This window comes from Halovenus rubra (assembly GCF_026586665.1).
In the GTDB taxonomy this organism is placed as follows: Archaea; Halobacteriota; Halobacteria; order Halobacteriales; family Haloarculaceae; genus Halovenus; species Halovenus rubra.
The window spans coordinates 56,416-171,758 of record NZ_JAODIY010000001.1 but is presented as its reverse complement, the minus strand read 5'-3'; the positions used below and the strand labels follow the sequence as shown (position 1 = coordinate 171,758).

General features: G+C 55.4%; 99 protein-coding genes and 1 tRNA gene. 54 read left to right on the top strand and 46 right to left on the bottom strand.

Translation table 11 applies throughout. The features are described from left to right. The first annotated feature begins 90 nt into the window (after positions 1 to 90). Complete coding sequence (locus N5098_RS00795; RefSeq protein WP_267635774.1) at positions 91 to 894, top strand: TrmB family transcriptional regulator; 804 nt, start codon at positions 91 to 93, stop codon at positions 892 to 894. A 9-nt stretch (positions 895 to 903) separates the two neighbouring features. On the opposite strand, the gene N5098_RS00790 is transcribed toward N5098_RS00795, so the two are convergent. Beyond that, positions 904 to 1,782 carry a PhzF family phenazine biosynthesis protein gene (locus tag N5098_RS00790; RefSeq protein WP_267635773.1) on the bottom strand — a complete coding sequence of 293 codons (879 nt, stop codon included), beginning with the start codon at positions 1,780 to 1,782 and terminating at the stop codon, positions 904 to 906. Between the two features lie 161 nt (positions 1,783 to 1,943). Here N5098_RS00790 and N5098_RS00785 point away from each other — a divergent pair, with 161 nt between their 5' ends. The 3 genes from N5098_RS00785 (at position 1,944) to N5098_RS00775 (ending at position 3,396) form a co-directional block, all read left to right on the top strand. After that, positions 1,944 to 2,186, top strand: coding sequence for a DUF7385 family protein (locus tag N5098_RS00785; protein ID WP_267635772.1), 243 nt, complete (start codon positions 1,944 to 1,946; stop codon positions 2,184 to 2,186). An 88-nt stretch (positions 2,187 to 2,274) separates the two neighbouring features. After that, positions 2,275 to 3,258, top strand: coding sequence for a class I SAM-dependent methyltransferase (locus tag N5098_RS00780; protein WP_267635771.1), 984 nt, complete (start codon positions 2,275 to 2,277; stop codon positions 3,256 to 3,258). Positions 3,259 to 3,321: 63 nt separating this feature from the next. Beyond that, a tRNA-Thr gene (locus tag N5098_RS00775) sits at positions 3,322 to 3,396 on the top strand. A gap of 25 nt (positions 3,397 to 3,421) precedes the next feature. Here the strand turns inward: N5098_RS00775 and N5098_RS00770 are convergent. The 4 genes from N5098_RS00770 to N5098_RS00755 all read right to left on the bottom strand — a co-directional run bounded on the left by N5098_RS00770 (position 3,422) and on the right by N5098_RS00755 (position 7,965). After that, a complete protein-coding gene (locus N5098_RS00770) occupies positions 3,422 to 4,033 on the bottom strand; it encodes a tetratricopeptide repeat protein (protein WP_267635770.1) in 612 nt (203 codons plus the stop codon). A gap of 687 nt (positions 4,034 to 4,720) precedes the next feature. After that, positions 4,721 to 5,212 (bottom strand): hypothetical protein, encoded by a 492-nt coding sequence (locus N5098_RS00765; protein WP_267635769.1) that lies wholly within the window; start codon positions 5,210 to 5,212, stop codon positions 4,721 to 4,723. A 675-nt stretch (positions 5,213 to 5,887) separates the two neighbouring features. After that, positions 5,888 to 7,537, bottom strand: coding sequence for a hypothetical protein (locus tag N5098_RS00760; RefSeq protein WP_267635768.1), 1,650 nt, complete (start codon positions 7,535 to 7,537; stop codon positions 5,888 to 5,890). A gap of 284 nt (positions 7,538 to 7,821) precedes the next feature. Then, the gene (locus N5098_RS00755; protein WP_267635767.1) at positions 7,822 to 7,965 is read right to left on the bottom strand and encodes an AbrB/MazE/SpoVT family DNA-binding domain-containing protein; all 144 of its coding nucleotides are present in this window, start codon (positions 7,963 to 7,965) and stop codon (positions 7,822 to 7,824) included. Positions 7,966 to 8,021: 56 nt separating this feature from the next. Between N5098_RS00755 and N5098_RS00750 the strand changes: the two genes are divergently transcribed. Next, positions 8,022 to 8,720, top strand: coding sequence for a DUF8102 family protein (locus N5098_RS00750; protein WP_267635766.1), 699 nt, complete (start codon positions 8,022 to 8,024; stop codon positions 8,718 to 8,720). Positions 8,721 to 8,747: 27 nt separating this feature from the next. Here the strand turns inward: N5098_RS00750 and N5098_RS00745 are convergent, their stop codons facing one another. Beyond that, complete coding sequence (locus N5098_RS00745; RefSeq protein WP_267635765.1) at positions 8,748 to 9,953, bottom strand: site-specific integrase; 1,206 nt, start codon at positions 9,951 to 9,953, stop codon at positions 8,748 to 8,750. 124 nt (positions 9,954 to 10,077) lie between these two features. Continuing rightward, positions 10,078 to 10,686, bottom strand: a complete 609-nt coding sequence (locus tag N5098_RS00740; RefSeq protein ID WP_267635764.1) for a hypothetical protein — start codon at positions 10,684 to 10,686, stop codon at positions 10,078 to 10,080. A gap of 713 nt (positions 10,687 to 11,399) precedes the next feature. Here N5098_RS00740 and N5098_RS00735 point away from each other — a divergent pair. The 4 genes from N5098_RS00735 to N5098_RS00720 all read left to right on the top strand — a co-directional run bounded on the left by N5098_RS00735 (position 11,400) and on the right by N5098_RS00720 (position 20,019). Beyond that, positions 11,400 to 15,500, top strand: coding sequence for an FUSC family protein (locus tag N5098_RS00735; RefSeq protein ID WP_267635763.1), 4,101 nt, complete (start codon positions 11,400 to 11,402; stop codon positions 15,498 to 15,500). Continuing rightward, positions 15,500 to 17,002 (top strand): patatin-like phospholipase family protein, encoded by a 1,503-nt coding sequence (locus N5098_RS00730; RefSeq protein WP_267635762.1) that lies wholly within the window; start codon positions 15,500 to 15,502, stop codon positions 17,000 to 17,002. Before N5098_RS00735 ends, N5098_RS00730 begins: the two co-directional genes overlap by 1 nt. Then, positions 16,995 to 19,310 carry a patatin-like phospholipase family protein gene (locus N5098_RS00725; protein ID WP_267635761.1) on the top strand — a complete coding sequence of 772 codons (2,316 nt, stop codon included), beginning with the start codon at positions 16,995 to 16,997 and terminating at the stop codon, positions 19,308 to 19,310. Before N5098_RS00730 ends, N5098_RS00725 begins: the two co-directional genes overlap by 8 nt. Before the next feature lie 430 nt (positions 19,311 to 19,740). Further along, a complete protein-coding gene (locus tag N5098_RS00720; RefSeq protein ID WP_267635760.1) occupies positions 19,741 to 20,019 on the top strand; it encodes a DUF8101 family protein in 279 nt (92 codons plus the stop codon). Between the two features lie 9 nt (positions 20,020 to 20,028). On the opposite strand, the gene N5098_RS00715 is transcribed toward N5098_RS00720, so the two are convergent. Together N5098_RS00715 and N5098_RS00710 are read right to left on the bottom strand one after the other, a co-directional pair. Next, entirely contained in the window at positions 20,029 to 20,238 is a 210-nt protein-coding gene (locus tag N5098_RS00715) for a hypothetical protein (protein WP_267635759.1), read from the bottom strand. A gap of 62 nt (positions 20,239 to 20,300) precedes the next feature. Then, positions 20,301 to 20,774: a hypothetical protein gene (locus tag N5098_RS00710; RefSeq protein ID WP_267635758.1), complete on the bottom strand. Its 474-nt coding sequence runs from the start codon at positions 20,772 to 20,774 to the stop codon at positions 20,301 to 20,303. Positions 20,775 to 20,891: 117 nt separating this feature from the next. Between N5098_RS00710 and N5098_RS00705 the strand changes: the two genes are divergently transcribed. Beyond that, on the top strand, positions 20,892 to 21,230 hold the full coding sequence (locus N5098_RS00705; protein WP_267635757.1) for a Sec-independent protein translocase subunit TatA/TatB: 339 nt from the start codon (positions 20,892 to 20,894) through the stop codon (positions 21,228 to 21,230). 23 nt (positions 21,231 to 21,253) lie between these two features. Here N5098_RS00705 and N5098_RS00700 read toward each other — a convergent pair whose 3' ends face one another. Then, complete coding sequence (locus N5098_RS00700; RefSeq protein ID WP_267635756.1) at positions 21,254 to 23,275, bottom strand: hypothetical protein; 2,022 nt, start codon at positions 23,273 to 23,275, stop codon at positions 21,254 to 21,256. A gap of 154 nt (positions 23,276 to 23,429) precedes the next feature. Between N5098_RS00700 and N5098_RS00695 the strand changes: the two genes are divergently transcribed. The 3 genes from N5098_RS00695 to dph5 all read left to right on the top strand — a co-directional run bounded on the left by N5098_RS00695 (position 23,430) and on the right by dph5 (position 25,815). Further along, on the top strand, positions 23,430 to 23,978 hold the full coding sequence (locus N5098_RS00695) for a metal-dependent hydrolase (protein ID WP_267635755.1): 549 nt from the start codon (positions 23,430 to 23,432) through the stop codon (positions 23,976 to 23,978). 205 nt (positions 23,979 to 24,183) lie between these two features. Further along, positions 24,184 to 24,993, top strand: coding sequence for a phosphate ABC transporter ATP-binding protein PstB (gene pstB / locus N5098_RS00690; protein ID WP_267636070.1), 810 nt, complete (start codon positions 24,184 to 24,186; stop codon positions 24,991 to 24,993). Positions 24,994 to 25,053: 60 nt separating this feature from the next. Then, on the top strand, positions 25,054 to 25,815 hold the full coding sequence (gene dph5, locus N5098_RS00685) for a diphthine synthase (RefSeq protein WP_267635754.1): 762 nt from the start codon (positions 25,054 to 25,056) through the stop codon (positions 25,813 to 25,815). Positions 25,816 to 25,835: 20 nt separating this feature from the next. On the opposite strand, the gene artA is transcribed toward dph5, so the two are convergent. The 3 genes from artA to N5098_RS00670 all read right to left on the bottom strand — a co-directional run bounded on the left by artA (position 25,836) and on the right by N5098_RS00670 (position 31,458). Further along, entirely contained in the window at positions 25,836 to 26,852 is a 1,017-nt protein-coding gene (gene artA / locus N5098_RS00680; RefSeq protein ID WP_267635753.1) for an archaeosortase A, read from the bottom strand. Between the two features lie 148 nt (positions 26,853 to 27,000). Then, complete coding sequence (locus tag N5098_RS00675) at positions 27,001 to 30,231, bottom strand: DUF7282 domain-containing protein (RefSeq protein WP_267635752.1); 3,231 nt, start codon at positions 30,229 to 30,231, stop codon at positions 27,001 to 27,003. Between the two features lie 405 nt (positions 30,232 to 30,636). After that, positions 30,637 to 31,458 carry an undecaprenyl-diphosphate phosphatase gene (locus N5098_RS00670; protein ID WP_267635751.1) on the bottom strand — a complete coding sequence of 274 codons (822 nt, stop codon included), beginning with the start codon at positions 31,456 to 31,458 and terminating at the stop codon, positions 30,637 to 30,639. A gap of 391 nt (positions 31,459 to 31,849) precedes the next feature. Between N5098_RS00670 and N5098_RS00665 the strand changes: the two genes are divergently transcribed. Genes N5098_RS00665 through N5098_RS00650 form a run of 4 tightly spaced genes read left to right on the top strand, consistent with a single transcriptional unit; the run spans position 31,850 to position 36,099 of the window. Continuing rightward, positions 31,850 to 32,878, top strand: coding sequence for a polysaccharide biosynthesis protein (locus N5098_RS00665; RefSeq protein ID WP_267635750.1), 1,029 nt, complete (start codon positions 31,850 to 31,852; stop codon positions 32,876 to 32,878). Beyond that, positions 32,875 to 33,819, top strand: a complete 945-nt coding sequence (locus N5098_RS00660; protein ID WP_267635749.1) for an NAD-dependent epimerase/dehydratase family protein — start codon at positions 32,875 to 32,877, stop codon at positions 33,817 to 33,819. Before N5098_RS00665 ends, N5098_RS00660 begins: the two co-directional genes overlap by 4 nt. A gap of 1 nt (position 33,820) precedes the next feature. Continuing rightward, a complete protein-coding gene (locus N5098_RS00655; protein ID WP_267635748.1) occupies positions 33,821 to 35,008 on the top strand; it encodes a DegT/DnrJ/EryC1/StrS family aminotransferase in 1,188 nt (395 codons plus the stop codon). Between the two features lie 41 nt (positions 35,009 to 35,049). Further along, positions 35,050 to 36,099, top strand: coding sequence for an N-acetylneuraminate synthase family protein (locus N5098_RS00650; protein WP_267635747.1), 1,050 nt, complete (start codon positions 35,050 to 35,052; stop codon positions 36,097 to 36,099). Between the two features lie 317 nt (positions 36,100 to 36,416). On the opposite strand, the gene N5098_RS00645 is transcribed toward N5098_RS00650, so the two are convergent. The 8 genes from N5098_RS00645 to N5098_RS00610 all read right to left on the bottom strand — a co-directional run bounded on the left by N5098_RS00645 (position 36,417) and on the right by N5098_RS00610 (position 47,501). Beyond that, the gene (locus tag N5098_RS00645) at positions 36,417 to 37,436 is read right to left on the bottom strand and encodes a PseG/SpsG family protein (RefSeq protein WP_267635746.1); all 1,020 of its coding nucleotides are present in this window, start codon (positions 37,434 to 37,436) and stop codon (positions 36,417 to 36,419) included. Positions 37,437 to 37,499: 63 nt separating this feature from the next. Then, the gene (locus N5098_RS00640; RefSeq protein ID WP_267635745.1) at positions 37,500 to 38,837 is read right to left on the bottom strand and encodes an aminotransferase class III-fold pyridoxal phosphate-dependent enzyme; all 1,338 of its coding nucleotides are present in this window, start codon (positions 38,835 to 38,837) and stop codon (positions 37,500 to 37,502) included. A 40-nt stretch (positions 38,838 to 38,877) separates the two neighbouring features. After that, positions 38,878 to 39,624 carry a cytidylyltransferase domain-containing protein gene (locus tag N5098_RS00635; RefSeq protein ID WP_267635744.1) on the bottom strand — a complete coding sequence of 249 codons (747 nt, stop codon included), beginning with the start codon at positions 39,622 to 39,624 and terminating at the stop codon, positions 38,878 to 38,880. 113 nt (positions 39,625 to 39,737) lie between these two features. Continuing rightward, entirely contained in the window at positions 39,738 to 40,751 is a 1,014-nt protein-coding gene (locus N5098_RS00630; RefSeq protein WP_267635743.1) for a hypothetical protein, read from the bottom strand. 40 nt (positions 40,752 to 40,791) lie between these two features. After that, positions 40,792 to 41,799 (bottom strand): Gfo/Idh/MocA family protein, encoded by a 1,008-nt coding sequence (locus tag N5098_RS00625; RefSeq protein WP_267635742.1) that lies wholly within the window; start codon positions 41,797 to 41,799, stop codon positions 40,792 to 40,794. 336 nt (positions 41,800 to 42,135) lie between these two features. Then, on the bottom strand, positions 42,136 to 44,529 hold the full coding sequence (locus N5098_RS00620) for a hypothetical protein (RefSeq protein ID WP_267635741.1): 2,394 nt from the start codon (positions 44,527 to 44,529) through the stop codon (positions 42,136 to 42,138). Between the two features lie 370 nt (positions 44,530 to 44,899). After that, complete coding sequence (locus N5098_RS00615) at positions 44,900 to 46,363, bottom strand: oligosaccharide flippase family protein (RefSeq protein ID WP_267635740.1); 1,464 nt, start codon at positions 46,361 to 46,363, stop codon at positions 44,900 to 44,902. 1 nt (position 46,364) lies between these two features. Next, entirely contained in the window at positions 46,365 to 47,501 is a 1,137-nt protein-coding gene (locus N5098_RS00610) for a capsular polysaccharide export protein, LipB/KpsS family (RefSeq protein ID WP_267635739.1), read from the bottom strand. 446 nt (positions 47,502 to 47,947) lie between these two features. On the opposite strand from N5098_RS00610, the gene N5098_RS00605 reads away from it, so the two are divergent. Continuing rightward, positions 47,948 to 48,829 (top strand): alkaline phosphatase family protein, encoded by an 882-nt coding sequence (locus N5098_RS00605; RefSeq protein ID WP_267635738.1) that lies wholly within the window; start codon positions 47,948 to 47,950, stop codon positions 48,827 to 48,829. A gap of 104 nt (positions 48,830 to 48,933) precedes the next feature. Here the strand turns inward: N5098_RS00605 and N5098_RS00600 are convergent, their stop codons facing one another. Beyond that, positions 48,934 to 50,091, bottom strand: coding sequence for an O-antigen ligase family protein (locus N5098_RS00600; RefSeq protein ID WP_267635737.1), 1,158 nt, complete (start codon positions 50,089 to 50,091; stop codon positions 48,934 to 48,936). 170 nt (positions 50,092 to 50,261) lie between these two features. On the opposite strand from N5098_RS00600, the gene N5098_RS00595 reads away from it, so the two are divergent. From N5098_RS00595 to N5098_RS00585, 3 genes are read left to right on the top strand one after another with little or no spacing between them, the layout of a single operon-like run. After that, entirely contained in the window at positions 50,262 to 51,359 is a 1,098-nt protein-coding gene (locus N5098_RS00595) for a glycosyltransferase (protein WP_267635736.1), read from the top strand. A 2-nt stretch (positions 51,360 to 51,361) separates the two neighbouring features. Further along, complete coding sequence (locus N5098_RS00590; protein ID WP_267635735.1) at positions 51,362 to 52,963, top strand: alkaline phosphatase family protein; 1,602 nt, start codon at positions 51,362 to 51,364, stop codon at positions 52,961 to 52,963. Then, positions 52,960 to 54,432, top strand: a complete 1,473-nt coding sequence (locus tag N5098_RS00585) for a sulfatase family protein (RefSeq protein ID WP_267635734.1) — start codon at positions 52,960 to 52,962, stop codon at positions 54,430 to 54,432. The genes N5098_RS00590 and N5098_RS00585 overlap by 4 nt, the downstream gene beginning before the upstream one ends. Positions 54,433 to 54,460: 28 nt before the next feature. Here N5098_RS00585 and N5098_RS00580 read toward each other — a convergent pair whose 3' ends face one another. The 6 genes from N5098_RS00580 to N5098_RS00555 all read right to left on the bottom strand — a co-directional run bounded on the left by N5098_RS00580 (position 54,461) and on the right by N5098_RS00555 (position 59,938). Beyond that, positions 54,461 to 55,576, bottom strand: coding sequence for a glycosyltransferase family 4 protein (locus N5098_RS00580; RefSeq protein ID WP_267635733.1), 1,116 nt, complete (start codon positions 55,574 to 55,576; stop codon positions 54,461 to 54,463). A 45-nt stretch (positions 55,577 to 55,621) separates the two neighbouring features. Next, positions 55,622 to 56,434 carry an XrtA system polysaccharide deacetylase gene (locus N5098_RS00575; protein WP_267635732.1) on the bottom strand — a complete coding sequence of 271 codons (813 nt, stop codon included), beginning with the start codon at positions 56,432 to 56,434 and terminating at the stop codon, positions 55,622 to 55,624. Next, entirely contained in the window at positions 56,431 to 57,201 is a 771-nt protein-coding gene (locus N5098_RS00570; protein ID WP_267635731.1) for a formyltransferase family protein, read from the bottom strand. The genes N5098_RS00575 and N5098_RS00570 overlap by 4 nt, the downstream gene beginning before the upstream one ends. A 120-nt stretch (positions 57,202 to 57,321) precedes the next feature. Beyond that, the gene (locus N5098_RS00565; RefSeq protein ID WP_267635730.1) at positions 57,322 to 58,881 is read right to left on the bottom strand and encodes a sugar transferase; all 1,560 of its coding nucleotides are present in this window, start codon (positions 58,879 to 58,881) and stop codon (positions 57,322 to 57,324) included. A 75-nt stretch (positions 58,882 to 58,956) separates the two neighbouring features. Continuing rightward, positions 58,957 to 59,445, bottom strand: coding sequence for a metal-dependent hydrolase (locus tag N5098_RS00560; protein WP_267635729.1), 489 nt, complete (start codon positions 59,443 to 59,445; stop codon positions 58,957 to 58,959). Then, a complete protein-coding gene (locus N5098_RS00555) occupies positions 59,438 to 59,938 on the bottom strand; it encodes an OB-like fold-containing membrane protein (RefSeq protein WP_267635728.1) in 501 nt (166 codons plus the stop codon). The genes N5098_RS00560 and N5098_RS00555 overlap by 8 nt, the downstream gene beginning before the upstream one ends. 222 nt (positions 59,939 to 60,160) lie before the next feature. On the opposite strand from N5098_RS00555, the gene N5098_RS00550 reads away from it, so the two are divergent. The 3 genes from N5098_RS00550 to N5098_RS00540 are packed head-to-tail and all read left to right on the top strand — an operon-like array spanning position 60,161 to position 63,484. After that, entirely contained in the window at positions 60,161 to 61,612 is a 1,452-nt protein-coding gene (locus N5098_RS00550) for a DUF4330 family protein (protein ID WP_267635727.1), read from the top strand. Further along, positions 61,609 to 62,439, top strand: a complete 831-nt coding sequence (locus N5098_RS00545) for a hypothetical protein (RefSeq protein ID WP_267635726.1) — start codon at positions 61,609 to 61,611, stop codon at positions 62,437 to 62,439. Before N5098_RS00550 ends, N5098_RS00545 begins: the two co-directional genes overlap by 4 nt. Positions 62,440 to 62,497: 58 nt before the next feature. Next, complete coding sequence (locus tag N5098_RS00540; protein WP_267635725.1) at positions 62,498 to 63,484, top strand: GDP-mannose 4,6-dehydratase; 987 nt, start codon at positions 62,498 to 62,500, stop codon at positions 63,482 to 63,484. A gap of 108 nt (positions 63,485 to 63,592) precedes the next feature. Here N5098_RS00540 and N5098_RS00535 read toward each other — a convergent pair whose 3' ends face one another. Then, entirely contained in the window at positions 63,593 to 64,123 is a 531-nt protein-coding gene (locus N5098_RS00535) for a hypothetical protein (RefSeq protein WP_267635724.1), read from the bottom strand. 175 nt (positions 64,124 to 64,298) lie between these two features. Here N5098_RS00535 and hemC point away from each other — a divergent pair, with 175 nt between their 5' ends. Together hemC and N5098_RS00525 are read left to right on the top strand one after the other, a co-directional pair. Continuing rightward, complete coding sequence (gene hemC, locus N5098_RS00530; protein WP_267635723.1) at positions 64,299 to 65,399, top strand: hydroxymethylbilane synthase; 1,101 nt, start codon at positions 64,299 to 64,301, stop codon at positions 65,397 to 65,399. A gap of 3 nt (positions 65,400 to 65,402) precedes the next feature. After that, positions 65,403 to 66,131: a uroporphyrinogen-III synthase gene (locus tag N5098_RS00525; RefSeq protein WP_267635722.1), complete on the top strand. Its 729-nt coding sequence runs from the start codon at positions 65,403 to 65,405 to the stop codon at positions 66,129 to 66,131. 18 nt (positions 66,132 to 66,149) lie between these two features. On the opposite strand, the gene N5098_RS00520 is transcribed toward N5098_RS00525, so the two are convergent. The 6 genes from N5098_RS00520 to N5098_RS00495 all read right to left on the bottom strand — a co-directional run bounded on the left by N5098_RS00520 (position 66,150) and on the right by N5098_RS00495 (position 72,182). Continuing rightward, entirely contained in the window at positions 66,150 to 66,419 is a 270-nt protein-coding gene (locus N5098_RS00520; protein ID WP_267635721.1) for a cytochrome C oxidase subunit IV family protein, read from the bottom strand. Between the two features lie 14 nt (positions 66,420 to 66,433). Beyond that, positions 66,434 to 69,148 carry a cbb3-type cytochrome c oxidase subunit I gene (locus N5098_RS00515; protein WP_267635720.1) on the bottom strand — a complete coding sequence of 905 codons (2,715 nt, stop codon included), beginning with the start codon at positions 69,146 to 69,148 and terminating at the stop codon, positions 66,434 to 66,436. Further along, positions 69,148 to 69,966 (bottom strand): cytochrome c oxidase subunit II, encoded by an 819-nt coding sequence (coxB, locus tag N5098_RS00510; protein WP_267635719.1) that lies wholly within the window; start codon positions 69,964 to 69,966, stop codon positions 69,148 to 69,150. Before coxB ends, N5098_RS00515 begins: the two co-directional genes overlap by 1 nt. Positions 69,967 to 70,072: 106 nt before the next feature. Further along, a complete protein-coding gene (locus tag N5098_RS00505; protein ID WP_267635718.1) occupies positions 70,073 to 70,912 on the bottom strand; it encodes an enoyl-CoA hydratase/isomerase family protein in 840 nt (279 codons plus the stop codon). 94 nt (positions 70,913 to 71,006) lie between these two features. Next, positions 71,007 to 71,213 (bottom strand): hypothetical protein, encoded by a 207-nt coding sequence (locus tag N5098_RS00500; RefSeq protein ID WP_267635717.1) that lies wholly within the window; start codon positions 71,211 to 71,213, stop codon positions 71,007 to 71,009. 402 nt (positions 71,214 to 71,615) lie between these two features. Next, complete coding sequence (locus tag N5098_RS00495; protein WP_267635716.1) at positions 71,616 to 72,182, bottom strand: HalX domain-containing protein; 567 nt, start codon at positions 72,180 to 72,182, stop codon at positions 71,616 to 71,618. Positions 72,183 to 72,391: 209 nt separating this feature from the next. Between N5098_RS00495 and N5098_RS00490 the strand changes: the two genes are divergently transcribed. From N5098_RS00490 to N5098_RS00465, 6 genes are all read left to right on the top strand, one after another. Continuing rightward, a complete protein-coding gene (locus N5098_RS00490; RefSeq protein ID WP_267635715.1) occupies positions 72,392 to 72,874 on the top strand; it encodes a DUF8009 family protein in 483 nt (160 codons plus the stop codon). A 147-nt stretch (positions 72,875 to 73,021) separates the two neighbouring features. Next, positions 73,022 to 73,258: a DUF8028 family protein gene (locus tag N5098_RS00485; RefSeq protein ID WP_267635714.1), complete on the top strand. Its 237-nt coding sequence runs from the start codon at positions 73,022 to 73,024 to the stop codon at positions 73,256 to 73,258. 67 nt (positions 73,259 to 73,325) lie between these two features. Beyond that, positions 73,326 to 73,946 (top strand): ribonuclease H family protein, encoded by a 621-nt coding sequence (locus N5098_RS00480; RefSeq protein ID WP_267635713.1) that lies wholly within the window; start codon positions 73,326 to 73,328, stop codon positions 73,944 to 73,946. Positions 73,947 to 74,022: 76 nt separating this feature from the next. Beyond that, the gene (gene msrA, locus N5098_RS00475) at positions 74,023 to 74,550 is read left to right on the top strand and encodes a peptide-methionine (S)-S-oxide reductase MsrA (protein WP_267635712.1); all 528 of its coding nucleotides are present in this window, start codon (positions 74,023 to 74,025) and stop codon (positions 74,548 to 74,550) included. 290 nt (positions 74,551 to 74,840) lie between these two features. Then, positions 74,841 to 75,728: a sulfurtransferase gene (locus N5098_RS00470; protein ID WP_267635711.1), complete on the top strand. Its 888-nt coding sequence runs from the start codon at positions 74,841 to 74,843 to the stop codon at positions 75,726 to 75,728. Between the two features lie 81 nt (positions 75,729 to 75,809). Further along, positions 75,810 to 76,748: an oxidoreductase gene (locus N5098_RS00465; RefSeq protein ID WP_267635709.1), complete on the top strand. Its 939-nt coding sequence runs from the start codon at positions 75,810 to 75,812 to the stop codon at positions 76,746 to 76,748. A gap of 63 nt (positions 76,749 to 76,811) precedes the next feature. Here the strand turns inward: N5098_RS00465 and N5098_RS00460 are convergent, their stop codons facing one another. Then, positions 76,812 to 77,696, bottom strand: a complete 885-nt coding sequence (locus N5098_RS00460) for an MBL fold metallo-hydrolase (RefSeq protein WP_267635707.1) — start codon at positions 77,694 to 77,696, stop codon at positions 76,812 to 76,814. 106 nt (positions 77,697 to 77,802) lie between these two features. Here N5098_RS00460 and gatB point away from each other — a divergent pair, with 106 nt between their 5' ends. After that, positions 77,803 to 79,281, top strand: coding sequence for an Asp-tRNA(Asn)/Glu-tRNA(Gln) amidotransferase subunit GatB (gene gatB, locus N5098_RS00455; RefSeq protein WP_267635706.1), 1,479 nt, complete (start codon positions 77,803 to 77,805; stop codon positions 79,279 to 79,281). A 42-nt stretch (positions 79,282 to 79,323) separates the two neighbouring features. On the opposite strand, the gene N5098_RS00450 is transcribed toward gatB, so the two are convergent. Then, positions 79,324 to 80,013 carry a hypothetical protein gene (locus tag N5098_RS00450; RefSeq protein ID WP_267635705.1) on the bottom strand — a complete coding sequence of 230 codons (690 nt, stop codon included), beginning with the start codon at positions 80,011 to 80,013 and terminating at the stop codon, positions 79,324 to 79,326. Between the two features lie 179 nt (positions 80,014 to 80,192). On the opposite strand from N5098_RS00450, the gene N5098_RS00445 reads away from it, so the two are divergent. Continuing rightward, positions 80,193 to 81,578: a serine/threonine-protein kinase gene (locus N5098_RS00445; protein ID WP_267635704.1), complete on the top strand. Its 1,386-nt coding sequence runs from the start codon at positions 80,193 to 80,195 to the stop codon at positions 81,576 to 81,578. Positions 81,579 to 81,673: 95 nt separating this feature from the next. On the opposite strand, the gene N5098_RS00440 is transcribed toward N5098_RS00445, so the two are convergent. Continuing rightward, positions 81,674 to 82,288 (bottom strand): class I SAM-dependent methyltransferase, encoded by a 615-nt coding sequence (locus tag N5098_RS00440; RefSeq protein ID WP_267635703.1) that lies wholly within the window; start codon positions 82,286 to 82,288, stop codon positions 81,674 to 81,676. Positions 82,289 to 82,419: 131 nt separating this feature from the next. Between N5098_RS00440 and N5098_RS00435 the strand changes: the two genes are divergently transcribed. Further along, positions 82,420 to 83,952 carry a PQQ-binding-like beta-propeller repeat protein gene (locus tag N5098_RS00435; protein ID WP_267635701.1) on the top strand — a complete coding sequence of 511 codons (1,533 nt, stop codon included), beginning with the start codon at positions 82,420 to 82,422 and terminating at the stop codon, positions 83,950 to 83,952. Between the two features lie 104 nt (positions 83,953 to 84,056). Here the strand turns inward: N5098_RS00435 and N5098_RS00430 are convergent, their stop codons facing one another. Further along, entirely contained in the window at positions 84,057 to 84,491 is a 435-nt protein-coding gene (locus N5098_RS00430; RefSeq protein ID WP_267635700.1) for an NUDIX domain-containing protein, read from the bottom strand. A gap of 309 nt (positions 84,492 to 84,800) precedes the next feature. Between N5098_RS00430 and N5098_RS00425 the strand changes: the two genes are divergently transcribed. The 7 genes from N5098_RS00425 to N5098_RS00395 all read left to right on the top strand — a co-directional run bounded on the left by N5098_RS00425 (position 84,801) and on the right by N5098_RS00395 (position 92,482). Continuing rightward, positions 84,801 to 85,046: a DUF8593 domain-containing protein gene (locus N5098_RS00425; protein WP_267635699.1), complete on the top strand. Its 246-nt coding sequence runs from the start codon at positions 84,801 to 84,803 to the stop codon at positions 85,044 to 85,046. A 110-nt stretch (positions 85,047 to 85,156) separates the two neighbouring features. Further along, positions 85,157 to 85,624 (top strand): DUF7529 family protein, encoded by a 468-nt coding sequence (locus N5098_RS00420; protein ID WP_267635698.1) that lies wholly within the window; start codon positions 85,157 to 85,159, stop codon positions 85,622 to 85,624. A gap of 231 nt (positions 85,625 to 85,855) precedes the next feature. Next, complete coding sequence (locus N5098_RS00415) at positions 85,856 to 86,875, top strand: ABC transporter permease (protein WP_267635697.1); 1,020 nt, start codon at positions 85,856 to 85,858, stop codon at positions 86,873 to 86,875. 2 nt (positions 86,876 to 86,877) lie between these two features. Next, on the top strand, positions 86,878 to 88,566 hold the full coding sequence (locus N5098_RS00410) for an ABC transporter permease (protein WP_267635696.1): 1,689 nt from the start codon (positions 86,878 to 86,880) through the stop codon (positions 88,564 to 88,566). Then, on the top strand, positions 88,563 to 89,819 hold the full coding sequence (locus tag N5098_RS00405; RefSeq protein ID WP_267635695.1) for an ABC transporter ATP-binding protein: 1,257 nt from the start codon (positions 88,563 to 88,565) through the stop codon (positions 89,817 to 89,819). Before N5098_RS00410 ends, N5098_RS00405 begins: the two co-directional genes overlap by 4 nt. Next, positions 89,816 to 91,186, top strand: coding sequence for an ABC transporter ATP-binding protein (locus N5098_RS00400; RefSeq protein ID WP_267635694.1), 1,371 nt, complete (start codon positions 89,816 to 89,818; stop codon positions 91,184 to 91,186). The genes N5098_RS00405 and N5098_RS00400 overlap by 4 nt, the downstream gene beginning before the upstream one ends. Before the next feature lie 51 nt (positions 91,187 to 91,237). Further along, the gene (locus tag N5098_RS00395; protein ID WP_267635693.1) at positions 91,238 to 92,482 is read left to right on the top strand and encodes an adenosylhomocysteinase; all 1,245 of its coding nucleotides are present in this window, start codon (positions 91,238 to 91,240) and stop codon (positions 92,480 to 92,482) included. A 17-nt stretch (positions 92,483 to 92,499) separates the two neighbouring features. Here N5098_RS00395 and N5098_RS00390 read toward each other — a convergent pair whose 3' ends face one another. Beyond that, positions 92,500 to 94,350 (bottom strand): ABC transporter substrate-binding protein, encoded by a 1,851-nt coding sequence (locus N5098_RS00390; protein ID WP_267635692.1) that lies wholly within the window; start codon positions 94,348 to 94,350, stop codon positions 92,500 to 92,502. Positions 94,351 to 94,568: 218 nt separating this feature from the next. Here N5098_RS00390 and N5098_RS00385 point away from each other — a divergent pair, with 218 nt between their 5' ends. The 8 genes from N5098_RS00385 (at position 94,569) to N5098_RS00350 (ending at position 103,335) form a co-directional block, all read left to right on the top strand. Next, positions 94,569 to 95,843 (top strand): M24 family metallopeptidase, encoded by a 1,275-nt coding sequence (locus N5098_RS00385; RefSeq protein ID WP_267635691.1) that lies wholly within the window; start codon positions 94,569 to 94,571, stop codon positions 95,841 to 95,843. Positions 95,844 to 96,233: 390 nt separating this feature from the next. Further along, positions 96,234 to 97,568 (top strand): sensor histidine kinase, encoded by a 1,335-nt coding sequence (locus N5098_RS00380; RefSeq protein WP_267635690.1) that lies wholly within the window; start codon positions 96,234 to 96,236, stop codon positions 97,566 to 97,568. 106 nt (positions 97,569 to 97,674) lie between these two features. Next, on the top strand, positions 97,675 to 99,303 hold the full coding sequence (locus N5098_RS00375) for an ATP-binding protein (protein ID WP_267635689.1): 1,629 nt from the start codon (positions 97,675 to 97,677) through the stop codon (positions 99,301 to 99,303). A gap of 99 nt (positions 99,304 to 99,402) precedes the next feature. After that, positions 99,403 to 99,903: an acyl-CoA thioesterase gene (locus N5098_RS00370; RefSeq protein ID WP_267635688.1), complete on the top strand. Its 501-nt coding sequence runs from the start codon at positions 99,403 to 99,405 to the stop codon at positions 99,901 to 99,903. A gap of 66 nt (positions 99,904 to 99,969) precedes the next feature. Continuing rightward, entirely contained in the window at positions 99,970 to 100,974 is a 1,005-nt protein-coding gene (locus tag N5098_RS00365; RefSeq protein WP_267635687.1) for an LLM class flavin-dependent oxidoreductase, read from the top strand. A 90-nt stretch (positions 100,975 to 101,064) separates the two neighbouring features. Next, positions 101,065 to 101,994, top strand: coding sequence for a metal-dependent hydrolase (locus N5098_RS00360; protein ID WP_267635686.1), 930 nt, complete (start codon positions 101,065 to 101,067; stop codon positions 101,992 to 101,994). Between the two features lie 58 nt (positions 101,995 to 102,052). Next, on the top strand, positions 102,053 to 102,673 hold the full coding sequence (locus tag N5098_RS00355; RefSeq protein WP_267635685.1) for a hypothetical protein: 621 nt from the start codon (positions 102,053 to 102,055) through the stop codon (positions 102,671 to 102,673). Further along, on the top strand, positions 102,670 to 103,335 hold the full coding sequence (locus N5098_RS00350) for a DUF2238 domain-containing protein (RefSeq protein ID WP_267635684.1): 666 nt from the start codon (positions 102,670 to 102,672) through the stop codon (positions 103,333 to 103,335). The genes N5098_RS00355 and N5098_RS00350 overlap by 4 nt, the downstream gene beginning before the upstream one ends. Before the next feature lie 7 nt (positions 103,336 to 103,342). Here N5098_RS00350 and N5098_RS00345 read toward each other — a convergent pair whose 3' ends face one another. After that, positions 103,343 to 103,729 (bottom strand): PaaI family thioesterase, encoded by a 387-nt coding sequence (locus tag N5098_RS00345; protein ID WP_267635683.1) that lies wholly within the window; start codon positions 103,727 to 103,729, stop codon positions 103,343 to 103,345. A gap of 95 nt (positions 103,730 to 103,824) precedes the next feature. Between N5098_RS00345 and N5098_RS00340 the strand changes: the two genes are divergently transcribed. Both N5098_RS00340 and N5098_RS00335 read left to right on the top strand, forming a co-directional pair. Then, on the top strand, positions 103,825 to 104,016 hold the full coding sequence (locus N5098_RS00340) for a hypothetical protein (RefSeq protein WP_267635682.1): 192 nt from the start codon (positions 103,825 to 103,827) through the stop codon (positions 104,014 to 104,016). A gap of 92 nt (positions 104,017 to 104,108) precedes the next feature. Continuing rightward, positions 104,109 to 106,700 carry a histidine kinase N-terminal 7TM domain-containing protein gene (locus tag N5098_RS00335; RefSeq protein WP_267635681.1) on the top strand — a complete coding sequence of 864 codons (2,592 nt, stop codon included), beginning with the start codon at positions 104,109 to 104,111 and terminating at the stop codon, positions 106,698 to 106,700. A 1,127-nt stretch (positions 106,701 to 107,827) separates the two neighbouring features. Here N5098_RS00335 and N5098_RS00330 read toward each other — a convergent pair. The 3 genes from N5098_RS00330 to N5098_RS00320 all read right to left on the bottom strand — a co-directional run bounded on the left by N5098_RS00330 (position 107,828) and on the right by N5098_RS00320 (position 109,789). Next, positions 107,828 to 108,097, bottom strand: a complete 270-nt coding sequence (locus N5098_RS00330; RefSeq protein WP_267635680.1) for a hypothetical protein — start codon at positions 108,095 to 108,097, stop codon at positions 107,828 to 107,830. Positions 108,098 to 108,251: 154 nt separating this feature from the next. Beyond that, positions 108,252 to 108,968: a tyrosine-type recombinase/integrase gene (locus N5098_RS00325; RefSeq protein ID WP_267635679.1), complete on the bottom strand. Its 717-nt coding sequence runs from the start codon at positions 108,966 to 108,968 to the stop codon at positions 108,252 to 108,254. A 296-nt stretch (positions 108,969 to 109,264) separates the two neighbouring features. Further along, positions 109,265 to 109,789 carry a hypothetical protein gene (locus N5098_RS00320; protein WP_267635678.1) on the bottom strand — a complete coding sequence of 175 codons (525 nt, stop codon included), beginning with the start codon at positions 109,787 to 109,789 and terminating at the stop codon, positions 109,265 to 109,267. Between the two features lie 52 nt (positions 109,790 to 109,841). Here N5098_RS00320 and N5098_RS00315 point away from each other — a divergent pair, with 52 nt between their 5' ends. Beyond that, a complete protein-coding gene (locus N5098_RS00315) occupies positions 109,842 to 110,879 on the top strand; it encodes an NADH:flavin oxidoreductase/NADH oxidase (protein ID WP_267636069.1) in 1,038 nt (345 codons plus the stop codon). A gap of 271 nt (positions 110,880 to 111,150) precedes the next feature. Here N5098_RS00315 and N5098_RS00310 read toward each other — a convergent pair whose 3' ends face one another. Continuing rightward, entirely contained in the window at positions 111,151 to 113,136 is a 1,986-nt protein-coding gene (locus tag N5098_RS00310) for a beta-propeller domain-containing protein (protein WP_267635677.1), read from the bottom strand. Between the two features lie 98 nt (positions 113,137 to 113,234). After that, entirely contained in the window at positions 113,235 to 114,359 is a 1,125-nt protein-coding gene (locus N5098_RS00305; protein ID WP_267635676.1) for a pyridoxal phosphate-dependent aminotransferase, read from the bottom strand. 86 nt (positions 114,360 to 114,445) lie between these two features. Here N5098_RS00305 and N5098_RS00300 point away from each other — a divergent pair, with 86 nt between their 5' ends. Beyond that, positions 114,446 to 115,339 (top strand): hypothetical protein, encoded by an 894-nt coding sequence (locus N5098_RS00300; RefSeq protein ID WP_267635675.1) that lies wholly within the window; start codon positions 114,446 to 114,448, stop codon positions 115,337 to 115,339. Positions 115,340 to 115,343 lie beyond the last annotated feature (4 nt).

Below are 115,343 nucleotides of genomic sequence, written 5' to 3'. Positions count from 1 at the left end.
GATTGAGAAAAGTGGTTCCACTGTCGTAAATTAGGCAACAATTGAAAACATACAGGGAGTTTATCACACTCCGCATAAAAAAAAGAGATAATGGCAAGTCTGAGGGATCTCGGGTTGTCGGAGTATGAGTCCAGAGCGTATCGCTCGCTTCTGGAGACGGGTCCGACAACAGCAAAGGAGTTGTCTCGTACCAGCGACGTTCCAATGGGTCGGATATACGACGTGTTGAACAGTCTGGAGACACAAAATTTGGTCCGAAGCCAGACAGCAAGTCGGCCGAAAAAATATGTGGCTGTCGAGCCGGAGACGGCACTCGACCGGTTGCTGGAAAACAAGGAACAGGACCTCGAAGAGCAACTCTCACAGTTCGAGAGTATCGCAGGCAAACTCGAAGAACAGTTAGAGGCGTCCGAGCCCGTTGACGAGCAGTTCTGGACCGCAGCGCTTGGAGCTCAAGAGAGCATCGACCTGCTCGTCGAGCGTCTCGCCGCGGCAGACGACCAGATACTGTTTGTGGCCGCAACACCAACCTCTCGGTTCGACGTCGAAAGCGTCGGCGAGCGCATCGCTGATGAACTCGAACACGCTCTCGGACGGGGAATCCCCATTTCGCTTCTTGAACATCCCACTGTCGTCGAAAGTCTCCCTGAGGCAGTCGGTGAGCGGTATCGCGAACAGTTACAGGATCATGACCACTTCGGCGTGCGTGTCGTCGACGATATCGGGAGCACGTTTGCTATCATCGACCACGTCGAAATCTGTATCGAGGTCCCCCATCCGCTGAATCGTGAGGAAGCGTTCGCACTCATCAATCTCAAGGACGCGGAGTTCGCGGCAACTGTTGAGGAATCGTTTGAAAATCGGTGGCAGCAAGCCCAACGACTGTCGTTTTGAGGAACGGCGCTATAACAACTCACCGCGAGCAACCGGCATAACGCGACCACCGACTTCAACCGCGATAGCTTCGTTCTCAGACTCGGCAGCGAGGACAAGAAGCGACGGACGGCCCATCTCATACCCCTGTTCGACTCGCGCATCGACGGTTGGCGAGCCAAGGTACTCGTGTGCAGAGAGGTACGCAGCAAGACAACCGTTTGCCGAGCCCGTCGCCGGGTCCTCGGGCACGCCGTAATGTGGCGAGAACATCCGAACAGCGAGGTCATTCTCGCTAGACCGTGGCTCGGGACAGACAGCGTGGACAAGCTTGGCGTCTCTGCCGGCTACGAGGTCATGATATGCCGTGCGGTCGAGGTCGATATCTTCGAGCGCGTCACGGTCGACTAACGGGACGATGATAGTCGGGAGCCCCGTCGAGACGACTTGCACCGGCCACGTGTCGGCAAGTTGGTCGGTATCGAGTCCCAGCACCTCGGCGAGAGTGCTGTGGCTGAGGTGCTCCCGAAGTTCGGGTGGCTGTTGGCGCATCCAGAGAAACACGTCGCCACCGTCGCGGCGAGTCTCGACTGGTACCTCCCCGACGCGCAGGTCGAGTGTGACCGCCTCGGGCGTTCCATCGGCAAGTTCTTGCCGAACGACCGAGGCAGTTCCCAGCGTGGGATGGCCGGCAAACGGGACTTCCTCAGTGGGCGTGAAAATACGGACCGGCCAGCCCGCCTCGGTGGGAGCGCCGGTGACAAAGGTCGTCTCAGAGTAATCCATCTCGGCGGCAATCGCCTGCATTTCCTCGCCCGAAAGGTCGCCCGCATCGGTGACGACCGCAAGCTGGTTCCCGGCGTATTTCTCCTGTGCGAAGACATCTACAATGTGAAACGGGTGAGCCATTCATCAGCAACGTAGACAGGAAACGACAAAAAATGGTGAGGATAACGTAGCTATCGTCCCGTCGGCGCTAAGAGCGATACCACTCGCCGTCTTCGATACTGCTCTGAGAGAAAGCTTGGCCCCTGCAAACAGCTAAGAGTCTGACAGCCACAAAAAGAGGCATGGAACAACTGGACGTTACCGAGGGGTTCGACGTTCATGAGTACCGCCACGGACTGAAACTCATCAACGAAGACCGTCAAACGATGCATCTAGAGAACCGGGACGGATTTGCGTGTCCAGCCTGTGAGAAACCGTTTGAGGACCTGTTCGTTACCGAAAAGCGTACGAATACGTTTGGAGATCCTGCGTCGCCGTTTTGTATCGTTCGGACCGACCAAGAGGTGCTGTTATTAACTCACTAGCGCTGGAAAAATAGTCACACGATTTTGCGGAAGACAACACACGGCGAACTCCGTTAGACTTACCGCCGGCCAAATCTGACAGACTGACATGGACGTGCCGTGCGTACAAGTCGAACGCGAGGATGGCGAAGCGACGCGACAGGCACTCGCCGATGAGGACCTCGTAAACCAAGAGCACAAAATCGTCCACGATGACGGCTGGCTCTATATCCCCGTAACCGACCCAGCTGCCGTGCCTGTGAGCCACGAAGTGGTCGACCACGCAGTTCCCGAGCGCAAGACCCAGACGATGCCTGACGACCTCGTCGATTTTGTGGCTTCCTACGAGCGACTCGGCGAAGTTGTGCTTATCGACGAGGACGACGACGCCCGAGCACGTGCGCTTGCCGATGCCATCGTCGAGTCAGATATTCCAATGAAGTCCGTACTCAACCGCGCTTCAAAAATTCAGGGTGAGACACGTATACGAGACTGGGACGTGCTTGCTGGCGCGGACACCGAGGCCGTTCATCGGGAGTATGGCTGTGCGTTTGCACTCGATCTTGCGGCGGTGTACTTCTCTCCTCGGCTCGCCACAGAGCGCCATCGGGTCGTCGAGCAGGTCCAATCTGAGGAACGCATCTTCGATATGTTCGCCGGGGTTGGCCCGTTTGTTATTCCGTGCGCAAAACAGGGTGCGGAGGTCGTGGGGACAGATATCAACGCGACTGCAATCAACTACCTCCATGAAAACGCCGAGCGCAACAGCGTGGCCGAACGCGTGACAGCCACTCACGACGATGTTCGAGTGATTGCGACCGATTACGAAGGTTGGGCCGATCGGCTCGTGATGAACCTCCCACATTCGGCTGACGAATTCCTCGACACTGCCAAGCGGCTAGCGAGCGAGGAGTGCATGCTCCACTACTACGACATTCAACACGAAGACGCCCCCTTCGAACCAGGAATTCAGAGAATACGAGAAATAATGGAACCCGAGTACGCCGTCGATATCGAGACAAAGCACGTCGTCAGATCCTACGCACCACACGAGGACAACGTGGTGCTTGACGTACGATTACTGCGAGACTGAGTGGCAGTCGTCGGATGGATTCGCAACGCTTATTGGCCGTATCACTACTACAATTGTATGCGTGCCGGTGTAGCTCAGACTGGCTAGAGCGATTCCTTCGTAAGGAATAGGCCGAGGGTTCAAATCCCTCCACCGGCTTCAGGAAAAAGGGTTCAGAACCTTTCTAGCCCTCAATTCTCTCGTTTAATCGTTCTTTCCGTTTCTCAAATCCCTCTTGCTCGTATTGAAGTGCTATATCGCATATCTCAAGCGCGTCTCGATACTCTCCCCTTTTTTCGTAAATAATTGCTAACCGTTTGAAGGCCGGAATTCGAGGAGGCTCACCGCCATATTCTTCGAGAAAGTCATTCAAGAATTCGTCTATAGTATCAATGTCCCTCTTACAGTATTTAATGCACTTCTCGATTGCGTCATCTCGTTCGTCCCGTTGCTTGTAGAATAGATCGATTAGTTCGTTATACACAAAGTGGCGGTCGGTTGGATTACTATCTTCAGTCTCTATCGCTTTCAAAAGAACCTTTTCAGCGAACCGATAGTTTTTGTCGGATATTGCCTTTGAACCGACTGTTTGAAGATAGCCTTGTGCTGCCTGTGTGGTTGATTTCACAGGTCCCTCAAGCAAATTACCCATACCCATAGACTCACTATATTGGTACAACATTTCTGTCTCACTCTCAGATAAGCCTAAGTACCATTCAGACAGCCCTAACACCTCAAGATAGTCTGGCACTTCTTGACTGCCTGTGCCAAGAAACTCTCTGATATTGTCTAACATAGTATTCTCATTTGACTCCAAACTCTGTTAAAGATACTCTTGCCCTCTGATTCTAACCCTGTCCTATTCTACCTTAACCAACAGAACCGCGGTAACCCTACAGTGTTGGTTAAGAACTAACCAAGGGACGCTCGACAGACTACGACTCTGTTGGTTAGACACATGGGGCGTTTTCCGCTATGAGGTGTTTGCTGAATACGGTTACATGGGGTGAATCCGAACTACCAGAGTGTCCGATATCCCCCATAACGATACTTAACGGATTGTTTTCGAGATACGGCTTATCCGAGACCTGCTTCACTCATGGCTTTTGTTTTCAGGACAGCCATGCAGTTTGTTTCCGAGGTACCCATGGAGTTGTTTACTCAGACTGCCATGGGGTTGTTTTTGAGATATAATTTTCTGCCGTTAGCTACAGAAGGCTGTCGACCTCCATCAATTATGAATCCTAACTATAATGTCCCTATAGTGTCCTGGGAGAGATATGCAACGAACGCAATTAGCGACCATCGTGTTAGCTTTTCTCATTCTATTGGCTGGCTGTTCCTTCTCTATTAATTCGGACTCACCTACAACCGAAGTGAGCCCGTCTATGACTCCGACACAAGACCCTAGTTCTCCTACCGTTACAGAAACATCTTCTACACAGACGCCAGTGTCCTCCCCCAATGAAACCGTTTCTCCAACTCAGACTACTATGTTAACCCCAACACAGACACCTGCACAGACACCATCTCCAACAACCACTCCTACGCCGACACTCTCACCTACGCATACACCTACACCTTCTCCCACGCCGACACCGACGCCGACACCGACGCCAACTGCTACACCAACCCCAACACCGACGCCCACGCCAACACCGACGCCCACGCCAACACCGACGCCCACGCCAACACCGACGCCGACACCGACGCCGACACCGACGCCCACGCCAACACCGACGCCGACACCGACGCCGACACCGACGCCCACGCCAACACCGACGCCGACACCGACGCCGACACCGACGCCAACTGCTACACCAACCCCAACACCGACGCCCACGCCAACACCGACGCCCACGCCAACACCGACGCCGACACCGACGCCAACTGCTACACCAACCCCAACACCGACGCCCACGCCAACACCGACGCCCACGCCAACACCGACGCCCACGCCAACACCGACGCCCACGCCAACACCGACGCCGACACCGACACCTACTCCACGCCCAGATCCAACAGTCAGTGGCTCAGTTCAAGATAGAGGCTGGATAAATAATGACACCTACCAAGTAACTGCGAAGGTATGGACAAATTCATCCGGGGAGGTACATACAACAGTGTACGCCGCTTTAGACTTTCAAGATGGTGGTCACACGACAGAGGCCAAAGAAATTACTATAGGACCAAGTGAGGAAAGGGTCTTAGAGCTTCAAGAAAACCTCTCAGAGTGGAATGAGAATAGGCAAGAATGTTGTAATCGAAGTGGAGTAAACGTAAGGGGGGCTTCAATTGAGTTCTACGATACAGTATGGGCAAACGAGAGTAATGAAAGCTCAAATGTGCCTATACTTCTACTTGCTGGCATGACAATGGTTGCGTTCACGAGTAGGTACAAAAGAAAGGAGTAGGAACTACTACTCGGATTCTCAATTGGTTATAGAATCTTATCGTTCCTGAGTTTCACGGGAGTTCGTCCATTCATGGCCTTGTTTCGGGGATAAGCCATGTCCAATTGTTTCCTATATCACGGATATTTCTATCCTAAGAGTCTCTACGGAACAAAATCAAACGAATCACCTAACAGAGATTGGGGTTCTTTCATGGGGTTTGTTTTCGAGAGTCGCCACTACCCACCTTTCGAGTCCTACTCTGGCCCTGTCCTTGTCCCGTTGGCTATGATCGCGTCATCTCTAATGTGAGACGGTATCTGGCCGAACTTTGCCGCCCCAAGAGTGTCATACTGCTTGATGTCCGTGGACTTGTCGCTATCACTCGATTCTTTGAGACCGTTGCTACAGCTCACGTATTGCTTTTCAGAGGCCCAATACAGGACTTGTCGCCAGAGGCGCGTTTCACCCGACTCTAGCATGTCCCGCAATTCGCTTTCAGACGCCTCTACGAACTCATAGAGGCCGCGAGTTGCCTCACTCAGATAGTAGGAGAGTGTTCTCTTGCCGTCGCTATCATCATGCAGTAGCCACGATCCGTCCCGTCGAGTGACTGATTGCACGTACACCTGTTGGCCGATATCCTTCTTTTGGTTCCAATAATCCCGTACCTCTTGCTCACTGATTGTAGAGTTGCCCGTTTCACTCTCGCCGTCTTTGACGTAGTCCACCCCGAACAGAACGATATGGTAGTGTGGTAGTCCTTTGTGTTGAAACTCTAAGGACTTGATATACTCTGGCCGTCCACCTAACCGATATCCCAAGCAGTCAATGAAATTACCGACGCCGTCTTGGACCGCCTCAAGAATCTCTGTGTGACTCTCAAACCGCTTTGGATCTGGCGTGAGTGTCACCATTACCGCTTGGCTTTCTTTCTCTGCCGCCTTGTCTAACGCTGTCGTGAGTCGGTTGTGTGACTTTCTCGCCTCAGGCTTGTCCTTGAACCGCGACTCCTGCTCAATCAGTAGATACTCACTGTCCACGTTCGGACGGTCCCGGTACTGTTGCATGATTGTGTAAGTCCCGGTGATTGACGCTCGCCACGTTACGAACTCTCTGAACAAGTCGCGCTTTACACTATCCGCTTGAACCGTCTTGTACGATTCACAAAACCGTTGGACCCTCTCTTTTGGGGTGAGTGACTGTCCGTCGCCGGCGGCTGTCTCACTGTCGCCGGCGGTGGACTGTCCATCACCGCCACGTCTTGCTTTTAGAGAATATTCATACTGCTGTCTCAAGAGAGAGTCCGCCTTGAAGCAGATCCACCTTGGCTCGATTTGGACAAAACCGCCTCTACTGTCGCATTTGAACCAGTTACACCGTTTTGCCAACCGACGTAGCCTTTGATACTCTGTATTGGTGTAATCCTCACCGTAAACGGACTTTACCGCCTCAGAGAGTCGCGTCGGATATCCCTGTTTCTGGTTTTCAACCACTGTACGCATGAAATCCGTCTTATCCGACGCATATTGCTCACCGTCCCATGGACAGGTGAATCCAGTAGAGCCACCACTACCGTTTTGACATGGGATAGAATCCAGTCCATGATCCGACCGACGTAGTCCCGCGAGAGAGGTAGCCGATTGAGTGGATGTATCCCTTTCCCCGTTTGTAGAGTCCGCTTGAGAGTCCGCTGTCGCCTCTCTAAGCGTATCCCCTTGGGACGACAAAGGATCTCTTGAGTCGTCCGTGAGTCCGTCCTGAGTGGTATCTACGTCCGTCTCTGGGAGTCCATACTTGTCCCGAAACTCTTGGATACCCTCTTGGACCTGTTTTTCTGCCTTTTCGCCTGTCGGTACGTCCGAACCGAATTCGTTTGCCGATAGTTCGTCTTTACTTTGACTCATAGCCCACGAGAAACCGAACTATGGGCGTATCCTGCGACAGAATCAAGTCACTAGGTCGAGAAACAATCATCTGTATCCCGAATCCCAACGGATACGCCCGCCTTTCAGAGAGGTTTGCACCAATCCCGCCTCTCTGCCCTTTACCACTCATAGAATCTACTCAAGAGCTTCAAGCAGTGACTCGGCGTATTTTGAACACCGCAAGTCCGACTCTGCTATCACCTCTAAGTCCTCACGGCTGTCCTCAAGCCGCTCTATCGTATCGCTGGAGAGATTGGCAGGTCTCACTCAGAATCCCCCTCAAGCGGTTCAATTTGAAGTACGACAAAGTCGCCCTGCTCAAGCTCAAGATCACGCCGGATAGAGGCGTCTATCGTTACCCGCCCCTGATCGAGAACCTTTGCCGGACATCGTTTTGTGGTCGGCATATCTGTACGATTGTGAGGAAAAGTATTAAGTCAAATTGCGGTGATAGTTCGTAATAATGACGAACAGAGACGACTTGCCGTATAAGGTCAACTACCGCTCCAAAGACGATAGTCCGCGAAACGGTATGCTCACTGAATCACACCGTGAATTTCTGGAAGGGGACGGAAGCGGACTTGCCGAATCAACCCAATCAGAACGCAAGACAGCGATTAAAGAACGAGTATATAACACTCTGCTTGACTTTGCCCTACTCCACGAACACTGGGACAAGCACGATCAAGAAGGACGGGAGGAGATAATGGGTGACTCAATTAACGACAAAGCCATACTTGAGGGACTAGCTGGCCTTGTCGCTATGTTATACACCGATAGTCCTTATGGCCTCCAAAGTGGTCTCGAAAAGGTTCTGCTTGAGGGTGTGAATAAAGCAGAACGAGAGTTATCCGAATCGGACTGGTATTATGTTGCTGATGTTGATCTTGAGGTGGACTATCTTGAGGAGGTCGAATATAAAAAAGCGATTAGGAAATTCAAACGTGGGAAAATGTCCGACATGACGGACGGTGAAGCACAAGCGATTGTGAGATTACTCCATCGAACTCCAACGGTATCTCCCACCGAATTGAGAGAGATGCAACATGAGCTTATGGACCACTATGATGAAATCCTTGAAGAACAGGATGAGGCGGCTGAAACGAGAGCGAATAAGGCCCGCGAGAAGCAAATGAGGCTACAGGAGCGAGATGAAGAATAGCGGTTGATTATCTACTAACGTTGCTCACTATTGCTTTTGTTCAAGAAACGACTTAATGTCAGGATCGTCCATGAGACTATCCAATGTTTCGAGCTTGTCTGCTAAGTCAGCCCCCGGTTCAATATCCTGATAGTCTTGCTTGATATCTTCGTCCGTCTCTGCCTCGAATTCGTCCGCCCGCTCTTGATCTAAGCCGAATCCACAGCGCATACAAAACGTCGCCTCTGGTTGATTCAATTCTTCACACCGCGGACACTCTATCACGTCCGGCTGTTGTTCCTTTTCATCCGGTTCGTAGAGGCCATGCATTTGGTCATACGTATTGTCGATATCACGACCGGACAGGTGGACATAACGCTGGGGTACGTCCGACCCTTGGACCCACCCGAACCATTCACAGAGTTGCGCTTCGGTCATTTCAGTAGCTAGCTCAGAGGCCCGAGAGTGTCGGTAATGGTGAGGGTTTGACGGCTTATCGATATCCGCCCTGTCCATGTTCTTCTTGAGAACTTTCTCACGAATATACCGATAGCCCAGTTTGTCGTCTGGCCCGCCCTGCTGGATTTTGCACCATAAAGGGGCTTCTTTCTCGGGGTTTGGATGTTCGTTTAGCCACTGGTTGATGTATGGGACTGACTCAACCAAAGGTAGCCGTCGAGAACCAGTCTTACCGTCTATCACTACCTTCTTGCCATGCTTTCTATCTTCGATATCCCCAACCGTCAAATCAATTAACTCACCGATACGAGCGCCCGTCTCATAGAGAGTGTAAATGAAAGCCCTGTCCCGCGGATTCTTTGCCGCCTCTACTTGAGCCTCTATATCCTCTTTAGATAGTAGATCCTTCGGGAGAGTATCGTTACCGTTTGAGTTGGACAGTTTAATCCAGTCAATTTCCTCCGGCGTCTCCCCGTCATTCAACCACGTCCAAAACCCACGCATGACCGTCTTGTACGTATCAATCGTTTCGTCTGTATAGTCTTGAGAGTGTACCCACTCAAGCAGATCCTTAACGTCAGACTTGTCCATCTCATTGAACGGCTTGTCTGAGTTTTCGGATAGCACCTTCAGCCGCGAGAGATTCTTGAGTAGAGTCGCCTCACTCAGCCCATTCAGCATTTGATCCCGTTTGTAGTCCCGCAATAGCTCTTTGTTCGCCTCACTGATTACGTCCGATGTTTCGATGTTCTCAGTGGTTTGCTCAATCCGTTTCTGAAAGTCCTCTGTCGGCATGACTGGTTATTATAGCGCCACGTCCAAATAAGTTTTGAACCCTTGTTCGGTAAGCACTCCACCGGCTTACACTATTTCCTTTACAATCCTACCGTATAAGGGTTCCTGGGTGTTCGGTAACTGATCAGTCGCCCGTAAGGTTGTTCCGGGGGAGTTCGGCGTGACCGGACCGTACCTCGATTCCGGTCGCGAGGAGCCTCCCCGCTGCCTGGTCCACGGAGTCGCGAAAGAGCAGGTCTATCCCCACGACATCCCGGAATACTTCGAGCGCGTGCGCGGGTAGGACGCCGAGACTGTCGACGCGAAGCGGCTCGGCTGGGCCCCGGCCGACGAGACGGCGCTCCTCGACTACCTGATGGGGGAGGGCTACGACCGAGACGCGATACTCGGGACCGGCCTGTTCACCGAGGACCTCACGCCGCTCTGGCAGGGGCGCTATGTCTTCCCATACTTCGACATGGACGGTCGGCCGGTGTACGCTATCTCGCGGTTGACCGGGAACGAGGGCGGCGGCGCGGCCGGGTACGACGGCCACCCCGCCGACTTCATGAGCGGGAAGTACGCCAAGCTCGCCCACACGAAGGAATACGTCGCCATCGACGAGCCCATCTACGGCCTTGAGACCGTCGAGTCGGGCGAGCCCGTCCTCATCACCGAGGGCATCGCCGACGCAATCACGGCCCACGAATGCGGGTACGCGTGCATCTCGCTGGTCACGACGCAGTTCAGGCACCGGTTAGCTATGCGCGCTCGACTGAGCGAACTGCCGCGACCAGCGGGCCCTTCGGAGCTACTCGCTTAGGTCTGCGCCCCGGTGGGAACATCATCTCCGAGGGGCACATCGATTTTCAGGAAATCACCAGCTCTCAGACTCCGTGTACCTCAACGTGCCGTTACATTGCGGGGAGGGCATAGAGACGGTCAAGTACACCATCCGTGAGTAGGTCGATGCATTGGCGAAGCGAGCGAGGGTACGGACGACGCAGCCCGCGGAGCCGAACGCGGTGAGGCGAGCAGGAACTTCTTCCAGCGTGACGCGCCACACGCCCGGACTATCTCTCCATGGTTCGAATCTCTCCACTGTCACTTGTGCGACCGGCGCGCTCGAAATCCACTCAGACCGGTCCAACGCGCCAGTCACGACCGTTTTCAGGAAACTGACACCCCCGGTCGCGAAGGGCAGTGGTTGCCGACCCGAGACAGACAAACCGTTTCGGGTCGGTCGCATGGTCAAGTCTGCTGAATCGCGAATGGTAATGGCGAACGGCAACACCAATTGGGGACCGATGCCCGTCCACAGCGCCTCATATCGAAACAGATCAACGACCTGCCCGCCTGATAATATTATATACAATTATATTCCAATGACAAAATTTAATACCTCTTATTGTGATGTGTTATCATGGCCCTATAGGTCTTGACTATCCGTCAGACCACGTGATTCCCATGCCAGAACACCAGCTACTTCGAGTGCGGCAGTGGGGTACAGATAGCGAAGCACTGCGACAGTGGCTCGCGAACGAGCTCGATTCGGCGACTGCCGACCGTGCGAGCGCGACTGGGTTCGCCCGGACGGCCGACGCCGATCGATCGCTCGACTGGTCGGCAGTCGCCGCCCGGCAGTCCCCGGGCAGTTCGATCGCCCTCCACTCGGCGGAACCGGGCGGTCGCCACCTGATCGTCGGCCAGGTCCGCCAGGCAGACCAGTTGCGCGAGGGCGTGACCGTCCGCCTCTACGACGCTGCGGTCTACGATGGCGAAGCGGTGCCGGCCAGCCAGCCAATCGCGATGGACACGACCGGCGAGCACGGCGAGTTCGTCCTGTCGTACGAGCCGGAGAGCCTCGGCTCGGTCGAGGCGCCGGCGGTCCGGGTCAGCATCGTCGACGAGGCGACGCGGACGACCACCGACCGGATCGACGCGACGACGCCAATCGCCGTTCGTGACGTCGCGGTCCCGCCCGAGGCCCTCGGCATCGGCGACCGGTCGATCGAACCCGACCTCATGACCGACGGCGGGACGGACCAGCCAGAGGAGTCCGCGGAGGACGCCACACCATCGGACGCCTCCGAGGCCGAATCCAATCGATCGGACGACACCGACGCCGAATCGAACCGATCGAACCCGTCGAACGGCGAGTCGACCCCGCCCGACGGGGCGGCCGCCGAGTCGAGCGAACCCGCGGACGAGGAGGCCACGCCAACCGCCGATGCCGACGACCTCTTCCAGTTTATGACCGTCAGGCCGCCCGAGAAGTCGGATCCGGGCGCCTTTGCACGCGTCAATCCGGGGTATTCGACCGGGCTCGTCTCGTCGCTGACGGAGGCCGCCGGTGAGGAGGGGGCCCGCGGGGCCGTGGTCGAACAGCTGCAGGCGTTCAAGGACGGTGACGCGTTCCTCGAAACGCTGTCGGCGGCGCCGCTCGACCTGACGCCACTGCATGACGCCCTCGCGGAACTCGACGCCGACGAGACGGCGGACGAGGCCGCGGCCGACTTCGGCGCCATCGTCGAGGAAGCCCTCGGGTCCTCGCCCGAGGCCCTGGTCGACGACGACACGCTCGAGGAGACCGCTGGCCAGGTGCTCGACAGCCTGACGGCGGCGTCGCTCCACCCGATCGGGGTCGACGAGTCGGTCCGCGCCTCGCTTCGGGACGGAACGCGGCTCGTCGACGCCATCCGCAGGGCGGCCGACGGCGAGACAGTCGACGCGCCGGCGGTGCTGGACCGACAGGTCGCGCTCCCCGAGGCCGTTCCCGCGCTCTCGGCGCTCCCCGTCGAGTCACCGCCGAGTGCTGGCGGTTCGTCCGGCCGCCGTGCCGACGGGTCGACGCTCGCAGACCGATTACACGATTTGGAGGCTGCCGCCGACGAACTGCGGACGGCGGCCACGGCACCGCCGTCCGGAGCACTGGAGGCCCCGCTCACCGACGGCGAGGGCAGACAGTTTGCGGACGAGGCGCCGGCGCGCGAGCGGTCGGCGGCCGACGAAACCGACGTCCCGGCGGCGATCCGTCGCGCCGAGCGGGCCGCTGGCGGGGCGGTCGACGACGCGACGAACGCCCAGCTTGCGGACGCTTTCGACTCGATCGAGCAACTTGTCGACCGCCTCGCGGAGCGACGGGCCGGCGGCGGTCGGCCGCTCGACGAGGATCGGATGGCCGACCTGTCCGATCGCGCTCGCTCGACGCTGTCGAGCCTCGGGATCGAACCCGGCGACGGGTCGATCGACGACGCGACCGAGCGCGTCAGCGAGGAAGCCCGCCGCATCAACGAGCGACTCCTGGACGAGACGGTCGGCGCGTACGAACGGCTGGTCGCGACCGAGGACGGACCGATGCTGATCGGCGAGGGTCGGTCCTCCGGATCGTCACAGCCCCTGTCCGGTAGCGTTGGCGGCGCCTGGTGGGGGAGCGACGAGTCGGCCGAGGAGGACGATGCAGAGTCCTACCGTGCCGAGGGCGTCACGGTCCTCGGCTTCGGCGATCTGCGCGTGGTCAAGCAGGTCGGCCCGCGCTACGAGGCCGGCGAGATCGCCCACGTCGAGAACGTCATGGAGAGCGAGACCCGCGAGCGGGTCCACCGGGAGTCGGAGGTGACCGAGGAGACCACTCGCCGGAAGGAGAAGACGATCAAAAGCGAGAAGCAGGACCTCCAGACGACCCAGCGCAACGAGATCAAACGCGAGTCGGAGACGGTGATCAACGATCAGTGGGGCGTCGAGGCCGGCGTCAACGTGTCGGCGAAGTACGGCCCCGTCTCCGTCGATACGAACTTCGGGTACTCCCGGCAGCATTCCAAGCAGAAGTCCAAACGGACGGCCGTCTCCACGGCCCAGGAGATCACCCGGCAGGCCACCCGTCGCGTCGAGGAGCGGGTGACGACCGAGACGACGAAACGCATCCGCGAGGAGATCATCGAGCGCAACCGTCACGCGTTCGAGAACGACGGCGACGACCACATCACCGGCATCTACCGGTGGCTGGAGAAGACCTACCGGATGGACGTCCACGAGTTCGACCGACCGCGGCTGATGGTCGAGTTCCTCGTGCCCGATCCCGCCGCTGGGTACCGGTACGCCCAGGGCGCCAAGCCAAAGGAGAAGACCGCCGAGAAGCCCATCGAACCGAAGGCGGTCGACTTCGGCGGTGACGTCACTACCGGTGCCGAGCGCGAGCAGGGGGCGCCGGTGTACGAAAAGCGCCTCTCGTACGACGACATCACTCCGTCGAACTACCAGTGGTACGCCACCCACTACGAGGCCGAGGACGTGCCGGCTCCACCGGCCCACCGTCGCAAGAAGACGATCAAGATGAAAGGTGGGGAGGGCGTCAGCAGCGGCAACGACGAGGCGCCATCCTACGACACCAAGTTCATCGACGTCCCAGACGGCTACAGCGTGGGGACCGTCGCCGTCTTCTCCGGCTACATGCACCGGAAGAACCACAGCTTGGGTGCTGGCATCCGCGTCAACGTCGGTACGGACGACCCCGGCTCGGGCCCGAGCCACCGGATCCAGAACGTCCATTCCTCCGCCGACGCCGGCGACGACAAGGCAGACCCCGCCGAAACGGAGTATTTCTACCTGAACAGCGACGAGTACGACCGCGTCCCTGTCACGCTGTCGGCCCGCAACACGACCGACTACAACGTCGTCGCGACGGCGACGCTCGAACGCACCGACGACGCACTGCGCGAGTGGAAAGCCGAGGTCCACCGGAAGATCATGGCGGCCTACCGTCGCCGTCGCGACGAGTACGAGAGCGAAGTCGAGGCGGCGAAGGTTGGCGCCGGCGTGAACATCGAAGGCGAGAACCCCAAGCAGAACCGCGAGACCGAACGGAAGGAGCTCAAGCGAGCGTCGATCGAGCTGATGCGGCGCTTCGAACTCGACTTCGACGCCGTGACCATGCCCGGCGAGAACGGCAACGACTCACTATCCTTCCCCGGGATCGAGGAGTCCGCGATCCCCGGAATGAAAGACGACCTGCAGTTCTTCGAGCAGTCCTTCGAGTGGCAACAGGGGACCTACGTCTTCTACCCCTACTACTGGGCGGACCGGGAGTCCTGGACGACGCGGCTCACGCGTGACGACTCGGATCCGAAGTTCGAGTCGTTCCTGACCGCCGGCGCTGCGCGGTTCGTCGTCCCGGTGCGGCCCGGGTTCGAGCCCAACGTCATGCGGTTCATGCAGACGGGCATCCCGTTCCTCAAGGAGGGAACCATCGAGGAAATCGACGATCCCCGATACGTCGACATCGTCTCGGAACTCCGCCAGCAACAGGGCGCGGCCGAGGGCTCGGAGTACTCCGGCGAGCACTGGTTCAACACCGTCCCGACGTCGCTGATCAAACTCCAGGCCTCGGACGCACTGCCCGACATGATCACGCCCGTCAACGAACTGTACGACACGACGACCGCCGCGGCGACGATGCTCACCGAGGGCGCCCTGGGTTCGGGTGCCGCCGAGCCAGCCGTCGACGGTGGCTGGGACTCGTCGGCCCCACCCCGGTCGGCGGACGAGTCCGCCCCGCCGGAGGACGAGTAATGCCCGCCGGGCGACCGAGTACCGACGCGGTTCCCATCGAGTCGCCGGAGGACGTCGAGTACCTTGTCCTCGGTGGCGGTGGGGCCCGCGCCGTTGCCCACTTCGGCGCGCTCGCGGCCCTCGGCGACCTGGGATACCTGAAGCGCGTCGAGGCACCACCCGCCTCGCCCTACCAGCCTGCGGTCGACCACTACCTCGATCCGGCAAAGACCAAGGCGATCGCCGGCTCCTCGACCGGTGGCTTCGTGGCGACCTTGCTCGCGATGGGCGTCGGCGTGAAGACGGCGTACAATATCGCGGTCCCTGGTGGCGAGGACCAGCAGGATCTGCTCCCGGTCGTCCTCGCCAAGGAGCCGTGGGAACGCCGCCACCGTCCCACCTTCGAGGGCATTCAGACGGAGGATCTCACCGCCCCCCACGAGGCGCTGTGGGATCCGATCGTCTCGTCGATGACGGGCCGACTCGCGGGGGAGGTCGCTGATGTCGGGTATCCGGTGATGACGGAGGACCTCAACATTCGCGGGACGGTCGCCGCGGGCTTCCTCGGGGTGGTCGACGACACCGTCGGCCACGGCGTGCCCCAGGTGTTGATCGACCGAGTGCTCGGGAGCGGTGACATGGCGACATACGTCCGTAACCTCGTGACCGACTACGGATTGTTCTCCGGCCACGAACTTCGCCATAGCTTCGGCTCACCCGAGTCGCCGCTGCACGAGGTCGGCCGCCGCGGTGAGGCGAATGAGCGGGCGGCCCGTCGGGCGGCCGAACGCGAGCACCAGGTCGCCTCCGAACGCGGGCCGGGCGACGGCACCACGGCCACCTACACCGCCATCGCAGACCTCGGGAACCTCACCTTCTCGCAGTTCGCCGGCTACGTGCACGGCACCCACTCCAACGGCAAGGGCTTTCGCACGCCGCTCGCCCTGACCGGGACCAACGTCGCGACGCGGAGCGGGGAAATCTTCTCCGCCGATCTGACGCCCGACGTCCCCGTCGCCGACGCGCTCCGAATGACGATGGCGTTCCCGTTGTTGCTAAAGCCGACGTTCGTCGAGGACGGCAGTCACGAGGGGATCTGGGTCGACGGCAGCATCGCCAACGCCTACCCACTCCACGCCTTCGACGGCGGTGATGGATTGCCCGGCTCGGTACTCGGCTTCGACGTCGGGCCGCCGCGGGGGCGCTCGGTCGACTCCTTCGTCGACCTCGCTCGCGCCGTCGCCGGGCGGTTCGTCGAGGTCAGCACCACCGGGCGGATCCGGGGGCCGCGCGACCATCTCCAGACGATCGGGCTGCCGGTCGGTGACCTGCCATATCTCTCGGTGCCGAAGAACACGAGTCGCATCCGGCCGGCGCTGGTCGCCAGTGCCCAGGCGGTCTACGAGTACTTCGGAAAGCGGCGTGCCGAGCAACGGGCCAGCACGACCGTGAACGAGTTCCTCCAACGCGGCAGTGGCGGCAAGGCTACGAGCGGCGAGCGCGGGGTGACCGCGGATGGCTAACGGCGACGGGTCCGGGGAGGACGACGAGCCCGAACAGCTCGAGCTATTCCTCGAGGATCCGCCCCAGGCCGAGACCACCGACGGCAACGAGGGCCCCTTCGGCGCCGGCGTCAATCCGGACGACATCGACGGCGGCAGCTTCGCGGAGGCCGAGCGGCCGGTCAGGACGGCGCCGATGCCGTCCCAGGTGCGCTACCTGGTGTTCTCCGGTGGCGGCGCGAAGGCCTTTGCCTTCCTCGGCGCCCTGGCGGCGCTCGGCGAGCTCGGCTTCCTACACAACCCCGCGCGGGACGGCGACGACGCGGACGCGCCGGACGACTACTTCCTCGATCCTGACCGGATCGACGGCGTCGCCGGTGCCTCCGCGGGTGCCATCACCGCGGGACTGCTCGCCGGCAACGTCGGCCTGGGCGAGGCCTACGATCTCCTCACCGACGACGAGGAGATCACCCGGTTTTTCGACCGGTCGGACCTGTCGACGCTCGACAGCCCGACGCTCTCGGGAACCGACGAGGTAACGCGACCGACCGCCGAACGCGGTGCGCTGGTGACGGCCATGGGCACCGACGCAGCGCCGGCCGAACTCCAGGAGTACCGGACGTCCGTCGTCGACTACATCACCGCACAGACCGGCGAGACCGTCGACGAGATCATCGAGGGGGTCCAGGACGCCTCGCAGGTCAGTGACGCCTACTTCTCGGGGGAGATGCTCGACAGCCCGGCCTGGTGGCTCGGTGCGCTCCTCCGGTGGAAGTTCGACACGGGCCTGCCGGCCGAGACGATCCGCCAGGTGTTCATGACCGGCCACTTCCCGATGTACGTCGCGAACCTGCTGTTCCACGACGGCGTGTTCTCGGGTGCCTTCGCCCGGCAGTACCTCGACGCGGCGCTCACCGCCGGCCTGCGGTCGGCCGGCGTTCCGCCCGGTGACACCGTCACCTTCCGGGACCTCGCCGCCGGCTCGCCGATCGATCTCTCGGTCGTCGGTGCGAACCTCTCGTCGGGGACTGCCGACAGCTTCGCCACCGGCGAGACGCCCGACATCGGCGTCGCGGACGCGATCCGCCTGTCGATGGCGATTCCGTTCGTCTACCGGCCGACGACCGTCGCGGACGGCCCCCACGCCGGTACCTGGGTCGACGGGGGACTTATCAACAACTTCCCGCTGCACGCCTACACGCCGCCGGACCGGGCAGCGAGCCCGTCGGTGCTGGGGCTCAACCTCGATGAACCGGCCGGCGAGATCGGCGACCTCGGCGACTTCGTCGGCGCGGTGTCAGGATCGCTGTTCGCCCGGACGACCGAAAACCAGATCTACACACCGATCGAGAGAACTCAGGTCATCGACCTTCCGACCGGCGACCTGTCCATGCTGGGCTTTACACCCACGAGGGAGGCCGTCGAGGAGGCGATGCAGACCGCCGCCCAGTCGGTCCTCGAGTACTTCGGCCAGCAGCCGGACAACGCCGCGTACAACGCGGAGCGTGCCATCGAGGAACGGATCCACGGGGAGGAGCCGTCGGGTGGTCCGTCGCCACTGCCGGAAATCCCGACGAAGCCGGACGATCGGCGGTATTCGCGTGGCTATCTCCAGACCAAGTTCATGGACGAGATGCTCGCAAAGATCAAGGCTGGCGACCCGGAGGCCGACGGCTGGGAACCCCACCCGCTCGCCTTCCTTCTGGATCCGATGGTCGTTCGCGGCGACGCCGACGGCCCGGCCGAGTCCCCGGAGCAACTCGTCAATCCCGAGGAGGAACCGGAGACGTACCGCGACGGCGTCTCCTTCTGGGACCGGTCGACAACGCCGAAGAAGGGCGACGACTGGTACTTCGTCCACCACCGCCGGCCGCCACTCGACGCGGGCCACATGACCTCACGATGGTACCTGGAGTCGGAACTCTACGAGTACGAACGCATCGCCCTGGAGGACAAGTACCTCAACATCCGTACTGACGCGGACACGGTCGAGTCGCCGGGCGGCGCCAAGAAGGATTACACGGCGATCGAGATCGGTGGCGTTCCCGTCGAGACGAAGACCGCCGAACGCCTCGAGTTCGACACCGATCCCGCGGCGGATGGGTACCACGAGATGTCCGAGGCCGAACAGGCGGCCTACCGGGCCAAGCACTTCCCGGTCGACGCCAAGTTTCCCGACCACCGGCCCTTCGGCGAGATACTCGGCGGACTGCCGAAAGGCACCGTTCAGCAGAAGAAAGCGGCAGGCGAGACCAGCGCCGGCTGGGTGTACCCCGGTCCGAACAGCGACGCTCGACGGATCAAGGAAATCCAGGGCGTCGAGCAGTAAACCGTGGGTGCCGGGCGGGCGCCCCCATCGGTGCGCCGTCCGTTTACCGGCGTGTTATCCCGCTGATCGAAAGGCGACCTTCGAGTACGACCCGGACTTGCTGGATCCGCGGAAGGGCACCTCGTATACGTGCGCTCGGGGGTCTGTCACGCCGCGACTGGCGGGACAGACTACCTCCCGGTCGGCCTCGCTGCCGCCGCGCTCACCGGCCTGGATGCGCTCGCGGAGGCGGTCAATCTCGCTTCGTGGGTCGGACATACAGGTATATACTATATACGTGAGATTGTAAAGTTTTACTTGAATGCCCTTCACCGGCTCTTTTTGTTGGGAGTGAAACCAAAGAACGTGTTTGCTGTCGAGTGATATCAAAAAGTAACGAACTAGCACAGCGACAGAGTTGTTTTGTCGGTCAAGTTCATCATTACTTACCGTGAACGTACCCGAAGATATCGCATCCGTCCTGTCACAGCTGTGTCGGGAGTCCAGCGCTGCGTTCAAGCGTGGCGACAGGGAGACAGGCGTAGCGGCAATTACGAGTGCTGCAACAGTTGCGGACAACAAACTTCCCGAAAGTGACCTCCGGCAGCAGGTGTTGCACGGGTGTGAGCGTGCTGAAACGGTTGCAACAGCCGACGAAAGCGAGTTGGGAGTAGCTGCCGAATACGCAGCGTCGATAGAACGGCATCTCGACGAGACACACACAGAGTGAGGGCACCCATCACGTTCGTCTGTCGTCAACTGCACCACACGCACTGCATTTTGGAGCACCAACGTCCTCGTCGTACTGCATCGAGCCTTCGCCACATTCGGGACAGGGCATGAAGTTCACCGACTCGCCGTACTGTGGCACCTCAGTCGGGTTCATCTCCGCGTTACTTTGTCGCGTTCGCCAGCGTCCACGGAGATAGTTCAACAGCTTCGAGAGCATTAGCTAACAGTAAGGCAAGCAGCCACATGTGTCTATTCCTGTGCTTGGTTCGATGAGGCCTGTCACAGGGCACGCGAGGCGAGTTCGACCAGTGGAACAAGCACCAGAAGGTAAGTGAGCGCACAGAGTGCCCAGTCCCGGCGAATTGTTCCGAGACGCTGTCCGGCAACCTGTGACCGTGGCAAGACAACAACAGCAAAGAACCCCACCATCAACACGTAGAGAGTAACTGTGGCCGCCGCTGTCGAGAGAAGAGATGGGCCATCGAGTACGGCCTCTGCCCCAAACAGAACCCAGACAAACAGTGGGCCGGTCAGCAGACCGGCGATGTAGTGGACAACCGTTCCAAGCCGGTCCGGAGCATCCGCCGGCTGGTTTTCTGTCAAGACACCAGCTGCGATAGATGGTGGCGTATTTCCTTCGGGAAGCTGTGCCATCACACCATCCATAGCCAGCGTTGCAACGATGCCAGCGAGAACGCCAACAATGAACCGGAATGGAACGGACAGTGGGGCTGTAACGTCAACAACGACCATACTCGCTAGTTAGGCTATGAGGCTTTTTGTTCTACTGAATGGGGACAGTTCTTTGGGTTGTGCGTTGACATCTGACAACCCAAAACACATACAATTGCTCACCAGAAACGTTCAAACATGAGTAGCCTTCCGACAGTCCCGCTCTTTGTCGGCGGTGTGGAGTTACTCTTGATAGGAGCCGTTGCTCTCGTTCTCATCTTCGGCTCCAAGGCGAGTGATATCGCCCGGAATGCAGGCTCGGCCGCCGGTAAAGTCCGTAAAACCAGGGCCACTGCTGAAAGAGAAATCGACGACGTTCGCGGCGAGCTCGAAGAAAGCGTCGAGCCCGTCAAAGAGGAGGCAGAAGCCGTCGAGACAGATGTAGAAGAGTTTGAACAAGAAATCGACAGCGCCACGAGTGATATCGCCGGCTCTGGACAAGACGAACACGGTGACACTCACGCCACCGACGAGTAGCCGAGTCCAAACACGGTCCGGTCCTAACAGAGCGCATTCTCGTCAGCACTCCCGTTTTCCCACATCGCTTCGAGCGCACGTTGGTTCTGGAACTGGCTTCCAAACGTCTGGTTTGCCATGTGTTCGTAATCGTTGAATGGGGCGGTAGTCGAGAAGGTGAGGTCGCTGGGCTGTTTGTTATAGTTCATGATGCTCTCATACTCATCGGCTGGAATATCCCGCGAGTCGACGCCAGCATAGGCAGTAGCGTCGATACCCAGCGTATGCCCCAGTTCGTGTGCGATGGTCCCTGCCTGACTGCGCTCACTGCCGGTTCGCCAGATTGTTCCATCGACGACCATCCAACTCGTGAGGTCAGCGTACTGTGTGTTGTTTGCCGGCAGTGTGAGTGTCGCTCCAAGCGTTTGGCCTGCAGTAAGACCGTTGGACAACAGCAGATAATGAAAGCCAAGCCCAGTGATATTACGCTTGTCGGCCGTCTGGCCAATCATCTCTTCAGGGTCGGCAACGTCGGTCTGTTCAGTGTGACACACGCGGAATCGAACCTGAATTGGACCAATACTGTCTGGTGGTTCTGTCGCAAATAGCTTCTGTACAGCCCTGAGTTGTGTATCGCTTGGTGCTCTGACCCCCTCAGCAAGGTCGACCTCAACAAAGACGTTGACCGCGGTCGGCGAGACAGTCAGCCCAAGGTCTTGCATCGGCCCCCAGAGCAGGTGGTCCGCGTAACCGTCACCGCTGGTGTCTGTGGCATTCGGGTTGCTCCCGAACTCCGTTTCTATCCCGTTGAGCAGGCGATCAGAATCGTTGTTGGCGAGTTGCCAGCGCAGACGGTCGGTTACTGTTCCGTTATCAACCGCCTCATCGAGTAGTCCGAGTTGCTTGGCCTGTGACCAAAGTTCGTACGTCTGGTTGCGATACTTACGAAGTTCAGTAGCGCGTCTGACGTACTCTTGTTCGGTTGCATTATAGCCGTCCTGTGCGAGTGTCGTCACGAGCGTCCCGATTGCCGGGTCGGCCTTGGTTGAATTAAGGTTGAGTTCGGCTTCCATCGCGTTGAGCAGACCGTCACTGTCGTCATCTGTGATTGGGTCCAAGTCTGTCCGGGCAACGGTTTTACCGACATCGTCGAGTACATCCAGAAACAGCACCTGCTCGGCGGTTCCCTCAGTATCGAGCACAGTCACCAGCCGGGTGAGATAGTCACGGCCGAGCAACGAAAACGCATCTGTCCCCAGCCTCGCGGTTACAGTAGCGAGATGTTTATGGCTCCTGTTGGGGTTGGCACCGAAACGTGTTGCTGTCGCGTTGAGTAGCCCATCGCCAGCCACATCTGCGAGCGCGTCGACATCTGCCTCTGTCACATTGCCACCAGCCGTGTCGTCCAGCAGACCCAACTCCGTAACCTGTGTCCACCCGAACTCGTTCAGGTCTGCAAGCTGGCGCAAAAATGCAATTTCGTGCTCGTTGTACCCGCCGTCTCGGGACTGGCGAACAATCGGGACAGCCCGCTCGTCGGGGTCGGATATGTTCAGCCCCACTGCCGCTAATTCGCCGTCAAGAAGTCCATCACCGCTTGTATCAGCAACGCCGGTAGCAAAAACGGCTTCAGTGAACGAGTCTGGCGAAGCAAGTACCGTACCGAGTGATGTAGCAACCACACCATCTAGACCTTCGTCTACGACCCACTCGACAACCGCATCGCGTCGTTGTGTGCCAAACTCGTCGATTGCTTCTAACTGCTCGATGAACTGTTTGCCATCCTTGGTGAGCGTGCCGTCCTCAGCAGTAACGAGCGTCTGGAATCTCTCAGCAGTTCTGTTATCGACCGAAGCTATCACATCATCGAAAATGTTCGGGTAGTTAGCCTTTGGTTTTGCTGTCGGCTCTGGGGTTGGTGTAGGTGAGATGCCTGTCTCGGGCGTCTGGGTCACGGCAGGGACTGGTGTCGACACATCATCGCCGCCAGTCCCCGAACAACCGGCAAGCACAACAAATAGCGCGGCCGCAAGTATGATGAGTCCTCGTCGGTTGTGACCGCGCATACTGCTACTCTAGTATTGCTAGTCAGTCAATTGAATGTGTCGGTGGACAGAGTACTGTTGGGACGAATTTGGGGCCGGAAATGCTCACGTCAACCGGACGAGTGAACAGAAAGTTGATTATACCCCTAGACACAAGACCAGTCATATGTGGCCGATGGGACACGTTGCAGTCGCGTATCTGTTGTACGTCGGGTCAACCCGGATTCGGTCAGTTGGGCGGCCACCAGCATGGCCGGCAGTCGCACTCTGTATTGGCAGCCAGATACCGGACCTCATCGATAAACCGCTTGGCTGGTATACAGGTGTCCTTCCTACGGGGCGGTCACTCGCGCATTCGTTGCTCTTTGTCGTCCCGCTGTGTCTGCTTGTAATGGGTGTGTTATCGCTCCGGGACCGCAGCGAGTACGGCGTTGCCTTCGCTGTGGGAGCAATCTCACACTCGCTTGCAGACTCGATACCTGTCTTGTGGAGTAGCGACGCGACGGCGTCTTTCCTCCTGTGGCCGTACCTCTCTGTCGAACCATACGAAGGGAGCGCCCCAAGCCCAGTTGAGATGTTGCTATCGACACTCACGGAGCCGTATTTCCTCAGCCAGTTCGTGCTCTTTGCAGTTGCAGTGATGGTTTGGCGAGCAGACGGATACCCTGGCCTCTCGCTGCTCCAGCAAGCACTCCCTACCAACAGATACCTACAGACGAGTTGACTATATAGAGATATAGCGTACTCTGAGGACATCAATATATTCAATAGCATAATATTTATGCGATAGCGAGCAACTGAACGGTAGTGGAACGGCGAACCCTAACCGTCGAGTTGCTGGTCAGCGATGGTGTAGGGCGCCAACTGTGCTGCGACCACAAACTTACCAACAGAGAGCAATGAGTCTGGAAGACACACAGAACAGTGAGATGGAGTCGACAATCGACACCGCAGCCGTGGCAACGGGGAGTGTCGACATGGAAGACCACGAGCCGGTAATCGAAACTGAAGCTGTCGATGTCTGGTATAACGACACACAGGCACTCGACGATATTACGATGAATATCCCCGAACAGCAGGTAACAGCGCTCATCGGGCCGTCAGGCTGTGGCAAGTCGACATTCCTGCGGTGTATAAACCGGATGAATGATCTTATCGAGAGCGCCCGTATCGAGGGCGAAATCCGCCTCCGGGGCAAGAACGTCTACGATAATGAGGTTGACCCCGTCGCACTCCGACGCTCCGTTGGGATGGTGTTTCAGGAACCCAACCCCTTCCCTAAGAGCATCTACGACAACGTGGCCTACGGTCTTCGCGTCCAAGGAAAAGACGACAACTTGGACGAGCAGGTCGAAGACGCACTTCGTCGTGCTGCTCTCTGGGACGAGGTCAAAGACCAACTTGACTCCTCGGGATTGGACCTTTCAGGTGGGCAACAACAGCGACTCTGTATCGCTCGCGCAATCGCACCTGACCCCGAAGTAATCCTGATGGACGAGCCAGCCTCAGCGCTTGACCCGGTTGCAACTTCCCAAATCGAAGACCTTATCGAGGATTTGGCTTCGGAGTTTACCGTAGCAATCGTCACACACAATATGCAACAGGCGGCCCGTATCTCAGATAAGACGGCAGTATTCTTGACCGGCGGTAAGCTTGTCGAGTTCGACGACACGGAGAAAATCTTCGAGAACCCAGAACACCAGCGCGTCGAAGACTACATCACCGGTAAGTTCGGATAGCGCTGTGCGTTCGTAATGGCGAACGAGGCTTTTAACCGGCTCTCAACCAGACACAGAGGTATGCTTTCGTTTATTGGGCTCGGTCTCTACGATGAGCGCTCGATTACGCTCCGTGGCCGAGATACCCTGCAGGACGCTGACACTGCCTTCGCCGAGTTTTACACCAGTCGCCTCATCGGAACGACCGTTGAGCGGGTCGAATCGACACACGACCTTACCATACAAGTACGTGACCGCGGTGGTGTCGAACAAGAGCCCGAGCCGATTCTCTCCGCTGCCAAATCCGGACACGTGGCCTTTCTTACGGCTGGCGACACGATGATTTCGACGACGCACGTCGATTTGCGGACCCGAGCACGGGAGCACGGAATCGACACACAGGTGATTCACGGAACGACCGCACAGACCGCCGCAAGTTCGCTGACTGGTCTCCAGAACTATCGTTTCGGGAAGGCCACGACACTCCCCTTCGAGGAGACCCACGGTGGTGTCCCCGACAGCGTCTTGGAGACAGTTCAGGCGAACCGTGAGCGCGGTTTGCACACGCTAGTCTATCTGGACATCGACGCCGAGGCAGAACGGTTTATGTCGGGCGACACCGCGGCAGCACTGCTTGAGAAGCGACTTGACGACCCGTTGGGCGTTGTCGTCGCACAGGCCGGCAGTGATGACCCGACTGTTCGGGCAGACAGAGTTTCGACGCTTGCCACGGAATCATTTGGCTCGCCGTTGCACCTGCTGGTTCTCCCTGCTGATTGTCACCCACTTGAACGCGAGAGTCTACAGACGTTCGGCGATGCTCCCGACACGATATTCGAGTAACGGCAAAAAACAGTCACCGCTCAGTCCGTCGATTCAGTTGACTCGCCAGTCTCACGGTCGACGTTGAGTGCTGCTGCCAGGTCGAGTTCCTCACCGGTGAGCAAGTAGAGTACCTCTTCAACAGGGTCCATTACTTCTGGAACTTCGCGCACGACTAACCAGAAAATAATGACCATCGCAATTACCGACCCGGACTGGGCCAGAATACGGTCGGCCCAGATGTACGAGACCCGTAAGGAGTTATCCAGTGCAAAGACAGTTATCGTCGGGTCTGGGAAAAAATGGGCGTACTGGTGTCCGTAGCTAAGCCCAATGAACACGTTCCTGATGATGTTCAACACATAAATAATCGGCAACGCAAGCGCGAGTCCTCTGACCTTCCGACGTAGCGGTGCCTTGACCGCCAACACGAGACCGCCGATAACGGCCATGCTCCCGATACCGGTACACGCGAGGACGATGGTGTATGTGATTGTCCCACCGCCATCAGTGAAGAAAACAAACGTATTTTCGAATGCGAGTTCTTTGCCGCCGATTTCACGGGCGAGGTTGTAATCGACACCACCGGGCGCAGCCGGGGCAGCCTCGGAGAGTTCAGTCACCAGCGGTGGGTTGTAGCCGATGAGATTCATCACCCACGCGGTCTGTCCGGTAACGAGGAGAATTAGTTCCTCTCGGAGCGTCTGCGAGAACGAAAACGGGACATAAAATAGCCCCATCATTGGGACCGCTCGTGAGAGCGTAAACAGCGTGTCACGACCCTCATAGAGGACTTTCGCGACAAGCACCGAGAGTGGGGCGGCAAGTACAGCCCCCACACCACGAATAATACTCTGGTCAGCCACGAAAAACGGCTGGATAAGCAGGACCCAAAAGAGTGCGAACAGGAGCCAGCCAGCAATAAATACTGGGCGTGCGTGCTCGCGGTCAGTCGTATCAACGACAACACCAATCAGAAAGACAGCAAGTGCAAGCCAGCCGACAGGGTGTGCGTAGGTGCCAAGGTCGGCTAAGATTGTGTTGAGCTGGCCCAACATCTCTATGCGTGTGTATCTGGTGGGAGCGTATAGGCTTTGTCGGTCTGTGCACGCTCAAGACAGAGGCGATACATCGACGGCGTCGCCACTGACGGGAAAACACCAAAGAAAAATGGAACGTGAAGCCGGAAACGAATCCGGTAGTTAGTTATTCGCGAGTCTGTCGGCGGACTGCGAGGAGCGACGCTCCGAGGAAGGCGAGGAGTGCAACGACAACACCGAAGCCAGCACCGTCTCCGTCGCTGGATTCCTCAGTTGCGGTTGCAGTCTCGGTCTGCTCGGGCGTTTGGGTCTCAGTCGGCTCAGGCGTTGCGGTCTCAGTCGGGGTCGGAGTCGGGGTCGAGGCCGCTTCGACCGTCAGTGCGCCTGAAGCGTCGTCATCGCCAGTTGCGATGCCGTGGACGTAGGTGCCCGGTTCGAGGTCGCTGGTGTCCACTTCGAAGGTAACAGTCGTCGACTCGCCGCCCGCCAGGGTGGCGGACTTCGTGGCGGCGGTGCTACCGTCGAGGAGGAGTTCAACGGACGTTTCGGCCTCTTCGCCACCATCGTTGGCGATGGTTGCGGAGACTTCAACAGTCGAACCTTGCTCGGTTGCTGCGTTCTCCGGTGAAAGGTCGCTCACGGTGAACTCAGCAGGGTCGGGCTGCTCGACAGTAACTGCTGCCGAGGTTTCGACCGGGTTGCCGTCCTCGTTCATGTAGGCCTGATCCATCGTGCGGAGTGCACGTGCGGTCAGTTCCTGGTTCTCTTCGAGGTCCTGGTCGAGCGAGATAGCGATACGGTTCTGCTCGCCAGTGTCCTGAAGGTTGCTCAGACCAACGCGGTCACCGTCGGAGTTGAGGATTTCGACGTAACCGCCCTGGGTCGTGTTGAACGTGTCAACAACGACGGAGCTACCACCGGAGTCCTGGTCAGCGAACGTGAATTCGTTAACTGCAGGTTCGGCAGTAACGACACCCAGCGTGGACTCGCCCTGCGGGTTCAGCAGCGGTGCAGAGCCGCCACGGCGGATGTTCACTTCAAACTCAGTACCGACAGGACGGTCACCGAAGTCAATGGTGGTCTCCCACGTGTTCGGTGCACCCTCGACGTACTCGACCGTCGCTTCGGTCGAGACGAAGAAGGCTTCCTCCTCGCCGCTCGCTGCGACGAAGTTAACGTTCAGCGGCGTGCCAGCTGCGATGTTGGTCTGGCCGCTGACCGTGATGTTGTCTTCCTGTGGCACTGCGAGCTCGTCCATCGCACCGAGCGTGGTGCCTTCGACGACAACGCTTGCCTGGTCGCTAACGAAGGTCCACGGCGTGACGCTTTGCTCGTTGTAGCTCTTTTCGTAGACTGCGTCATTGCCAGCGTCGCCACCAATCTTGTTGATGGAGACATCGGCGAATGCCGGGTTGGTGTTGTTGTTATCACCGAAGTATTCGGTGTCGATTGGCGGTTCAACACTGAAGATACCGACCATCTCTTCGCCGGCCTCAAGACTGCGGCCAGGGTTCTTAACCTGTTCCTCACCGGACTGAACCTTGATTGGCAGCCAGTACGAGTCGAGGTTGCCGGTGTCGTCCGTACCGGCGATGACATCAGAGTTCGGGTCAGTTTCGACTTCTTCCTGCATGTCGAGGAAGAACTCGTCTAGGTTCGGACCAGCGTCGGCCTGCTGGCCAATTCCAGTTAGTGCGTCAGCAGCGAACCATGCATCACTGATGATGTGGTCGTCGCTGCGGTCGAGGATACCGAAGTCAGCAACATTACTGTTGTCCAGTGCTGCCGTGTGCAGGAGTCCCTCAAGACCGGAGGACTCAATCTGGAGAAGGAAGTAGTCGTTGTCGGCAATCGTGCCGTCTGCCGCGGTCACGACTCCATTCTCGATTGCTGCTTCGACATCGTCGGTCGTCTCGGGCTGGATCTGTGCGTCACCCGTTCCGGGTGCCGTGTAGACGTTAACGCCCTGGGTTCCACGCTCGTTCAGGCGCAGGCTGCTGCGGTCCTGGACGAGAGTCGACGAATTCTTCCACGAGTTCTCGCCGATTGCTGCAACGAGGTCGTAGGAGCCAGCTGCGATGACATCCTGTCCGGCCGAGCCACCGCCAATTTCGACTCTGTTCTTGTCGACGTTCGTGATGGTCGTATCGGAGGTGCCGTAGACACCGTTACCGGCGTCTGTTGCACCGTAGCTGGAGTTGTCGTCACCAATCTGGTACGTGTTCAGGTAGAAGAGGGCCGAGCCGTCACCGTCACTGTCTTCGAACGTGACGTTGAGTTCGATCGACTGGCCTTCCTGACGGTCACCGATGGTGATTGTTCCAGTGTCTGCAGCCTGGATGTCGAGTTCGATCGGAACAATGTCACCACGGACGAACTGGTCAGTCTGTGGTTCCGGCGAGACGATTTCCAGTTCCTGGTCGAGTTCCGGCGTCACTTCGTGGCCGGACTCGTCAGATGCTGGCGTGTCTGTCACTTCAAAGCTGAAGTTGTAGTCACCAACACCGAGACCGTGGTCAACAACGACATCTTCTTCGTAGTCGCCGAGATTGTTCAGCGTATCGACAACAGTCCCGTCTTCCAGCTGCACTTCTAGGTCGTATCCTGCACGGTTGGAGTCAATCTCACCGATGGTGAACTGAGTACTGTCCACAGAAGTATCCTCAACGCCGTCAACTTCGAGGAACTGCTCAGTTAGTTCGAAGCTCGGGAAGTTTTCGGTGTTTATCGGACCTTCTCCACTGGAGATGGATTTCGTTGCATTCTCAGTGACGTGGACACCCGGCTCGATGGTGGTCGAGCGGACGATGAGCTGTCCGTTAGCCGTTGCGCGGACTTCACGGACGAAGCTTCCTGCGTAGTAGTCACCGCTGGAAGTGCTGGTCGAGTACACGTCGTAATCGTTACCGAGGTTGTAGTTGCCATCGATAACAATGTTCTGGCCGACCCAGATACGTGGTGCATCAGCATCTCCCTGAATCTGCTGGTAATCTTCAACGTAGGAGATGGACGCGGTCGAACTAGCGATAGCGTCACCGCTGTTGTTGAACGCAACAGCTTCTAGATCCTGAGACTCTGTAATCTCAGTGGTTAGGGTGACTGGAATGTTCGTTGTGGTGCCGGAAACAGAGGCGTCTCCGAGCTCCATGTCACGGTCGCCGTCAGATAGGTTGAAGACTGTAACGTTCTTGACGGTACCTGTGTTATAGTTATCTACATTCACTTCGTCGACCAGGACCGAATCACCGAGCGAGTCCTGATCTTGGAAGTCTACACTCGCATTTGTCGAAGCTTGCGCGACAGCTGCCCCACTAAATGTCACGGTCATGGCGAAAACGGAAACCACCATGATCGCAGCGAGGAAGACTGCGCGAAGCTTTTCTGTTGAGTCTGTCATGTTTGGCTGTGTTGTTTGCTTCCGGCGACAGCAGCTTTCAACCGGGCATCGTCATCTCCAACAAACCGACCATGTTGCGACACCGGGATACTCGCTACTCTCACCATGGGCAGGGGTACAACGGATACCACGACAGGAGATTATAAATGTTTTGTGGTCCGGTACGCAGGATGATATACAACACCACACCACCAATTTTGTATTTATGAGGCCGCTATCACCCGAAAAGCCGTACACCGTGGATGCGTCTGACACCTGACTTCCGGGAGTCTGACAATATATTATAAGTTTTGTGGTGAGTGTTCCCTGGGTACTGTGTAGACGCGTGGCGAACGCTTCGTATATTAGTTCAGTCAGGCACAAAGCGGCTCATCGGAACCCCTGTATAATCTCACATGCGCTCGCTCACGCGAGAAGCGCCAGAACGCCACCACTGATAGCGAGTCCACCAAGGCCAAAACAGACGGCCCAGAACGGGACTCGCTCAACAACATTCATAATGATGCCGATTGCAAGATAGCCAACGACCGAACTTACCACCAGAGCAGCGAGTGCAGCAGTAGGGCTAATACCGGGAAGTCCACCAGCACCAGCAACAGTAAGAACGGCCGCACCAAGCGCAGCCGGGATCGACAGGATAAAAGAGAGACGGAACGCCTCTGGCGGCTCGTATCGTCGGAACAATAACACACTCGTCGTCATTCCCGACCGCGAGACACCGGGCAAAATAGCGATACCCTGTGCAGCACCGACGAGTATCGAGTCGCGAACGGTTGGCTCCGATTGATGTGTCCCACTCGTTGATTCTGCACGCAGTTGAAACACACCTGTCGCGACGAGCAAAACACCGATTATTCCGACGAATGCCCCACCCGTTAGTTCGCTTGCGAGATCGACTGCAAGGATGTACAGTGGGATTCCGACGAGACCGGTCATCGCGCACGCGACGACAAGATACGTTACAAGCGCCTGTTCCTCGCTCCCAGGCTCTCCTCGCCAGTGCCAAAGCGTCTGTGCGACAGTCGTCAGGTCCGACCGAAAATACGTGATTGCAGAAAGCGTCGTTCCAACTTGTAAAAACAGCGCCAACTGCAACGCAATGTCAGGGTCTGTCCCGACAGCGGTCAGAAATAGCGCAAGATTCCCTTGGCTGGAGACAGGGAGCCACTCGACGATGCCCTGAACAATCCCAGCGAGAATCGCGATCGACAAGTCAACCCAATCCATCACGTTGCTGATTCTGTATCACGTCATTAAGTAGTTGTGAGTTAGGGGGGAGCTGGTTGTAACCCACAGGCAAATCAGTAAATGAGGATAGATGGGCGGGCGTACCCGCCGACCAATCGTGAGCCGCCCTACTGCTGTCGATACCACTCGACAGTTCGTTCAACTCCGTTCGAAATGAGACCATTGGTTTGTTTACTATCCAGTGGCGAGTAGAGTGAAGTAACATTCAGACCAACACTCAAAAAACGGAAAAGTATGTGTAACTCTCTCTTTCAGGTATCTGGACAGGAATACCGCCGACTTCGTCTCGTATCTGAACACCACCAGTTCAGTCGAAGACAGATTGATAAGATAGAAACGCACTTATTCGTGCTAATAGATTTTATAAGCAATGCTCGCCGATAAGAAGATTCTCCTGACAGGTGGTGCGGGATCGGTTGGACGGATCTTGATTCGACGGCTTCTCGATCAGGACCCAAGTGTTATCCGTATTTTCGACCAGAGTGAACCCGGACTTGCTGCGCTTAAAGAAAGACTGAATGATGATCGGTGCCGATACCTTTCGGGGAATATTCGTGATAAAGATCGACTTGCCCGTGCCGTGAGAGATATCGATATCGTCATCCACACAGCCGCAATGAAACATGTTGATGTATGTGAATACAACCCATTCGAAGCTGTGAAGACGAACGTAATGGGTCTGCAAAACCTGATTGACGTGTCGATTGATGCCGATGTAGAGCGGTTTGTGTTTACCAGTAGTGATAAGGCCGTAAATCCTGCAAACACGATGGGGACAACAAAGCTTCTCGGTGAAAAGCTTGTTACTGCTGCAAATAAATACAGTGGTAGCCGAAACCTGAAGCTGTGTTCTGTCCGGTTCGGAAATGTTGTCAACTCATCACAATCTGTGATCCCGGTGTTTCGCGAACAGATTCAAGATGGTGGTCCAATCACGTTGACCGACCCACGGATGACTCGATTCTTCCTCACATACGACGATGTGGCGGAACTTGTTACCGACGCGATAGACCATACTGAGGGCGGTGAGGTGTTTGTCCATAAGATGGATGCCGTGAAAATTGAAGACCTTGCCAAAGCGATGATTGACGCGTTTGCTCCTGCAACAGGATACGAACCAGAAGATATCGACATTACGGTCACGGGGCGACGCGTTGGAGAAACATTCGACGAGAGAATACTCACAAGCCGGGAGGAATCCCGAACGTTAGAGAACGATTCACTATATGCGGTAACGCCAGAGCAGTCCGGTGAGAACGGGTATATCGATCACACTGGGATAGATGGGTTTTCGCCGGTCGACGATGTGACACGTTCGTCAGAAGACGCAGAAAAGCTCACAAAAGAAGCGATTCTTGAGTTGCTACAGACTGAATTTAGCGAGGGGATTGTACAATGACTCGTGGCACTGTCGTCGTGACAGGTGCAGCTGGTTTTATCGGGCGTTGGGTCGTCAGTGAACTGCTCGAACAGGGCTATCACGTTCGTGGCCTCGATAATTTATCTAACGGCTCAAGACGAAATGTTGCTGCGTTCGAATCCGAAGACAACTTTGACCTAACGATTGGTGATGTTGGAGACCGCACTACTGTCGAAGCGATATTCGACGACGACGTAGATGCGTGTATTCATCTCGCTGCAGAGATTGACGTACAAGAGAGCCTTGACGACCCTCAATCTCATTTCGAGACAAACGTCATTGGAACGGAGCGAGTTTTAGAAGCATGTCGTCAGACAGACACACGTCTCGGGCTTGTTGGGACGTGTATGGTGTATGACATGGTCGATTCAGAAGACGGAATCGATGAATCGCACCCAGTAAAGCCTGCTTCACCGTATGCTGGAACGAAACTGGCTGCAGAAGATATTGCAGAGAGCTATCATCAGGGATATGGGTTGCCAGTAACCATCCTTCGTCCGTTCAACACGTACGGCCCATTCCAGAAAACCGGTATGGCCGGTGGGGTTGTGTCTATTTTTACGAACCGAGACCTGAACGGTGACTCACTGAAAATATTCGGAGACGGGACGCAGACGCGAGACCTGATGTATGCAACGGACTGTGCCCGCTTCATCGTCGAAGGCACGTTTGCAGATGCTGCCGTTGGAGAGGTTATAAATGCAGGAACCGGCTCAGATATTTCGATCAATAATTTGGCGGAGTTGATAGCATCGGAACAAACAGAAATCAAACACGTCGAACATCATCATCCACAAAGCGAGGTACAGAAACTGCTCTGTAATCCATCCAAGGCAGACGATCTCCTCGATTGGGAGCCCGAGGTGAGCCTTGAGCAAGGCGTATCACGGCTCCGCACGTGGTTACAAGCAGGTGATTAGCGTGGACGAAAGTAATCCAGCGAAGTACGGTGGAACACCAGTTCGCGAGGAAGTTCTTGGGTACGGGAGTCAGAGTATCACAGAACACGAAAAAGAGGCCGTCGTTGAGGCACTCGATGGTGATTACATAACTCGTGGCCCCACGGTCGAAGCGTTCGAGCAGCGCGTTGCCGACTTTGTCGGTGTCAAGCATGCCATCGCAACGACATCTGGGACGACAGCCCTCCACCTCACGGGACGAGCAGCGGGGTTCAGTACAGGTGATGAAGTAATTACGACACCACTTACATTTGCCTCGACGGCTCACGCTGCGACCTACTGTGGTGCTACGCCGGTCTTCGCGGACATTGACCCATACCGACGGACCCTTGATCCAGACACGGTCAGAGAACAAATCACCGACGAGACGGAAGGGCTTATTCCGATGCACTATGCTGGCCATCCCGCCGATATCCAGGGTCTAATGGAGATAGCTGACGAGCATGATTTGACAGTCATCTGGGATGCGTGTCATGGCTTCGGTGGGACGTGGGATGGTGAGTCACTTGGGTCCAACCGAGATATGGCAATTTTCAGCTTCCACCCTGTCAAAAATATCACAACAGGTGAAGGAGGAATGGTCGTCACTGATGACGACGAACTGGCACAGCGACTGCGACGACTACGGTCGTTTGATATGGATTACGAACCAGATGGTCACAAATCAGAGCCCTGGTACCAAGTGACCGAAGGAGTCGGCTACAATTACAACGTCACAGATATGCAGGCAGCACTTGGGTTAGCACAACTCGACCGAATTGAAGAACTCAAGAACCGCCGCGATGAGATTATCGCGCGGTATAACGAGGCCTTTGCTGACATTGCAGGACTTCGTACACCGCCGACCCCCGAGAATGCTGACCCGATGTATCATCTCTATGCCGTCGAGGTTCGAGAGGAGTTTGGCTGTGATCGAGAAGCGTTTGTGAACGCAATGCATGAAGAAAATATTGGTGTACAGGTCCACTACGTTCCGTTGCACTATCATCCGTTCTTCCAAGAAGAGTTTGGCTACGAGAAGGGGATGTTTCCGGAAACTGAGCGAGTGTACGATGGACTGGTGAGTCTTCCATTGCATCCTGAGATGAGCGATGATGATGTTCAGGATGTAATCAAGGCAGTCCAACAGTTGCGAACCTACCACGCGTGAGAGAGAGAGGTTTTATTCCGATTCCCATCCGGTGTTGAGATATGGCTGAATTTCACATTAGGAATCGTCCGATTGGTCCAAACGAGCCGACCTTCGTTATCGCTGAGGCCGGGTCAAACCACAACGGCGACTTGGAACTTGCAAAAGAACTCATCGACAGGGCTGCCGACGCTGGCGCAGACGCGGTGAAGTTCCAGACTTTCCGTGCCGAGGATATGTATGTCGAAGACAGTGGTGATGTCGAGTATCTCGAAGATGAGCGTCCGATCTACGAAATAATTAAAGACATGGAAATGCCCTACGAGTGGATTCCAGAGTTACACGGCTACTGCCACGAGCAAGGCGTGGAGTTTCTCTCGACACCGTTTGACGAGCGCTCTGCAAAAGAACTGGATGAATACGTCCCAGCGTGGAAAGTCGCGTCGTATACGAGTAGCCATATTCCGTTTCTTGAGCACCTCGCAGGAACCGATAAGCCGATAATTATGTCTACTGGTGCACACGAACTCAGTGAAGTTGCCGAATCCGTGTCCGCTCTTCGAGATGTGGGCGTCTCTGATTTGGTCGTTCTTCAGTGTGTTGCGGCATACCCGACACCGATATCAGAGATCAACGTTCGTGTTATCGAAACGCTACAAGACGAATTCGATGTGCTCTCTGGACTGTCTGACCACACGCTCGATCCGGTAACGGCTCCGAGTGCTGCAGTTGCGCTGGGTGCAAGCGTTGTTGAGAAACATATAACACTTGATAAGTCAATGGAAGGACCAGACCACCAGTTTGCACTTGAACCGGACGAACTTAATCGGATGATTTCCGCGATCCGGGACACGGAGCAGGTGCTGGGTTCCCGAGAAAAGCGTGTAATTGGGGTTGAAAAAGAGCTATACGAGAAAGCACGCCGGGCGATTCATGCCATCTGCGATATTGAGGCTGGAGAAACCATTTCAAGCGAGGACATCAAGGTGCTTCGGCCCGGCGAGAAAGAAGCAGGTCTTGACCCCAAGTTCTACGACGAGATTGTTGGCGAGACTGCTGGACGTGATATTGAGACCGGTAACGGGATTCAGTGGGACGATATTAGGGAGTGAGTCTCATTTTGAAATATCGACATCGGCGGAGTGCGTTTCTCTGTCGACTGCGATTTTTGCGTTGTTGTAGGACAGATACCCAGGGTAAAAATTCAGACACCCTTCAGTAGGATGGCAAGAATCTCTTCGGGTACGATATGCCGGAACCCACACGAGATGAGAGACTCTGGCTGAATATCTTTGATTCCCTGTAACTGCTCTTTGGTCGTCAAAAGAGAGTGAACGAACACTCCCTTACGATTATAGAGCTACTCGTAAATTCGCAGACCTGCATCGCTTATACCGAGAAAGACAATATCGGTTTGTTCGCTCATAGCTTAACCATTGTCTTCGCTCAGAGATAGTATTTCGGCACTGACCCGCTCAACACCTCGTCCATCGACGAGTTGCCGACCGAGGTTACGATACGCTTGTCTCTGCTCTTGGTCAGCCATATATGCCTCGATAGCTCTGATAAACGCTTCTTTGCCGGCATCACGGTCGAGTGTGCGGGCAACGTCACGCTCACGAAGCGACTGCGCGATCGGCTCCTGGTTGTCTACAACGGGAACGCTGACAATCGGCGTCCCGAGGGCGAGCAGTTCGTATGTCGTCGAACTCGACGTGCTTACAGCAAAGTCAGCCTGAAACATTCGTTCGACGAGGTCGTCGGGGTCACGCGCGATACAAACATCAGCCGAAATATCTTCTGCTGTGGCGCGGATGGTTCGCTCCTGAGCCGCAGAGAAACCCGGCCCAACAATCGCGTCAACGTGAATATCAAACCCATCAAACGCACGCACTGCGGTCGGCATCAGATTTGCGATGTCGCTTCCCCCCATAATAACGAGCGCACGTTCCGGTTGTGCTCGCCAGGGTGGTTCGTCTTTGGCCCGGTTGCGGATTTTACGTCCCAAGAGCGCGTAGTCGGTCCCGAGACACGTCTTCGGTTTCTCGCCGATGAACTCGTAGTTGATATCGGAGGCAGACAGGTTGCCGTTGATAAAGAGATCAGAACAGACTGCGTGGCGGGTATCGTCCTGAAGAACCGCAAGCGAGACCCGATCGTGGATCGCGTGCTGATACTCAGTATCGACTGGGTACGCATCGGTGAATACGATATCCTGTGAGTTTGCGTCGAGCCACTCTGCGAATGGGTCGGGGTTGCCCCTCGACGGGAGCGTGATGACCTCGACTGCGTCGGGAAATACCGATCGGGCCGGCTCGGGCGTGGTCGTCGCAATGGTGACCGCCTGTTCGCGGCTGAGGAACTTCTCTGTGAGAGAGTTCGAACGTATCAGGTGTCCGTAGCCGATCTCGGGACCACCATCGACACGGATTGTAATAGAGAGAGACATCTCACAATTGCGGTGCTATGATATTGTGACTTTTCACGATGGATTCGACTTTATCGGCCATGGTCAATTTAGCCGCTCGAATTTCGTGTGGGCCACTGGACCGTTGAGCTGTTGTCTAACGGTTTCCCTGTCAAGCGCCGTCCCAATCGTCTCAAAAACACTGTCGACTGCGTCAAGATATTCGGTTACCATTTCAGACGTGTGGGCGTAGCTTGCATAAAAGGAGTTTGTCGCGAGATATCCCTTATCAAGCATTTCCTGAACGAATAGCGTCTTTGCTGCTTGCCCTTCGTCATGTTCTATCGAGAAGTGTGGCAGCGGATCTATTCCCGATGTGTGGAGTGGGACACTGTGTTTCTCGGCTGCGGCTTCCCACCCATCAGTTACCGATTGACCGATCTCTACAAGATGCTCATGGACGTTTTCGGTTTGATACTTTTCAATGGTAGCCAACGCCGCAGTTGGTCCGATTCGCTCCGTCCAAAACGTACTGCTGATGAAACTCTCTTGGGCATGGTCCATCACGTGCTCACGCCCGACAACTGCCGAGATCGGGTATCCGTTCCCAAGGGCTTTCCCGTACACCGCAATGTCTGGTTTGATATTGAGTTTCTGGTGGTAGCCACCGATATTTTCCCGGAATCCAGCAGTGATCTCATCGATGATTAGTGGCGCATCCTGCTCGTCTGCAATCTCTCGAACCCGGTCGAAAAATCCGGGTTCAGGCGGTTCGTTTCGAATAGGTTCCATGACAATCGCCCCTAGATCGTTTTCCAAGGCGATCTGTTCTAACTCCTCTATTTCGTTGTAATGGAATGGGACGCTCGTTCCTTCGAGGCTTTGGGGAACTCCCTTCGGGCTGAGTCCCGGGAGCAAGTGGTCTTCGAGATTCTCTTCACTGTCGAGGTTCGCTGCGAGATACCAGTCGTGCCAGCCGTGGTAGCCACAGAAGGCAACAGTTTCATCGCCACTATAGGCTCGTGCAAGGCGGACTGCGATAGAGGCTGCTTCACCGCCCGGTCGACCGAATCGGACCATGTCTGCCCAATCGTGCATCCCAACAAGCGTTTCAGCGAGCTCTACTTCCTCCGGTGCATTCAACGTGCTCATGACGCCGCTATCGATTGCACTCTTGGCAGCGGCGTCGATATCATTGTTACCGTATCCGAGCACACACGAGCCGATACCCATGTAGCTCATATCGACGTACTCGTTTCCATCCATATCGACGACTGTTGCGCCGTCAGCCTCTGAATAGTAGGCTGGCCACTGCTCGGGAGCGAACAGCTCTACTCGTTTCGAAAGGAGCTGTGTTGCACCGGGAATGAGTTGTTTTGCCCGCTCGTACTGAGCCAGCGTTTCGGTGGCTGGCTCACGAGTCTGTTCCGGCTTTTTAGCCATGGCTATAACTAAGAGGCCTCTGGATAATAAACGGCTGTGTTTAGGTGAAGCGGTCCTCGTTAATATTACAGAGGGCAGGCGTGCGTTCGAGAAGTTCAAGAACAGATTGCTGATCAAACACCCAGTGCCCGTCGCCGGCTAAACGCTCGTACACTGCACGGATAAACTCTATATCCTCTGGGTAGTCGACGGTCCATCGGGGAATCATATCTTCCTCGACAAAGTCATACGCAGACATGTTGAGTACGTTCTCGACGTTTTTTGACTGGAACGCCTCCGATTCTCTCATATAAAGGGTCACATGTTCCCGCTCACGCGGTTCGGTTGCCTCTTGCCATGTTGTTTCGAGGGCCTCCATGTCGAAGACTTCAACGTCAAGGCCGTCTGGATGCGTGTACTCGATGGTGTTTGATATGTACTCACAATCAGCGGCCTCGTACTTTCTGACAACGCGGTCGACAACAGATGGCGAGAGGAATGGACAGTCAGCAGTGAGTCGAACGACAGTGTCGGCATCCATCTCTACGGCGGTCTGGTAGTAGCGATCAAGCACGTCTGCCTCGCTTCCACGGACGTACTGTATCCCCTGGTCAGCACAGAACGCTGCGACCTCATCGTCGGCAGATTCGGTCGATGTTGCAATCACTACCTCGTCCAGAAGTGATGCACGGCCTGCTCGTTCGTGGACGTGCCACAGCATCGGTTTCTCGCCGATATCCATCAGTACCTTCTCAGGCAACCGAGTTGAGCCCATTCGGGCTTGGATGATGGCAACTGTCTTGCTCATACAGAGAGAATTCTCAAGGCAGTTATTTAGCAACTTGGATAGCTTTCTTTGCGGAGCTACGGTAGACTGACCGTTAGCTATCCAGTAGGGCCGTCGAACTTACCCACAGATTATTAGTATTCCTCACGTCGCATCCCCTTGGGCGTAAAGTACACTCTTGTTTTCTTTGCTTGCTCAAGTTGTTCAGTTGGTGTATAGAATCGGTCTCCGAGAGCGATAGTAGGAAGCATATCTGTTCCGTCTTCGTCTACAATACTCTCTACGATAAGACTCCCATCCGGAGTGGCAATGTAGCCCCGTTGGTCGTCTTTCCGATACAAAACCCCGGTCTGGAATGAATGAAACGTTCCGTCTCCCTGAAAGCTCTCACATTGCTTGAGTCGGACTTCAGTCCCGTTAACGAACGTCTTTGCTCCTTCGTACGGATCACTGAACGCTCGGATAAACTGGACGATCTCCTCAAGTGACCACTCCCAGTCGAGATACCCGTGTTCCTCTGTCGAAAGCCGCGGCCAGTAGGAGCTGAGATATTCCGGCTGGCTGGTAGTCTCAAACGTTCGTCCATCAACAATCCCTTCCAATAGTTCTGTGACAATCTCTGTTTCTTGTTTATTTGCGTACGTTGCGTACTCTGCAGGGGTTGTACATGATTCGGGGAACCGGTACTCGTTGGTTATGAGGATCTCGCCTGTGTCGATAGTTGGCGTAATGAGATGGGCCTGACTGTATCCCAGTGGATCATCTCGGAGGATTCGCCATGAGAACCCCCCTCCACCCCGGTCCTGTGGAAGCCGCGAGCCATGAAAGTTCACGATCTTACCGTCGTGGGCATTAATCAGATCGTCATCAAAAATCCACGCCGCTCCAAAAGAGAGACCGACTGTGTGTGCCCCAACCAGCTCGTTTACCCGACTGTTTTGAGTTACATCCTCCGTGACAACAGTTTCAATACCCCGTGATCGAAGCAAGTCAACCATCGGTTCCCCCTCTATATCAGCGTTGGCCTGACGAGGTGCAGTTACGACGGATACGTTGAAGCCAAGCTCGCGTGCTGTTTCAACTGCCTCAACTAAGACCTCTCCGGCTCCGTAAGCGACCACCCGTTCCGGTGTGTCGAATGAAATCATGGTTGTCAATTTAATTACTGTGGGTATGAGAATTGTGCTCTCAGTGTTGTAACGAAACGTGTTGACCGGTTGTTGCTGACTTTCTTGTAGCCAACCCCACAGCGAGATCTTTCTGTCCACATGATACTGGACAAATTGTCTCCTCACTGGCCTCTATACTGGATAAAAAGTGTTTCATCTCATCAAGATACATATCGTTCATCGTCCACTCATTTGGGCGGCTAAATGAGTCTGAACTATCTTCATCGGCGACGTACCATTCTACCTGTTCGTCCGGCCATGACCAGCGAATCGTCCCCTCCTCGCCGATAATGTGACATGAACGGCTGTACTTTCGTTGTACATAGTCAAGATGAAACTCACAGATTGTTCCCTCGCTGGTTCGTGCGAGGATTCCTGCGACATCGTTCGTTTCAATCTCTAACTGACTCTGCTGGCCCGCCATTGCAGAGACTGTCTCGAACTCACCCAAAAGCCATCGTGCATAGTTTATTTCGTGGATATAATCAAGAATGACACCGCCGCCTAGATCCTCTCGTGCACTGTAGGACTCTCGGTAGTCTGCATCGCTAAACCACTCTGGGAGATAGCTTCCGCCTTCGATTCGTGCTGCGACGATAGGCCCGACAATGTTGTTTCGGAGCAGCTCATGGATTTTTTTGATTTCAGGATGGAACCGGAGATTGCAGCCAACGAGAGAGGTGAGATTTCGCTCAGAGATAATCGATTCAAGCTCAGCAACACCGTCCATGTTATGTGACAGTGGTTTTTCAATAAAGAGGTGACAGCCCGCTCGTGCGGCTTCAGTGGCAACATCTATATGAAAGCGGTTGGGTGTACATACGACGACGATATCTGGGTTCTCCGAATCAATCCCATCCGTCAGTTCTGCAAACGTCGTCACCCCAAGGTCTCTTGCAAGTTCGGTACGAACGTCTACAGCCTGATCTACAACACCTACGTCTGCACCTAACTGTTGGAGATTCCGTGTATGTCTCCGACCGATAGAGCCTCCACCAACGACCAGAGCGGTCTTTGTAGCGCTCATTGGTTTGTGCGTGTGTGGAAATATTATAATTATATCGGTCTCGGCCTGTGTACTGTAGTACTGGGTACAGTAAACCGTAGTTGTCTGCCGTACCGAGCGTGAGTCCAAGGGCAGTTCAGTCGGTGCCTCTTGCCTTCTCGGGTACTTGATTCAGCGTGATTGTCACCATATCAAACTCATCGGTGTTCCCTGGTCAGTGAAATATTGTCTAATTTATTATATAGTTTGGCCTATTTTTTGTTGCGCGTCTGAAATTAATCCAGCCTACGAATAGGAGAGTTGCAGTACGGGGGAGTACGGTAAATGCTAAACGCTTCTATACGCTAATTAGTCATTTCAGCTCTCAGATGAGACAGAGAGTCCTTTGTAAATGTCCTGTTCGGTTACCGTGATCGTCGTATTGCCAATCTTATACTCACCGGGGTAGGCAACACGAATCTTGGCTATACCGTTGTCGGTTGCTGTGACAGTTCGGCTGTATGCGAACGACCGTCCTGCAGTAGACACATTGGTTTTGGCAGTGACAGTGGTACCTGAGTCGGTAGTAACGTTGATGACTGCACCCTCAACGAGCGCGAAGACACGGATATCCGACGAGGCATGGATGAGTTGATAGTGGGCGGGCGAATTAGTTCCTGCACCCAACTCTTCGAAGAGTGTGTGATGGGTAGTGTTTTTACGTGTCTCCGTATCAGTCAGGACAACATAGCCGACTCGTCCTTCATGAATTGTCCGATATTGTTCATCTGGGTTGTGTCTAGTGATAAGTCGGTCATAGAAATTCTGAGCATAGTTGTACGCACTGGAGTTTCCACTGACGAAATAGTTGTACATCCTGTTATTATCCCACTGACTGAGGACGTAATCAGAGCGGTCATACTGAATCGAGTCACTGTGTGTTTCGATTGCGGTCGCTGCTTCCAACGTCTCGCTGCTATGTTGGACTTGACCAAGGAGTGATGGGACAAAGAGAAGATTTAGCAGCAAGACAAAGAGAACAACAACGACAATATAGATCGTCCGCTGTCTATTCGGAAATGAGAGAGACAGTCGGTTCACACCAGATTCTTTGTCAAAGATAGTAGGGCGCTGTGCCAACTCAAGTGCCCCAAGTAGGTACACAAGTGCGATACCAGCGAAAAGAGAGAGGAAAATCGACAGTTGTGCGGCAAATCGAACTTGGAAGCCAGCAAGAATCAGGTACGACCATCCAAAACAGACGACAGCGAGCCATCCAGGAGAATACCGGCGGCTGGCAATCCAAGAGACTAAAAGAAGTGCAACGAGCCCAAGATAAAATCCGAAGCCAATTTGCGCCAGAGGTCCCAAAATGATGGATTGGTCAGGTGAAAATAGTGAGGTTGTCTCGGCTATTCCGCCACGACCCAACAAGTCGCCAGTGCGCTCTTGAATGCTTGTAAGAAGATCTGGACGAAGCTGAGCAACCCCGGCAAACCCTGCGACAGCGACTGCACACTCAAGCGCAGCCAGTATTTTCGGAGAGAGTTGTAGATACTGCCAGGCACTGGCCAACAGTAACAAAGCAATGCTGCCAGCGGTAACGAGGGTCGGAGTGACAACAGCGAGAAGTCCCTGCCACCCAAATAGGCTGTGAGCAAACATAGCAAGAACCGAACCACCTCCAACGCCGGCTAGGCCGGGGATATTGGCAAGTGTTGGTGGAACTCCCCGTTGAAAATCTGTGATAGCACGGAGAGCAAAATATATTCCGACGGGAACGAACGTAATCGGCGAGCCACCCCAAGCGTGTACCGACGCAGCGACCCCAAAGGCGAGTAATGCCACTACACCCCATGTTCGGCTAGAGCGAATATGGTCGAGGGCAGCTGTTCTTGCATCACTCGCATGGTTGCCAGAATTAGCGGCTTCTCCCTGCAGGCGTCGTCTAAAGTCGACTGCGAGCCAGACAAGCGCAAACACGAGTAAGAGCAGCCAGAGGTACTGGTATGACCGGTGTTCAAGAAATCCGAGACTCGTATAAACTGTGTGGACTGGCGTCAGGGCCAGAAAGATAAGTGAAGCAATCGCGATTCGAGAATCAGCTGTGAGTCGAACGGCAAGCATGTACAGAACGACCGCCGAGATGAGCGAGAAAAGAACAGGCTGCAACGCTGCAACAAGACTAGCCGCTCCAGCTGACCCACCCAACAACTCTGCGAACCACCAATTCAATGTATGGGTAAGTGGGCGTTTAATTGTTTGCTCACCAACAGTAGTGAGCATACCCACATCAGCCAGACCACCCGATTGTTCGAGAAACTGCGCCTGAAAGTACCGATAAAGATATGGGTCATTTGCTGGAGAAACAACGTAGCCGTCCCGAAAGACAGCAGAATAGTACAGCAGTCGGACTGTGGCCATGAGTGTGAGTGCTCCCGCGACCGCAACAAGGACAGGGCGATTAACCGTTGGAAGTGAGAGATCAAACGTCGCTGTGTCGGTTGTCTGGGTCGCTGAATGACTTGCCCCACTGGAAAGTCCTGACTCAATAGAGTCAGTATCAACAAAACGGTAGTCGCCATCACCAGTCTTCTCAACGAACGTCTGGGAGACAAGCTCGCCAAATTGACCGGAATCTAGAGAGATATCTCCAAACGTCCAAGACCCGTTTTTATCTTGATGGGCTAGAAGCGTTTCTAAAGCCTCCTCAGTCTCAGGATACTCCGCGATAAATAAGCGCGTCGCCTCTTCGACACGCTTGTCTGTCATTGCTCGTCTGAATGGACACCGAAAGTAAAGTGGTTTCGCTCTGGACCCACAACACAATCTATGCTAACAGCAGGAATGCACTACCCAATGGCTATTTGATCTCCCGCACAATCAGTATTGGAGCGGGTAAGGTCCAACTCGTGAGCCTTTTTTCGACGCCGACGAAACAGACAATTGGCTAGTTTCTGGGTACTTTCTATGGTGCCCATCTTGCCTTGTGTTGTTCCTCGACAACGACGCTAATTTTCTTGCAACAGTGTTGTGACTGTTACTGTTACGCTCAATGTCGTGAATGCCCACGAATCGTATCAGTCCCACCCGACAACAGTAAGTGGTCTGTGCCTCGCTGACGACAAAGCATTACCCCGAGTCACGAGAGATGCTGTTCAGCAAAATGCTTCATACCCAACAGATCTTCTTTTGTTATAACGCCAAATAGGAGTGCACAAATGCCATACACGAGAACACCAGTGCCAATCAACACAGGGAGGAGAAGTACGTATGGGGCCGAAATAAAGGCCTGAACAGAGAAAACAACACCACCCATCAGTACCGATGCAGCGATTATTTTTACAAGAAGACCAAAAGAGAGTACGATAACCTGTCGCCGCCAGAAAATAACAATACAGAGTCCCGACACAAAACTCGCAAGTGTCGCTACCGAGGCGCCTGTCGCCGAGTACGCTGGCACTAATAGTAGGTTTCCACCGAGGTTTACAGAGGCAACTGCCCCCCATAGCATCGCGGATGTTCGTGACCGGCCGTCTGAAAGGAGCGACTGGATAAGGATATTGAATACCCCGTATACGACCATCGCTGGTGCCAGTAGATACATCAGGTCAGCATACTTCAATATGTCTGCTGTGCTTACTACCCGTAACAGTGGCTCTGTGATAGCTATTAGACCAGCAGCGGCTGGGATTGTTATTAGGAAAAAGTATCGGAGAACAGTGTTCAGTCTGTGTCGGTATTCAGCTGTTTCGTTTGCCTGACGGAGGGAGGCCAAATCAGGGAATAATACCGTTCCAATCGCCATCGAAAAGATGCTCAGACCACTGGCGGTGGCATAGACGACCGCGTATCCTCCTGTTGCCTCGACGCTATGAAAGTACGTTATGAGATATCTGTCACTCACGTTTACGACCCAATACATCATTCCGGTCGCTACGAGGGGAAGACCAAATCGGATGTATTGGCCCATGCGTGCGAAGTTAGGCCGAGCGATTCCAAAATCAAGAACAACATACCCCATAAAGCACGCAGATAATACAACATGAAACGCCAAATACGAGATGAAGATTTCGAGAATCGACTCGAATCGGATTGCAGCAACCGTGATTACTAGTAGCTCAACGATAGAACGGACAGATTTGACGCCAGCAAAGATACCCATTCGTCGCTGTGAGCGATAGAACTGGGTAGACTGTCTCGTGAGTAAGGAAAGAACGAGTACAGCAGCAAGGATAACGACGAGATCAGACTGATCGGTGCCGCCGAATACGATAGCCGCAAACTGGTTCTGAAAGACGACCAGAATACCGCCGAGGAAGCTGGCCGAAACAGTTGTTACAGTTATAATCGCCCAAAACTCCTCACGAAGTTGTTTGTCTGAGGCCTCTACCAGTAGTTTGTTTGTCGCTGCACCAAGGCTCAGACTCGCGATACCAGAAAGTAATGTCAGACCGATTGCAAAGTTTGTCCATAATCCGTAAGCACTCTGACCGAGAATCTTCGTGACAATTGGAATGAGAATGATTCCCCTGAGTTTGTTTATCAGTTTTGGCAGGGTAGAGACAAGAAAATCCAGAATAAATTTTGTTCTGCTCTCCGCCATTCTACTGTGTCTCTAGATATGATTCTACCGACTCTACAAACAGTTCCACATTTTCCGAACAAGTATTTCCCCAAGAGCCTCGATAGCTCGAGTCAAGGACACCATGAGCGAACGATAGGACATCTTCGTCGGTCAATCCAGTTGATTGGACAGCACGGTTCAATTCGCTTTGGAGTGTCTGTATGTTTGTCACATCCTGCGTATATCCCGCGTGGCTGTAGAATGCATCCCCCAGTGAGACAACTGGCTTGCCATACAGTATCGCTTCATAGCCGACTGTATTATTCAGTGTGACAACAGCATCCGCCTGTACGATTACCTCACGGGCAGGAATAGTTGGGTCGATAGCGTTTGCGTACCGGCTTATTGCTCGTGTATGGCTCAATGGGAGTGCACCGAGTTGTTGTGGATGATCTTTGACAACGAGTTCATAGCCAGGGGGAAGTGACCGTGAAAGGAACTCAATCAGCCAAAGTTGGTTATAGAACGCTGGCGCTCGCATAGTCACCCGTGATTCCATGAAATACTGGAGTGGATAAAAGATGTAGTTAGTTGAGTCGATAACGTTACGAGACCGTTGTGTATCCAGATACAATTGTTTGCTAAGAGCGCTGACAACAGGCTTTGCAAGACGGCGACGGAGCCAGTTTGATACAACGGGGCCAAGTCTGTGTTTGTATTCGCGAATGCGTTGTATTTTTCGACGAACATTGTCCAGAAGTGAGTCCGTCTTTCCGGAATTACCGACCACTTTGCTCTGGTCCCCAATCTCTCTTTGCCGAAGCTCTCGGGCATCGTCACGTTCCTCGGGAGTTAGCTCTTCGTAGCTCGCTCTTTCGATTGCAGGGAGTTGCATTTCCTCGGTCGAACGGAAGAAAACATGGTCTGGCAGCGGCGAAAACGAGGTCCGGACGGAAGGATAGCCGTGGTAATCTGCCACTCGCTGGAGCGTACGGCGAATGACTTCTGCACCTTGATATTGGAGAGGTATTCCACCTTTATCATTCTCGAACAAGGTGTCCAAGTAATCGAGTGTCCGATGTAGAAGTGTGAGATATGATTCATAGTCCATCGACTCTGTACCGGACAGCCAGTACCCTCGAGACGCCGGAGAGTCGTAACTCCGGTCGTACACCATCTGTGGGAAAACCAAGGATTTGGGACTATCAATATTATACTTATTACAGAGAGACTCAAACTCGGAAACGGGTTCATGACGCAGATATTCTGTTCGATGTTGTTCCGATGAGATAACACCATTCGCCGTTTTCGCGATATGTCGGTTTTGAGGAATATAAGTGGGTGTAATACCACGTTTCTGAAGTTTCTCTCCAACAGCGTCTAAAAACGGGACATCAGAGTGTGAGTTGAGAGGAATAATAAACCGATGTGACGGAAGAGAGGCCATGTGATATAGTCGAGCGGTAATTGATGATATACGTTTTGATTGGATTATATCGAAAGACAGTATAAAAGAAATACTCAAATATGAGAGACTATCAGATAGAACAGTCTACCGTTGATAGGGGTTTGTTACAGCGATTTATGCAGGCAGTTCGTACGCCTCGTCTTTTTGCTCGAGATATGAATCGTCTGTTCCACCGACGTGCCGGGTTGCGAGTTCAGAATCCAGGCGGTATCGATGTCTTTGAGGAAGACTGGGATACACTCATCGTGCTTGACGCCTGCCGGTATGATATGTTCGAAAAGAACAATTCTCTTGAAGGGTCACTCTCAGCAAAGCCGTCGAAAGGCTCAGCAACAACAGAGTGGCTTGGCGCAAACGTTGATGGACGTGACCTTCGCGACACAGTATACGTGACTGCAAATCCACAACTGGAACGCCACCGCGACGACTGGAAGGTGAAGTTTCACCACGTCGCCAACGTCTGGTTGGATTCAGGGTGGGACGAACAGACAGGGACCGTACTCGCTGAAACGATGACCGACGCTGCAATCGACGCACATGAGCAATTCCCGAACAAGCGCCTCGTCGTTCACTACATGCAACCGCATTATCCATTTGTTCCTGCTGATACGGCTGTTGATAAAACTCACTTGGACTCAATTGAGAGCGATAAGGATGGCGCTGCTGGAGAAAACGTATGGAACATGAAATTCGCCGGGGAAATTGATATCTCTCGGGAGAAATTATGGAGTCTTTACACTGCAAATCTTGAATACGTTCTTGAGCATGTAGAACGATTATGGACGAGTCTGCCAGGGAAGAATGTACTCACGTCTGACCATGGCAACTATGTCGGCGAACGGGCATTTCCGGTTCCTGTTCGTGAATACGGTCATCCTCGTGGACTCTACGATGAGCCACTCACCCAGGTGCCGTGGTTAGAACACACGAACGGGGAGCGTCGTACTACTTATAAAGATTCTACCGATGAGAGAAGCGAGTCGGCAACATCGTCGGTCGTTGCCGACCGGCTCAAAGATCTTGGATATAAACAGTAAACAACAGGACAAAGTATCGTTCCTTAGGATAATTGGTCCTTGTGCTCCATTTGTTGTCAGCCGATTCTCTCTCGTCTTGGTAATATTCCTATCACACCGGTATGTTATTCCGATAGTTTTGACAAAACAGTTGCCAGCCCGAGCGTGACGAACCAGCCAGTTTGTGTTGGTTTCGATATTGCGCTGAACGCTGCGATTGTCGAAAAATAGACAGCAAGCGCGAACACAATTCCCCACAGGTCATGATGGGATTGTGACTTGGTGACAAAGTGACTGACTTGTTTAAATGGCAACATTACGAGGAACATAAACGGGACAAAGCCGACCATACCGATTTCAGACAGGATTTTTAGATAGTAGCTGTGGGTCCCCCAATCTTTGGCACCTTCGAGAGCTTCGAGTCCGGTAGTTGCATACGCTGGCTTGGCAGCATGCCAGTTGTCCGGCCCGACACCGAACAGTGGGTTCTCCGCAAACATATTGACTCCAGTTTGATAGAGATGATATCGAGGTTCCGATAGCGGGAGTAAAATCGTCTCCAAAGCCTGAAACACGGTAATTCGGAGTGAGGGGATAAATGTCAGTAGCAGAATACCATTAGCTACTGTGAGGGCCAGTGCCGGCCAAACTGCAGTAGTCATTTGCCTGTCTTTGGTTCCAAAGTAACGCCACATCAACAGCGCTATAAAAGCAAACAGGAACGCGGCGATTCCCTTGCGGTCTTTTGAGACGATAATTGGAAAAGTCATCAATAGAGCAGCTAATGCTCGCCATTTCGTCACACCAGTGTCCAGTGTGACGGAAGTGAGTATGATAAATCCGACACCCATAACAATCATTCCGTAACTCGAGATAGGAATACCAAACACGAGCAGACTGAGAGCTACCATTAATGCCTTCGCTGTGGCAACCAGGATAATGCTCCACAACAGCATCCGGATCTCCGTTTCACTCCGGAGAACGTTAGCCACAAGTCCAGCTATCAACGCAAGCCCAATCCACTGAAATATCTCGGTGAAGATTGTGACGCTAATCGTTGCATTGGCGACTGCTGAGACAACGATTGCGAAACAGACTAAAGAGACGTATTTTGTTGACCGAGGGACCAGTACAGAACTGCGGTCATTAGCAACAGCGGTCAGTACGACATATAGCCCTACAAAGCCAGTAAGAACAAAAACGTAGATGTTTGAGATGCCAATAACGGTCCCCCCGAGACGGATATCAGGCAGCGGTTCCACTGGGCCAGGAATGCGGACCATGAACGACATCAAAACAAACAAAATGGTAACCGAGCTGACTCTGAAAGCGCTCCTCGGAGAGGAGATATGGAGGGAATGTGTTTTTTCTTGGTCGATACTTTGGGTCACAAATATAGTACTCCTGATTGAACTCCGAAGTATTATAAGGATTCTGGCTCCCAATTAGCTCCATGGTCCGCGTTCTCGTATTTGTGAATGAGTTTACATCGACGTCTATTCCAGTTGAAATTGCGGCCAAAACACACTCACAGAGCGGTGTTGAGATTACGCTAGTCTCTTACTACGACGGTCCAGAAGACTCTATCGACCCGGATGTCGAGGCACTCGACATACCAATGTTCAAACTTAATGCAAGTTCCCGCATAGACCTTGCGGCGTACCGCCGACTGCGTCGCATCTGTGTCGAGCAAAATGTCGATATTTTGCATACTCATCATAACTCGACAGGGTCAATCAGTCGGCTTGCCGTCGTCGGAACGGACACCCAGATAATCAATACAGAACACAATGACCATCAGTATTTTTCGCATCTTCAGAAGTCAGTAAACGCTGTTACCTACCCGCTTACCGATACGATGGTGTCGAACTCCAAAAACACCAAAACCTCTCTCGAATGGTATGAGAAGCTACTTCTTGGCGAGACTCGGCACGAAGTCGTATACAACGGCATCGATACGAGCCGAATAGATGAGACAGAAGACTCGGTGATAGATCTACCAACAGACCCACTGGTTGTGACAGCGGGTCGGTTAGTTGAGCAAAAGAATTATTCGACGTTACTCAGGGCCTTTAGCAAGGTTGTCAATCAGGTGCCGGAAGCAACCTTAGTTATCGTCGGAGATGGTCCGCTGTCTGACGAGCTTGAAACGCTGGCAGCCGACTTGGGTATCGAAGAAAGCGTTATATTCACCGGCTATCTCCCCCGCCGTGAAGATGTATATGGGGTGTATAAAGAAGCACAAATTGCTGTATTCCCCTCTTGGTACGAGGGGTTCTGTGTCGCAGCAGTCGAAGCAATGGCCGCGGGCCTACCTGTCGTCGTCAGTGATATTCACGTTCTCCGTGAAGTGGTCGGTGATCCTGGTATCTTTGCAGACCCGAATGTCCCAGATACGTTCACAAACGCGGTTGTCGAATTGCTCGAAAACCCAGACAAGTGTGAGCAAAGCGGAAACGAAACAAGAGAGCGTGCGCGGGAGAAGTTTTCGTTGGGGTATACTGCTCAGGAGTATCTGAACCTTTATGAGATGATGGCTGAAAGGTCCTGATGATGACTGAGACAATCGTCTTGGGTCTCGATGGGGCTACTTGGGATATTATTCGTCCCCTTATCGAGAGTGGCGACCTTCCGCATATAGAACAGGTGTGTTCAACAGGTCACACTGGCACACTGGAAAGTACGTTTCCGCCAATTACCGCTCCAGCCTGGCTCTCAATGGCAACGGGTCAAAACCCCGGAAAGACGGGTGTCTTTTACTTTCTGAATAGAAAAAGCAGTGATTCATTTGATTTTGAGACGCTGAGTTCGGAGAAGTTTCGCGGACAGAGCTTCTGGGACGTTCTCTCAGCGCACGACAGTTCAGTAGGGATTTTCAATTATCCGATGCTTTATCCGCCCTACGAGATTGATGGATTCATGGTTAGCGGCCTTGGTTCAGAGACAGGTGACGCGATTACCTATCCCAAGTCACTCGCTGGAGAACTTGATAATGTGACCGGTGAATATCAGGTCAAAGTGCCGTACGCGGACCCAAAATATCAAGGCCGCCCTGGTGAGCTCAAGTCAGATCTGTTGGACATAATAGAAAAGCGTGAAACAGCGATTGAGTATCTGCTCACTGAAAAAGACCCCGACCACTTTTTCGGAATTATCAGCGCAACTGACTGGGCACAGCATTACTTCTGGCGCTACGTCGACGAAGACCACCCACAGTATGATCCAGATACAGATTACGACGACGTGCTCACACGGATTTGGAAGCGCGTGGACAAAGCGGTCGGAACTGTAGCAGACCTTGCTCGCGAGGAGAATGCTACCCTGTTGTTGGTCTCAGATCATGGATTTGGCCCGGTCAACAAAACATTTCATTCAAACGAATGGCTTGAACAGGAGGGGTATCTCAAATACGAGAAACAATCGGTAATAGACCAAGCCCGAACCAAGTACTTTCCATACCTGCGGCGGGTCGGTGAATCAGTCGTTAGTGTTGTCCCGCAACTGAACGACTTTGCAAAGTCCGTTGGCGAGTCGATTCGCAAGACACCTGGTGAGGGAATTGATTTCGAGCGGAGCACCGCCTTTGCTCCGCGGCAAAACCTTACCGCCGGTATGATTTATTTGCTTACGGATGAGAAAGAAGACAAACATGAGGTAGTCAACCAATTACGCTCACTCACAGAACGAGCAGATGGCCCCGAATCCGTTACGGTTCATGAATCTGATGAGATGTATCACGGTAAAAATACGGACCTTGCGCCGGATTTGATGGTTGAAATAGACGATTTCAAGTGTGCTGTCGACCCACGTCCTAGTACAGAAAGTGAGATATTCTCGACAGGTCCCCCATCAAAAGCTCGAAATGGTGGCCACAACCGTGATGGAATCGTTATCGCGTCAGGACCGCCCGTCGACACTGGAACGGGTCTCAACGCGAGTATCTACGATATAGCGCCGACCCTGTTGTCTCTTCATGATCTTCCGGTTCCGACCGAAGTTGATGGGGAGGTTGTGTCTGAGTTTACCTCTGAGAGACGAGACAGCGACAACACAGAAACCGCTTCGATTGAAACTCTGACTGCTTCCGGAGAAAAAACATCCCGGGAGGATGACGATGCAGTCCAAGAACGTCTGGAAGATCTCGGATATATATGAACGAGGAGAAGCCAAACATCGTATTCATTGTCATGGATACTGCCCGTGCAGATGCTTTTTTACAGAGAGAAACAGACCTCACTCCCAATATTGATGCGATTGCAGCAGACGGCATCTCGTACTCGCGTGCATTCAGTGTTAGCCCGTGGACCCTACCCTCACACGCGTCTCTATTTACCGGAACAACCCCCTCAAAACACGGCGCACATGCAGGGCACAAGCAACTTGAAAACGAACAGCGGCTGTTACCGGAGGTTCTCAGTGAGGCCGGATATCGAACAGTAGGGATTTCGAATAATACATGGATTAGTGAAGAGTTTGGGTTCGCTCGCGGCTTCGACGTATTTCGGAAAAACTGGCAGTACATTCAGTCAGATGTTGACTTGGGAAAAGTTGCTCGCGCACGAGAAGGGGTTGATAAGCTTCGTGGGGTCGCATATAAAATATTGGATGGGAATCCCGTAGTGAACGTTGCGAACGCTGTATATGGACAACTCGTGCGAAAGCAGGCAAAGGATGACGGGGCACAATCTACAAACGACTGGATACGTGACTGGTTGGCTCAAAGAGATACCGAACTCCCGTTCTTTTTGTTTGTAAACTATCTTGAACCGCATCTCGAATACCGGCCACCACGTGAATACGTCGAGCCGTTACTGCCTGAGCAAGTCTCATACGAGGAGGCGATGGAGGTCAATCAGGATGCCTGGCGCTATATCGCACAACAGGTCGAGATGGACGAAGCCGACTTTGAGATCCTTGAGGCGCTGTACCGAGCCGAAATCTCTTATTTGGACCAGCAAATCGGTGAACTGCAAGAATATCTTAAAAACGAGGATGAGTGGGAAGAGACGATATTCGTCGTTACAGGAGACCACGGCGAAAACATCGGCGATCACGGACTAATGGACCACCAGTACGGTCTCTACGATACGCTCCTTCATATACCACTCATCATCAACGGTGGCGGGTTCGCTGGTGGAACGACAATTGACGAGCTCGTCCAGTTACCTGACCTTGCTCCCACACTTCTTGATGCAGCCGACATAGATGCACCCCAGTTCCGGAAACAGATGTTAGCGAAGTCATTCCATCCACAGTCCGAAACTGAGCCAAGGGATTTCGTTGTCGCCGAATACATGGCACCTCAGCCGTCGATGGAGGCGTTGGAAAAACGTGTAGGCGACCTGCCAGACACGGTGTATGACTACAACAGATCGCTTCGCGCACTCCGGTCAGATCGCTGGAAGCTCATACGTGGCTCGGACGACTCTATGAAGCTTTTCGATCTCAAGAACGACCCCGACGAGACGAGCAATATCGCGAGAACCGAAGACGAGCTGCGAGAAGAGTTAAACGGCGAGCTAGACGGGTGGCTTGATTCGTTTGAGCAAGCAAACTATTCTGGGACTGTGGAGATGCAAGAAGGCACGAAAGAACAGCTCGAAGACCTTGGCTATCTACAGTAAACGGCTTGCACTGACCGACATCTATCGCTTACTTTGAGAGTTCGGACAGCAACTCGGTTGTCCGAGACACTGTATCAGACCACGAAAATTCAGTCTCCACGGTCGTTCTTCCCTCTGTGCCGTACTCGTTTTGAAGCTCCTGGTCAGCGAGGAGCTGTGTTGTTTTCTTTGACATCTGAGTAACGTCACCAATTGGAACGGTATACCCGGCCCCATCTACTGCATCTGTAACTTGGTCTAATGCACTGCAGACAACCGGTGTCTCCGAAGCCATTGCCTCCATCACAACTCGGGGAAACCCTTCTGCACGGCTTGGCAACAGCAACACGTCCGCTGCTCGAAATAGTGGCGGCATATCGTCGTACGGTATCTGTCCGAGGAATTCAACCGCAGTTTCGAGATTGTGTTTTCGTACTGTTTCCTCCAAGTCGGTCAACAGGGGACCATTCCCAACGATATACAAGGTTGCATTCGGATGTTCTTCTCGAACTGCAGCGATTGTTTTGATAGCATCGTGTGGATTCTTTCCTTCGACGAGGCGACCAACAAAGAGGACACTTGGAGTGTCCGAGTGAAGATGCTCACTCTCAGGCCCTTCCGGACAAAACTGTTGTTCGTCGATACCGTTAGCAATAACGGCTGTGTCAGCGGTTACGCCCAGCTCTTGTGTCTTCTGTCGCTCTTCTTCCGTGTAACAGAAGATAAGGTCTGCACTGTTGAGTGTCCAGCGTCCAACTGTCTTGAGATAGTAGGAAAACAGCCGTTCAGGTGCGGACTGAGAGTACAGAGAATGGTTCGTGATTGCGAGCGGAGTGTCACCAAATCGGCGCTTCAGTGCGGCTAGGTTGGTCGAGAAATAGAAATGGGAGTGTGCATGAACGATATCGAAGCTGTCAGCCCCGAATAACTGCCGAGCAGCTGTGATTGAAATTTCATTTTTCAGGATATTAATTGTTGCCGGACAGTAGATGACTTCGTAACCGTGTCGCTCCTCTCGTTGAATTTGTGTAACGTTAGATGTGACCTTGAGAAGAGTCACATCATGGCCCATTGCAGCCTGATCCCGGCTCATCGCATGGACATGATACTCACCACCGCCAATTTCGTCTGGATACAACCAGTGACTGACTCGTAAGATACGCATCAGTAGTTCACTCCTGATTAGCTAGAGGAAAGAATATCAGTCTACTCATACGGAGTCACCAATCGGTTCCCAGTTAAAATCTGATAGTAACCGTTCAAGTTTCTTTTCGGTGCGGTCAAGATTGGTATAATGCCGGATTTGGTACTGACGTTTCACATCATGAACTCTCGGTTGGTCCGGGTCAAGTTCCCACGGGTGTAGATAAAATACGATATCTCGGTGCTGTCGAATCCGTTGAATTCCACGTCGATATATGTAGTACGGGAGAAATCTAAAATAGCCACCACCTGCCCATGGTATCTGTGTAACTTTCATGTCGAGTAGCGGCAGTTGGACTTCAGTAAGGTTTTGATTAATCGGGACAATAGTTTCGGAGGTATCGATGGCAATATCCCCGTATCTATCGTGTACCGGAGCGGGAAAGTGACTTGAGTCGTACTCAAGTCCCAAGTCGTCAAGAATCTCAATTGCCCAGTCCGTAATTGTAAAGCTTGGTGCTCGATAGCCGCGGATTGGACAATCAACGATGGATTCAAGCAACTCTAGTGAGCGGGAAATATCTGAATGAACTGCGTCTGGTTCCTGTTCGTACAACAGTTCGTGATTGTACCCGTGGCTTGCTAGTTCATGTCCCCGGTTTTCGATTTCCGCGACCAGTTCTGGAGTTCGCTCGGCAACATACCCAAGAACAAAAAATGTGGCCGTTGTATCGTATTTATCCAGAAGGTCGAGGATTCGTCTCGTAGAGTCTTCGACCCGGAGCTCGTACTCGTCCCAACTGTCTCGTTGTAGTCCGTTGCGGAGATTGTGGGAATGAAACCAATCTTCCACGTCGAACGATAGCATCAGATTGTTCATAAGAGATTGTTACCTCGTCGTTGGAATTCGCGCCGTTGCTCAATAGATGGGAATGAAAAGTACGACTCCTCTCCATTCATTTCACGGAGAGAAACGTCGCCAGAGCTAATAGCGTTAACCGCCTCGGCTGCTGTCCGTCCACCCTCTTTTTTGCCACGCACGATAGCCTCATCAAGAGTTGTCGACTCGTCCACTGGGAAATAGGATTTCCTGACAATTTGCCCTCTGTCTACCTCGGCTTCCATTGTATGAACGGTACTCCCAATCTTATCGTCGCCGTGGTACAGTGCCCAAAAAGTAGGAAGCATACCGCGATATTTTGGAAGGTCAGCTGTGTGGACATTGATACAGCCCCAGTTTGGCGCATCAAGGAGTTCTTCGTTGAATATCTGTGGTGCTGAGACCGAGAGGATGACATCGACATCGTTAGCTGCGATAGTGTCGACGTACTCAGTCGTGTTCACATTGTCTCTTGATTCGACCGGTATATTATATTGGCCTGCGACTGAGCCGACCGAGTAGTTCTTGTATCCAACACTATCTATTACCGTGCGATAACAGTAATGCAGTCCGCGGCGACAGAAATTAACCGGCCCATAAAGTCGATACATCCGGCGTACAAACGAAACGAAGTCATCGTCAAGCACATCAAGAATACTTACCATCTGAATCGACACGCTATTTTCAATCCGGTCGAAAAATTCCTGAAAAAAGGACGGCATGTAGAATGGGTCATCTTGCGTTACAATTACAATACTTATACTCATTTTGAATAGTCCCAAAATACGTATTGCTTGTTCTCGATAGGGAGTTCTAGTGTCCGATAGTTATAGTTTTGTTTATCACCGAAACGATCCGCCTGTTATTATATCGGAGGTCATAGCGGATTACGGTTGCTCGCCGGTAACCGTCTCTGCGTCTTCTCCGTGTTTTTGAGAGCTCTCAGTTGGTGAATCTGCGTACTGGTCAGTTTCGTTGCTCGAAGCTTGTGTTGATTCGTTGGTTGTCTGTTGGGACGGTTCAGTGCTGTTAGATTTCTGTTGAGAGGATGCGAAGTCAAACATTTCGCCACCTACCTGCCACAGCTGTCGCACAACAATTTTTATATCAAACCAGAACGACTGCTGGCGAATGTACTGCAGGTCATATCTAAGTTTATCCTCGGCTTCAGCGCTTGTCGCGTTGTTTATTTGTGCCAGCCCAGTCAAACCAGGCTTGATAAACCACCGTTTGCGCCACGCAGTGGTTTTATTTTCGAGGTGGACTTCCTCGTCAGTCCACACAGCTCGTGGGCCAACAACGCTCATGTCTCCAGCAAGAATCGCCCACAGCTGCGGAATCTCGTCTAAGTGTGTCTTGCGGAGCACGCTTCCGACGCGAGTGATACGCTGTTTTTCCTCGGAGTCGGGCAACGTATCTTCGGTAGCAGAGACCATTGATCGAAACTTTCGCACAGTGAACGTTCGACCAAACACGGCAGTTCGCTCTTGGCGGTACAGCAGTGGCCCACCGTCATCGAGTTTGATTGCCACCCCAATCAGTGCGATAACAGGCGAGAGGACGACAAATGCAGTTCCAACAAATACGACATCAAAGAGGCGTTTTACGATATAATCCTGCCAGTCCCACGGCTCCAAGTCTACGTCGAGTAAACGTTCACCAGAGAAGTCGTCGGTCAACACGTGGTCAGCGTGGTCTCGATGCACCAGTGCGTTCACGCCATTATCGTAGCAGGCCTCAAGCGTCCCGAAAAACTCCTCACGGTCGGTCGCCGCAAAAGCTAGCAGTGCCGTATCGACATCATTTTCGACGAAAACATCTTCCAGTCGAGCAATGCCGCCAAGACACGGTAACATATCCAGATCGTCTTCAACGTTTTCCCCATCCGGAAGTTCTATTGTACGGGATTCGATTCCATCTGGAGCATACACTGACGGCGGCGAGACATATCCAAGCACCGGTAAATCAGTCGCTGTGAGCAATGACTCCATCGCCTGTGGGTCGTCTCCGATGATAACTGCCCGAGAGCTTGAGCGGGGGCGGCGACGTATAGCAATCATGAACGGTGGCAACGCGATAGCCAGCGCGATGGTCGTCAACATGAGTGTCGTCCGGGGCAACCGGTAGGAGTACTTGAAGTATCCAATTGCTGCCAGCCCGACCATTGCGAGGAATATCCGCTTTTGAGCCAACAAGATGGTATCCAAAATCCGTCGGGGCTGTGGCTTGAACAGTGGCCACATCGTGAAAAGAATGACAAAAAGTGTTGTCATAATTGCGAACTGTACTTCGCTGGCTGGTAACACCTCAGGCGCAGGGTTCCCAAAGAACGGCACGCGACCGAACGCCTCGTGGACGACACGAAGATTCGTCACCACAACAGCTGCGACCGTCACCAGGGCCGTCCCAAAGAAACTGGAGAGTCGATACCGCCAGCTGTCATCCATTGTCCCAATTACTTCGAAAATGAGTATAAAGCCTGTGAAACTCACTAATTTGTAGATGACAGCGGCTTTGGGAGATTATGTTGCAAGCTTGTCGACCAACAGGATTCCACTAGCCAGGACGAGCGAGAGTATAAGTACCCATTTGTCAGCGGAGACGTACCAACCAGGAGTTGGGTTACGCCACCACGAGAATGGATAGAGGTACGCGCCGTTCGAACCGTCAGCCCACGCTTTGAGGCCATCAACGAAGAGATGGGAACACCCACCGGCGACAAGCAGACAAAACACACGGACCTGTTGTCTTCGTGTTGAAAACAAAACAGCACCAGCTGCCGAGACCACGATGACGCCACCGAGGGTATGAATTGCACCCCAATCAAAGGAGACACCAAGAAATTGCTCAATAAAGTAGTCATCAGCTAACAGGTCAATTCGGTTTAAATCCGGCACAACGGACCCGACCATACCGACAGTGACCCACCGTCGGTCAAGCCACGAAATGACCCATCCCACTGCGGTGAACGCGGCGAATGCAAGCAAGACGTGTGAGAGAAGGTCAGCCATCATCATCACCACTCTGAGCCCGGGTATAGAACTGCAACCGATGCCAGTCGATACCCCAATACCGCAAAAATGCGCCGGCAGCAACAAGGATACCCACAGCAGATACGCTAAGTTTGTACTGCGAGTCATCCGGACCCTCGTTGACAACGACCACAGATTCAGCATGCTGAATTGTCCCGCGGTTCGAAAGCTCTCCATACACCTGAACAAGACCACCAGACTTGGCCTCAGTCTGGTCCTTGTAAACAGTTAGTATCCGAGCAGTGTCTCCGCTAGCAGTCTTGACCGCCATGACAAACCCTTCTTCTGTCGTTTCAGTGACAGTCCCGAACAAGAGAACTTGCTCACCATCCCACCCACCCGGCTCGTCGGCGAGTTGTGCACCCGACGGATGTGGCCAGTTTCGGTCGTATACGCCCCCATAATGAACACACAACACCGCGACTCCAGCAAGGAAAACGACGATAAAAAGCAGTCGGTTGCGGCGTTGCATCTATCCATTGACTCCTCGGGAGAACCGATGAATATTTCGGTTAGTTCAGTCCAGTTGCGTGAGATACAGAACAGAAGATTCTGTCAAGCTGAGTGAACACAACAGTTGACTACATCCCATGCGTAGCTGGGTTCGAAACCTCGAACCGAACGAGAAGTACCCTCGAAACGAAGATGTCCGGATAGCAGAGCTTTTACTCGCTTCTTGTGAAGCGTACGGTCAATGACAGACTCCGAAGAGGATTCCCCCAGACTTCTTGACGAGGACGGACGGCTGTTTGGCCTCGTCAACATCGTCGATGTTCTGGTCGTGCTGTTGGTCCTCGCAGTCGTAGTAGCAGGTGTGGTACTGTTATTTCCCTCCGGTAGTGGTAAAACAGACACACGATACGTCACGCTCGATCTCGGTGACCAGCCCAACTACCTGGCTGAAGCGATTAGTCCCGGCGACGAATGGACACCAGACCGTACAAGCGATTCAGTGACGATTACTGACGTGTATCGGGTAAACAATGGTACCGGGACGAACGTTCTTGCACGTGCAGCAGTCAACGGAACACAGGTCGAGCCAGAGGGTCCGGCCGAAGAGCCTATCTTCGAGTTCCGTGGCAATCCGCTTCGAACCGGCCAGACGTTCAATATTGTTACATCAGAGTACGAGGTCGAGGGTGCCGTAACACGCGTTGAGACTGACGGCGAAACGCTCTCAGTAACCAACAGTGAGATTGTTCTCGAAACCAACCTCACATCTGCAACAGCGAGTGAGATCGACGTTGGTGACCAGTTCACAGCAGGCGGGACAACATTTGCTCAAGTGAGAAGTCTTGAACTGTTTCCTGAGACAGAGGGGAGCAACGCGCAGTATGCACTCGTCGGTGTGACGGCAAGAACTATCGAGCGCGATGGCGCACAACATCTTGGCGACACTCGTGTTGCTGTTGGCCAGTCGCTCACCTTCGGTGGCAACGGGTACAGTTTCGGCGCTGAGATTATCGAACACGGAACAAGCAATCTTACGACGGAGTCCCGCCAGCTGGTCGTCCAGAAAGAGGTCCCCACGACTGTTGCTAACGATATTGCTGTCGGCGACCAATTCAATGTAAACAGCAACCCAGTCGTCACTGTCAGTTCGGTCACAGTGTATCCGACGGCAAGCCCGGACACCCGGCGGGTCGTTCTGGGTGTGTCTGCGAAGGTACGAACAACAGGAGAAGAGATTCTATTCGGTGACCGGCAACTTCGCGTTGGTTCACAGCTTCCGATTCAGACTGACAATTACAACATCCAGACTGAGATTATTCGACGAGGAAGTTCAGATGAGCCCGGATCTCCGACGACACAGGCAGTTACAGTCCAACTCAAAAACATCCCTCCAGAACGAGCCAACTCGCTCACCGCAGGGATGACCGAGGAAAGTCGTGATAGAACGACCGCAGAGGTACAAAACGTGACGACACAACCAGCCGAGGTCATCCTCGAAAGCGAAAGTGGAGAAATATTCCTCCGTGAACACCCTCAGAACAAAGATGTCGAGTTGACTGTTGACCTCTCAGTCCGCGAACTCGAAGATGGAACAGTTCGCTTCCGTGGAGAGACACTCCGCGTGGGGCAGGCACTTTCACTTGAACTCGGACCACTTACAATCAACAGTAAGGTGATTGGATTCGAAGAATGACCCTCCGTAGTCATTCAGTCACACAGAATTCAACCGTCGTCACCGGTCTCGTCAGCCTTCGAAATCGCGTCATCTCTGCATGCAAGCAATCACGTCTAATCGGACCACTGGTAACGACTGTCGGCCAGCGTTGGGAGAGTCGAACGTCGGCAGACAGAACAACGATGGACAGGCAGCAGTCGGCTATTAAGCGCTCATGGCTCCGTACTGTCGCCCAGAGAGTTGTCACTGGTAGTGTCGAGGCGACACGAGCCTCACAAGTTGCCGGTGTGGCGACAAACGCACAACATGTTGTCACGTCATCGTGGTCGTACCGCTGGCTAGTAACTGATCCGGACCCAGACCTCGTCGTTATCGACTTGAGACAGACGTTGACCGTCGGCCCGTGGCTCCGGGTTATCGCGCGCACACTCAATTGGGTCCTTCCCGCCGCGGTCTCGTCAACGCTTGTACGGACCAGCCAGCGACTCTACAGGCAACTGGTCGTTCGTCCGGTTCAGATAGTAAGCCTGTTTTTTGCGTTCGGTGCCATCGGCCTGCTGGCTACTGCGACAACAGGGACCAGTCTATCTGTAGCACTAGTTTTCAGTGCGCTTGGATTCGCATTCCTTGCTGCGATTGGCAGTCGAATCACCATGTCGTGGCACGAGGTACAAGAAACTCGAGGCTATCGGCGACTCGCTAAAATCTTCGATCCGCCGGAGCCGTCCGAATCACAAGAAAGTGACACTCAAGCGACTCAACAAAACGAAACCGATAGCCCGCCATTACAGGCAACGGATAGGCTGTCCGAGACTGAGACAGGTTCGGATGCGGACCACCAATAGTCTCTAATAGAGCGCGAATCACATCTCTTTTTGTGCCACCGCGGACGACAACCTGACAATGAACGTCCTCGTAACAGGAGGCGCAGGCTTTATCGGTGGCCACATCAGCGAACAGCTCGCAGGCAGCGGCCACGACGTAACAGTTCTCGACAACTTCGAACCATATTATGACCTTGGCATCAAGGAACACAACGTCGAGGCAGCACGCGAGGCCACAGCCGCCACAGGAGGAGAGTACCAACTTGTCCAGGAGTCTATTACCGACGAGAACATAGTCAACGACCTAGTCGCCAGTAGCGATGTTGTCTACCACCAAGCCGCCCAAGCCGGTGTTCGCAAAAGCGTCGAAGAACCCAAGAAAGTCAACAGCTACAACGTCGATGGGACAGTCAACGTACTCAACGCCGCCCGGAAGCACGATATCGACCGCGTGGTCGTTGCCTCTTCATCATCAGTCTACGGCAAACCCGAATATCTTCCGTACGACGAAGACCACCCGACAACGCCGGTTTCGCCCTATGGCGTCTCCAAGCTTGCAACTGAGCAGTACGCCCGCGTCTATAGCGAAATCTATGGCCTGCCAACTGTTTCACTTCGGTATTTCACCGTCTACGGCCCGCGAATGCGCCCGAACATGGCGATGACAAACTTCGTCTCTCGGTGTCTCCACGGCAAGTCGCCAGTTATCTATGGCACTGGTGAGCAGACACGCGATTTCACTTATGTCGAAGACGTGCGTCGGGTCAACGAGCAGTTGCTTACAGACGACAGTGCTGACGGAGAGATTGTGAACATTGGCTCAACGGACAATATCGATATCCAAACGCTTGCTGAGGTAGTGCGTGACGAAATCGCCCCGGATCTTGATATCGTCTACGACGACCCACGTGAAGGTGACGCCGAACACACGCACGCAGATGTGTCAAAGGCAACAAAGTTACTCGACTACGAACCAACATTCGATATCCGTAAAGGAGTTCAAGAGTTTATCGCATGGTACCGCGAGAATCAAGACTGGTACGACCCACTTGTCCGACGTTCGTAACAACTGTTTACTGACTGGGCTCCAACGCTGTCACTCGCTATTGGAGACACCACACTAGCCAAGTGAGAGCACAGGGGCGCTTTGTGTTAGGTACTTGGACGGAGAACGTCACCGGTCCCGCCAGATTTTCCACTCGCCGTCATTGTTCTGTGCGACGACAATACCCACATCCAACAGCTTCGACTCGACGCCATCGTCCATGCGAATCTTGGCGCGGACAAGCGCAAACTCCGTGACACTCGCTACCTCGGGCTCGGTCTCACGGTCAGTAACCTTTGTTTTCTCAACAGAAAGTGTCACACGGTTGATGCCGGGAATCTCGTTGGCTCCCCACGGCTCTCCCGGCGCGTCCTCATGAAAAAGCGTTCCGGCAGTGTAGAAATGTGACCGGTCCAGTGCATCGACGTACTCCCGCACAACCTCTTCCTCGGGTCCCCTCTCTTTGTAGACAAAGGCATACCAGCCAGCGCTAATTCCCGCACCCGTCGCCAGTGCGGAGCCGCCACTGTATGCAAGAAAGTCACGCCGATTTACGCCTGACTTGACCGTCCTCTCAGTATCACCAGCAAGTTCCGTTCCACACGCTTGACAGACTGTTTCGTCGTCGAGTGTCTGCCCACACTCTGGACAACTGTCCATACCGTAGTATCGACGCGTTCGCACTAAAATGTGTGCCAGACAACACCATACATGCGTGAATATGGGTGCCGGCAGCGCGTGCCATTGCAGGCCACTAATCGCTGAGTCGTCGCTGGCGCGACCAGTGCGACCCAAACGGCGACCCTTTTCACGAAGGCTCACCGAACCACACACAATGAATGCAAACGGGGATACACTGCGGCTGGCAACCCGCGGGTCAGAGCTCGCGCGCTGGCAGGCAGAGTACGTCAAAGACCAGCTAGCGAGTCGGCGGCAACCAGTTGAGCTTGTTACAGTCGAAACGGAGGGTGACCAGGTTCGTGACGAGCTTATTCACCGTCTTGGAACCACCGGTGCGTTCGTCCGGAGCCTCGATAAGAAAGTCCTCTCTGGGGAACTCGACGCAGCAGTCCACTCGATGAAAGATATGCCGACCGAGCAGCCAGACGACCTCGTCGTAGCCGGCGTCCCAGAACGTGGGCCTGTCGGGGACGTACTGGTGACTCCTGACGGGACAAGCTTAGATGACCTTCCCAAGGGCGCAACCATCGGGACATCAAGTCTTCGTCGGCGAGCACAGTTGCTCGAATACCGTCCCGACCTCACCATCGAGGGACTCCGAGGGAATGTCGACACGCGCGTCGAGAAACTCCTCGCTCCGACACTCCAGAGTGAACACCAGCGCCGTCTAGATGCGTGGCGCAACGATGAGTACACCAACGAGAAATTCGATATGTCGCCAGATGAGTGGGTCGAGAGTCAGACGGCGCTCGAACAGGCGGCCCTCGACCGGAGTTTCGATATCGAATACGACGCCATCTGCCTCGCAGAGGCCGGACTCGCACGGAGCAACCTGCTTGCTGCACTCGACTACCAGCGTCTTAACCCAATAGAGTTTGTCCCGGCCCCCGCACAGGGGACGGTTGCGGTGACAGCACTCGACGACGAAATCGCCAATCATGTCCACGAAACACTCGACCACCCGCCGACCCGCGTCGAGACGACCGTTGAACGCACGATTCTGTCGGAGTTGGGTGGTGGCTGTGTAGCCCCGGTTGGCATCTTCGCCCGGCTACAGGGTGACGTGGTTGCAACGACGGTACGCGTCCTCGCGCAGGACGGGACCGAAGAAGTTGCCGATACAGCGGAGATTCCCGTCGAGCGCCACGCCGACGCCGCCGCCAACTTCGCAGCCGACCTTGCTGACAGAGGAGCGGCTGACCTCATCGAACAGGCCCGGCGTGACGAGCCCGACGAGCCAAAGCGAGAGGGGTAACTAATGAGTGACAACGCCACCTCTGTTGCCGTGTTCCGCCCTGACGACGAACGCATCGAAGCGGCGACTGACCTGCTAGATTCTCTTGGCGTTGACCCGATTTCGGACCCGATGCTGATGGTCGACTCGACAAACGAGCAGCCACGCGAAGACAGTGAGTATACAATCCTGACAAGCAAGACAGCAGCGGACCTTCTGGCTGATTCGGACTGGGAGCCGAGTGGAACCCTCTGTGCTATCGGCGAGACGACCGCCGACGCACTCGAAGCAGTGGGGTACGATGTCGATGTCATCCCTACAGAGTACACATCAACAGGACTGGTCGACTCACTCGATACTGCTGTGGCTGGCGCGCGGGTCGAGGTGGCCCGTAGCGACCACGGCTCGCCCGTCTTGCTTGAGGGTCTTGAAGACGCCGGCGCGTACGTTCACGAGACAGTACTGTACCGTCTCGTCCGCCCAGACGGAGCCGGCTGCTCGGCTGAACGTGCGGCCGACGGAACGCTCGACGCTGCACTGTTTACCTCCTCACTTACTGTTGAACACTTTCTTGGGGCAGCGCGAGAACTCGGCATCGAAGCCGAGGCTCGGTCCGGACTCGAAACAGCCGTCGTCGGCGTTATCGGAGAACCGACACGGGAGACTGCTGAAGAACTAGGTATCTCCGTCGATGTTGTACCCGATACCGTCGGGTTCGAATCACTCGCACGAGCTGTCGTCGAACGGCTTTGAGCGCGAAAAGAAGGTCGCTTAGATAATCGAGTAACTCGCACCAGCAGTCAGTGCGAGCACGCCAACAAGACCAGTCAGGGCCACGTACGTGACCGACCGCGGTTCTTCCCGCAGATGCATGAACCAACCAGCGACAGCCATCGCCTTCAGGCTCGATAGCACGAGGATTACACCGAGAATCGGCCAGTAGTTCTCTTCAAGCAAGCCAAGCCACTCAACAGCGGCCTGGGTGGTCGAGAGCGCCATCAGTGCCACGAAGATTGCCGTATACGTTTTTGTTGATGCCATAATTTGGAACCTCCTTAGAGGATGTAAAACAGCGGGAACAGGAACAACCACACGATATCGACGAAGTGCCAGTACAGCCCGAAGTATTCGAGAGTCCCAGCGTCTTCGTTCTCACCGACGTACGCACCGGTGTAGGTCCGTGCGATGAGGAACAGGAGAACGAGCATGCCGATGATGACGTGCAGCCCGTGCATTCCTGTCGTCAGATAGAACGTCGATGACATCACGTCGACACCGAACGTCCACCCCTGATGCAGGTAGAGGTCGACCCACTCAATTCCCTTGTTGACGAGGAAGCCAGCCGCTCCCATGAACGTCATGCCGAGGAATCCAAGCGTCGCCTGGCGACTCGAAATGGTGAGCGGGCCAAGCGAGTAGTTACCTTTGTGTCTGGCAGCCGTCAGCGCGAGTACGACAGTGAAACTACTCGCAAGCAGTAGATAGGTGTTGATTAGTCCAGGCAGAACTGGGTGGTGCTCTAGTGCCTGCCCAGCCATTGTGTGGGCGCTTGGGTCCTCAGCGATGTGCCACCAAGCTTCCCAGCCGTACTCGAAGCGTGTGAAGATGTACGCGCCAACGAAGGCACCAAAGACAATGATGTCTGAAGCGATGAACGCCCACATCCCGAGCTTCGTGTTCTCGACAGATTCAAACGGCCACTGCTCGGCCATTTTGGGTTCGGGCACCTCGAAGGATTCGTAGCCAAATCCAGCCAGGGTATACGACCCCCAAACCGAACCAATGAGTCCAACCCAGAAGTACGGACTTGCGTTTCCAACCGCCTCAAAGATGCCAATTCCCAGATGGAACAGGATGAGAAGTGCCACCGTCAGGGGGAATGCGACCATCACATAAATGCCGTGAATCAGCGCAAAGCCATCCTGACGCGCACCCTCAACACCGAGGAAGCCAATAAAGGCCGGAATGGCCAGCGCGAACGGCCACACTGCATACGAGACACTGAGCCCCGAGATACCAAGTCCGGCGAACAGCACGCTGGAGCTGACCATAATCGGCCACCAGCTCGCGTGGTCTGCGTGTTCTTCGGGCGGGGCAAGCGTCTCGTCTCCGGTGGCAACGCCACCATCGGTTGCCGTCTCGCTCTTAGCTCCGCCGTCGGTTCCGGCCCTGTCAAGGAAGTTTAGCTTGCCGCTTGCAAAGCTCGGTTTACCGGGGAAGTTGTCGAGTGGCGGTGGCGACGAAACTGCCCACTCGGGTGAGGACGCATACGCCCACGGTGATTCGTCGACGTGACGGTCACTGTAGAGGCTGGCAAAGAGGTTGTAGAACATAATCAGGAACGAACCGGCAAAGATGAATGCGCCAGCCGTTGCCAGCAGGTGGAACGGTGTGAAGCCGCTGTCGTAGTGGAACACACGCCGTGGCGTCTCCCAAACAATGAACATCGGGAAATACAGCATGTTGAATCCAATAAAGGACGTCACGAAGTGCGCCTTCCCCAAGAACTCGTTGTACATCTTGCCTGTCATCTTGGGGTACCAGTAGTAGACGGCCCCAATGAGTATCACCGCACTCGACGCCATCACGTAGTGGAAGTGAGCAACCACCCAGTAGGTGCCACGGAACGAGTAGTCCAGCACGATAGCGCCAAGGAAGACACCAGTAATCCCGCCGATGATAAAGATAACTAGCGAGCCGATTGAGAACAGGAACGGCGTCTTCCAGCGGATCTTCCCTTTTATCATCGTATAAATAAGCGAGAAGACCATCAGGTCGAAGGGTAAGGATATCGCGACTGTTGTCACCATTATCACAGTCTTAATTTCAAGGTTGATGCTGGTCAGGAACATGTGGTGCATCCAGACGATGAAACTCTGGATACCGACCAGCGCCATCGAGATAATGAACCACTTGCGCCCGACAAGGCGGCGACCAGCGAAGGTCTGGACCATCTCAGCAAGCGCACCGAGTGCTGGGAAGAAGACGATGTAGACTTCGGGGTGTCCGAAGAACCAGAACAGATGTGTCCAGAGGAGTGAGCCGCTATCGGTTGCTTCGGGACCGCTTCCGGTTTCGAGAGCGAAAAATGACGTGTGCAGCAGATGGTCAGAGCTGAGAATAATCAGCGCAGCGAGGTAAGCCGCAAACGCGAACAACATCATCCAGACAGTCACAAGAATCGAGATACTGAACAGTGGGATATCACGCATCCGCAATCCTTTCGCGCGCATCCGGTAAATCGTCGTCAGGAAGTTCACTGAACCGATGGTGACTGACCCGACGAATGCGATGAGGGCAACAATCGTCGCGAAAGAACCGACCTCACCGAATTCAGGAATGTACGCAGGCACGTTCAGGGGCGCATAGGCAGTCCAACCGCCCATGAACGTTGCGCCCTGGAAGAACGACCCCAAGACCAGAACGCCCGAGAACAGGTACAGCCAGTAACTCATCGCGTTGAGTCGCGGGAACGCGAGGTCGTCAGCTCCAATCTGGAGTGGCACAAAGTAGTTTGCAAAGCCGAATGCAAACGGCGAGAGGAACCAGAAAATCATGATAAAGCCGTGGGCCGTGACAACTTGGTTGTATCCCACGCCGCTAAGAATCGTCCCGCCGGACTGGAGCAACTGGATACGGATAAGCAGGGCAAGGACGCCTGCCGCAACGAGGAAAAACACCGACGTTAACAGATACAGAATACCGACGTCTTTGTGATTGGTCGTAACGAGCCAGCGTTTCACGCTTGATCGCGGTGGTAGGTCACTCATTAGTTAGTCACCTCAAGTTGGTCGTCAAATTCGCCGTTTTTCCAAGCGTCAATGGTCTGGTCGTACCACTGCTCGAACTCGTCAGGGTTATCGAAGTTGTAGTTCTCTTGTCCCTGTTCCCAGACACTCGTTGGGACAACGAGAACCTCTTCACGCATGTTGGAGTGGCCGCTGCCACAGAGTTCGAAGCAGATAGCTTGATACTCGCCAGATTCGTCGGCTTGGAACCACGTTTCGGTGGTCTGTCCGGGCATCGCGTCAGTCTTCGCCCGGAGGCCGCGTATCCCGAAGTTATGCATCACGTCCCGCGAGGACACCTCGAGTCCGACCACCTCCTCATTCGGGACAACGAGTTCACCAGTCGTCTCGAAGCCGTTATCGTACTCGTATGCCCAGGCGAACTGGAACCCTTCAACGTTAACTTCCATGTCAGGCTCAACGTCACCTGTGTCCTCGACGTAGAGCAACAGCGAGTAGGAGTAGATAATCAGGCCGAGGACGAGCACGGCACTGAGGCCAAACGAGAGGAAAAGTTTCTTTCCGCCTTTTGCACTCGTTGGAATCTCACCGAGCTGTGGCCGGACAACGTCGTCGTCAGTCTCTTCTTCGACGTCGTACTTTCCGTCGGCATCGGGGGCATCTGTCCGATATTTGTACGCATTATACATCAAGTAGCTGATGACAACAACACCGACAGTCGTCCCGAGGACGACGAACGCCAGGAAGAGTCGACTGAAGATATCTACCTGGGTCCGTGAGAGGGTAGCAACTGCCTCTACCCCCGGCAACGATGTCAGTATGGCTCCGGAACCCACCATTTGACTCGGGATTACGACCACCGAGTCTTAGGCATTACGGTACCCCGCGATATCAGGGGACACATTTGAAGAAGGCCAAAGAGGCAACGGCAACCGCCGGTTTCGGCTACTCCCCCTGCCAGTTGGGGTCACGGTCCTCGAAGAACGCATCGATGCCTTCGTCTTTGTCTTCGGTCGAAAACAACGTTGCAAACAGTTCTGCCTCGTACTCGATACCTGCTTCGAGGTCCATTCGCGACCCGCCTTTGACCGCCTCCTTGGCAATTTCAAGCGCGATTGGGCTCTTTGCAGCCATCGATTCGGCAAGTCCGTATACTTCATCGTCAAGTTCTTCCTCGTCGTCACAGACGATATCGACGAGGCCAATATCGCGTGCCTCCGCAGCCTCGATAAGCTCACCGGAGAGAATCAGCCGCATCGCCTGACCTTCGCCGACGAGGCGTGGTAGGCGCTGGGTCCCACCGCCGCCGGGAATAATACCAAGATTGATTTCGGGTTGCCCGATTTTGGCCCGTTCGTGTGCAATACGAACATCACAGGCCAGTGCAAGTTCGGAACCACCGCCCAGGGCGTGGCCGTTAATTCGAGCGATGACAGGCTGGCGAAGGTCATCTACTGTCTCGTATACGCGCGGGCGCTTGGAGGCCTCTCGCTGTTCGATTGCGCTTCGTTCACGCAACTCCTCGACATCGGCTCCAGCGACGAATGCTTTGGCCTCGTCTGCCCCGGTCAACACGACAACCCGAACGTCACTATCATCGACAGCAGCCAGCAGTTCTTTGAGTTCACTGCGGAGTTGGCCGTTTAGTGCGTTCCGAGCATCGGGTCGGTTCAGCGTTACCGTCGTGACGCCTTCAACATGGTCGCCGACGGTTGCACTAAGCAAGTCACACGTCGTGGCTATCTCTTCAATATTCTCGGCACCAGCAACGCGGTCGTCGCTCATCGGCTCACCCTACAAGTTCTAGATTGCATGTCTCTCTCTCGACGGGGTATAATCAAAGTCGTTTCCATCACCGACACCCGCCACGAACACGGTGTCACGTTGTGCGCTCGGTCGAAGTCCACTTATCCTCGACGGTGACGGCTACCGTTGACTGCTCTGCCGGTGTCCGGATGCCGTAGCTCAGTTCTGTTCCTGGCTCGGCGTTTTCGGTACTCGCCGGCATCGTATCCTCGTCGGCCTCTCCAGTATCGAGTTCAATATCGAACCTCTTTGGCGCATACAGAGGATACGAGAAGTTCACCGCACCACGCGTTCCGAGGCCATCGCCGACGTTCTCAGCGGAGACTGTGATGTCAATCTCGGGTGCGACAGTCTCGGGAGCACTGGCAGCCCACTCCCACGCAGGCGGCGATTGCGTCGCCTTCTCGGTGTCGAGACGGTGACTGCAGGATGTGGGGCTGTGTTTGGCGTCGTCGTAGCCGTATCAGTCGGGGAGTCGGTTGTTGAGTCGGAGGAGTCACTAAGACAGCCAGCGAAACCAGCGGCTGCAAGGGTCCTGAGGTACGTACGTCTGGAGGATATCGGACCGATATTTACTCGTTCAGAGGAAATTCTTTCTGGGCGTCAGGGTATCGGAGTACGCTCTTGTCGACCGAACCGCGTGCAGATCAAAGCGGCTGTCTGTAACCCGGACGCGTATACCTCATTCGCCTCCGGGAAGGTCCCGAAACATCGATTCGTAGTCGTCGTCAAAGCCGGCATTAGTTGGGTCGGCCTCCTCTTCGAGGACTTCGATACGTTCGGTCATCTCCTGATACTCTTCGCTGTTTTGGAGCTCTGATGGTGTCTTTTCGGCTTCGAGTGTGGCTTTCTTTTCTGCAAGCGCGTAGTACTCCTGAAGCGTTTCATCGTACTCATCGCGCTTGCGCATGGTCCCCACAGCGTCGGCCAAGTCGTCACGCATGACAGGTTTCGTGAGATAGTCGTCAAACTCCATCGAGAGGATATCGAAGTCCGGATCAACTGCAGTTACCATGACAACCCGGCAGTCGAGTCCCCTGTCTCGGAGGCGTTCGAGGACTTCGTCACCGGCGTAGTCAGGCATCTGACGGTCGAGGAAGACGACATCAACGTCCTCGTCGGCCTTTTCGAGGGCTTTTTCTCCTCCGTAGGCAGTCCGTACCTCGTGGTCCATCTGGAGCCACGTCGTATACAAATCTGCGATATCTTCCTCGTCATCAACGACCAGAATAGTAAGTTCATCTGTCATTGCTCGTGTTACCTCATACAACCGCTGTCGTGTGTCCTGTCTGTGAAGACGACAGCTAGCGTCGGAATAACCGGCCACCAACCCATGCGATGCACAGTCATTCCTAATCGGAGTGGAATTAAAATAGTATCGGCTTCATATAGGATATGTGAGTCGTTTATCGGGCCGTTGGCGGCACGTACTTGTTTCTCCATACCCTGAACAGAGACATGGCTAGGGATGGGGCTCCCACGTCGATACGATCGCTTGCCGTCACCGTTGAGGATGTGGTCTCAGCGCTCGAACTGAACCAGACGACTGCAAAGCAAGCGGTACTGCGGGTGACACCACCATTCAGCGGGCGGATGCGTGCTCGTCTTCACGTCGACGGTACTCCAGAAGACGAAACACCCACCAACGGGAACAGAACGCTCCGAATCAAGCCGACGGCGTTTCTCGCGTGCGAACCGACCTATCCCACCGCAGCCGACACTGAAGAGAGGTTGCGGGCCGACTCGACCAAGACGTACACCGTCGAGCGCCACCACGAGTACCATCTTGCTGCGGTTGCGGACTGGCGTGAGGCTGTCGCCGATGAGATTAGTACACGGACGACAATCCAGACACCAGTCGGCCCTCACGATGTCGAGATTACAACGCTTGGTGACCTTCCCGAAGAGAGTGCGCCGAAACAAGAGAAGAGCGACGGATAAAACATCTAAACGTTTTTCCATCGGTTCTAAAGAGTCAGTGTGTTGGTCGAAGTATGTGGCTTCTGGATTAAACAAGCCAAAACAGACTGAACGCTCGTCCGGTTATATGATGGTGCCTGTAATAGAAAGAGACAGGTGACCCTCGTAATGTCAATCTCTGCACTGACAGACACCGACGCGGTGCTGGGTGATGGCTCCCTGAACGCCACCCAGTTGCTGTTTCGGCCAATCAAACGACTCGCGTTTTGGACCGCAATTGTGCTTCCGTTTTTGCACCTCTCGTTGCTCATTTCCGGCCTCGAATCCCAGTCGACAGTGTTTGCGTTTTTCGCCCTCCTCATCGTTAACGCCGTCGCCGTCTACGTCGGCCAGCCCGGTAATTGAGCCAGAGTCCTGGTGCTGTGCCCGGATTCGACGGTAACTATTTATTAATAGACGTGCTACTTGGGGTATGGCCGCATATGGCCGGCCGTCACTTCGAGACCTGTTCGACGAAGCACCGACACCCCATATCGCGCATCCACCAGAGACCCATCACCGGGATTTCTATCTTGCAACAGATGGTTCGTTCAGAGAGTCCGGTGGCGGTCTCGGCGCGGTTATCGAGACACGCGACGGGGAACGGGTAGCACGCCTCGCGCTGCCCAATAACTGCCCGAACAACAACGTTGCGGAGTACCGTGCGCTCCATCTGGGGCTTGATGTCCTCGCCGCGCGTTCGCCGGCAGACGCCCGCGTCGGCGTATTAGTCGACCACGACGACCTCGCGGCGAATCTCAACGTCGCCGTGCTAGAGCGGCGGAACGCTCGGCTCGAAACACCACACTCAATCTCGGTCCCGCAACTGACTGGGCTTCACTGGCGGGGGATTCGGAACCGACTCCGGGACTTCGAAGGAATCCGCGCTGGCCGCATCGCCAGCGGCCACAACCCTGCTCATCCGCTGGCGAACGCGCCGGGCCAGTACGCTCATGTCAATGAAGAGCCCGAGCGGTGTGTCCTGCCAGAGCCCCACTGTACCGAGAACGAAATTCCGCCGCCGTCGCGCTCGGGCCGCGGTGCAAGCGACTGACCGCCATACGTCTTCAATCGGGCCAACACTGGCCCCAGCAGTCAGATACATACGAGTCGCGCCCCTACCAAAGCGTATGGCAAAAGCAACCGTCGGTGGCGGCTGTTTCTGGTGTACCGAGGCGGCGTTCAAGGAACTTGACGGCGTCGAGTCAGTAGCTCCGGGATATGCCGGTGGACACGCCGAAAACCCGACGTACGAAGCAGTTTGTCGGGAGGAAACCGGCCACGCCGAGGTCGTCCAACTGGAGTACGACCCCGACACGCTCAGCTACGCCGACATCTTAGAAGTCTTTTTTACCGTTCACGACCCGACACAGTTGAATCAGCAGGGTCCGGATGTCGGCACGCAGTACCGGTCTATTGTTCTCTCACACGATGAGGACCAGGCAGAGAAAGCACAAGCCTATATTCAGACGCTCAACGAAGAGTACGAGGACGAGGTAGTAACCGAACTCGAACCCCTCGAAACCTTCTACGAGGCCGAGGAATACCACCACGATTACTTCGAAAAGAACCCGAACGACGCCTACTGTCAGATGCACGCGAGCCCTAAAGTCGAAAAGGTGCGTGAGAAGTTCCAGAACAAACTCCACCAGACGTGAGCTGAGACACGCTCACTGCGAGGCGCTGTCGGCACGCTGGTCGTCGCCGACACAGTGATAATATCCATTCTCTGATAGTTACGAGTATATACTACTATATATGATATGTGAACTATATAATATCAATTCTTGCTGGATTCTATGACAAACACACATCCACTATACCCGACATAGAAGACCACATACGTCAATAAACAAGAGTATAGTCGATTACGTGGTGTCATAGAGTAACGACAACATCCACGTTACGGTGAGGTGTTATATGTCTGGCACCACAATAGCGATTTGTAATGACAGAGCACAACAGCGACGTACTCGTTACACCAGACTGGGTTGAGGAACACCTCGACCACTTCCAGTCTGACGACCCGGCGTATCGACTGCTCGAAGTAAACAATCCGACAGTCACCGCGGAGTCGGAGTACACGCCCTACGAAGAGGGACATATTCCGGGTGCGACGTTTTTTGACTGGGACGAAGACCTCAGCGACGCGACACAGCGGGACATACTCAACAAGGAGGCCTTCGAGGAGCTGAACAGCGAGGCTGGCATCACCACCGACTCGACGGTCGTTATCTACGGTGGCGGGCGCGTTCCCAACTGGTTTGCACTCTTTGCTTACTGGGAGTACAAATACTTCGGCCACGAAGACGTGCGCGTCATCGACGGCGGAAAGGGCCACTGGGTCGAAAACGAGTACCCGCATACGACCGAGGAGCCGGCGTTTTCGACACAGGAGTACACCGCGGCTGGCCCCTACGAGGCGATTCGGGCCTACAAGAGCGACGTAGAGCAGGCAATCGAAGGCGGCGTCCCGCTCGTCGACGTGCGCTCGCCCGAGGAGTTTACCGGCGAAGTCATCGCGCCAGAAGGTCTCCAAGAGACGGCCCAGCGCGGCGGCCACATCCCCGGTGCGAAGAGCGTTCCAACTACGTCTGTTCTGCGCGATGATGGCACGTTCAAACAGCCAGAAGAGCTGCGTGAGTTATACGAGGATGTTGGCATCACCGAAGACCAGTCCGTCATCACCTACTGCCGTGTCGGCGAACGCTCCTCTATCGAGTGGTACGTACTCCACGAACTGCTTGGCTTCGACGACGTAGAGAACTACGATGGGTCGTGGACAGAGTGGGGGAACACTATCCGCGCACCAATCGAGACCGGCGACGCCGAGTAAACCAAACCGCCCTGCCAGACCTGAGACACTGCCTCTTTTTTGACCCTCGAACTTAATTGAGTTCCACGCTTGTATCCGTGCATGAGTACTGCTTGGGGTGTAGACGAAATGCCCGACCAGTCGGGGCGAACAGTCGTCGTCACTGGTGCAAACAGCGGCCTGGGGTTCGAGGCAACCAAACTGTTTGCACGGAACGGTGCCGACGTTGTCATGGCATGTCGCAACCGAGAGCGTGCACAAACAGCCCGCAATGACATTAGAGCGGTTGTCAACAAGCCGTCGCTATCAGTTATCGAACTCGACCTCGCCGACCTGTCGTCGGTCCGCTCGTTTGTTGAGACGTTCAAAGAGAATCACGACGAGCTTCATATCCTGTGTAACAACGCAGGGCTAATGGCGATTCCTCGACAGGAAACCGTCGATGGCTTCGAGATGCAATTTGGCGTCAACCACCTCGGCCATTTTGCACTGACTGGTCTCTTACTCGACCGTCTCCGAGAGAGTTCCGGGGAGACGCGGGTTGTCACACAGAGCAGTGGTCTCCACGAGAACGGTGCGATGGATTTCGATGACCTCCATGGCAAACGGGAGTACGACAAGTGGGACGCATACGGGCAAAGCAAGCTTGCGAACCTCCTGTTTGCGTATGAACTTGACCGTCGGCTTGACGATGCAGGCGCAGACGTTACAAGCGTGGGCTGTCACCCGGGATACGCCGACACTGACCTCCAGCGTCGTGGCCCGGAGATGATGGGGTCCCGTCTCCGATTGTTTCTTGTACAGGTCGCAAACAAACTCGTTGCACAGTCGGCCCAACAGGGCGCGCTTCCGATGCTGTATGCGGCAACAGCTTCGGATATTGCTGGGGGAGAGTACATCGGTCCCGGCGGCCTGATGGATATGCGCGGGCCACCCGCTAAACAGGCGTCAAGTGAGCTGTCGACCGACGAGGAGTTAGCAGCGCGGCTCTGGGAGGAATCTACAGAAGCGACCGATGTAAGCTTCGGGCTTGCTAACTGAACGGGGACAGGGTAGGTGTTAGTTTTCGACTGGAACAGGACTGTCGATGATATGACGCCAGAGTCAGGAGAGGTCGTACTGTTCGCCGTCGACTGCTATCTGCTCGGCAAACGCCTCCTTGGCTGGGTAGAAATGGGCGGCATGGACGAGGCGAGTCCGTTCAGCGTCAAGTTCGTCGGCAAGCGCGAGCGCCCCCTCACGAGTCATATGTTTCGTCCCGAACGTTCGTGGGACACCGTCACTGTCGTGGTGGTTGCCACCGAGGGGGTGATACTCACAGAGGTCCGCCGGGACGAGGGCCTCCACGAGCAGAAGATCAGCGTCGGCGAGTTCGGCTCTTGTTTCCGCGGGGATATCGTAGCAAGTGTCACCGGTCATTGCGAATTGCGCGCCTGTCACCGGGTCCTCGACGCTCAGCCCATAACAGACCAGCGGCGGGTGAACAACTGGGAGGAGCGTGACCTCGAACCCACAGACGGAGAACGGTTCGAGAGGAGCCCGGGCCTTGACAGAAATCTGGTCGAGGTAGTCGTAGTCGCTGGTGACGGTTTCGGCGACGCTCTTACCGGTCTGGGGGTCTGTTTCGTCGGCGGCAAACACCGTAATATCGTCGACCAGTCGATAGCAGTTGCCGAGGCCGTCGAGATGATCGAAGTGGATGTGCGTGACAATCGCCGCGTCAGGAAGCGACACCTCCTCGCGAAGAAACTGCTGGCGAAAATCCGGGCTGAAATCCACAAGCAACGATTCGCTAGTGCGCTCGTTGCGGAGATGAACCGAAAAGCGCGTCCGCTCGACGCCGCCAGCGGCCGTGATGGTCGCGCCCTGGTCACGAAGTCGCTCGCGTAGCTCCGTGGGCGGCTCACGTGCTGTCTGGCAAGTATCGCAGTCGCAACCGACGGTTGGTGTCCCGGTTGTGTCGCCGGTTCCAAGCAGGGTGACCTGCATCAGTTTGTACGTAGAGGTGTCAGATAAAAAGGCGTGTGATTGGGCGGGCCGCCTGCTTTGACACGCTGTCGTCAGGCTTTAGCCCCAGCACGTCGAATCGCGGGTAATGGCACAAGCACAGGAACAGGGCGACCTCGCGGTGGTTATCGGGCTGGAAGTACATATCCAGCTCGAAACGGACACCAAAATTTTCTGTGGGTGTTCAACCGAGCCAAGCGATGAGCCAAACACGCGAACGTGTCCGGTCTGTCTCGGCCTCCCCGGCGCGCTTCCGGTGCTCAACGAGGCGGCAGTCGAATCCGCCGTCAAAGTCGGCAAAGCGCTGGACGCATCAATTCCCGAGGAAACGCGATTCCACCGGAAAAACTACTACTACCCTGACCTTCCAAAGAACTTCCAGATTACGCAGTACGACGACCCAATCTGTCAGGACGGCGAGCTCGAATGTTCTGTCGAAGGAACCCGCCGGACGGTCGGCATTCGACGTGCTCACCTCGAAGAAGACCCCGGCAGCCTCAAACACCAGGGTGGCTCTATCGATGCCGCCGACTACACACTTGTCGACTACAACCGCGCCGGCGTCCCACTGCTCGAAATCGTCACGAGGCCGGACTTCCGCGGGGCAGAAGAGGTCCGTGCTTTCCTCGCCAAGCTCGAAGAGGTACTCGAATATCTCGGTGTCTTCAATGCTTCCCGAGACGGCAGTCTTCGTATCGACGCTAACCTCTCGGTTGTCGATGCCGACGCAATCGACGAGGATGGCACGCTTGACGAGGCTGCACGCGAGAATGCAAACCGTACGGAAGTCAAGAACATCTCCAGTCACAAGGGCGCTGAGAAAGCGCTTGCCTACGAGGCGACCCGACAGAAAAACGCTATCCGGCGCGGTCGTGCCGTCGAGCAGGAGACGCGTCACTGGGATGAGTCCCGGGGCATCACAGTCTCGATGCGCTCGAAAGAAGAAGAGAAAGATTACCGCTACTTCGGGGAAGCTGACCTTCCCCCCCTGCGTGTCTCTCACTGGAAAGAGGAAATCGAGATTCCGGAGCTACCCGACGCCCGCCGCGAGCGATTCCAGTCGGAGTACGGCCTGAACGAGGAGGCCGCCGACAAACTCACCAGCACGAAACAGGTTGCTGATTTCTACGAGGAGGTTACAGAGCAGTTCGACCCTGACCTCGCGGCGACGTGGGTTGCCGACGAGTTGCTTGGCGAGTTGAACTACCGCGACATGGACGTAACCGAAATCGAAGAGCGGTTCGACGAAGTGAGTCGCCTCATCGAACTCGTCGCGACCGACGAGATTACCACCAAAAACGCTCGTGAAACAGTTCTCCGGACAATGCTCGACGAGGGCGCTACTCCGGATTCCGTTGTTGAGGCCGAGGAACTTGGCAAGACCAGCGGTGACGAGGTCCAGCAGGCCGTCAAGGAAGCAATCGACGAGAACCCGGATGCAGTCGAGGACTATCACAACGGCGAGGGTGGCGCTATCAATTTCCTCGTCGGACAGGTCATGCAGAAAACCGGTGGCAGTGCCGACCCGGGCGACGTAAATCAGTTGCTCCAGACAGAGATAGAGTGAGTGCAATAGCCCACAGAGTCCGAACAGACAGAAGTCTTCCGCTCAGAGCTGTTCGAAAAACGGGCGGAAAAGACGGCTCACGAATGACCCAACCCCGCCACTGACCATCTGTCTGACCCCAGTGAGTCCGAGCTTTTGTTCGTCAACTGCGTACCGTGTCTCGTCGCAGTCAGTATCGAATTGGTATATCGTACCGTCCTCGCTGGCAAGGTCGATTGCATCGATGACCCGTGATTCGGTGAGGTCACAGGCAGCTGCCAGCTCTGGAACTGTCTTCGGTCCTGCCTTGAGTTCTAGCGCGATGAGTCGCATATGTTGCATGGCAAGCATTGCTTCGCCGCCGTCCATCTCCTCGACGCCTTCAGGCCCGGTGACACGCCGGCCCTGAACGAAATCAGCCCGGGCGTCGAGCAGGAGCCAGCCGCCCACAGCGATAGCAAATATCGGCAGGGCGCTATCAACGGTCAGAGGACGGGAGAGTGTCGTCAACAACCAGACAGCACTTACAAGCATCACAAAAAGCCCGACTGCTGCCTTCCCCCATCTCTCGTCGACTCCGGGGATGTCACCAAAAATGTCGAGTATCTCACCGGCGACAGCCCCAGCCGCAATTCCGAGGATAAGCACGGGGTCGTCGGTGACAGCGACAACCACAGCAAGCGTGACTGCCCAGACGAGTATGCCTCTGACAGAAATCCGGTGTCTAACGGAGGTCACGAATTCGGAGGGCATCTGTGTTCGTATTGTGAATACAAGAGTATAAATTATCAGGGGTCGGTAGCCGGATTCTGTTGTGACTTGGGCGGCTAGACAGGCGAATCTAGGGTTGGACAGGCGAAAGCTAATTGATGTGTTGTCTCGTACAATTAAGACAAACAGTCCCACACCGAGGGGCCACGTTTCCAAAAGGGATGGAAAGACCAACGCCCACACAATCGCCCACAACACCAGACGTCCCACAGCAACCGCCACTCCAGATTGTCAAGCAGGGAGGGGTGTGGGTAGTCGAGACCTACCGCCGTGGAGACGGAGACGGTCGGGTATTCTCCACACACGACACCCAGATAGATGCCGTCAGAGCGGCAAAGTCCAAAATGGAGGCCGGGACCCATCCGTGTACTCTCCGCTGGGAAACAGCAAACAGCGTCAGCAACCTCTACTGGAACCCGCTGTTCGAGCGGCTTGTAGTCCAGTACGACGAATTGCTCGACGCCTGGACGGCCGTTCCCGAACAGGGAACGTCTGCGATGTGTATCGAAGGCAGTAAGCAGGCCATTTGTGACAAAGCAAAAAGAGTCCAGCGCGCCTACGATTTCAAACACCTGCGCGTCTGTGAGGCGACGAGCCATGACTTCGAGGAGCGAGACCACCGGTTCCTTCGTCACGATATTACCGCGTCCGGGGTCCGGTTCGACCCCTCGAAGCTCAACGAACAGGCCATGTCCGTCGACGAGGACGACGAACACGATGACGAGCAGGCGAGTGACGACAACTACGTTACGCCGGCCAGCCCCGGCCAGCTCGGGGCGTCGATTCCCGATGTGACCAAGGTCCAGTTCATCGACACGGACGGCTGTCTCCACCGGTACAAAACGCCGTGGGGCGATGGGACAACCGCTGAGATTCTGACTGTCTCCCGCAAGTACGCCGACGACGACTCAGTCCGCGACGCATTCGAGCTGTGGCTTTCCCGGTGGCGCACCGTCAACAGCCAGCCGACCGTTGCGACAATTTATGAGACGGGAACAGAACCGGTCCCCTGGGTTGCATACCAGACAAGCGACCAGACACTCGAATCAGTCGGCACCGACCTGCCAATCACACGGCGACTTTCTGTTCTCAGTCAGTTAGGGTCAGTTGTCAAGACGGTTTCGGAGGACATTGCCGCGCCGGTGTGTGGCATCCACCCTGCCCGGCTATATCTGCACAACAGCGGCAGGGACGAGCGAGTGACAGTTTCACAACTCGGCATCGAATGGGAAGTACAGCGTGCCACCGGCACCCACCAGCCGACACCATTTACTGCCCCAGAACAGATTAGCGGCCAGCTCACGTCAACAACTGGTGTCTATCAGGTCGGCGCGGTCGCATACTGGCTGTTGTGTGAGTCGCTACCAATAACTGCAGACCACAACATTGCGGGGGCAATCACGCGCGGTGACATCCCCTCACCACGTCCGGTCACTGATGTCCCTAGTGACGTCGTGCCTATCATCAACGACGCTCTCGCGACGGACCCGAGTGATCGGTATGACTCCACAGAACTATTCTCGAAAGACCTGCTTCGTGTCCTCTGACCGCTCTCTCACAGTACTGTGACAATTCAGTGTCGGTTGGGCTAAAGGCTAGTGCTGTTCTAGACTGTGTTGTCTTATTTCCAGAGAGAGTGCAATTAGAGGGCGCGGAAGACGCGAATCGTGTCCCGAGAGGTAGGTTCACGGAGCAGTTGGGCGAGTCCCAAATCGGTGAAAATTTCTTTCCAGTTGCGGTGGTACAGTGGAAACTCGTCGTCAACGTAACTGACGTTGTGACTTTTTCCACGTTCCGGGCTGTTGCCTTCGTTTTCGGCAGTCACAAGCAGGTCGTCAGTGATGCGAACCAGTTCCTCAAACACCCACTCGTCGTCGGGGTGGATATGCTGGAGCGTTTCGACGGAGTAGACCGCATCGAACTGGCCGTCGTCGAACTCCGGCAGAATATCCTCGACGGCACCGCTGTGGAACGTCCCGGTGTCGTGGAGGTGTGGGAAGTGTTCGGCCATCACCCCAAACGACTCTTCGTTGATATCGATACCGGTGAGGTTTCCGTACCCGTGCTCACGGAGGAGATTCAGGTGGCGGCCAGAGCCACAGCCTACCTCAAGAATTGCCGCAGATTCGGTTGCATAGTGGGTAAGCGCGTCGGCAATGGTCTCACTCACCTCGTTTGGGCCAATATGGGCGTAGTATTCCGGCGAGAATCGGCCAGAGCGGTCAGCCCAGTCCTGACGCACGTCGTCGGGATCCATACACATGCTCTGTCAGTGAAAGTTTTATACCTCTCGGACTTGGCACGGAGCGACAGGCTGTCGTCGTCAGTGCCGCCTGGCCCATCTAAAACCACCAGTGCGTTTTTACTCGCGGTAGCAAACAGTGAGACATGAGCGGTGAGGACGGCCGGTCTGGGGGGCAACATTCGCGGCGAGCGTTCCTCCGAACGGCCACAGGAGCGCTCTTGTTGAGCGCCACGGGACAGCCAACAACAGCAAGCGCTGTCGCCGACAGCCCAACCGTCTACGTCGGGTCATTCGACAGTAGTTTGTACGCGGTCGATGCTGAAACCGGTGAACAGGTGTGGGAATTTACCGAGCCGACAGCCGCGGTACAGTCCTCACCAACGGTTGTCGACGGAACTGTCTACGTCGGAACAATGGACGGGAAACTGTACGCCGTCGATGCAGTGACTGGCGACCGGATATGGGCGTTCGCGGCCCCGGAAAACGGGGTCGAATCCTCACCGACAGTGCTCGACGGGACCGTTTACGTCGGCAGCATGGACGGCCACCTGTATGCAGTCGACGCAGCAACCGGTGAATGGTTGTGGGCCGTGAGCGAGCCATCGGGTCAAATATGGGCCTCCTCGCCGGCGGTAGCCGACGGCACCGCCTACATCGGCGGTATGGACGGTCACCTGTACGCCGTCGACACGGGAACTGGTGAGCATATATGGACGTTTTCGGGCCCAGCAGACGGAGTATCAGCCTCGCCGACAGTCAAGGATGGGACCGTCTACGTGGGAAGTATTGACCGAGCGCTGTACGCCATCAACGCGGAAACAGGAGCACAAGAATGGAAGTTTGCCACTCCACGGAGTGCTGTGCGTTCCTCACCGACAGTAGCTGGCGGAACTGTCTACGTCGGAGCCAACGATTCCACGCTGTATGCCGTCGACACAGCCACTGGGAACGAAAAGTGGCGCTTTATCGAGCCAACAGAGACACTCCGGTCTTCACCCACCGTCGTCGGAAAAACGCTGTATGTCGGGTCCGACGACGGAACGCTGTACGCCGTCAGCACGAAGACGGGGAGACAGGAGTGGGCGTTTACCCAACCATCAGGCTCTGTCCAGTCGTCACCGACGGTGGCCAATGGTGTCGTCTACGTCGGGTCGGGTGACGAAACGCTGTATGCAGTCGACAAAAAAACGGGTGAGCAAGTATGGACGTTCGACGGCCCGACGAGTTCGGTTCGCTCCTCGCCAACGGTTGTGACTGACCCCGAAAACGGTAAGAGCGACGGGTCACGTGTCGCACTCGGGACGCTTGGCCATCACCACACGTGGCCACCTGAGGAGATACCCGAGAACACCGAGACGCCGGTCGAAACCGAGGCGAATGCCGAGTCCTCAGACCAATCCGACGACAGCCAGCGAGGAACACCGAGCAACCGAACAGGTGGCGTTGCCGGTGGTGGTGGCGGTGGTGGTGGCGGCGGTGCCGGTGGCGGTAGTACTGGCAATCCGGCAAATGAGCTAGAGGAAAGTTCGACTCCGACCCCAAACAACGCGACGGCCGTCGGCGTCGGTTCGGACGGGTTGGGGTCAGGCTTTGGCGTCGTTTCGGGGGTTGGGTCTGTCGTCAGTGTCGGATATCTCTTGTGGCGACACCAGTCGGCCGATGACGAGTCGACGTAGCGCCACCGGAGTTCACAGCAAAAATAAGGCCACGAAGACTGCATCGAGACGCCGGACTGTTCGATCTCCGTAGGTGAGCACGGTTGCTTTGGGAGACAGAGGAGTTACTCGTCGGCTCGGACCGCCTCAACGGTATCGACGTACTCCGCGACAAACCGCGGCACATCGTCGTGGTCACGAGCCTCTGTAGGTGACAGCCAGTGGATTGTGGCCACCTCGTCGGTCGCCTTTGCGTGGGCCTCACCATCGACGTACTCACACAGCGTGACAACGTTGAGACAGGGAGTTCCGGTGTCGTCTTCGAACATCGAACTCGTGACGTACTCGACTGTCCCGACTTCGACGCCAACTTCCTCGGCAATTTCGCGTCGGGCCGCCGCGCGTATCGCGTCGCCGCCGTCAGTTGCCTCAATCTTGCCACCTGGGAAGCTAAGAATGCCGGCGGCGTGGTCTTCTTTTTCCCCGCGCTCGATGAACAGGTACTCTCCGTCCCGAACGACTGCACCGTCGACGTTTACGATGTAGGCAGACTCTTTCATGTGAGTTGGGTCAGAGACGTAGATAAAAAGTGGGTCGGTTCGGCGAACTGTTCCAGTCCAAAAACCACCAGTTGGCAACGGGACCGATGCTGTCTTAACTCGTCTCGGGAGCGTTCGCGGTGCTTTTGTCCATTCACAACGGCCACCTAACTTACTCGGTGTAGACACTCTGACTGTCAGATTGGTTTGTTGTCTCGATCTTTTCAACACAGCCTGTGCCATGCAGGCGTATATAAAAGTAACAGCCAGTGTTCTGAGCCTGAAACGGGTCCGGCCAGTATTGTATTTCGGACGATAACTCACAGAGTGATGACAGTTCTTTCAACAGCAGACGAAGGAAAAGTGCTGATGGATATCGAGGGCGAAGAAATCGGTGTTGTTACTCACGTCGACACCGACGAGCAGTTAGCATACGTCGAGCCCGACCCAAGCCTCAGCGAGGCAGTTATACAGGGATTGGGTTATGGCGACGCCGATGAGGATGATATCGAGGTACCGTCAGACACGATTGCAACAGTGACTGATACGGAGCTTCGCGTCGAAACTGACCTGTAAGCCGTTTCCGGGTTAGTTGACTGCCGGAGACACCGTGGTGTCGTTGTTTCCCACAGACCAGCCATTCGTGCAACGCATCGCTTTTTACCGTGGCTCACGACTGGCTTGCTATGACAGACGATGCGACAAACGAGGGGTGGGAACAACTCCTCGACGAGATGGATACAATGGCCGCCGAGCTGGCAGCCGAGGGCTGGGAAACACTGTCGATGCCGGCCGGTGACGCCGCCGCAGTGGAAGCAGAGGAGGGCCAAACTGACCGCCACGGGTATGCCTACGTCGTCCCGAGTGACGACGCCGACAGGTTCGAGGAGTTGTTCAAACCGGACGGATTCTCGGAGACAGAGGTCTACCGGGCGACGACACCGAGCCACCTGTTTTTGTTGACAGTCTTTCTTGACCCCGAAAGCGAGACGGCGATACTGCTGGCAGGCGTGCTTGACAGTAACTCGCTGGCGGCGTGCCGACAGGCAGCAACGGAGACTGACAAGATGTACTCACATGTCTGCAAAATCAACGGCACCCATCTGGGTTCTTTCGAGCACGACGAGATCGACCCGTTTTTTCCTGAAAACTGAGACGAACGACTACTCCCGGTTTCGTCAGACCTGTGTGGCGGTCGCGGCTCGACGCATTACCCAGACAGTTCTGTGAACACACGAGGGTACGCATGCTGACTATACAACGTTGAGAAACTTCGCAGTTCGAAGCCAATAAGTGTTCAGACGCAGACCACATGGATATACGACGGTGCACGCGGATACAACTACTCGGCATCGCTGGCAAGAAAATAAGGGGCATTTGTCGAAATGAGTCGGCTACGCTACTTTCTGCGTCGGCTGGCGCTATCGATTCCAGTCCTCTATTTCGGCGCGACACTAACGTTTATCATTTTCCGATTCGGACCCATCGATCCCGCGGCGGCTATCGTCGGCGAGACGGCGACAGAAGCCTCGCAGGCTGAGTATCTCCGGGTACGTGCACAACTCGGTCTCGACCAGCCACTGGTTGACCATTATCAGCAGTACATGCTCGATTTCTTTACGTTCGACCTCGGCCAGTCATGGGTACTGGCACAGGGAACTGATGTCACCGACTTGCTGGTTATTTACGGACCGCGAACAATGTGGATTGCCTTGTGGGCCGTCCTAATTCCGATATTCATCGGGATTCCGATTGGCGTCTACGCCGGCCTCCACGCAAATACGATTACTGATTATCTGATATCGATGTTCGGTATCATCTGGCGAGCGATGCCGAACTTCTGGCTGGCAATTATCATGCTCGCTGTCCTCTCGCAGCCGGATTTGTTGTTCGGCTTCGACTGGAACAGCTTCCTCGTCGAAACGTCAGTCACTGGAACACCGGACCTCTCGAATCTGACGTCACCCACTGGGTTTACCGCTGCGACCAAACAGGTCCTCCCGGCAGCAATCGTTCTTGGATCAGCGTCGATGGGAAGCGAGTTGCGAATCGCCCGGACTGCTATCCTCGAAACAATCAACGCGAACTACGTCGAGACCGCCAAAGCAAACGGCGTCTCACGGCGCTCGCTCGTCTGGAAACACATCCTCCGGAACGCGTTTATTCCGCTGGTACCGACGATTACCAACGAGGCGTTCCTCCTCATCGGCGGTTCAGTTATCGTCGAAGTTGTCTTTGGTATCCAGGGCATCGGCTGGCTGTTCTTCCAGGCCTCGACTAACGGCGACCTCCCGCTGGTTACCGCCCTAGTGTTCGTGTTTATCGTTGTCGTCGTCGTCATGAACATTATTCAGGACCTGCTGTACCTGCTGATTGACCCGCGTGTTGGCTATGAGGGACGATAACTATGGAGTACAAACCACTTACTGAACGTGTTCGAGAACAGCCCCGACCGGCTGCCGTGTGGTTGCTCGGCGTCGCTCTCTTGCTTGCTGTCGAGCTTGGCCGTATTACGGCCGGACTCGTGAGCGCCGGCGACGCCACCGTTACAGCACTCGAAACAGGATACGGCGGTCTCACAAATGCACTTGCCGCCGGTGGAACCACAGGGCTGCTGTCGTGGGTCGGCTTTGTGCTCCTACTCGCGCTTGTCGGACTGGCAGTGGCGACGTGGACTCGCGCAACCGTTGTCTTGCGCGTCACGGACCGGATTCCGTTGGGCCCACAACGCTTACTCGACGGTCTCGTGTTTGGTTTGGCCATTGGCGGGGTTGGCTGGCTCGCGCTCCGGACTGGCGCAGTTGAGCTTGGGAGCAACTTTGGTGACGTTTTGCGGTCGGCGTTCGTCCAACTCGGAGATCTCCCGACGCTGACCGCCCGCGAGACGATTCCGAACCAGGGGTACCAGACGCCGGACGGGAGTTGGCACGGAACATTTCTCGGCCTCTCGTCGGCAGTCGCGTGGGCCGTCCGCGTCCTCGTTGTTCATCTCTATGTTGCCGCCTGGCTTGGCTGGCTCTGGGTGGGCTTCCAGCGATACCGAACCTACTACCGACAGGCCGACTGGACACCGCGTGACGACGTGGTGGCGCGACTCCGCTACCACCGCTGGGGCCAGTTCGGCCTCGTTATCGTCGTCTTGTTTCTGACGATGGCCGCCTTCGCGCCTTCTCTCGGGACGACGACTGCCGAGCAAAACCTGTATGCGCCGTTTTCGAACAGCATCACGTACTACGACGCTGGGCTCGGACAGGTCACTGATACCCTCGTCGGAAATGCAAACCTCGAAACTCGCTCACAAGGGTACCCCGGCGAGAACGTTGGGCCACTGAGCTATGACCGGTTCGACCGATTCCATCCCTTTGGAACGCTAACAAACGGGAAAGACCTCTTTACGTTTCTCGTTCATGGTGCCCGGGTATCACTGCTTATTGGCCTGTTGAGCGTCGCTGTGAGTGCTATCCTCGCGACGGGGTTCGCGCTCATCTCAGCGTACTATCGCGGGCTGGCCGATTTGGTGCTCGTGGTCACGGGCGACACCATCATGGGCGTTCCACGCCTCCTGCTGTTGATTTTGCTCACGGTGCTCATGGCCGATACGTGGCTGGGTGGACTCTACGACGGCGGGGTCTTGTTAGCGCTCATTCTGGCTGCGACGGGGTGGCCGTTCCTCTGGCGAGCGTTCCGTGGGCCGACACTCCAGATTGCCGAAGAAGACTGGGTTGATGCCGCCCGGAGTTACGGTCAGTCAGCGACCGGAATTATGCGGTTACACATGCTTCCATACCTACTTGGCTACCTGCTCATCTACAGCTCGCTGGTACTTGGCGGCGTCATCCTCGCGGTCGCCGGCCTCTCCTTTCTGGGCCTTGGCATCACCTCGCCGACGCCTGAATGGGGCCGAGCTGTCGACCTCGGCCGGGAATTCGTCGCGACCGAGTCTTGGCACATCTCACTCATTCCGGGTATTATGGTCACGCTCGTCGTGATGGGCTTTAACGCGGTCGGGGATGCACTCAGAGATGCCGTTGACCCACAGAGTGACAGCGGGGTTGCTGATGCGAGTGAGACGGAGTCACGAGGTGGTGGTGTATGAGCGATACGTCACAAAACGAGACAGAGACAATCGATAGGCCACGGCTTTCTATTACGAACCTACGGACAACATTCACCACGGACCAAGAGACGATTCGTGCGGTTGACGGCGTCTCGTTTGGCGTCTCGCCCCAGCAGACGCTTGGCGTCGTCGGCGAAAGCGGCTCGGGCAAAAGCGTCACCGCCCGGTCGATTCTTGGCCTCGTCGACGACCCCGGAGAAGTCCACCCCGACAGCGAAATCCGGTACCACGACCCAGCGTTTGTCGAGGAGGTTGCACGTACCTATCCTGACCGAGTCAAGCGGGCTGACCGCGAGGAGACCGAAAGGCACACTGACAGTTTCGTTACGGTCAACGCTGGGTCGGGCGACGGGAAGTCAGTGACTGTCGAGCGAGGGTCAGTCGACCTTGTTGGAGCACCCGACAGTGTCGTTAAGTCGGTCCGTGGCAGCGAGATTGCGATGGTGTTCCAGGATGCGCTTGGAAGTCTCAATCCGGTGTACACAGTCGGTAACCAAATCAAGGAACTGCTCGATATCCACCAAGGAGTGACGGGCGCGACAGCGACTGAGCGGGCGACTGAACTGCTCGAAAGCGTCGGCATTCCGGACCCGAAACGCCGGCTCGACGAGTACCCCCACCAGTTCAGCGGCGGGATGCAACAGCGGGCGGTTATCGCGCTTGCGCTGGCTTGTGACCCATCGGTACTGCTCTGTGATGAGCCGACGACCGCACTCGATGTTACCATTCAGGCACAGATTCTCGAATTGTTAGACCGTCTCCAGCGCGAGCGTGGCCTGTCTATTGTGTTTATTACACACGATATGGGAGTTATCGCACAGGTTGCCGATTCAGTCGCCGTGATGTACGCCGGGGAAGTCGTCGAACGAGCCTCAGTCGACCGGCTGTTCGACCAGCCCAAACATCCCTACACCAAGGGACTACTCCAGAGTATTCCCGGACTAACTGGCGAGGTCGACCGGCTGCCCACAATCGACGGGAGCGTCCCGACACCAAACGAACAGGCGACATACTGCCGGTATGCACCGCGATGTCCGGAGGCCTTTGAGGAGTGTGACTCGATTCATCCCGAGCATGTGCCCGTCGAGGACGGAATCAAAGACGGTCCCGACGTTGACCACACTGCGGCCTGTCTCCTTTATCCCGAGTCTGCGGACCTTGGCGACCGGCTTCGACAACACCGGGCCAGCGACGACACTACAACCGAGAACACGAGAGGGAGTCGACAATGAGCAAGAACACAGCCAACAGTACGACAGGCGCGGACGGTGACGAGACAGCCAATGCGACCCCCAGCCATGCGAACCCACTCGTTACAGTCGACGAGTTACGGACGTACTACGAGAGTGAGAAGTTGTTGGGCGGCAAGCCCGTCAAAGCTGTCGACGGCGTCTCCTTCGAAATCGGTCGCGGTGAGACGTTCGGTATCGTCGGCGAGAGTGGCTGTGGGAAGACAACGCTCGGCCGGAGCATCCTTCGCCTCGAAGATATCGAGGATGGAACTGTTACCTTCGATGGGACCGACGTAACCTCGCTTGGACGACGTGAACTCAAAGAATGGCGCCGTGACGCCCAGATGGTCTACCAGAACCCCACATCGAGCATCAACGACCGAATGACCGTCGGCGAAATCATCCGCGAACCCCTAGAAGTCCACAACTGGAAGACAGCATCTCAGCGCCGCGACCGAGTGTGGGAGCTGCTCGACCGCGTTGGCTTGCGCTCGGAACACTATCACCGCTACCCCCACCAGTTTAGCGGTGGGCAACGCCAGCGGGTTGGTATCGCCCGGGCGCTTGCTTTGGAGCCGGAGTTTATCGTCCTTGATGAGCCTGTGAGCGCGCTAGATGTCTCCGTGCAAGCGAAGATTCTGAACCTCTTATCCGAGCTTCAAGAAGAGTTCGGTCTCACGTACATGCTCATCGCACACGACCTGAGCGTCGTCAGGCACATCTGTGACCGGGTTGGCGTGATGTATCTCGGCACTCTCATGGAGGTTGGCCCAACAGAGCAACTGTTCGAGTCACCGTCGAACCCCTACACCCGCTCGCTGCTGTCGGCGATTCCCCAACCTGACCCAAGCGTCGGCGCGGACCGCATCACGCTCCGTGGAACGCCACCAAACCCCCGCGACCCGCCGACAGGCTGTGTGTTTTCGACTCGGTGTCCGTTCAAGATTCGACAGCCCGAACACGAACAGCTCACTGACGACCAGTGGGCTGGTATCGAAGAGTTCCGTCGCGTGATACGCGAACGCGACCAAGCGCGTACAACTGTAGTTCAGCGGGCCAAGGGGCAACTTGGACTTGGGTCGCGGTTCACGCCGATTCGAGAGGTCACAAACGAGCTGTTTGGCTCGCTGAGCTATCCTGATGCCATCAAGGAAACACTCGACCGGGCGACGGAACTTGTGGCGGGTGGGAACGTAACCGAAGCCCGAGACCTCCTCGATGAGGAGTTTAGTACGGTCTGTGAGCACGATACTCCGTGCCAGCAGGGGGTCACTGATGAGCAATCGAGTCGCTGTCACCGCCATAGCCAAGAGTATCAAGAGCCCGGAGAGTACCTGAGTGACTCCGGCGAGTATCTCCCCGAGTGAGACCGAGCAACGGACACAAAGCGTTTTACCGACCCGTGCTGGTCATCTACAATGAGCAACGCAACCGATTGGGGACCGCTTGGGGCCGTACGGAAACAGTCACCGCTACTCCGTGCTGCTGCTGACCGGTACCGCGAGACGACGCCCTTCGAGAACCTCACAGTTGGGGTCTCAGCACCGATGACACCGCACACTGGATTGTTTCTCGACGTACTGGCAACAGGCGGTGCCAAGGTGCTGGCAACCGGTGAGGCCGGAAGTACACACGCCGCTGTCGTCGAGTGGCTTCAGGAGCGGCCCCGAATTACGCCACTGGCAGCAACAGAGCACAGCAGACACGAGCGCCGCGATGCTCGGCGGGAGGTGCTGGCGGCAGAGCCAGACCTCATCGCTGACGATGGTGCGAATCTCTTGAGCCTCGTCCATGACGAGTTCCCCGACGTTGCCGAGGGTCTTCGCGGGGCCTGTGAGCAGACGACCGGTGGCATTACCCGCTTGCAGGCGATGGACAATCAAGACGTTCTCGCCTGTCCGGTCTATGACGTCAACGGCACACCGATGAAACAGCATTTCGACAACGTCCACGGAACAGCCGAGAGTTCGCTGTCGGCAATTACGTCGTTAACCGACACGCTGCTCGCTGGCTCGGTCGCGGTCGTCGCCGGCTACGGTCACTGTGGGCGTGGCATCGCACGAAAGCTCCGGGCACTGGGTGCCCGGACCGTCGTCACCGAAGTCGACCCGCGAAAGGCCCTAGAAGCGCTTGCCGATGGCCACGACGTACGGCCCATGGCAGAGGCGGTCACCGAAGCTGAGTTCGTGATTACGGCGACCGGGCGATATCAGGTACTCCGCGACGAACACGTCGACGCGCTCGCTGACGGAACTGTGATTGCCTCTATCGGGAGCGCAGTCGAAGTCGACCGAGAGGCGCTCGCATCACACGCAACCGACAGTGACCAGCCACGACCCGGGACGACGCGGTACCGGTTCCCTGATGGGCGAGAGGTGACACTACTGACCGACGGAAAGGTGGTGAATCTAACGGCCCCGAACAGCACAGGCAACCCCGGTGAAGTCATGGACACAACTTTCGCAATGATGATACGAGGTCTTGTGGCACTGGCAGACGGCGTCAGTCTGGAACCCGGTCTCCATCCGGTTCCTGATGATCTCGACAGAGCGGTCGCTCACGAGAAGTTAGCTGCGATGGCGGTCGAAATCGACGATATCCCCGACAAACAGCGTGCGTTTCACAGCGAGTGGGCGTTCCACGACAGTTCCGCCGTGGAATAACAGACTCCGTGGGGCGATTACCGATTGAACGAGACGTTGTTGAGCGCGGGCCGGCGCTGTGGTCCGTGCATCTCAAACCCTTCGACCCAGTCGTACCAGTACAGTTCTTCGATTGGATGCCAGAGCGGGAGCATCGTCATATCGTCCCAGTTCGCGCGTTCGATGTCGAGGTAGGACTCGTTGCGCATCTCCTGGTCGCTCTCGCTTGGCGTCTGGTGTTGCTCGTACTGGTCCCAGGCGTCGGTTGCCTGCTTGGCTGCCTCGGAGAGACCCTCGTACTCGAAGTCCACCTCGGCTCCCCAGCGTGACCAGGCGTACTGGTTCGGGTACGCAAATCGCAACATTGCGTCTGCTTCTAGCCAGTTCAGTGCGTTCCAGACAAGATAGATGGTAATTTCGCCCTCAAATGCTCGGTTGGTCAGCGTCGACGATGGCGCTTCCTCGATGCTGATGTCGATGTGTGCTGCCTCAGCCTGACTCTGGAGTAGGCTGGCGATTTCGGTCCACTCGGAGGCTTGCCTGTCCGAGGGATGTTGAACGGTCGTCTCGTACATGTTGTCCTCGCTGTACCCGGCGTCTTCCATAATCTGGCGTGCCGATTCAATGTCGGACTCCGCGTAGCCGTATGGGTACTCGTTTTGTGCGAGTTCGTTGTAGGCTTCCGGTCCGCCGGGGAAGCCACTCGGCGGTGTCAACAGGTATGCAGGAGTTCCCTGACCGCGGACAGCCGTTTCGGTAATCGTCTCTTGGTTTATGAGGTATGCGATTGCCTTCCGCGCCGGTTTCTCGACACGTTGTGTGTTGAATATCGCGTACTGCGTTCGGGGAAGACTGGTCTCACCATAGTTGAGTGTCTCGTCGTTCGTAACCGGCCCGTAAGACCCTTCACGACGGTCGCCACCGAGGTCTTCATCGACGCTGAGCAGGTTCGGGTTGAACTGCGAACGTGGCAGTTCGAAGATATCCACGTTCTGTTCGTTGACCGCGCTGGTAAACACCGCGTTCGGGTCACCAAGAATCTGGACGGTGACACCCTCAACGTTGGCAACAGAGCCGTGATAGTCGTCGTACCGACTCAGCGAAATTTCGCTGCCGCGATTCCAGCTATCGAGCTGGAACGGGCCAGTACCGTGGAGGTGTTGGGAGACCCATTCGTCGTACTCATACTCGCCGTCATACCCCTCGATATCGCCGACGACACCCTCGGGAATAACCGAGAGGCGAGGGTCGGCAAGGTTTCCGAGTGTCCCGTGGAACGGGGTTTCGAGTGTCATCTCGACGGTGTAGTCGTCGACTGCTTCGAGCGCCAGCGAGTCCGGTACCGTCTCATCATCGTCGTTGACATCGTGGTCGACTGACATTGGTCCCCTGACGATACGGTCAGCGTGACCACGGTTGTTTTCGGACTCCGCGAGCCGCCGCCAGGAGTAGACAACATCCTCAGCGGTTAACTCGTCTCCGTTGTGGAACATGACGCCCTCTCTCAACTCGAACGTGTACGTGAGGTAGTCGTCGGAGACAGTGTACTCCTTGGCCAGCGACGAGACGACCGGCGGCGTCCCGTCTTCGTAGGTGAACAACTGCTCGTGAACCTGCCAGTTTGTCCAGGCGTTGACCGGCCCCGCAATGCCGATTGGGTCGGTCGTCTCCTGTGGTATCTGCACCAAATTGACCTGCCCGCCATCGGAGCCACCGTCCCCATCACTGTCGCCAGTGGTGTCGCTGTTGTCGTTCCCTGTGCTGTCTTCTCCTGTGGAACTGTCGTCTTCGACTGGGTCGTTGTCATCACTACTACAGCCAGCCATCGCGGCTGTCGCAACTGTTCCAACCGCGGTCAGAAATTGCCGCCGCTCGATGTCCGGTGACATGCAAGAGATTAATGGGATATATCCGTATAGTTGTTCCCATTACTGCTTAATTCGGGCTTTTTGCCGGTAATCTGCCTGTGTACCATAGATAGTAGCTACCGCCATCGGCGGGCCTCAATAATCACAGCGAATCACTGACAAGACACGTTATCGAGCGGAACCGGAACAGTATCGAAGAGAGCGGCACGGTTTAGTGCCAGCCCTGAGAAAGATGGGTGATGACGTTCCACGAACGCGACTACATGGAGGGAACGCTCGGAACCCAGGCGGTCGACTGGGAGGAGCGTATCGACACGCAACGGCTCCGCGAACAGCGCAAACAACGCGCACTCGACCGTCTTCAGGACAGTGACCTCGGAGCACTGCTGCTCGTCTCGGACCCGAACATCCGCTACGTGACTGGGCTAGCGATGACTGGCGGGAGTGGAGCGGACCACTACACTCTACTCACAGAAGACGGCGACATTGTCCACTGGGATACCGCTGACCACGCAAGCAACCAGCGCAAGCATTGTCCGTGGCTCGACGACATTCGGTACGCTTGCCCCGGGTTAGGGAATGTTCCCCGGGCATCCGGGCGAAATTCGGCTCGTCAGTTCCTCCTCTCGAAGATGGCAGACCTCATCGCCGGAGCGATGGAGGAGTACGGTGTCAAAAACGAGCGGCTGGGTCTCGACATCGGGAATCAGGGACTTGTCACCGCCATCGAAGATACTGGTGTTGACGTGGATACCGGAACTGCACAGGACGTGATGCTCGACGCCCGGAAAACCAAGACAAAAGACGAAATCGAGTGTCTACGGATGGTCGCGGCTATCTGTGAATCTGGCTTCCAGCGTATCACCGAGACGGCAAAGCCGGGAATGAAAGAAAACGAAGTATGGGGCGAGGCAGCACAGGAACTGTGGCGACACGGTGCCTTCGTCGGTGGCGGCTACCTCACCAGCGGCCCGAACACCTGGCCCAAACACCAAGCCAACACCACTGACCGGATGATTCGGCCGGGAGACCTCGTCTACGCTGACTTCTACAACATCGGTTATCTGGGCTATCGCTCCTGTTACTATCGGACCTTCTCGATGGGCGAACCCACACAGGAACAGCAAGACGCCTACGAAATCGCTCGGGATAACCTCTATGACGTGCTCGAACGAATTGAGCCCGGCGCAACGACCGACGAAATTGCCAAAGGCTTCCCCGACATGGAAGGTGAGCACGCAGACTATTACGATGCCGACGAGCCATGGCAGATGACGACCAATCACTGGGCACACGGACTGGGACTCCAACTCTACGAGACGCCACTCATCTGGCGCGGTCTCTCGCCGGACCATCCAATCGAAATCGAGGAGGGGATGACGATGGCCGTCGAAACCCAAGAGCCAGCCGGTCGCCAGGGTGTCCGCGTCGAAGAGATGGTCGTTGTCCGCGAGAATGGTGTCGAGATTCTCAGCCAGTGGCCTGTCGAAGAGATTACCCAAATCGACGTGTAAACTACTTCGGCCTGTCACACCAGTGGAGAGATCCACCGCTTGGTGAGAGAGGTTTTTATTAGACGCCCTGAAACCACGTAGTATGGTAGCTGTGATTGATGGATTATTTGTTGCTATTTTCTTCGTTGGGACCACCCTCTGTCTCCTTGGCGGCTACACCTACCGACGACGAGACCAACTTGGTGTTACACCGCTTGCCGCGTCCGCGGGAATTGTCGGGTTTGGGAGCGCTCTCGCAGGCGGTATCAGCGTTGTATATATCAACTGGACGATGTCCTCGGTAGCCGGGTGGTTGCCACGGATTGTTCTCTTTTTTGGGGTGTCTCGACAGTCCCGTGGTTTCTGTTCAGCCTCCAGTACACCGGTCGATATACGCGGATACGCCGACGAATGGTTGGGTTTCTCTACGTTCCATTTATCATATTTATTCTCAATTTTGGACTCAGTGTCGTTGGCGTCGAACCGGTCGCTGTGTTACAGGCCTTTTCGACCATCATCCTCCTCTACTGTCTGGGGCTGGCGCTTGTCGGGACAGCACTTTTACTGAGTGCGACCTACAATAATGTCCAGACACCGGTTCGCGATGCGTCGTTGCTGGCGGTATTTCCTCTTGTGGTGTTTGTCGTTATCAACATCGTCGCCGTTCCCGCAACGCAAACAACTAGTGCAATAATCTATCTGTCGGGACTCGGTATTGGCACAGCGTCTTTTGGCTACGTGGTGTGGAACGGAGACCTCTTCGAGCAGACCCCCGCAGTCGAGAGAATCGGCAAGAAGGCTATTGTACAAGAAACCGATGACATGGTGTTCGTCGTCGACGACTGTGACAGCGTCGTGACGCTCAACGAGACTGCAATCGAGACGCTCGACGTGTCCCGTGAGAGTGCCCGTGGCGAACCACTGACAGCGACACTCGACTACAGTACCGGTGAGGTAAGACAACTGACAACAGTATCGATGGAGACAATCAATGGACCCAGACAGTATGACCCACAGGTATCGACGGTGACCGACGGCCACGGAACTGAACTTGGCATGGTACTGAGTTTGCGCGACGTCACTGAACGCGAACTCCGCGAGCAGCGTCTTTCCGTGCTCAACCGGGTGCTCCGGCACAATCTCCGAAACAAAATCGAGGTTATAAAAAGTCGTGCCGAAGTGCTCGGTGACGAGATAGCCGAGGACGCGATAGGGGGTGATTTTGGTGACAGCTACACAGAGACGATTGTCGATACCGCCGACGAAATCGCGGGCCTCGGAAAAGAGGCCAGAACAATCGACAAATTTGTTTCCGAGTCGACACACGAGCAACGCGTCGACATCTCGGTCGCCGTTCGGACGACATTAGCGTCGGTTGGGGCTGACGATACCGACGTGGCAGTCTCGGTTGACGTGCCAGATTCAGCGACGGTAACGACAAATCAGACAGCACTCACCGGTGCACTCGACAGTGCACTCGACAACGCCCTTACATATGCTGATTCACGCGTCTCGATTACAGTAGCTGACAAGCCACAGCGGTATCACATCACCGTTGCCGACGATGGACCCGGAATTCCTGACTCGGAGCTGGCCGCTATCGAAGGTGGGACTGAAACAGCGCTCCAGCATGGCACCGGACTCGGCCTGTGGCAACTCAAGTGGGCTGTCAGAAGCATAGATGGGACGCTTTCGTTCGAAACAACCGACGGGACGACAGTCGAGATTACCGTTCCGCGCCAGTGAGAGCGCGTATCCATGGCCGAAAGACCGTGGTAGTTCACCTGTTCGCCCTGTCACAGATAGCCAGCCGTCCATACGGTTTTTGACTATTCAGCCTGAACAGCAACTAATGGTTTCACTTGCCGAGGGACTGTTCGGTGTCGGGATACTGGTAAGCCTCGGTATCTGCATACTTGGTCTCTACAGCTACCGCAAATGGGATGAGCCGGGTGTTCTCTCGTTTGCCATCTTTACACTCCTGTTTGGCACAAGCGGAATCGCCAGCGGCAGTGTCCATTTCATTGTCGGCGACAGCTGGGGCGAGCAGGTTGTGTGGTCGCTACCAGCAGTGCTCGGGTTAGGACTGTGGTGTCTCCCGTGGGCACTGTTTAGCCTTCAGTACTCTGGACGGTACACGCGCCTGTCTCGTCGGACGTTTGGATATCTGTTTCTCCCGTACCTCCTGTTTGCGAGCGGGATTATATTTCAAATAGTACTTCCGCTCGAAACCGCCGTTCTCGGCCTTATCATCGGCGGTCTGTCTGCTATCTACATCTTTGGGTTGGTCGCACTCGGCATTGGTATCATTCTCTTGATGACCGCAGAGTACAGCCATCTCTCGCTACGAGCAGGCGTCCTCCTCAGTGTTGCACCTGCAACGACGACGGTCGGTTTCAACACTGCAAACGCTCTCTCGACACCGCTTGCGCTGTCCGAAGCCTATCTGCTGACGTTTGGGATTCCAGCAATTGCGCTCACTGTTGCCCTGTTCCAGTACGGCATCTTCACGGCGACGCCGGCAGTCGGGACAATCGGCGAGCGCGAGATTGCACGGGAGATAGATGACCTCGTGTTCGTCGTTGACGACCAACAGCGCATTATCAAAATCAACGAAGCCACAACTGAAACACTCGACATCGACCAAGACGCAGTACAAGGAGAACAACTCCAGACTCAGTTGCCTTACAGCCTCGAAGCGCTCGGGAAAGCAGAGTCAATTACGCTGGAGACACCTGACGGAACACGTCGTTACGACTCACAAGTATCGTCAGTGACCGACCAGCACGGTCGTGGACTTGGCTCGCTTGTCAGCCTCCACGACGTGACTGAACATGAACTCCGCGAGCAACGCCTTACCGTGCTCAACCGGGTCCTACGACACAACCTTCGCAACAAAGTCGAGGTCGTCAAAAGCCACGCCGAGGTCCTCGACGCTCAACACGAGAACGGCCACGCAACGACTATCGTCGACACCGCAGATACGATTGCAGAGCTTGGACACAGAGCCCGCACCATCGATCAGTTCGTCTCCCACTCGAAGAGCAGTACGGCAGTCGACCTTGTAGAGGTAGTCGAGGCAACATGGGCTGTTGTCGACCCTGAGAGCGCCGACCTTACGGTCTCTTTCGACCTTCCGGAGTCGGCCACCGTAGAGACAAACCGGGAGGCACTCAAAGCCGCGCTCGAAAGTTCGCTCGATAATGCGGCGACGTACGCCGATACCACCGTCGAAGTCGTCGTCACAAAGCAACGAGACGAGTACGAAGTGACTATCGCCGACAACGGCCCCGGTATTCCGTCAGGCGAACTGGCCTCCCTTGATGCTGGGACGGAGACAGCACTCGAACACGGAACGGGGCTTGGGCTGTGGCAACTCAAATGGGCAGTCATGACAATTGGTGGTGACCTCGAGTTTGAGACGACCGAGGGGACGACTGTTCACTTCACTGTGCCCGACGAACACCGTCACCCAGCCTGACAACGGCAGGTGGATACCGCCATCGTCGCTACGGTGCAAATTAGCTTGTACTAATGAAAATTAAACAGGGTTATGTGCGGTCACACGTTATCGGGCGATATGACAGCACACCAGTCCGTTCACAGGACGGCGACACTGCAGGAGTCGTACACCGAGATGAGTGAGATACTGATGCCAAACGATACAAATAATCTCGGGCGAGCGCTTGGTGGGTCAGTTCTTCACTGGATGGATATCTGTGGTGCGATTGCAGCACGGCGGTTCAGCCAGCGACAGGTTGTCACGGCGTCGATGGACCACGTCGATTTCATCCAGTCCATCGAACTTGGCGATGTCGTCACTGTTACCGGCTACGTGTTCGATACCGGCGAGACGAGTATGGATATCAAAGTCGACGTACAGGTTGAGCGCCCGAGCGACGGTCTGACAGAAGACGCTGCGGCCTCATTTTTTAGCTTCGTTGCTCTCGATACTGAGGAAACTCCCGCACCTGTTGGGGAACTGGAGTGTCCAACAGAGGCCCAAAAAGAGCTCCGGGATATCGCACTGTCACAACGCCGCGAGCGCCGGAACGAAGTCGCGGCCACGACCGAAAGCTAAGCGTTGGCTCACAGACCTGTCACAGAGTCCACCAACGATTAATCCCCATGTACCCAATAGACGTGTATGCAACTCGGGACTGGTCTCTTTACTGCCCAGCAGCGACCGGATGACGACCGCTCGGCAAGCGAACTCTACGACGAAGTGCTTGCCCTTACCCGCGAAATCGAGGCAGTCGGTCTCGACAGCGCGTGGGTGTCAGAGCATCACTTCGCCGAGGACGGCTACCTCTCAGCGACGATGCCAACGCTGTCGGCGATGGCCGCCGAGACTGACAACATCGAAATCGGGTCGTGTATTGCGCTTGGTCCACTGTATGAACCCATTCGACTTGCAGAAGACGCCGCGACTGTCGACCTGATTGCTGACGGCCGACTTACGCTTGGCCTCTCTATTGGCTCGAACCCCCGCGAGTTCGACGTGTTCGGAGTCCCCCGAGATGAGCGGGCTGAGCGGCTTAGTGAGTTGGTTCCGTTCCTCCGTGGGGCCTGGAGTGAGGGCGAGCTGGACTATGACTTGGTGTTTCACGATATCCCCAGTGACGTGTCGATTACGCCAAAGCCAGCGGATGAAATCCCCATTATGCTCGGTGGCGGTGCGAAACCCGCCGTTCGTCGGGCCGCGCGGGAAGCAGAGGGATGGTGTGCTCCCTCAGCGCTGTCGATTGGTGGCGTCAAAAAGCGCGTTGAAGATATCCGGACGGTTCGGGAAAACGACGAAATCGACGGCGAGTTTACGAACTACGTCATCCAACATGGTTGGGTCGGTGACTCTCGCGAGGAGGCGTGGGAGACGATGAAAGATGGATACTTTTACATCCAGCGCCGCTACGAAGAGATATTCTCTGGCGAATCTGTCGCCAAACTTGATTCCGAGCGCAAGAAAGAACTCAAAGAGCAGGCTATCTTTGGCACGCCCGAGCAGGTGACTGAACAGCTCGAAACGTACAAGCATGCCCTGGGCGACGACATTCACTTCATTTTCCGCACCTATCATCCCGGTGTTGGGACCGAAGAGATGACCGACTGCATCCATCGACTCGGCGAGGAGGTCGCACCCGAACTACGCTAAGCCCTCCAAATCAAGGCATCCTGACCGGGCTACCGTGTGAGAGTGATACACGAACGGCTTAAGCCGACTGCCCAGCTACATCAGAGAACGATGATGGTTGGGCATACGGCGCTGGCGTTCGCACTCGCGGCTGGCGTCGCCGCCGCCGTCGGTCTCCCCCGTGAGCGTGCTTTGCTGTTTGGCGCCGTCGCAGGTGCCTTCGCAGTCGTGCCAGATGTCGATATGGGGTACGCGGTGGTCGGGCTGATAACGATTTTAGCCGACGGCCCAACACAGTTTCCCGAGGCGTTCTGGGAGACTGGCAACACTGTTCACCGTGGCATAACACACTCGCTGCTCGTCGGCGGCCTTGGGGCAATGCTGTTTGGGCTATCTGCGTCCCACGGCCGCCGACGCATCGCTGGGGTACTCGGACTCGCCAGTCTCGTTGCTGTGACACTGGGAGTCCTTGGCGGACTGCGGGCAGGAGTCGTGAGTCTGTTCGTACTCGCAGGCGGAGCTGTCGTGGTCGGCGCACGGGTAGGCGGTCTCGACGCAGGCGAAACGGCCGGGGCAGCATTCATCGGGATTCTCAGTCACCCCTTTGGTGATATCTTTACAGGGACTGTACCGCACCTGCTATATCCGCTCGATATCCATCTCCTCCCTAAGAGAGTCATGCTGTCGGCCGATCCGACAGTGCACCTGTTGGGAACGTTCGGACTCGAACTCATAACAGTCTGGCTCGCGATGACGGTCTATCTTGGACTGCGCGGTGAACGCGTTTGGGGGCGTATCCACCGCCGTGCTGTACTCGGGGCCGGCTATGTTGGAACGCTACTGGCACTGCCGCCGCCGACGCTTTCAGTGTCGTACCACTTCGTGTTCAGTGTCCTCGCCGTTGGCCTTGTAGGCGTCGTCGACCTACCGACGCCGGAGCTTGATACAGCGCGGTCAAAACTAAGTCTCGTCACAACTGGGCTGGCAGCTGTGACGATTGCGTGGCTAGCGTACAGTGCTGGCTATCTCATCGTTGGCTGACTGTGAGTTGAGACACAGAATCCTGAATAGTTTTCATCCTCCCGGTATTACTCCCATTATGGTAGATTTCTCGCCGGGAGACCTCCTGGCTGATCGTCGAGGCAACGCACTCGTTGCCTGGCTCTTTGTTCTCTTTCTCGGCATCGTTGTTGCCGAGAGCGTCGCTGACGGTGATATTCCATGGGCACTGTTTGTAGTTGGTATCATAGCGCTTTGTCTCGTTCCAACGGTCACATTCCGTGATAGCCAGACGATGCTTCCCTGGGAGGTCGTCGCTCTCGCTGCGCTACCGACGTTTGGCCAGGCAATCACACCGTCACTCATTCCCGGTGCGTTTCTGGTTTACATCTCGATTGCTGCACTCGCACTCATCGTTGCTGTCGAACTAGAACTGTTTACCGATGTAGAGATGACAATTGGATTCGCTATCGGCTTCGTTATTCTCGCTACACTGGCTGCTGCCGGTGTTGGGGCTGTCATCCGTTGGCGGGTTGACCTGCTTTTTGATACAACCACATTACTCAAGCCGGGTGTAAGCGAGCAGACTATCCACGACGAGTTGATGATTGAGTTTCTCTATTCAGCGCTTGCAGGCCTATTCGCAGGCGTTATCTTCCAGATATACTTCCGGCGGACAGCACTGAACGAGCGCTTCTATAGCGATATGGGGAAGCCATGAGCGTGCGGACTCGTCTCTCACTCTCTGAACAACACCAGCGCCAGCTTAGTCGCGCGATGCAGCTGACATTGTTTGGATTACTCTTTGTCGCACTAGAACGCCAGGAAGCAGCCTTGCTTGTCACGGTCAGTGTCGGTCTCGCCGTGACTTTTCTCCCGGCGCTACTCGAACGAGACCACGAAATACCGATGAATGCCGGACTCACGCTCTGGATTACTGGTGCAGCATTCCTGCATACTATTGGCGTCGTTGGAATTCCGGGAACAGGACAGTCACTGTACGGCTCGATACCAATATATGATAACATGACACATGCCCTTTCGGCGTCGGTCGTTGCCGCTGCTGGGTACGCGACCGTTCGTGCTTTCGACGAACACGCAGACGGTATCGACCTGCCTGCGCGGTTCATGTTTGTATTCATTCTCGTGTTCGTCACCGCCTTCGGTGTCGTCTGGGAGCTGCTAGAGTTCAGTATCGCCGAAGTTGCTCAAGCACTCGGCTCCAATACAACCGGATTTACGCAACACGGACTAGACGATACACTGCTTGACCTCGTTTTCGACGCTATCGGTGGCGTAGTCGTCGCCATCTGGGGCACTGCCCACCTGACTGACCTCTCAGACGCACTGTGGGACCGGCTCACTCAGTTGCGTGCCGAGTGATCAAAACCTACCCCGTTTTGTAGACGCCACGCGCATCGGCCAACAGCGTCTCATCCTCAGCTGAGAATACCTCGACATCAACCGCCCCAACATCATCACCACAGCGAACAACATCCGCCTCGGCGTAGATATCACCGGTGGCAGCACTGAGATAATCGATACGCATGTCGATAGTCGGGACCGGCTGGTCGACAAGCGAGACAAGAGCCGCACCTCCAACGGTGTCTGCGAGTGTGAACGTGACGCCGCCGTGGGCCATGAGCGTATCATCGTTCCACGAGAGTTCCTCATCAATTTCGAGATACCCCTCAGCGTGTCCGTCAGCAACCTCGGTAACTTCGACGCCCAGTAGCTGTGCAAACGGCATGTTCTCGAAGAATGCTTCGACGTCCATACCGCGGGCTATCACTGCTGTCTACATAAACGTGGCCGACAGTTCCCCGGAGTCGGTTTCAACGATCAATAATCACTGCGAAACTCTAATAACAGATGACACGAAGAGTTGAGAGGATGGTAACGTCTTACCGGACCGAGCTACTCATCAGGAGACAGAGCGGGACGATTCCGGGGCACGTGTCTGCTTTTGTCTTGGAACACAACAGCGGCGGCCCGAACGCCGCCGTATCGGACGGAGCCAGCACAGGAGCAGTCACAGCGCGAGACGTTGTGTCGAGACACTAAGAGAGGTCCGAGGACCCCTATAACGTGTGAGAAAAAAAAACAAACACAGATGACACCGACATGAGAGAGGGCGAATCAACAAACAGGGACCAATGAACGAGATTCGCGTAGCTGTCGCCACGTTATTTGTGCTTTCAAGTCTCTTTCCGTGGACACTGTTTAGATTAGTCTGGACGAATCGCAGTAAACCAGGTGCGACCGGTCTCTTAGTTATCATTCCCTCAGTAAGCCTCTATGCGTTTGTTTCCGCTATGATTACGCTTACCACGGTACCGTGGCTCTGGTTTGTAGTCTCGAATATACTCGTGTTGTCTATTGCCAGCGTTACGGTCGGCTGGCTTCTCACAACCGCGGAGCATGCAGGCTACATCAACCATCCACTACGCTGGTTAAACGGGCTAGGAGCGGTGTTGCTCGGTGAGCAGTTGCTCGCATGGACAAACGGGATTCACACCTCCTTCTACGACCCGGTTGGGACGGTCTCGTTGCCGGCGAGAGTTGCACCGAATGCCGGACCACTGTTTATGTTCCACACGGTGCTAGTATACCTGCTTCTCGGTCTCGGGGTTCTCATCTGTGTCGTCAACGCCTTTGACATCCACGGCATTCGCCGAAAACAGACACTCGCATTGCTTGCAGGGGTTTTCCCGCCGGCAGGCGTAAACATTCTCTGGCTGGCCGGATTAACACCGTACAACCTCACAGCGCTTGGGTTCGTCCTCTCTGTGTTCGTCTTAGCGTGGGCGTTGTTCAAAGCCGACTTCTTCGCTGTTGTTCCCAATGGTCGCAAGCGGGCAGTCAGGAATATTCCGGACCCAATGGTCGTTATCGATGCTGGGGGAAAAGTTGTCGACAGTAACCCAGCGGCCCGAGAGTTGGTTGACGCCGAGTCTGGGTGGAAAGGCGTCCAGACGGCGGAGTTTTTCTCACCGTTCGACGAGCAGTTTGCTCAGTTCGAAGATTCTACACCAGTAGAAACAGATGTCAGCGTCACCAAAGACGGGACAGAGAGACATTTCGACCTCAAAGTGTCTCCACTCGGAGAAACAGCCAACGAAAATAACGGTTGGGTCGTCTTACTTCGTGACATCACACAGGTCAAAGAGCGCGAACAGAGACTCCGAGAGTTCCAGATGAAGACCGAAGAGGTCCTGAACAAGCGGGAGCGAGAGAGTATCTGCGAGGCGGCAATCGAAACAGTCGAAGACGTTCTTGGCATCTCGGAGGCATGTATCCACCTATACAATCGTCGGCAAGAGGCTCTTGTTCCCATCACAGCGTCACCGGCGTTTGAAAGACGATTCGACAGCGAGCAGGCCCTTGATCAAGGGCCGGAGTCGCTGCTCTGGGAGGTGTACAACGAGGGTGAAATACGGGTGTTGTCGGACACAGACGAGATAGCACAGCCGTTTGATGACGAGACAGTCTCAATCAAAAGTATGTTATTGGTTCCGCTTTCCACCCACGGTATTTTGTCACTGTCTGCAGCGGAACCCAACGCGTTCGACGACAGGGACCAGTATTTCGGCCAACTTCTCTCGACCACGGTGGCAACATCTCTGGACGGAACACAGCGCGAGCAAGGACTCGAAGCTGTACAGGATATCACCCGGGATGCAGTGACAGCAACCACCCACGACGAAATGGCCGAGTCGGTCCTCGGCAGGATGCCGGCGGCACTCGATTTACCACTCTCAGCAATCTGGGAGTACAACAAAGCGACAAACCGGCTTCATCCGGTCGCCAGCACCGGCCATGCTGACCCGCTTCTCGACGATATGCCCGTGTTCAAGCCCGGTAACAGTATCGCATGGGACAGTTTCAAGCAAGGCGAGACGAAGCTTGTTTCGTCAGTATCGGACCACCCCGAGGCGTACAACTCAGAGACGAACCTTGGGTCAGAGATACTCAGCCCCATCGGAGAGTTTGGCCTGTTTGCAGCAGGGTCAACCCAAGAAGAGAGTTTTAGCGAAAACGAGCGCCAGATTATCGAGACGTTAACCACAAACCTGCGTACGGCCTCGCGCCTCACCGAGCGGCGGCGAGATTTACGGCTGCTCGACCAGGTACTGGCTCGCGTTCTCCGGCACAACCTCCGGAACGACCTCACGGTCATCCAAGGGCACGCCAAGCAGATTCAGCGCAATCCACAGGGAGATATCGAGCAACATATCAACAGTATCTTACATAGCAGCAAAAAGCTCGCGGAGACTGCTTCGAACGCGCAAGTGATGCGGACAGTCATCAAAGACAGAGAGAACACAGAACAGATTTCTCTCCAGAGAGTTATCAGATGGGCCGTCGAAGAAGTCACAGACGAGTTTCCAGACGCAACAGTACAGCTACAGCTCGAAGCGGACCCGACGGTTGTTGCCCACCCGAACATCGTCACCGCCGTCGAGCAACTCGTCAGGAACGCTGTTGAACACGGCAGTTCGTCGGTGAGTGTCAGCGTTTACACCACTGCCCACGGACCGACGGTCGAGGTTTCCGACGACGGACCGGGAATTCCAGAAAACGAAATCGAAATTCTCGAAAAACACGGCGAATCAGCTCTCGAACACGGTACTGGCGTCGGTCTGTGGATTGTTGACCGAGTCGCGGAGTACTCCAATGCGTCGGTCGATTTCACCGTTGAGGACGGTACTGTCGTGCACCTGACGTTCTCGAACTATCTGGGGTAACTCCTCATCAACAGCTGTCGTTTGGTGCTGTGAGACAGCACTCGTTTACCGACAACGGTGGTCATAGATTTCCCCTTTCGACTCCGCTTTTGTGTTCGGGACCATACTCCGTCTACGATGAGTCGTCTGTTCACCGAGCTTCCGTTATGCGACATGACAGCGCCAAACCGCCTCATGGTCTCCCCAATGTGTCAGAACACATCTGCTGAGTATATACAGCGTAAACACAGGTATGCGATAGGGGCCGGTTGGAACATTGATACACATCTACATACGCACATTTAGGTAAGTCGAAGCGCGAAATTTTCAGATTATAGCTTAGATTACCCCACAGTTTGTAAGGAGAGCCATCAGATTTGTCTGTGTGGCGTTTATTTTCTTTCCGAGAGGGTAACATCGTCTTGGTACTGAAATCGATTCTAAGCCATCTCACGGAGTTCTGGGAGTAAACGGGATTGTTGCCTAAGCCGCCGATTTTTAGACTGTTGGGGAATAGTGAAACTGGGAGTATGGAAACTGCCTTAGAAACGGTTAGAATAGCTCTAAAGAGTTTAGACGCATAGAGGGAGAGAGACAGAAACAACCGCCGACTCAATGCGCCGAAACTCGCCGAACCCGAACATAGTTTTAATTCGGTGTTATCCTGTGACCGAACGTAGTGAGGGAACGATAACCAGTTAGATTAGTATGTTGTGTTCTCCTTTCGACCGAACGTAGTGAGGGAGGGAGAACTACACGAAAAGAGAGAGGGAAAGGAAAGGGGACTACAGGGGATAGGATAGGAGAGTAGAGTTTGACAGCGCGTGTCTTTGAGACGAGAGGAAAGGAAAGGGGACTACAGGGGAGAGGGAAGGGGGAGAGGAAAACATCTGCGGTGCGGGGCGGTGGCGAAAGCCCGGACGGGCGGTGCGGAGAGTCCCGGAACGTGGAGGATGGTGGGCAAGGAGTTGAGGCGGTCGATGGGTTGAGACGCAGACTATTCCCCTTGCTTTCAATTCTAAGGGCACTGTAAGCTACTCACGTATTGCTGTGTGGGTTCTTTTGCTTTCCATGACCCAACCATCCTCTCGAAAAAGAATGTCATGAGGGGCTACTGAGTGGCGTCTGTGGAAATTCTGAGACGGTTGCTATTCTCTGCTACGTTCTACCACGGCCATAGCTGATTCTTCTAATTCTTTGGTGGTATTAGCGAGTTGTAGGTTTCCGTCCCGTTCGGCTTTCATCCGTAGTTCCTTCAGGTTCTGTGCTAAGACCAACGAACCGCTATGATATTCGTCAAGTTCCCTGTGCGCTTCCTGTAGGTCGGTGGCTATCTCTCGAAGGGTCATATCAGTTCCTGCGTAGGAGAGTGATTCTGTGGCGACGGTGTCGGGGATTCCGATTGTGCTTTCAGACACAGAGAATCATTTAGCGGACTTCTACTTAGTTCTAAGGTCTTAAAGTACCGACATTAATTCTTTGGCGGCACTTGCGGTGCGTAATGCCGCCTCTCCCAAGAAGTACGTGGAAGGGGTATCTCGTGGTGTTTACCCCCGGAGTGAGGGAAGGGAACTACTCTGAACCGGGGCCGTATCTCCGGGCGGCTTCCCGAAGGTCATTATTGGCGAATTGAAGATACCGTTCTGTGGTTTCAATCTTCGAGTGACCCATTAGTTTCTGTAATCGGCGGGTATCCATTCCATTTTTGATACTTTGGACGGCGAAACTGTGCCTTAGTACGTGTGCCGTCACTTTTCCCCGGACATTACCTGCGGCGTCTGTGTGAACAGTAGACTGTAATCCTGCCTGTTCTGCGGCTTCTTTGACGAGTCGGGTGATACGGTTAGGGTCAATCTGTTCTGAATGAGTTGTCGGAAAGAGGTAATCGCTTCCAGCTGTCGCCAGAGATTTACGGTTGACATTGAGCCACCGATTCAGGAGAGTGTCAAGTTCGGACTGGTAGTAGACAGTACGGTTCTGGTGGGTTTTGTTTGCCCGGACTTTGATTGCCCGTTCGTCTGTGTCAATGTCTTCTAAGCGAGTTTCTGTTAGTTCTGTGCGGCGTAATCCCGTATGGTAGAGTAGCCGGACAATTAGCTCATTACGTAGCCGGGGGTTTGGTACGTTTTCGGCTAAACTGTCTATTTCGTCCGGTTCAAGGTATTGAACACCCTCTTTCAGATTTTGTTCTTTCTTAGTTCCGTTCTTTAGTGCCGTCCATCCTGAAAGGTCAAGCTCCTTTGCGGGGTTCTCTGTTTCAGGGATACTCATAGAAGGGTCTTCAGCCATACGAGAGGCTTCCTGATAGAACATTGATATAGAAGATTCTCGCATCGAGACTGTTCCGCCAGCATATCCCCCGTTGTTTAGCATTTGTCGGAGGTACGTTCTAACGTCGTGGGTAGTAGCGTCCCAAAGTGTCTTAGCGTCCCTGTCACGGCTGTTAGGGTCGTAATCTTTAGCTCCGGGATTCTCTAACCACTCTGTCCAGTCTCTTACGTCCTGAGTGTACCTGTTGGCGGTTCCCTCCGCTTTTTTTGTTGTCTGTCGGTTATGAAACTCTGTGATTACTGTCTTACTGTCCACTATTCTGCCCTATAGTAGCTGTTTTGGTCATCAAACGCCGTGCCTAATTCCTTTACCTGTGCCGTGTTATCTGAAAGGCGATTGAGCGCATCTGAAACGTCCTGTTCATTGGCGTCAATTCGTGCCGCTATTTCTTCTGGAGTAGCACTTTCAATGTCAGAACCAATCGGATTTTCCAAATCTTCCAGATTAGTTTTGTGGGATGGGAGAACTTCAAGAAGTACCTGTTCAAGATTGTATAATTCCTCAGAACGACTTTCTCGACTGACGGCCTTCATTTCGTCCTGTATGTCTTCGACTGTCCTTTCCAGTCGAGTGAGAGAATCCAGTACCTCACTATCTTCTACTGTTCCTGTGTCGGCCTTTGCGGTGCGTGGGGCCGTCCCTGTGTCTGTTATCTCCCGTTGGACAGAAAGCCGTATCAAGTGGCTAAGACTGTCATACTCCGGGCCTTCGGCGGCGTCTTCCCATTCCTCTTTGACCGATTCATCAATCCGAAAGGCGACGGTGGTTTTCTCTGCCATCTACCCGAAACGTCTCACGGTGGCCCCTTAGTGTTTACGCTGTTTATACACAATAGCCGAGTTGTGTCAGTACTCCTGTGACAAACAGGATGGTCACGCAACTGACTGGCATCAGGTCCATCTCGGCTCGCGGGCAGTCGGTGGTGCAGGTATCGTCATGGCTGAAGCTACCGCTGTAGAGGAGCGGGGCCGTATCTCCCCGGAAGACTTGGGTATCTGGGACGACGAACATATTGCTTCGCTCAAGCAGGTCACACAGTTCATCGAGTCACAGGGGTCAGTCCCAGCAATCCAGTTGGCCCATGCCGGCTGGAAGGGTTCGACGGTCCGTCCTCGTGACGGCCACGCAACCATCCCGGCTGAGGAAGATGATGGCTGGACAGTCGTCGGACCGACACGCGACTCGTTTCCGTACGACCGACCGAAGCCGGATATCGAACGGCTTGACAGCGAGGGTATTGACGAGATAATCGAGGCGTTTGGTCAGGCCGCCAAGCGAGCAGTTGAAGCTGGCTTCCGTATCGTCGAAGTGCATGCTGCCCATGGCTACCTACTCCACGAATTTCTTTCGCCGGTAACAAACACCCGCGAAGACGACTATGGCGGCGGTTTCGAAGGACGAACCCGGCTTACCCGCGACGTGACCGCAGCGGTGTGTGAACGCGTCCCCGATGATATACCAGTGTTCGTCCGCATCTCTGCGACTGACTGGCTCTCCGAACCGTCTTGGACTGTCGAAGCGTCTGTGCGATTGACCGACCAGTTGGCCGCGCTGGGCGCAGACCTCGTGGATGTAAGCAGCGGCGGCATCAGCCCGAATTCGTCTCCGGAAAACCAGGGACCAAACTATCAGCTCCCACTTGCCGAGCGAATCAAAGAAGAAACCGAGGCCGACATTTCGGTCGGAACGGTCGGCAACATCACGACACCGGAACAGGCCGAGGCAATCGTCGCAAATGACCGAGCCGACCTCGTTATCGTGGGTCGTGAACATCTTCGAGATCCATATTTTGGTCTGCGAGCAGCTGCGACACTCGACGAGGAGACAGCCACTGGTCCGCCGCAGTATCGCGGGCTGTTCCAGCAGTAACACCTGTAACAGCTCACTTCACAGCCGCTGTTTTTGTACCGCAATTGAGAGAGTCCTAGAAAGACACTCTCCTCGAAAAACAAGAAACACTGTTCTCAATATCGAACTGGATTCAGACAGCTACCCTACCACAGTCTGTCGAGTGGTACGGATGATTTTTTCATTGTGACGGGCATCTCGTTTGTTGCACCCCTTCATTTCAACTGGACAAACACTGTGACTGTCGGTCTGTACAGTCACTCTATGTGTTCGGCATTAGTCGTCAGTGGTGTCACTCCAAGTCCAGACGGGTATGGACCTCCCAAGTCGTCTCATCGAGAACCACAACGCTGTCCGAGCCAAAGACGTAGAGATAGTCGTCGACGTACATCGCTCGGGCACCGGGACCGATATTGACGCGGGCTTTCTCTTCGAGAGTTCCGTTCTCGTAGGAGAAGACGTAGCTGTGCTCACTCGCAGGGAGGAAGAACACACCGTGGCGCTCGTCTTGCAGGAACGCCCGGTGGTTTTGGTTGGCTTCCGAAAACCGTTCGTTGTCGAGAATGCGCACGTCTTTCTCAACCGGGTCACTCCGGTCGCTCACGTCGAACGTCGAGAGCTTCACTGACCCGTCTTCTTCGCCCACGCCGAGAACGAGGTCGCCCTCGTCTTCGAGGGGATGGAGGTAATGGGAGACGCCGGGTATCTTCAGTTTCCCTTCCATAATCGGGTCACTGGGGTCCGAGAGGTCAAGCGTATAGAAGGGATCAATCTGGCGGAAGGTGACAACGTACCCCTCGTCACCTTCGAAGCGGACGGAGTAAATACGCTCAGTGTCTCCGAGTCCCTGAACAGAGCCGGTTGTCGACAACTCCGAGTCGAGGACGTAGACATCGTTCTCGGATTCGGCCCCGTAGTCACTGGGAATTGTTGTCGCAATCCGGAGGTGGTTTTCGTGTTCGTCCATCGACCACTGGTTTAGCGGAAAGCCCGGCACCTCACCGGTCGCGGTCACAGTAAGATTGTCGAGACCGATACTGACGATACCGGTTGTCGTCAAGTTGCGCTTTCTCGTTTCAGCGTATTCACGTAATCCTTCGGTGAGCACCTCTTCGGCCGACATATGTTCGTCACCTTCGAGGGAATCTTTCCACTCGTCAAGAATGACGTTTAGTTCAGTCTGTTTTGCGCGCTTGGAAATATTCAGCGACTGGAGGCGTTCAATCTCTTCGACAACGCTGTCATCTACTTTCTCGCTCCCAGGGCCAGTAAGGTAATTCGTCATCACGTCGAACCGGCTGGTTGAGCGGGTGTAGCTGAGATAGAGCGCGTTCTCGGAAACGTAAGTCGCCGAGTCACGAGCGGAGCCGACCACGCTGGTTTCATTTTCGATTATCCCCGTTGCAGGGTCAACACGGGCAGCCGTGTAAACGGCGTCCGCGTCGGCCTGTGAGTCGGGTCTGTAGATATCTGTGCATTCGACCGAAGAGTCACCGTACGGTTCAATGGGACAGGGGTTCTCATCGTCTGGCCTGTCGACGAGGACCAGATAGAGCGAGCCGTTGTAAAGGCGTGCCGTCTGGAGGTCTGCCCCCATGCGCTCGGTCCAGCGCTGTTCGGGTTCAGTGGGGTCGGTCACATCGTACCCCCAGAGACGATCGTCCTCGAAGATGACAAGCGTGTCAGTCTCTTCGATAAGTAACATTTCACCGGCTGCCGGGATAGTCGCGGCGAGTTCTGGTTTGGCCGGGTCGTCAATGTCGAGGACAGTCGTTTCGTAGGCTGTCCGCTGGAAGCGGTGGCCGCCATAGTAGACCGAATCACCGTCGGTCTTCAACATGGCGGGTTCATCAAGCGCGGCCTCTTGAACGTTGGTTTCGGAGTGTCGGCTGGTCTCAGTCTTACTGCCACTTGCAGCGTCAAGGCCATCACCACCGTCAGTGTCGCCGGCGCTATCGGCCGTTGTCGTCGTTTCTTCTATCTCGATCGTAGGTTGCCCCGTTACGAAAGACGTCCAACCCAACCAGCCAGGCTTTTGTGCTGCATCGAAATACGTCTCAAACTCATCGGCTGATTCGAACGTTTCAACGACTGGCTCATCGTCAGCGCCTGCCAGAGCTGACGAAGGTCCGGTTGGTCCTCGGGGAGCCAACTGGTCGTTGCTATCGTCGGTCGTTTCTGGGGCGTCAAGCAGTCCGACAACGCCCCCAAGCAGTGCCACGCCGAGAAGCGCCGTCACGATTACCCCCATTACCGCTGCGTTCGGTTTAGTTACCATGCTCGATACGACGCGAGAAAGACATATAACCGAAACCAAGGCTCAAACAGTTGTTTTACCGTTATATTACAGCCGAGATAACGGTGTGAGCAAACAGTCTACTCGAAAAACTCAGCAAGGCGCTGGGCGGCTTCCTCGACACGGGGTGAGACAAGCGCAAAGCGCATCCAGTCACTTCGGGAGTCACCGAAGGCCTCACCGGGCATTCCCGCCACGCCAGCCTCGTCGATGAGCATCTCGATGTTCTCCATCGTCCCCGGAAGCCCCGGGAAGCGTGCCATTACGTAAAAACTGCCTTCAGGCTCGGTGTACTCCGCTCCGGCAGCATCGAGCGCAGACGTAAAGCGGTCGATGCGCTCGACCATCTGCTCGCGGACAGCCTCATAATACGAGGGGTCGGTCTCACGGAGCGCCCGCAACACAGAGGCCTGTGCTGGCCGCGAGATAGCGACGTTCGTGAGCATATGTCGCGTGCGCGCTGAATCTACGAGTTCGTTGTAAGGGGCGGGCCGGTCTTCACGAGGGAAAATAGCGTAGCCAACCCGCCAACCCGTGACTGCCATCGACTTCGAAAAGGAGTTAGTGACGATGCGATTTGGCGAATCGAAACTGAGCGCAGAGGTAAACCGGCCGGAGTAATCGAAGTGGTCGTACACCTCGTCGCTGACGAGCAAGGCATCGTACTCCTCGGCGACGCCCAGAAGTTGTTCGATTGCGTCGCCGTCGTAGGTCACGCCCATCGGGTTGTTGGGCGAGTTGACGACGATAACGGCCGTTTCTTCGCTGGCACGCTTGTGTACTGTCTCGGGGTTGAGGTGCCCGTCCTTGTCGACCGGGATGAGCGTTTTCTCCGCATCAAGGAGGCTGGTACGGCCGTCATAGTACGGGTACACTGGGTCTGCGAGAATAATCTCGTTGCCGTCGACCGCCTCAAGACCGCCAGCCATGGCAAGGTGATTGGCCTCGCCCGCGCCGTTCGTAATGATGACCTGAGAGATATCGACACCGCGGCGCTTTGCAATCTCTTCGCGGAGTTCGCGAAGACCAACGCTTGGTGGATACTGGAACTGGTCGGTTTCGGCGTCAGCGTACTCACGCAGACCCTCACGGAGTGCCTCGGGTGGCTCCCAGTCTGGGTTCCCACTGACCATGTCGATAACGTCACCTTCGGCTTCGCTGGCGTAGTTCATCACGTAGAAAAACGGTGGCGTGTCGTCGTCCATACGGACATCTGCGGGCGGGGTCCACCTGTCTTTTGTGGTGAAACAGTACCAAAGGTTTTCAAACAAGAGCATGAAAACTGTCGAACATGTCCGCCCCAAAAGGTTCTCGCCGAACTGTCCTCGCTGGCCTCGCTACGGCTGCCCTTGGCGGGTTCGCCGGCTGTAGTTCGGTTCCTGGATTCGGCAACGAGGAAGATATAACCCCTCGTCGCTGGCTGTACGACCCGACCAAGTACACAGACAAAGGGTTCGCTGGTTCAGTCCATTTCGAGTCGCCCACGGAACTGATCGAACTCGGTGACCACCTCAGTCCCGAGGTACTGGCAAATAGAGGTCCACCACTGTATGAACCCGCTCTTGAACGGGACTCGGTCGAATGGGCAATGATGTACAGTGACACCATGCTTCGAGCGCCGTTTCTGCGCGTATACGCCGGATCGTTCGATGCAGGAACGGCGAAAGCGGCGGCGGCGAAATCCTTCGATGCGACCGGTGACGGAACAGAACTCGACGGGGCCGGGTCGTTCGACCTTGTTCAGTACGGTGACGACCAATATGGGCTCTCTCGTGACGGAGAGATGGCCTGTGTCCGCATGGCCGCATCCGAGGAGAGCGTTCGCAGCGTCGTCGACGAGCGGAGCAGTTCATCGCCGGGGATCATGGCTGTCAGTGATGAACTGATGGACCTAGTCAAAAAGGTGGGCTTCGATACCAGCATGTCTGTGAGTTTTAATCTAACCGAGGATGGCACCCTGGAACGGGCCGCTGGCTACGGCTACACCGCCGATGGGGCAACCACGACCGTTCGTGTTGTGATGCTATATGCCGACCTGTCGAGCAGCGAACTCGAAGAGGTTGGAGAAGGTGTCGACGCGCTCACCGACGTGACAGTCGGAGAAGACGGCAAGATGAACTGGCTTGAGGCGACCGTCGAGACCAACCAAATCACGTTCAACAAAAGCCCTCTAGGAATGACATAAGAAC

Excerpts from the sequence above, each read along its gene's own strand:
- N5098_RS00795 (WP_267635774.1), top strand. The coding sequence starts at position 91 with ATGGCAAGTCTGAGGGATCTCGGGTTGTCGGAGTATGAGTCCAGAGCG.
- N5098_RS00790 (WP_267635773.1), bottom strand. The coding sequence starts at position 1,782 with ATGGCTCACCCGTTTCACATTGTAGATGTCTTCGCACAGGAGAAATAC.
- N5098_RS00785 (WP_267635772.1), top strand. The coding sequence starts at position 1,944 with ATGGAACAACTGGACGTTACCGAGGGGTTCGACGTTCATGAGTACCGC.
- N5098_RS00780 (WP_267635771.1), top strand. The coding sequence starts at position 2,275 with ATGGACGTGCCGTGCGTACAAGTCGAACGCGAGGATGGCGAAGCGACG.
- N5098_RS00770 (WP_267635770.1), bottom strand. The coding sequence starts at position 4,033 with ATGTTAGACAATATCAGAGAGTTTCTTGGCACAGGCAGTCAAGAAGTG.
- N5098_RS00760 (WP_267635768.1), bottom strand. The coding sequence starts at position 7,537 with ATGAGTCAAAGTAAAGACGAACTATCGGCAAACGAATTCGGTTCGGAC.
- N5098_RS00755 (WP_267635767.1), bottom strand. The coding sequence starts at position 7,965 with ATGCCGACCACAAAACGATGTCCGGCAAAGGTTCTCGATCAGGGGCGG.
- N5098_RS00750 (WP_267635766.1), top strand. The coding sequence starts at position 8,022 with ATGACGAACAGAGACGACTTGCCGTATAAGGTCAACTACCGCTCCAAA.
- N5098_RS00745 (WP_267635765.1), bottom strand. The coding sequence starts at position 9,953 with ATGCCGACAGAGGACTTTCAGAAACGGATTGAGCAAACCACTGAGAAC.
- N5098_RS00735 (WP_267635763.1), top strand. The coding sequence starts at position 11,400 with ATGCCAGAACACCAGCTACTTCGAGTGCGGCAGTGGGGTACAGATAGC.
- N5098_RS00730 (WP_267635762.1), top strand. The coding sequence starts at position 15,500 with ATGCCCGCCGGGCGACCGAGTACCGACGCGGTTCCCATCGAGTCGCCG.
- N5098_RS00725 (WP_267635761.1), top strand. The coding sequence starts at position 16,995 with ATGGCTAACGGCGACGGGTCCGGGGAGGACGACGAGCCCGAACAGCTC.
- N5098_RS00715 (WP_267635759.1), bottom strand. The coding sequence starts at position 20,238 with ATGCTCTCGAAGCTGTTGAACTATCTCCGTGGACGCTGGCGAACGCGA.
- N5098_RS00710 (WP_267635758.1), bottom strand. The coding sequence starts at position 20,774 with ATGGTCGTTGTTGACGTTACAGCCCCACTGTCCGTTCCATTCCGGTTC.
- N5098_RS00705 (WP_267635757.1), top strand. The coding sequence starts at position 20,892 with ATGAGTAGCCTTCCGACAGTCCCGCTCTTTGTCGGCGGTGTGGAGTTA.
- N5098_RS00700 (WP_267635756.1), bottom strand. The coding sequence starts at position 23,275 with ATGCGCGGTCACAACCGACGAGGACTCATCATACTTGCGGCCGCGCTA.
- N5098_RS00695 (WP_267635755.1), top strand. The coding sequence starts at position 23,430 with ATGGGACACGTTGCAGTCGCGTATCTGTTGTACGTCGGGTCAACCCGG.
- pstB (WP_267636070.1), top strand. The coding sequence starts at position 24,184 with ATGGAGTCGACAATCGACACCGCAGCCGTGGCAACGGGGAGTGTCGAC.
- dph5 (WP_267635754.1), top strand. The coding sequence starts at position 25,054 with ATGCTTTCGTTTATTGGGCTCGGTCTCTACGATGAGCGCTCGATTACG.
- artA (WP_267635753.1), bottom strand. The coding sequence starts at position 26,852 with ATGTTGGGCCAGCTCAACACAATCTTAGCCGACCTTGGCACCTACGCA.
- N5098_RS00675 (WP_267635752.1), bottom strand. The coding sequence starts at position 30,231 with ATGACAGACTCAACAGAAAAGCTTCGCGCAGTCTTCCTCGCTGCGATC.
- N5098_RS00670 (WP_267635751.1), bottom strand. The coding sequence starts at position 31,458 with ATGGATTGGGTTGACTTGTCGATCGCGATTCTCGCTGGGATTGTTCAG.
- N5098_RS00665 (WP_267635750.1), top strand. The coding sequence starts at position 31,850 with ATGCTCGCCGATAAGAAGATTCTCCTGACAGGTGGTGCGGGATCGGTT.
- N5098_RS00660 (WP_267635749.1), top strand. The coding sequence starts at position 32,875 with ATGACTCGTGGCACTGTCGTCGTGACAGGTGCAGCTGGTTTTATCGGG.
- N5098_RS00650 (WP_267635747.1), top strand. The coding sequence starts at position 35,050 with ATGGCTGAATTTCACATTAGGAATCGTCCGATTGGTCCAAACGAGCCG.
- N5098_RS00645 (WP_267635746.1), bottom strand. The coding sequence starts at position 37,436 with ATGTCTCTCTCTATTACAATCCGTGTCGATGGTGGTCCCGAGATCGGC.
- N5098_RS00640 (WP_267635745.1), bottom strand. The coding sequence starts at position 38,837 with ATGGCTAAAAAGCCGGAACAGACTCGTGAGCCAGCCACCGAAACGCTG.
- N5098_RS00635 (WP_267635744.1), bottom strand. The coding sequence starts at position 39,624 with ATGAGCAAGACAGTTGCCATCATCCAAGCCCGAATGGGCTCAACTCGG.
- N5098_RS00630 (WP_267635743.1), bottom strand. The coding sequence starts at position 40,751 with ATGATTTCATTCGACACACCGGAACGGGTGGTCGCTTACGGAGCCGGA.
- N5098_RS00625 (WP_267635742.1), bottom strand. The coding sequence starts at position 41,799 with ATGAGCGCTACAAAGACCGCTCTGGTCGTTGGTGGAGGCTCTATCGGT.
- N5098_RS00620 (WP_267635741.1), bottom strand. The coding sequence starts at position 44,529 with ATGACAGACAAGCGTGTCGAAGAGGCGACGCGCTTATTTATCGCGGAG.
- N5098_RS00615 (WP_267635740.1), bottom strand. The coding sequence starts at position 46,363 with ATGGCGGAGAGCAGAACAAAATTTATTCTGGATTTTCTTGTCTCTACC.
- N5098_RS00610 (WP_267635739.1), bottom strand. The coding sequence starts at position 47,501 with ATGGTGTACGACCGGAGTTACGACTCTCCGGCGTCTCGAGGGTACTGG.
- N5098_RS00605 (WP_267635738.1), top strand. The coding sequence starts at position 47,948 with ATGAATCGTCTGTTCCACCGACGTGCCGGGTTGCGAGTTCAGAATCCA.
- N5098_RS00600 (WP_267635737.1), bottom strand. The coding sequence starts at position 50,091 with ATGGTCCGCATTCCTGGCCCAGTGGAACCGCTGCCTGATATCCGTCTC.
- N5098_RS00595 (WP_267635736.1), top strand. The coding sequence starts at position 50,262 with ATGGTCCGCGTTCTCGTATTTGTGAATGAGTTTACATCGACGTCTATT.
- N5098_RS00590 (WP_267635735.1), top strand. The coding sequence starts at position 51,362 with ATGACTGAGACAATCGTCTTGGGTCTCGATGGGGCTACTTGGGATATT.
- N5098_RS00585 (WP_267635734.1), top strand. The coding sequence starts at position 52,960 with ATGAACGAGGAGAAGCCAAACATCGTATTCATTGTCATGGATACTGCC.
- N5098_RS00580 (WP_267635733.1), bottom strand. The coding sequence starts at position 55,576 with ATGCGTATCTTACGAGTCAGTCACTGGTTGTATCCAGACGAAATTGGC.
- N5098_RS00575 (WP_267635732.1), bottom strand. The coding sequence starts at position 56,434 with ATGAACAATCTGATGCTATCGTTCGACGTGGAAGATTGGTTTCATTCC.
- N5098_RS00570 (WP_267635731.1), bottom strand. The coding sequence starts at position 57,201 with ATGAGTATAAGTATTGTAATTGTAACGCAAGATGACCCATTCTACATG.
- N5098_RS00565 (WP_267635730.1), bottom strand. The coding sequence starts at position 58,881 with ATGGATGACAGCTGGCGGTATCGACTCTCCAGTTTCTTTGGGACGGCC.
- N5098_RS00560 (WP_267635729.1), bottom strand. The coding sequence starts at position 59,445 with ATGGCTGACCTTCTCTCACACGTCTTGCTTGCATTCGCCGCGTTCACC.
- N5098_RS00555 (WP_267635728.1), bottom strand. The coding sequence starts at position 59,938 with ATGCAACGCCGCAACCGACTGCTTTTTATCGTCGTTTTCCTTGCTGGA.
- N5098_RS00550 (WP_267635727.1), top strand. The coding sequence starts at position 60,161 with ATGACAGACTCCGAAGAGGATTCCCCCAGACTTCTTGACGAGGACGGA.
- N5098_RS00545 (WP_267635726.1), top strand. The coding sequence starts at position 61,609 with ATGACCCTCCGTAGTCATTCAGTCACACAGAATTCAACCGTCGTCACC.
- N5098_RS00540 (WP_267635725.1), top strand. The coding sequence starts at position 62,498 with ATGAACGTCCTCGTAACAGGAGGCGCAGGCTTTATCGGTGGCCACATC.
- N5098_RS00535 (WP_267635724.1), bottom strand. The coding sequence starts at position 64,123 with ATGGACAGTTGTCCAGAGTGTGGGCAGACACTCGACGACGAAACAGTC.
- hemC (WP_267635723.1), top strand. The coding sequence starts at position 64,299 with ATGAATGCAAACGGGGATACACTGCGGCTGGCAACCCGCGGGTCAGAG.
- N5098_RS00525 (WP_267635722.1), top strand. The coding sequence starts at position 65,403 with ATGAGTGACAACGCCACCTCTGTTGCCGTGTTCCGCCCTGACGACGAA.
- N5098_RS00520 (WP_267635721.1), bottom strand. The coding sequence starts at position 66,419 with ATGGCATCAACAAAAACGTATACGGCAATCTTCGTGGCACTGATGGCG.
- N5098_RS00515 (WP_267635720.1), bottom strand. The coding sequence starts at position 69,148 with ATGAGTGACCTACCACCGCGATCAAGCGTGAAACGCTGGCTCGTTACG.
- coxB (WP_267635719.1), bottom strand. The coding sequence starts at position 69,966 with ATGGTGGGTTCCGGAGCCATACTGACATCGTTGCCGGGGGTAGAGGCA.
- N5098_RS00505 (WP_267635718.1), bottom strand. The coding sequence starts at position 70,912 with ATGAGCGACGACCGCGTTGCTGGTGCCGAGAATATTGAAGAGATAGCC.
- N5098_RS00495 (WP_267635716.1), bottom strand. The coding sequence starts at position 72,182 with ATGACAGATGAACTTACTATTCTGGTCGTTGATGACGAGGAAGATATC.
- N5098_RS00490 (WP_267635715.1), top strand. The coding sequence starts at position 72,392 with ATGGCTAGGGATGGGGCTCCCACGTCGATACGATCGCTTGCCGTCACC.
- N5098_RS00485 (WP_267635714.1), top strand. The coding sequence starts at position 73,022 with ATGTCAATCTCTGCACTGACAGACACCGACGCGGTGCTGGGTGATGGC.
- N5098_RS00480 (WP_267635713.1), top strand. The coding sequence starts at position 73,326 with ATGGCCGCATATGGCCGGCCGTCACTTCGAGACCTGTTCGACGAAGCA.
- msrA (WP_267635712.1), top strand. The coding sequence starts at position 74,023 with ATGGCAAAAGCAACCGTCGGTGGCGGCTGTTTCTGGTGTACCGAGGCG.
- N5098_RS00470 (WP_267635711.1), top strand. The coding sequence starts at position 74,841 with ATGACAGAGCACAACAGCGACGTACTCGTTACACCAGACTGGGTTGAG.
- N5098_RS00465 (WP_267635709.1), top strand. The coding sequence starts at position 75,810 with ATGAGTACTGCTTGGGGTGTAGACGAAATGCCCGACCAGTCGGGGCGA.
- N5098_RS00460 (WP_267635707.1), bottom strand. The coding sequence starts at position 77,696 with ATGCAGGTCACCCTGCTTGGAACCGGCGACACAACCGGGACACCAACC.
- gatB (WP_267635706.1), top strand. The coding sequence starts at position 77,803 with ATGGCACAAGCACAGGAACAGGGCGACCTCGCGGTGGTTATCGGGCTG.
- N5098_RS00450 (WP_267635705.1), bottom strand. The coding sequence starts at position 80,013 with ATGCCCTCCGAATTCGTGACCTCCGTTAGACACCGGATTTCTGTCAGA.
- N5098_RS00445 (WP_267635704.1), top strand. The coding sequence starts at position 80,193 with ATGGAAAGACCAACGCCCACACAATCGCCCACAACACCAGACGTCCCA.
- N5098_RS00440 (WP_267635703.1), bottom strand. The coding sequence starts at position 82,288 with ATGGATCCCGACGACGTGCGTCAGGACTGGGCTGACCGCTCTGGCCGA.
- N5098_RS00435 (WP_267635701.1), top strand. The coding sequence starts at position 82,420 with ATGAGCGGTGAGGACGGCCGGTCTGGGGGGCAACATTCGCGGCGAGCG.
- N5098_RS00430 (WP_267635700.1), bottom strand. The coding sequence starts at position 84,491 with ATGAAAGAGTCTGCCTACATCGTAAACGTCGACGGTGCAGTCGTTCGG.
- N5098_RS00425 (WP_267635699.1), top strand. The coding sequence starts at position 84,801 with ATGACAGTTCTTTCAACAGCAGACGAAGGAAAAGTGCTGATGGATATC.
- N5098_RS00420 (WP_267635698.1), top strand. The coding sequence starts at position 85,157 with ATGACAGACGATGCGACAAACGAGGGGTGGGAACAACTCCTCGACGAG.
- N5098_RS00415 (WP_267635697.1), top strand. The coding sequence starts at position 85,856 with ATGAGTCGGCTACGCTACTTTCTGCGTCGGCTGGCGCTATCGATTCCA.
- N5098_RS00410 (WP_267635696.1), top strand. The coding sequence starts at position 86,878 with ATGGAGTACAAACCACTTACTGAACGTGTTCGAGAACAGCCCCGACCG.
- N5098_RS00405 (WP_267635695.1), top strand. The coding sequence starts at position 88,563 with ATGAGCGATACGTCACAAAACGAGACAGAGACAATCGATAGGCCACGG.
- N5098_RS00400 (WP_267635694.1), top strand. The coding sequence starts at position 89,816 with ATGAGCAAGAACACAGCCAACAGTACGACAGGCGCGGACGGTGACGAG.
- N5098_RS00395 (WP_267635693.1), top strand. The coding sequence starts at position 91,238 with ATGAGCAACGCAACCGATTGGGGACCGCTTGGGGCCGTACGGAAACAG.
- N5098_RS00390 (WP_267635692.1), bottom strand. The coding sequence starts at position 94,350 with ATGTCACCGGACATCGAGCGGCGGCAATTTCTGACCGCGGTTGGAACA.
- N5098_RS00385 (WP_267635691.1), top strand. The coding sequence starts at position 94,569 with ATGACGTTCCACGAACGCGACTACATGGAGGGAACGCTCGGAACCCAG.
- N5098_RS00380 (WP_267635690.1), top strand. The coding sequence starts at position 96,234 with ATGGTTGGGTTTCTCTACGTTCCATTTATCATATTTATTCTCAATTTT.
- N5098_RS00375 (WP_267635689.1), top strand. The coding sequence starts at position 97,675 with ATGGTTTCACTTGCCGAGGGACTGTTCGGTGTCGGGATACTGGTAAGC.
- N5098_RS00370 (WP_267635688.1), top strand. The coding sequence starts at position 99,403 with ATGACAGCACACCAGTCCGTTCACAGGACGGCGACACTGCAGGAGTCG.
- N5098_RS00365 (WP_267635687.1), top strand. The coding sequence starts at position 99,970 with ATGCAACTCGGGACTGGTCTCTTTACTGCCCAGCAGCGACCGGATGAC.
- N5098_RS00360 (WP_267635686.1), top strand. The coding sequence starts at position 101,065 with ATGATGGTTGGGCATACGGCGCTGGCGTTCGCACTCGCGGCTGGCGTC.
- N5098_RS00355 (WP_267635685.1), top strand. The coding sequence starts at position 102,053 with ATGGTAGATTTCTCGCCGGGAGACCTCCTGGCTGATCGTCGAGGCAAC.
- N5098_RS00350 (WP_267635684.1), top strand. The coding sequence starts at position 102,670 with ATGAGCGTGCGGACTCGTCTCTCACTCTCTGAACAACACCAGCGCCAG.
- N5098_RS00345 (WP_267635683.1), bottom strand. The coding sequence starts at position 103,729 with ATGGACGTCGAAGCATTCTTCGAGAACATGCCGTTTGCACAGCTACTG.
- N5098_RS00340 (WP_267635682.1), top strand. The coding sequence starts at position 103,825 with ATGACACGAAGAGTTGAGAGGATGGTAACGTCTTACCGGACCGAGCTA.
- N5098_RS00335 (WP_267635681.1), top strand. The coding sequence starts at position 104,109 with ATGAACGAGATTCGCGTAGCTGTCGCCACGTTATTTGTGCTTTCAAGT.
- N5098_RS00325 (WP_267635679.1), bottom strand. The coding sequence starts at position 108,968 with ATGGCTGAAGACCCTTCTATGAGTATCCCTGAAACAGAGAACCCCGCA.
- N5098_RS00320 (WP_267635678.1), bottom strand. The coding sequence starts at position 109,789 with ATGGCAGAGAAAACCACCGTCGCCTTTCGGATTGATGAATCGGTCAAA.
- N5098_RS00310 (WP_267635677.1), bottom strand. The coding sequence starts at position 113,136 with ATGGTAACTAAACCGAACGCAGCGGTAATGGGGGTAATCGTGACGGCG.
- N5098_RS00305 (WP_267635676.1), bottom strand. The coding sequence starts at position 114,359 with ATGGACGACGACACGCCACCGTTTTTCTACGTGATGAACTACGCCAGC.
- N5098_RS00300 (WP_267635675.1), top strand. The coding sequence starts at position 114,446 with ATGTCCGCCCCAAAAGGTTCTCGCCGAACTGTCCTCGCTGGCCTCGCT.